99 protein-coding genes, 1 pseudogene and 2 riboswitches (1 of these 102 running past the window's edge) are annotated in these 112,429 nt (G+C 72.6%); of the genes and pseudogenes, 59 read left to right on the top strand and 41 right to left on the bottom strand.

What is annotated here, in order from left to right; translation table 11 throughout:
• Together ACZ4O3_RS22950 and ACZ4O3_RS22945 are read left to right on the top strand one after the other, a co-directional pair.
• Nucleotides 1-370: the 3' portion of an ABC transporter permease gene (locus ACZ4O3_RS22950; protein ID WP_467723941.1), read on the top strand. 653 nt of this gene lie to the left of the window's left edge; only the last 370 of its 1,023 coding nucleotides appear in the window; the start codon falls outside the window, past its left edge; the stop codon is at nt 368-370.
• Nucleotides 367-1,890, top strand: a complete 1,524-nt coding sequence (locus ACZ4O3_RS22945; protein ID WP_467723939.1) for a sugar ABC transporter ATP-binding protein — start codon at nt 367-369, stop codon at nt 1,888-1,890. The genes ACZ4O3_RS22950 and ACZ4O3_RS22945 overlap by 4 nt, the downstream gene beginning before the upstream one ends.
• Nucleotides 1,891-1,947: 57 nt before the next feature.
• On the opposite strand, the gene ACZ4O3_RS22940 is transcribed toward ACZ4O3_RS22945, so the two are convergent.
• Nucleotides 1,948-2,685, bottom strand: a complete 738-nt coding sequence (locus ACZ4O3_RS22940; protein ID WP_384989131.1) for a GntR family transcriptional regulator — start codon at nt 2,683-2,685, stop codon at nt 1,948-1,950.
• Between the two features lie 154 nt (nt 2,686-2,839).
• Here ACZ4O3_RS22940 and ACZ4O3_RS22935 point away from each other — a divergent pair, with 154 nt between their 5' ends.
• The 5 genes from ACZ4O3_RS22935 to ACZ4O3_RS22915 all read left to right on the top strand — a co-directional run bounded on the left by ACZ4O3_RS22935 (nt 2,840) and on the right by ACZ4O3_RS22915 (nt 7,700).
• Nucleotides 2,840-3,577: a YqjF family protein gene (locus ACZ4O3_RS22935; RefSeq protein ID WP_362729874.1), complete on the top strand. Its 738-nt coding sequence runs from the start codon at nt 2,840-2,842 to the stop codon at nt 3,575-3,577.
• 120 nt (nt 3,578-3,697) lie between these two features.
• Entirely contained in the window at nt 3,698-4,912 is a 1,215-nt protein-coding gene (locus tag ACZ4O3_RS22930) for a carbohydrate-binding protein (RefSeq protein ID WP_362729871.1), read from the top strand.
• A 127-nt stretch (nt 4,913-5,039) separates the two neighbouring features.
• On the top strand, nt 5,040-5,816 hold the full coding sequence (locus ACZ4O3_RS22925) for a polysaccharide lyase family 7 protein (protein WP_467723937.1): 777 nt from the start codon (nt 5,040-5,042) through the stop codon (nt 5,814-5,816).
• A 299-nt stretch (nt 5,817-6,115) separates the two neighbouring features.
• Nucleotides 6,116-6,568: a hypothetical protein gene (locus ACZ4O3_RS22920; protein WP_362732529.1), complete on the top strand. Its 453-nt coding sequence runs from the start codon at nt 6,116-6,118 to the stop codon at nt 6,566-6,568.
• A 154-nt stretch (nt 6,569-6,722) separates the two neighbouring features.
• On the top strand, nt 6,723-7,700 hold the full coding sequence (locus ACZ4O3_RS22915) for an SMP-30/gluconolactonase/LRE family protein (RefSeq protein ID WP_467723935.1): 978 nt from the start codon (nt 6,723-6,725) through the stop codon (nt 7,698-7,700).
• A gap of 57 nt (nt 7,701-7,757) precedes the next feature.
• On the opposite strand, the gene ACZ4O3_RS22910 is transcribed toward ACZ4O3_RS22915, so the two are convergent.
• Entirely contained in the window at nt 7,758-11,132 is a 3,375-nt protein-coding gene (locus ACZ4O3_RS22910; RefSeq protein WP_467723933.1) for a pyruvate carboxylase, read from the bottom strand.
• A gap of 109 nt (nt 11,133-11,241) precedes the next feature.
• Nucleotides 11,242-12,081, bottom strand: a complete 840-nt coding sequence (locus ACZ4O3_RS22905; protein WP_384989124.1) for a hypothetical protein — start codon at nt 12,079-12,081, stop codon at nt 11,242-11,244.
• A 141-nt stretch (nt 12,082-12,222) separates the two neighbouring features.
• Between ACZ4O3_RS22905 and bla the strand changes: the two genes are divergently transcribed.
• From bla to ACZ4O3_RS22870, 7 genes are all read left to right on the top strand, one after another.
• On the top strand, nt 12,223-13,098 hold the full coding sequence (bla, locus tag ACZ4O3_RS22900) for a class A beta-lactamase (RefSeq protein ID WP_467723932.1): 876 nt from the start codon (nt 12,223-12,225) through the stop codon (nt 13,096-13,098).
• 189 nt (nt 13,099-13,287) lie between these two features.
• Nucleotides 13,288-14,862, top strand: a complete 1,575-nt coding sequence (locus ACZ4O3_RS22895) for a sensor histidine kinase (RefSeq protein ID WP_467723931.1) — start codon at nt 13,288-13,290, stop codon at nt 14,860-14,862.
• Entirely contained in the window at nt 14,859-15,266 is a 408-nt protein-coding gene (locus ACZ4O3_RS22890; RefSeq protein WP_360478541.1) for a roadblock/LC7 domain-containing protein, read from the top strand. Before ACZ4O3_RS22895 ends, ACZ4O3_RS22890 begins: the two co-directional genes overlap by 4 nt.
• Nucleotides 15,263-15,610 (top strand): DUF742 domain-containing protein, encoded by a 348-nt coding sequence (locus ACZ4O3_RS22885; protein ID WP_362728199.1) that lies wholly within the window; start codon nt 15,263-15,265, stop codon nt 15,608-15,610. The genes ACZ4O3_RS22890 and ACZ4O3_RS22885 overlap by 4 nt, the downstream gene beginning before the upstream one ends.
• Nucleotides 15,591-16,217 (top strand): GTP-binding protein, encoded by a 627-nt coding sequence (locus tag ACZ4O3_RS22880; RefSeq protein ID WP_384989121.1) that lies wholly within the window; start codon nt 15,591-15,593, stop codon nt 16,215-16,217. Before ACZ4O3_RS22885 ends, ACZ4O3_RS22880 begins: the two co-directional genes overlap by 20 nt.
• Complete coding sequence (locus ACZ4O3_RS22875) at nt 16,214-17,422, top strand: cytochrome P450 (RefSeq protein WP_362728197.1); 1,209 nt, start codon at nt 16,214-16,216, stop codon at nt 17,420-17,422. Before ACZ4O3_RS22880 ends, ACZ4O3_RS22875 begins: the two co-directional genes overlap by 4 nt.
• 73 nt (nt 17,423-17,495) lie before the next feature.
• Complete coding sequence (locus ACZ4O3_RS22870; protein ID WP_467723929.1) at nt 17,496-18,722, top strand: cytochrome P450 family protein; 1,227 nt, start codon at nt 17,496-17,498, stop codon at nt 18,720-18,722.
• Here ACZ4O3_RS22870 and ACZ4O3_RS22865 read toward each other — a convergent pair.
• Together ACZ4O3_RS22865 and ACZ4O3_RS22860 are read right to left on the bottom strand one after the other, a co-directional pair.
• Nucleotides 18,719-19,882, bottom strand: coding sequence for an NAD-dependent formate dehydrogenase (locus tag ACZ4O3_RS22865; RefSeq protein WP_384989120.1), 1,164 nt, complete (start codon nt 19,880-19,882; stop codon nt 18,719-18,721). The two genes, ACZ4O3_RS22870 and ACZ4O3_RS22865, sit on opposite strands and share 4 nt — an antisense overlap.
• A 103-nt stretch (nt 19,883-19,985) precedes the next feature.
• Nucleotides 19,986-20,921, bottom strand: a complete 936-nt coding sequence (locus tag ACZ4O3_RS22860; RefSeq protein ID WP_467723928.1) for a LysR family transcriptional regulator — start codon at nt 20,919-20,921, stop codon at nt 19,986-19,988.
• A gap of 217 nt (nt 20,922-21,138) precedes the next feature.
• Between ACZ4O3_RS22860 and ACZ4O3_RS22855 the strand changes: the two genes are divergently transcribed.
• From ACZ4O3_RS22855 to ACZ4O3_RS22845, 3 genes are all read left to right on the top strand, one after another.
• A complete protein-coding gene (locus ACZ4O3_RS22855; protein WP_362729733.1) occupies nt 21,139-22,128 on the top strand; it encodes an aldo/keto reductase in 990 nt (329 codons plus the stop codon).
• A gap of 62 nt (nt 22,129-22,190) precedes the next feature.
• Nucleotides 22,191-23,378, top strand: a complete 1,188-nt coding sequence (locus ACZ4O3_RS22850; RefSeq protein ID WP_467723926.1) for a PP2C family protein-serine/threonine phosphatase — start codon at nt 22,191-22,193, stop codon at nt 23,376-23,378.
• A gap of 910 nt (nt 23,379-24,288) precedes the next feature.
• Nucleotides 24,289-25,074 carry an NPP1 family protein gene (locus tag ACZ4O3_RS22845; protein WP_362732635.1) on the top strand — a complete coding sequence of 262 codons (786 nt, stop codon included), beginning with the start codon at nt 24,289-24,291 and terminating at the stop codon, nt 25,072-25,074.
• Between the two features lies 1 nt (nt 25,075).
• Here ACZ4O3_RS22845 and ACZ4O3_RS22840 read toward each other — a convergent pair whose 3' ends face one another.
• The 4 genes from ACZ4O3_RS22840 to ACZ4O3_RS22825 all read right to left on the bottom strand — a co-directional run bounded on the left by ACZ4O3_RS22840 (nt 25,076) and on the right by ACZ4O3_RS22825 (nt 27,646).
• Nucleotides 25,076-25,537, bottom strand: coding sequence for an SRPBCC domain-containing protein (locus ACZ4O3_RS22840; RefSeq protein WP_384989116.1), 462 nt, complete (start codon nt 25,535-25,537; stop codon nt 25,076-25,078).
• Between the two features lie 73 nt (nt 25,538-25,610).
• The gene (locus ACZ4O3_RS22835) at nt 25,611-26,426 is read right to left on the bottom strand and encodes an SAM-dependent methyltransferase (RefSeq protein WP_362731165.1); all 816 of its coding nucleotides are present in this window, start codon (nt 26,424-26,426) and stop codon (nt 25,611-25,613) included.
• A 107-nt stretch (nt 26,427-26,533) separates the two neighbouring features.
• Nucleotides 26,534-26,770 (bottom strand): DUF397 domain-containing protein, encoded by a 237-nt coding sequence (locus tag ACZ4O3_RS22830; protein WP_362731167.1) that lies wholly within the window; start codon nt 26,768-26,770, stop codon nt 26,534-26,536.
• On the bottom strand, nt 26,771-27,646 hold the full coding sequence (locus tag ACZ4O3_RS22825; protein WP_467723922.1) for a helix-turn-helix domain-containing protein: 876 nt from the start codon (nt 27,644-27,646) through the stop codon (nt 26,771-26,773).
• 329 nt (nt 27,647-27,975) lie between these two features.
• On the opposite strand from ACZ4O3_RS22825, the gene ACZ4O3_RS22820 reads away from it, so the two are divergent.
• Both ACZ4O3_RS22820 and ACZ4O3_RS22815 read left to right on the top strand, forming a co-directional pair.
• Nucleotides 27,976-28,584 carry an ATP-binding protein gene (locus ACZ4O3_RS22820; RefSeq protein WP_467723920.1) on the top strand — a complete coding sequence of 203 codons (609 nt, stop codon included), beginning with the start codon at nt 27,976-27,978 and terminating at the stop codon, nt 28,582-28,584.
• A gap of 285 nt (nt 28,585-28,869) precedes the next feature.
• Complete coding sequence (locus ACZ4O3_RS22815; RefSeq protein ID WP_467723918.1) at nt 28,870-29,601, top strand: DUF6454 family protein; 732 nt, start codon at nt 28,870-28,872, stop codon at nt 29,599-29,601.
• Nucleotides 29,602-29,622: 21 nt separating this feature from the next.
• On the opposite strand, the gene ACZ4O3_RS22810 is transcribed toward ACZ4O3_RS22815, so the two are convergent.
• The 3 genes from ACZ4O3_RS22810 to ACZ4O3_RS22800 all read right to left on the bottom strand — a co-directional run bounded on the left by ACZ4O3_RS22810 (nt 29,623) and on the right by ACZ4O3_RS22800 (nt 32,605).
• Nucleotides 29,623-29,868: a hypothetical protein gene (locus ACZ4O3_RS22810; RefSeq protein ID WP_467723917.1), complete on the bottom strand. Its 246-nt coding sequence runs from the start codon at nt 29,866-29,868 to the stop codon at nt 29,623-29,625.
• 23 nt (nt 29,869-29,891) lie between these two features.
• Nucleotides 29,892-32,039 carry a hypothetical protein gene (locus ACZ4O3_RS22805; protein ID WP_467723915.1) on the bottom strand — a complete coding sequence of 716 codons (2,148 nt, stop codon included), beginning with the start codon at nt 32,037-32,039 and terminating at the stop codon, nt 29,892-29,894.
• A 107-nt stretch (nt 32,040-32,146) separates the two neighbouring features.
• Nucleotides 32,147-32,605, bottom strand: a complete 459-nt coding sequence (locus ACZ4O3_RS22800; RefSeq protein ID WP_467723914.1) for a flavodoxin family protein — start codon at nt 32,603-32,605, stop codon at nt 32,147-32,149.
• A 130-nt stretch (nt 32,606-32,735) separates the two neighbouring features.
• Here ACZ4O3_RS22800 and ACZ4O3_RS22795 point away from each other — a divergent pair, with 130 nt between their 5' ends.
• Nucleotides 32,736-33,374, top strand: a complete 639-nt coding sequence (locus ACZ4O3_RS22795; RefSeq protein ID WP_467723912.1) for a lipoprotein — start codon at nt 32,736-32,738, stop codon at nt 33,372-33,374.
• Nucleotides 33,375-33,447: 73 nt separating this feature from the next.
• On the opposite strand, the gene ACZ4O3_RS22790 is transcribed toward ACZ4O3_RS22795, so the two are convergent.
• On the bottom strand, nt 33,448-35,370 hold the full coding sequence (locus ACZ4O3_RS22790; protein ID WP_467724061.1) for a DUF1996 domain-containing protein: 1,923 nt from the start codon (nt 35,368-35,370) through the stop codon (nt 33,448-33,450).
• A gap of 348 nt (nt 35,371-35,718) precedes the next feature.
• Nucleotides 35,719-35,893, top strand: a riboswitch (cyclic di-AMP (ydaO/yuaA leader).
• A gap of 8 nt (nt 35,894-35,901) precedes the next feature.
• Here ACZ4O3_RS22790 and ACZ4O3_RS22785 point away from each other — a divergent pair.
• The gene (locus ACZ4O3_RS22785; RefSeq protein ID WP_467723910.1) at nt 35,902-37,977 is read left to right on the top strand and encodes a C40 family peptidase; all 2,076 of its coding nucleotides are present in this window, start codon (nt 35,902-35,904) and stop codon (nt 37,975-37,977) included.
• A 15-nt stretch (nt 37,978-37,992) separates the two neighbouring features.
• On the opposite strand, the gene ACZ4O3_RS22780 is transcribed toward ACZ4O3_RS22785, so the two are convergent.
• Entirely contained in the window at nt 37,993-39,051 is a 1,059-nt protein-coding gene (locus ACZ4O3_RS22780; protein ID WP_467723908.1) for an NAD-dependent epimerase/dehydratase family protein, read from the bottom strand.
• Nucleotides 39,052-39,315: 264 nt separating this feature from the next.
• Between ACZ4O3_RS22780 and ACZ4O3_RS22775 the strand changes: the two genes are divergently transcribed.
• The 6 genes and pseudogenes from ACZ4O3_RS22775 (at nt 39,316) to ACZ4O3_RS22750 (ending at nt 47,466) form a co-directional block, all read left to right on the top strand.
• The gene (locus tag ACZ4O3_RS22775; RefSeq protein WP_467723906.1) at nt 39,316-40,680 is read left to right on the top strand and encodes an FAD-dependent oxidoreductase; all 1,365 of its coding nucleotides are present in this window, start codon (nt 39,316-39,318) and stop codon (nt 40,678-40,680) included.
• Between the two features lie 301 nt (nt 40,681-40,981).
• Nucleotides 40,982-42,148, top strand: a complete 1,167-nt coding sequence (locus tag ACZ4O3_RS22770) for a hypothetical protein (RefSeq protein ID WP_467723904.1) — start codon at nt 40,982-40,984, stop codon at nt 42,146-42,148.
• Between the two features lie 40 nt (nt 42,149-42,188).
• Entirely contained in the window at nt 42,189-42,476 is a 288-nt protein-coding gene (locus ACZ4O3_RS22765; RefSeq protein WP_362732874.1) for a DUF1232 domain-containing protein, read from the top strand.
• Nucleotides 42,477-42,839: 363 nt separating this feature from the next.
• Nucleotides 42,840-43,288: pseudogene (locus tag ACZ4O3_RS22760) on the top strand (SpoIIE family protein phosphatase); the annotation flags it as partial.
• A 182-nt stretch (nt 43,289-43,470) separates the two neighbouring features.
• Complete coding sequence (locus tag ACZ4O3_RS22755; RefSeq protein WP_467723902.1) at nt 43,471-46,107, top strand: SpoIIE family protein phosphatase; 2,637 nt, start codon at nt 43,471-43,473, stop codon at nt 46,105-46,107.
• A 54-nt stretch (nt 46,108-46,161) separates the two neighbouring features.
• A complete protein-coding gene (locus ACZ4O3_RS22750) occupies nt 46,162-47,466 on the top strand; it encodes a hypothetical protein (RefSeq protein ID WP_467723900.1) in 1,305 nt (434 codons plus the stop codon).
• Between the two features lie 3 nt (nt 47,467-47,469).
• On the opposite strand, the gene ACZ4O3_RS22745 is transcribed toward ACZ4O3_RS22750, so the two are convergent.
• Nucleotides 47,470-49,305, bottom strand: coding sequence for a glycoside hydrolase family 15 protein (locus ACZ4O3_RS22745; protein WP_362717269.1), 1,836 nt, complete (start codon nt 49,303-49,305; stop codon nt 47,470-47,472).
• 169 nt (nt 49,306-49,474) lie between these two features.
• On the opposite strand from ACZ4O3_RS22745, the gene ACZ4O3_RS22740 reads away from it, so the two are divergent.
• The 5 genes from ACZ4O3_RS22740 to ACZ4O3_RS22720 all read left to right on the top strand — a co-directional run bounded on the left by ACZ4O3_RS22740 (nt 49,475) and on the right by ACZ4O3_RS22720 (nt 54,532).
• Entirely contained in the window at nt 49,475-49,681 is a 207-nt protein-coding gene (locus ACZ4O3_RS22740; RefSeq protein WP_362717266.1) for a hypothetical protein, read from the top strand.
• 152 nt (nt 49,682-49,833) lie between these two features.
• Nucleotides 49,834-50,322 carry a nucleoside deaminase gene (locus ACZ4O3_RS22735; protein WP_467723898.1) on the top strand — a complete coding sequence of 163 codons (489 nt, stop codon included), beginning with the start codon at nt 49,834-49,836 and terminating at the stop codon, nt 50,320-50,322.
• A 68-nt stretch (nt 50,323-50,390) separates the two neighbouring features.
• Nucleotides 50,391-51,794 carry a Si-specific NAD(P)(+) transhydrogenase gene (gene sthA / locus ACZ4O3_RS22730; protein WP_362717260.1) on the top strand — a complete coding sequence of 468 codons (1,404 nt, stop codon included), beginning with the start codon at nt 50,391-50,393 and terminating at the stop codon, nt 51,792-51,794.
• A gap of 293 nt (nt 51,795-52,087) precedes the next feature.
• On the top strand, nt 52,088-53,560 hold the full coding sequence (locus ACZ4O3_RS22725; protein WP_467723895.1) for an APC family permease: 1,473 nt from the start codon (nt 52,088-52,090) through the stop codon (nt 53,558-53,560).
• Nucleotides 53,561-53,572: 12 nt separating this feature from the next.
• Nucleotides 53,573-54,532, top strand: coding sequence for a hypothetical protein (locus ACZ4O3_RS22720; RefSeq protein ID WP_384989096.1), 960 nt, complete (start codon nt 53,573-53,575; stop codon nt 54,530-54,532).
• Between the two features lie 20 nt (nt 54,533-54,552).
• Here ACZ4O3_RS22720 and nicT read toward each other — a convergent pair whose 3' ends face one another.
• The gene (gene nicT, locus ACZ4O3_RS22715) at nt 54,553-55,731 is read right to left on the bottom strand and encodes a Nickel transporter NicT (protein WP_467723893.1); all 1,179 of its coding nucleotides are present in this window, start codon (nt 55,729-55,731) and stop codon (nt 54,553-54,555) included.
• A 192-nt stretch (nt 55,732-55,923) separates the two neighbouring features.
• Between nicT and ACZ4O3_RS22710 the strand changes: the two genes are divergently transcribed.
• On the top strand, nt 55,924-56,625 hold the full coding sequence (locus ACZ4O3_RS22710) for a phosphatase PAP2 family protein (protein ID WP_467723891.1): 702 nt from the start codon (nt 55,924-55,926) through the stop codon (nt 56,623-56,625).
• 16 nt (nt 56,626-56,641) lie between these two features.
• Here the strand turns inward: ACZ4O3_RS22710 and ACZ4O3_RS22705 are convergent, their stop codons facing one another.
• A complete protein-coding gene (locus ACZ4O3_RS22705) occupies nt 56,642-57,589 on the bottom strand; it encodes a lysylphosphatidylglycerol synthase domain-containing protein (RefSeq protein ID WP_467724059.1) in 948 nt (315 codons plus the stop codon).
• 147 nt (nt 57,590-57,736) lie between these two features.
• Between ACZ4O3_RS22705 and ACZ4O3_RS22700 the strand changes: the two genes are divergently transcribed.
• Together ACZ4O3_RS22700 and ACZ4O3_RS22695 are read left to right on the top strand one after the other, a co-directional pair.
• The gene (locus tag ACZ4O3_RS22700) at nt 57,737-58,120 is read left to right on the top strand and encodes a BlaI/MecI/CopY family transcriptional regulator (protein WP_384989092.1); all 384 of its coding nucleotides are present in this window, start codon (nt 57,737-57,739) and stop codon (nt 58,118-58,120) included.
• Nucleotides 58,117-59,007 (top strand): M56 family metallopeptidase, encoded by an 891-nt coding sequence (locus ACZ4O3_RS22695; RefSeq protein ID WP_467723889.1) that lies wholly within the window; start codon nt 58,117-58,119, stop codon nt 59,005-59,007. Before ACZ4O3_RS22700 ends, ACZ4O3_RS22695 begins: the two co-directional genes overlap by 4 nt.
• A 144-nt stretch (nt 59,008-59,151) precedes the next feature.
• On the opposite strand, the gene ACZ4O3_RS22690 is transcribed toward ACZ4O3_RS22695, so the two are convergent.
• Nucleotides 59,152-61,497, bottom strand: coding sequence for a glycoside hydrolase family 65 protein (locus ACZ4O3_RS22690; protein WP_467723887.1), 2,346 nt, complete (start codon nt 61,495-61,497; stop codon nt 59,152-59,154).
• The gene (locus ACZ4O3_RS22685; RefSeq protein ID WP_467723885.1) at nt 61,494-62,228 is read right to left on the bottom strand and encodes a beta-phosphoglucomutase family hydrolase; all 735 of its coding nucleotides are present in this window, start codon (nt 62,226-62,228) and stop codon (nt 61,494-61,496) included. Before ACZ4O3_RS22685 ends, ACZ4O3_RS22690 begins: the two co-directional genes overlap by 4 nt.
• A 77-nt stretch (nt 62,229-62,305) precedes the next feature.
• On the opposite strand from ACZ4O3_RS22685, the gene ACZ4O3_RS22680 reads away from it, so the two are divergent.
• Nucleotides 62,306-62,956, top strand: coding sequence for a nucleoside/nucleotide kinase family protein (locus ACZ4O3_RS22680; RefSeq protein ID WP_467723883.1), 651 nt, complete (start codon nt 62,306-62,308; stop codon nt 62,954-62,956).
• A 64-nt stretch (nt 62,957-63,020) separates the two neighbouring features.
• Here the strand turns inward: ACZ4O3_RS22680 and ACZ4O3_RS22675 are convergent, their stop codons facing one another.
• The 6 genes from ACZ4O3_RS22675 to ACZ4O3_RS22650 form a co-directional block, all read right to left on the bottom strand.
• Nucleotides 63,021-64,838, bottom strand: coding sequence for a hypothetical protein (locus ACZ4O3_RS22675; RefSeq protein ID WP_467723881.1), 1,818 nt, complete (start codon nt 64,836-64,838; stop codon nt 63,021-63,023).
• Between the two features lie 7 nt (nt 64,839-64,845).
• Nucleotides 64,846-66,594, bottom strand: a complete 1,749-nt coding sequence (locus ACZ4O3_RS22670; protein ID WP_467723879.1) for a hypothetical protein — start codon at nt 66,592-66,594, stop codon at nt 64,846-64,848.
• A gap of 2 nt (nt 66,595-66,596) precedes the next feature.
• Nucleotides 66,597-67,499 (bottom strand): carbohydrate ABC transporter permease, encoded by a 903-nt coding sequence (locus ACZ4O3_RS22665; RefSeq protein WP_362727822.1) that lies wholly within the window; start codon nt 67,497-67,499, stop codon nt 66,597-66,599.
• A complete protein-coding gene (locus ACZ4O3_RS22660; protein ID WP_467723878.1) occupies nt 67,496-68,407 on the bottom strand; it encodes a carbohydrate ABC transporter permease in 912 nt (303 codons plus the stop codon). Before ACZ4O3_RS22660 ends, ACZ4O3_RS22665 begins: the two co-directional genes overlap by 4 nt.
• 117 nt (nt 68,408-68,524) lie before the next feature.
• Complete coding sequence (locus tag ACZ4O3_RS22655) at nt 68,525-69,850, bottom strand: ABC transporter substrate-binding protein (protein WP_467723876.1); 1,326 nt, start codon at nt 69,848-69,850, stop codon at nt 68,525-68,527.
• 274 nt (nt 69,851-70,124) lie between these two features.
• On the bottom strand, nt 70,125-71,258 hold the full coding sequence (locus tag ACZ4O3_RS22650) for an ROK family transcriptional regulator (RefSeq protein ID WP_467723874.1): 1,134 nt from the start codon (nt 71,256-71,258) through the stop codon (nt 70,125-70,127).
• 328 nt (nt 71,259-71,586) lie between these two features.
• Between ACZ4O3_RS22650 and ACZ4O3_RS22645 the strand changes: the two genes are divergently transcribed.
• The 6 genes from ACZ4O3_RS22645 (at nt 71,587) to ACZ4O3_RS22620 (ending at nt 80,937) form a co-directional block, all read left to right on the top strand.
• On the top strand, nt 71,587-72,492 hold the full coding sequence (locus ACZ4O3_RS22645) for an N-acetylglucosamine kinase (RefSeq protein WP_467723872.1): 906 nt from the start codon (nt 71,587-71,589) through the stop codon (nt 72,490-72,492).
• Nucleotides 72,493-72,769: 277 nt separating this feature from the next.
• Nucleotides 72,770-74,701 (top strand): phosphatase PAP2 family protein, encoded by a 1,932-nt coding sequence (locus ACZ4O3_RS22640; RefSeq protein ID WP_467723870.1) that lies wholly within the window; start codon nt 72,770-72,772, stop codon nt 74,699-74,701.
• Nucleotides 74,702-74,794: 93 nt separating this feature from the next.
• Nucleotides 74,795-76,492, top strand: a complete 1,698-nt coding sequence (locus ACZ4O3_RS22635; RefSeq protein WP_467723869.1) for a phospholipid carrier-dependent glycosyltransferase — start codon at nt 74,795-74,797, stop codon at nt 76,490-76,492.
• Between the two features lie 134 nt (nt 76,493-76,626).
• A complete protein-coding gene (locus ACZ4O3_RS22630) occupies nt 76,627-77,550 on the top strand; it encodes a MurR/RpiR family transcriptional regulator (RefSeq protein WP_467723867.1) in 924 nt (307 codons plus the stop codon).
• 463 nt (nt 77,551-78,013) lie between these two features.
• Nucleotides 78,014-78,397, top strand: a complete 384-nt coding sequence (locus ACZ4O3_RS22625) for a hypothetical protein (protein ID WP_384989078.1) — start codon at nt 78,014-78,016, stop codon at nt 78,395-78,397.
• Nucleotides 78,398-78,570: 173 nt separating this feature from the next.
• A complete protein-coding gene (locus ACZ4O3_RS22620; protein WP_467723866.1) occupies nt 78,571-80,937 on the top strand; it encodes a SpoIIE family protein phosphatase in 2,367 nt (788 codons plus the stop codon).
• 15 nt (nt 80,938-80,952) lie between these two features.
• Here the strand turns inward: ACZ4O3_RS22620 and ACZ4O3_RS22615 are convergent, their stop codons facing one another.
• On the bottom strand, nt 80,953-81,711 hold the full coding sequence (locus ACZ4O3_RS22615) for a peptidoglycan-binding protein (protein WP_467723865.1): 759 nt from the start codon (nt 81,709-81,711) through the stop codon (nt 80,953-80,955).
• Between the two features lie 176 nt (nt 81,712-81,887).
• Here ACZ4O3_RS22615 and ACZ4O3_RS22610 point away from each other — a divergent pair, with 176 nt between their 5' ends.
• The 3 genes from ACZ4O3_RS22610 to ACZ4O3_RS22600 all read left to right on the top strand — a co-directional run bounded on the left by ACZ4O3_RS22610 (nt 81,888) and on the right by ACZ4O3_RS22600 (nt 83,766).
• The gene (locus tag ACZ4O3_RS22610; protein ID WP_467723863.1) at nt 81,888-82,634 is read left to right on the top strand and encodes a TetR family transcriptional regulator; all 747 of its coding nucleotides are present in this window, start codon (nt 81,888-81,890) and stop codon (nt 82,632-82,634) included.
• A 190-nt stretch (nt 82,635-82,824) separates the two neighbouring features.
• Nucleotides 82,825-83,259: a Zn-ribbon domain-containing OB-fold protein gene (locus ACZ4O3_RS22605; protein ID WP_362732632.1), complete on the top strand. Its 435-nt coding sequence runs from the start codon at nt 82,825-82,827 to the stop codon at nt 83,257-83,259.
• A gap of 51 nt (nt 83,260-83,310) precedes the next feature.
• Nucleotides 83,311-83,766, top strand: a complete 456-nt coding sequence (locus tag ACZ4O3_RS22600; protein WP_362732629.1) for a nuclear transport factor 2 family protein — start codon at nt 83,311-83,313, stop codon at nt 83,764-83,766.
• 57 nt (nt 83,767-83,823) lie between these two features.
• Here ACZ4O3_RS22600 and ACZ4O3_RS22595 read toward each other — a convergent pair whose 3' ends face one another.
• Nucleotides 83,824-84,219, bottom strand: a complete 396-nt coding sequence (locus ACZ4O3_RS22595; RefSeq protein ID WP_384989073.1) for a PPOX class F420-dependent oxidoreductase — start codon at nt 84,217-84,219, stop codon at nt 83,824-83,826.
• Nucleotides 84,220-84,255: 36 nt separating this feature from the next.
• Complete coding sequence (locus ACZ4O3_RS22590; protein ID WP_467723861.1) at nt 84,256-85,428, bottom strand: MalY/PatB family protein; 1,173 nt, start codon at nt 85,426-85,428, stop codon at nt 84,256-84,258.
• Nucleotides 85,429-85,619: 191 nt separating this feature from the next.
• Here ACZ4O3_RS22590 and ACZ4O3_RS22585 point away from each other — a divergent pair, with 191 nt between their 5' ends.
• Complete coding sequence (locus ACZ4O3_RS22585; protein WP_384989072.1) at nt 85,620-86,996, top strand: S1 family peptidase; 1,377 nt, start codon at nt 85,620-85,622, stop codon at nt 86,994-86,996.
• A gap of 79 nt (nt 86,997-87,075) precedes the next feature.
• Here the strand turns inward: ACZ4O3_RS22585 and ACZ4O3_RS22580 are convergent, their stop codons facing one another.
• Both ACZ4O3_RS22580 and ACZ4O3_RS22575 read right to left on the bottom strand, forming a co-directional pair.
• Nucleotides 87,076-87,264: a hypothetical protein gene (locus ACZ4O3_RS22580; RefSeq protein ID WP_352219089.1), complete on the bottom strand. Its 189-nt coding sequence runs from the start codon at nt 87,262-87,264 to the stop codon at nt 87,076-87,078.
• Between the two features lie 141 nt (nt 87,265-87,405).
• Nucleotides 87,406-88,554 (bottom strand): ROK family transcriptional regulator, encoded by a 1,149-nt coding sequence (locus tag ACZ4O3_RS22575; protein WP_362727344.1) that lies wholly within the window; start codon nt 88,552-88,554, stop codon nt 87,406-87,408.
• 141 nt (nt 88,555-88,695) lie between these two features.
• Here ACZ4O3_RS22575 and ACZ4O3_RS22570 point away from each other — a divergent pair, with 141 nt between their 5' ends.
• Complete coding sequence (locus tag ACZ4O3_RS22570; RefSeq protein ID WP_362727342.1) at nt 88,696-89,898, top strand: Gfo/Idh/MocA family protein; 1,203 nt, start codon at nt 88,696-88,698, stop codon at nt 89,896-89,898.
• A gap of 28 nt (nt 89,899-89,926) precedes the next feature.
• Here the strand turns inward: ACZ4O3_RS22570 and ACZ4O3_RS22565 are convergent, their stop codons facing one another.
• Nucleotides 89,927-90,622, bottom strand: coding sequence for a L,D-transpeptidase family protein (locus ACZ4O3_RS22565; RefSeq protein WP_362727340.1), 696 nt, complete (start codon nt 90,620-90,622; stop codon nt 89,927-89,929).
• A gap of 141 nt (nt 90,623-90,763) precedes the next feature.
• Between ACZ4O3_RS22565 and ACZ4O3_RS22560 the strand changes: the two genes are divergently transcribed.
• Nucleotides 90,764-92,158 carry a pyridoxal phosphate-dependent decarboxylase family protein gene (locus tag ACZ4O3_RS22560; RefSeq protein WP_467723858.1) on the top strand — a complete coding sequence of 465 codons (1,395 nt, stop codon included), beginning with the start codon at nt 90,764-90,766 and terminating at the stop codon, nt 92,156-92,158.
• Here ACZ4O3_RS22560 and ACZ4O3_RS22555 read toward each other — a convergent pair.
• On the bottom strand, nt 92,144-92,962 hold the full coding sequence (locus ACZ4O3_RS22555) for an SDR family NAD(P)-dependent oxidoreductase (RefSeq protein WP_467723856.1): 819 nt from the start codon (nt 92,960-92,962) through the stop codon (nt 92,144-92,146). The two genes, ACZ4O3_RS22560 and ACZ4O3_RS22555, sit on opposite strands and share 15 nt — an antisense overlap.
• 49 nt (nt 92,963-93,011) lie before the next feature.
• On the opposite strand from ACZ4O3_RS22555, the gene ACZ4O3_RS22550 reads away from it, so the two are divergent.
• A complete protein-coding gene (locus ACZ4O3_RS22550) occupies nt 93,012-93,539 on the top strand; it encodes a hypothetical protein (protein ID WP_467723854.1) in 528 nt (175 codons plus the stop codon).
• A gap of 23 nt (nt 93,540-93,562) precedes the next feature.
• Here the strand turns inward: ACZ4O3_RS22550 and ACZ4O3_RS22545 are convergent, their stop codons facing one another.
• Both ACZ4O3_RS22545 and ACZ4O3_RS22540 read right to left on the bottom strand, forming a co-directional pair.
• Nucleotides 93,563-94,192, bottom strand: coding sequence for an MBL fold metallo-hydrolase (locus ACZ4O3_RS22545; protein WP_362726693.1), 630 nt, complete (start codon nt 94,190-94,192; stop codon nt 93,563-93,565).
• Entirely contained in the window at nt 94,192-95,280 is a 1,089-nt protein-coding gene (locus tag ACZ4O3_RS22540; RefSeq protein ID WP_362726695.1) for an S-(hydroxymethyl)mycothiol dehydrogenase, read from the bottom strand. The genes ACZ4O3_RS22545 and ACZ4O3_RS22540 overlap by 1 nt, the downstream gene beginning before the upstream one ends.
• 198 nt (nt 95,281-95,478) lie before the next feature.
• Between ACZ4O3_RS22540 and ACZ4O3_RS22535 the strand changes: the two genes are divergently transcribed.
• Complete coding sequence (locus ACZ4O3_RS22535; protein WP_467723851.1) at nt 95,479-97,257, top strand: ABC transporter ATP-binding protein; 1,779 nt, start codon at nt 95,479-95,481, stop codon at nt 97,255-97,257.
• 83 nt (nt 97,258-97,340) lie between these two features.
• Here the strand turns inward: ACZ4O3_RS22535 and ACZ4O3_RS22530 are convergent, their stop codons facing one another.
• A complete protein-coding gene (locus ACZ4O3_RS22530; RefSeq protein ID WP_362726701.1) occupies nt 97,341-97,637 on the bottom strand; it encodes a hypothetical protein in 297 nt (98 codons plus the stop codon).
• Nucleotides 97,638-97,809: 172 nt separating this feature from the next.
• On the opposite strand from ACZ4O3_RS22530, the gene ACZ4O3_RS22525 reads away from it, so the two are divergent.
• From ACZ4O3_RS22525 to ACZ4O3_RS22515, 3 genes are all read left to right on the top strand, one after another.
• On the top strand, nt 97,810-98,175 hold the full coding sequence (locus ACZ4O3_RS22525) for a nuclear transport factor 2 family protein (protein ID WP_362726704.1): 366 nt from the start codon (nt 97,810-97,812) through the stop codon (nt 98,173-98,175).
• The gene (locus tag ACZ4O3_RS22520) at nt 98,163-98,330 is read left to right on the top strand and encodes a hypothetical protein (protein WP_384989065.1); all 168 of its coding nucleotides are present in this window, start codon (nt 98,163-98,165) and stop codon (nt 98,328-98,330) included. Before ACZ4O3_RS22525 ends, ACZ4O3_RS22520 begins: the two co-directional genes overlap by 13 nt.
• A 17-nt stretch (nt 98,331-98,347) precedes the next feature.
• A riboswitch (ZMP/ZTP riboswitch) is annotated at nt 98,348-98,429 on the top strand.
• 26 nt (nt 98,430-98,455) lie between these two features.
• Nucleotides 98,456-99,304, top strand: a complete 849-nt coding sequence (locus ACZ4O3_RS22515) for a bifunctional 5,10-methylenetetrahydrofolate dehydrogenase/5,10-methenyltetrahydrofolate cyclohydrolase (protein WP_467723849.1) — start codon at nt 98,456-98,458, stop codon at nt 99,302-99,304.
• Here the strand turns inward: ACZ4O3_RS22515 and ACZ4O3_RS22510 are convergent, their stop codons facing one another.
• Nucleotides 99,305-100,288 carry a CU044_5270 family protein gene (locus ACZ4O3_RS22510; RefSeq protein ID WP_467723847.1) on the bottom strand — a complete coding sequence of 328 codons (984 nt, stop codon included), beginning with the start codon at nt 100,286-100,288 and terminating at the stop codon, nt 99,305-99,307.
• Nucleotides 100,281-100,823 (bottom strand): RNA polymerase sigma factor, encoded by a 543-nt coding sequence (locus ACZ4O3_RS22505; protein WP_362732994.1) that lies wholly within the window; start codon nt 100,821-100,823, stop codon nt 100,281-100,283. The genes ACZ4O3_RS22510 and ACZ4O3_RS22505 overlap by 8 nt, the downstream gene beginning before the upstream one ends.
• Before the next feature lie 105 nt (nt 100,824-100,928).
• Between ACZ4O3_RS22505 and ctaD the strand changes: the two genes are divergently transcribed.
• Nucleotides 100,929-102,536, top strand: a complete 1,608-nt coding sequence (gene ctaD, locus ACZ4O3_RS22500) for an aa3-type cytochrome oxidase subunit I (RefSeq protein ID WP_467723845.1) — start codon at nt 100,929-100,931, stop codon at nt 102,534-102,536.
• On the top strand, nt 102,533-102,868 hold the full coding sequence (locus tag ACZ4O3_RS22495; RefSeq protein ID WP_362731979.1) for a hypothetical protein: 336 nt from the start codon (nt 102,533-102,535) through the stop codon (nt 102,866-102,868). Before ctaD ends, ACZ4O3_RS22495 begins: the two co-directional genes overlap by 4 nt.
• Nucleotides 102,869-102,937: 69 nt before the next feature.
• Here the strand turns inward: ACZ4O3_RS22495 and ACZ4O3_RS22490 are convergent, their stop codons facing one another.
• The 3 genes from ACZ4O3_RS22490 to ACZ4O3_RS22480 form a co-directional block, all read right to left on the bottom strand.
• The gene (locus ACZ4O3_RS22490) at nt 102,938-103,621 is read right to left on the bottom strand and encodes a TetR/AcrR family transcriptional regulator (protein ID WP_467724057.1); all 684 of its coding nucleotides are present in this window, start codon (nt 103,619-103,621) and stop codon (nt 102,938-102,940) included.
• A gap of 161 nt (nt 103,622-103,782) precedes the next feature.
• A complete protein-coding gene (locus ACZ4O3_RS22485) occupies nt 103,783-105,639 on the bottom strand; it encodes a glycoside hydrolase family 5 protein (RefSeq protein WP_467723843.1) in 1,857 nt (618 codons plus the stop codon).
• An 83-nt stretch (nt 105,640-105,722) separates the two neighbouring features.
• Nucleotides 105,723-107,711: a GTP-binding protein gene (locus tag ACZ4O3_RS22480; protein WP_467723841.1), complete on the bottom strand. Its 1,989-nt coding sequence runs from the start codon at nt 107,709-107,711 to the stop codon at nt 105,723-105,725.
• Nucleotides 107,712-108,015: 304 nt separating this feature from the next.
• On the opposite strand from ACZ4O3_RS22480, the gene ACZ4O3_RS22475 reads away from it, so the two are divergent.
• Together ACZ4O3_RS22475 and ACZ4O3_RS22470 are read left to right on the top strand one after the other, a co-directional pair.
• Complete coding sequence (locus ACZ4O3_RS22475) at nt 108,016-109,122, top strand: XdhC family protein (RefSeq protein WP_467723839.1); 1,107 nt, start codon at nt 108,016-108,018, stop codon at nt 109,120-109,122.
• 310 nt (nt 109,123-109,432) lie between these two features.
• Entirely contained in the window at nt 109,433-110,821 is a 1,389-nt protein-coding gene (locus tag ACZ4O3_RS22470) for an alpha/beta hydrolase (protein ID WP_467724055.1), read from the top strand.
• Nucleotides 110,822-110,851: 30 nt separating this feature from the next.
• Here the strand turns inward: ACZ4O3_RS22470 and ACZ4O3_RS22465 are convergent, their stop codons facing one another.
• Nucleotides 110,852-111,364, bottom strand: a complete 513-nt coding sequence (locus tag ACZ4O3_RS22465) for a metallophosphoesterase family protein (RefSeq protein WP_384989055.1) — start codon at nt 111,362-111,364, stop codon at nt 110,852-110,854.
• A gap of 89 nt (nt 111,365-111,453) precedes the next feature.
• On the opposite strand from ACZ4O3_RS22465, the gene ACZ4O3_RS22460 reads away from it, so the two are divergent.
• Together ACZ4O3_RS22460 and ACZ4O3_RS22455 are read left to right on the top strand one after the other, a co-directional pair.
• Nucleotides 111,454-111,891, top strand: coding sequence for a MarR family winged helix-turn-helix transcriptional regulator (locus ACZ4O3_RS22460; protein ID WP_362731847.1), 438 nt, complete (start codon nt 111,454-111,456; stop codon nt 111,889-111,891).
• Nucleotides 111,891-112,429: MFS transporter (locus tag ACZ4O3_RS22455; RefSeq protein WP_467723838.1), on the top strand; the 539-nt coding region annotated here is incomplete at its 3' end. The genes ACZ4O3_RS22460 and ACZ4O3_RS22455, both read left to right, overlap by 1 nt.

Here is a 112,429-nt window from a genome sequence, read left to right as displayed (position 1 = left end):
CGACCGGCAGATCGTGGTCGCGCACACGCTCTCCGGACTGCTGGTCGGGGTGGCCGCCGTCACCGCGACCGCCTCGCTGCCCGGCGTCAACCGCAGCGTCGGCGGTGACTGGCTGCTGCCGAGCTTCGCGGCGCCGATCATCGGCGGGGTCGCGCTGACCGGTGGCTCGATCGCCGTGTTCGGGACGGTGCTGGCGGCTTTCGTGACCCGGCTCATCGACGCGGCCCGCGCCCAGTTCTCGCTGGACCCGAGCTGGGTGAACCTGCTGATCGGGCTGGTCGTGCTCGGTACGGTCGCGGGCGGCCACCTGCACCGGGCGCGGCTGGCGAGGACCACCACGCCGGCACCACGACCGGGAGGTGCGCGGTGAGCGCGGTCCTGCTCGAATGCCACGGCCTCGTGAAGGTCTTCCCCGGGGTGCGCGCCCTGGACGGCGTGGGGCTGCGGCTCACCGCCGGCAGCGTGCACGCCCTCCTCGGCGAGAACGGCGCCGGCAAGTCCACTCTCATCAAGGTCCTGACCGGGGTGCACGCCCCCGACCGCGGCACCCTCACCTGGTGCGGCGAACCAGTCGGGTTCCGCTCGCCGTTGGAGGCGGCCCGCACCGGAGTCGGTGTCGTCCACCAGGAACGCAACCTCATCCCCGGCTTCTCGGTGGCCGAGAACATCACCCTGCAGAAGCCGCCCGCGCGCCGGGGACTGGTCGACCGCGCGGCCATGACCGAACCGGCCGTCGCCTGCCTCACCGAGCTGGGCGTGGACCTCGACCCGGACCGGCCGGTGCACGAACTGTCCGTCGCACAGCAGCAGTTGGTGGAGATTGCCAAGGCCCTGTACACCGAGAGCCGGGTGCTGCTCCTGGACGAGCCCACCGCCTCCCTGTCCCCCGAGGAGACGGAGCGCCTGTTCGGGGTGGTCCGGCGGCTGGCCGAACGCGGAACCTGTGTGGTGTTCGTCAGTCACAAGCTGGAGGAGGTGTTCGCCGTCTGCGACACCGTCACGGTGCTGCGGGACGGGAGGTCGGTGCTGGAGTCCGCGCCGCTGGCCGAGCACACCCACGACGACGTCGTGGGCCTCATGGTGGGCCGCGCCCACACGGCGGCGGCGATGCGCCCGCGTACGGTCGACGGGTCCGCCGAGCCGGTCCTGGAGCTGGCCGCGGTCGCCACGGCCGGCGGGCACCGGGACATCAGCCTGGCGGTACGGCCAGGAGAGATCGTCGGTCTGTACGGGCTGGTCGGCGCCGGACGCAGCGAGTTGGTCAAGGCGGTGCTCGGCCTGGACCGCATCACCGCCGGCGAGGTGCGGGTGCACGGCAGGCCGGTACGGATCGCCTCGCCGCGGCAGGCGCTGCACGAGTTCGGCATCGGGTACGTGACCGAGAACCGCAAGGAGGAGGGTGTCTTCCTGGAGCAGCCGGTCCTCCGCAACATCACGGTGACGGTCTGGCGGCGGCTGGCCGGGGCCCTCGGCTTCGTCCCGGCGGGCCGCGAGCGCGCCGTCGCCCAGGACCTCGTCGACCGCCTCGGCATCCGTGTCTCCGGGCTCGGGCAGAACGCCGGAGAACTCTCCGGCGGCAACCAGCAGAAGGTCAGTCTGGCCAAGTGGCTGGCCGCCGACACCCGGTTGCTGGTCGTCGACGAGCCGACGGTGGGCGTCGACGTCCGCACCAAACACGCCTTCCACGAACTCCTCTGGGACCTGGCCCACGACGGCCTGCCCATCCTGCTGATCAGCAGCGATCTCGCGGAGATGGTCACCCTCGCCGACCGGATCGTCGTCATGACCGACCACCGTGTCCGCGGCGAGGTCCGCAACGACCGGGACTACGACCGGATGAGCGGCCGGATCATCCGCCTGATCCACGACGGTGACGCGGTGCGCCCGTGAGGCGGGCCGCGCGGACGGCACCGGGCGGAGGGTGGGCGACAGCGGACCGGGTGATCCTCATGGAGCAGCCGGCCCGTCGCCGCCGCCGTCCTCGACGCGCTGGCGCTCCATGCTGCGGGTGAGGTGCTCGGTCATCGCCTCGGCCGCCCGCTCGGGGTTGCGGCGCAGTACCGCCCGCACGATCCGCTCGTGCTCGGCGACGGTGGGGCCGCCGGCGCCCACGACGTCGCCGAGCCGGAAGATGTGCAGGTGGGCGTGGAGGCGTTGCACGGCGTCCGCGAGCAGCGGCCGGTGTGCGGCCCGCCCGATCGCCTCGTGGAAGCGCTGGTCGAGCACGGCGAAGTCGCGGTAGGACGCGTACCGGCCGTTCGGGCTGGGCTGGGTCTGCATCTCCTCGACGATCCTTTCGAGGTCGTCGAGCTGGTCCTCGGTGGCGTGGGCGGCGGCCAGGGCCGCGGCTCTGGGCTCCAACAGCAGCCGCATCTCGAAGAGTTCCGCGAGACCCTGCCGGGTCAGCAGCTCCGTGGCCCGGTATCCGGACAGGGCGCGCTTGACCACCAGGCCGTCGGACTCCAGCCGGGCCAGGGCCTCGCGGACCGGGGTGGGCGAGACCTTGAGGGCGCGGGCGAGCGCGTCGATGCCGACGCGGGCGCCGGGAGCGATCTCGTGGTCCATGACCATCGCCTTGATGCTCTCGTAGACGCTGTCCGACAGCGCCTGCCGGACGGGAGCGGGCCCGCCGTGCTCCTCGCCCTCGGCCGGGGCCCCGGCCGCGGAAGAGCTGTGCGACGGCATCCCGGCTCCTCGTCTCAAGGCCTGTGTGTCGCCCACAGTTTACCCAGGTGGGCGGGGTGACAGGCGGGAGAGTCCGGATCAGGCGGGGCGGGCCGGCACCCGGCGGGCGTCGCCCCGGCACCGTCGCACGCACGGGCGTGCTATGACCCTGTCCATGGAACCCGAGCCGATCACCACCGCCACGCCACGGCCCGTGCGACGGCCGACCCAGGTGCAGGGCTGGCACGAACTCACGTTCCTGCACTGGCCGGTGGAGCCGGAACGGGTGGCGGGGCTGCTGCCCGCCGGCACCCGGCCGGACACGCTGGACGGGATCAGCTATGTCGGCCTGGTCCCGTTCCTGATGCGGGGCGTCGGTCCGGGCCCTGGCCCCGGGCTGCCGTATCTGGGGACCTTCTGCGAGACGAACGTACGGCTGTACTCGGTGGACGAGCAGGGCCGGCGCGGAGTGGTGTTCAGGTCCTTGGACGCGTCGCGGCTGATCCCCGCGCTGGTCGGCCGGCTCGGGTTCCGGCTGCCCTACCTCTGGTCCTCGATGCGGGTACGCCGCGAGGGCGGGACGATCACCTACACCTGCCGGCGGCGGGGCCGCCCGGCCACCGGCAGCCGGGCGGTGGTACGGATCGGGCCGCCGATAACCGATCCCTCCCCGCTGGAGCACTTCCTGACCGCGCGCTGGGGGCTGCACGCCGGCTGGCACGGGCACACCTTGCACCAGCCGAACGAGCACCCGCCCTGGCCGCTGCACCGGGCCGAACTCCTCGACCTGGAGGATGACTTGGTGGTGACGGCGGGGCTGCCCGCACCCCACGGGCCGCCGGTCAGCGTGCTCTGGTCCCCGGGAGTGAGGGTGCGGTTCGGGAGACCGGCACTCCTTCGGCAGGCCAGGTAAAGATTTCGTATGGTCTAGTCCAAAGCGCACTGTGGTCCAGTCCAATCTATTGACGTGATCGCGACGCCTCCGGAAGCTGGGGCACCACCCCCACCCCTCCCGCTCCCCCTGGAGGCACCAGTGAGACCCCTTCGCGCATGTCTGGGCGCGGCGGCCGCCGTCACCCTCGCCGCCGCCGGCACGACCGCGCTCGTGGCGAGCAACGCCTCGGGCGCGACCACCGCACTGAGCAACCGGTGGTACGCGGCAGCCCCCTATCTGATGCCACTGGACAACAACCCGCCGAACGCGGCCACCATCATGGACGCCACCGGCCTCAAGGCCTTCCAGCTGGCGTTCGTCCTGGCCCCCGACGGCGGCGGCTGCTCCCCCACCTGGGGGGGTACGGCCGCCGTCTCCTCGGACACCGCCGTCCAGTCGGTCATCAACACCATCCGCGCCAAGGGCGGCGACGTCTCCGTCTCGATCGGCGGCTACGGCGGCACCAAGCTGGGCCAGACCTGCGCGGACGCCTCCTCCACCGCGGCGGCCTATCAGCAGGTCATCACCAAGTACGGGCTGCACGCCATCGACTTCGACCTGGAGGAGCCGGAGTACGAGAACACCGCGGCGATCAGGAACGAGATCGGCGCCGCGAAGATCCTCCAGCAGAACAACCCGGGCCTGTACGTCTCGGTCACCACGGCCGGCACGGCGGACGGGACCGGCTGGTTCGGCAAACAGATGCTGCTGGAGGCGAAGTCCCAGGGGTTCACGCCGAACAACTTCTCCATCATGCCGTTCGACGGCGGCTTCAGCGGTGCGTCCGCGCAGACCGGCGCGCTCACCAACTTCAACACGATCCTGCAGTCCACCTTCGGCTGGGACCAGGCGACCGCCTACGCCCACGAGGGGTTCTCCGGGATGAACGGCCGCAGCGACACCGGTGAGTACTTCACCCAGGCCGACTTCCAGACGGTGCTCGACTACGCGACGAGCCACCACATGGACCGCTTCACGTTCTGGTCCCTGAACCGCGACCGGCAGTGCTCCCCGGCCGACAACAACGGCACCACGTCCGGCACCTGCTCCAGCGTCGCGCAGAGCGACTGGGACTTCGCCACGTACTCGGTGCGGTTCGCCGGGGTCACCCCGCCGACCGGCACGCCCACCCCCACCCCCACGCCGACCCCCACGCCCACCTCCTGCAAGACCGCGTGGAGTTCGACGGCGGTGTACACGGCCGGCGACGAGGTCTCGTACAACGCCCACAACTGGAAGGCCAAGTGGTGGACCCAGAACGAGGCACCCAGCGCCTCCGACTGGGGCCCCTGGCAGGACGAGGGCGCCTGCTGAACCTCTTGACGGGTTTGGTTCGGACCTTTAGCTTCACGGGTCATCGACGGTTATGGATGCGTCCAGAGTTCACAGACATGAACTTGCGTGGATTCTGGACGCAGCCCTCCCCGAAAGGACCCCCCACATGAACCGTTCCCGGCTGCTCGCGGCTCCGGCCGCCGCGGGCCTCGCCCTCGCCCTCGTCCTGCTCACCGGCGCAAGCGCCGGCGCCGCGGACCCGACCAAGGCGCCCGGCGGCAACTTCGACCTGTCCGTCTGGCAGCTCCAGGAGCCGGTCGGCTCCCCCGGCTCGCCGACCACCATCCCCTCGTCCCGGCTGCAGGGCGCCGACGGCTACCAGGACGCGTACTTCTACACCGACACCCGCGACGGCGCGATGACCTTCTGGGCGCCCGAGAAGGGCGTCACGACCCCGAACTCCAACTACGCCCGCTCCGAACTGCGCGAGATGAACCGCGACGGCAGCGCCGCCAACTGGTCGCTGAGCGGCAGCCACAAGATGAGCGCGACGCTGCGGGTGGTCTCGGTGACCAAGAACGTGTGCGTCGGCCAGATCCACCTCGGCACCGGCGGCTCCTCCACCAAGCCGCTCCTGGAGCTGTACTACCACTCCGACGGCGACATCGTCCTCGGCACCGAGAACTCCCCGTCCGGCGGCCAGACCACGCACACCGTGGGCCATGTGTCGATCGGCAAGACCTGGACCTACGCCATCGCCGTCTCCGGCGGGAACACCATCGACCTGACCGTCAACGGCTCGACGACCCACTACGCCATCCCGTCGTCGTTCAATGCGTACAAGCAGTACTTCAAGGCGGGCTCGTACAACCAGTCGTCCTCCGACAGCACGACCAACGGCGCCCGGGTCGCGTTCTACGGCCTGACCGTCAAACACGGCTAGTCCGGCCGCACCGCTGCGGCGGAGGCGGTGCCCCCTTGGCACGACGGACGTGCCGTCCGGGCCCGCGGGCCGGACGACGGGAGGACTGACGACGCAGAGCCGGGCACCACGTCCTCCCGTCCCGGCCGAGGCCCCCGCACGGCCGCCCGGGCCGGTCTTCGGGGCGACCGGCGGGACACCGGCGCGAAGGTCCTGATCTGGGTATTCCCGGGCTCGCGAGCCCGGTGCAAGTGGTACATCCGGCGGGACGGTCGTAGCGTCGAAAGGAAGGAAACCCGGCGGAACCGGTGGGAGCGACCATGCGCAGACCAGTGGTGGGAACGGCGATCGGACTCGGGGCGGCCCTGCTGCTCACGGCGGGAATGACGACGGCCTCCGCGACCCCGCCGACACCGACCGCGTCGCGGGCGGTCCAGCACCCGGTGCTCGTCGACTGCCTCTGGCACCAGCGGTTCCGGCCGACCGACTTCATGCTGGCCTGCGGTGACGGCAACAGCCTGCTCACCGGCATCCGTTGGACCCAGTGGAACGACAACACGGCCGTCGGCCACGGCGTGAACGTGGTCAACGACTGCAAGCCCTACTGCGCGGCCGGCACCTTCCGCAAGTACCCGGTGACGGTACGGCTCGACCGGCCGACGGCCTGGACGAAGCATCCGAACGTGCAGCAGTTCACGCGGATGAGCCTGAACTACGACGACGCCAAGCCGGCCGGATACACGCAGGTCATGAACTACCCGCTGTGGAACTGAACGGACACCGTCACTCGGCTGCGCGGCGAGCGGGGCCACGTCGTGCGCCGGGCGGGCGACTCCCGGCCGGGGCTGACCAGGGCCCGGGCCGACGAACCGTCATGTTGGTGTGACCGGTACGCCGGAGCTTCGCGCTCCCGTCGAAAGAGGTCACATGCCCCGATTTCTCCGCCCGGCCGCCGTCGCCCCGGCCGCGGCCGCGATCGGCCTGCTCGCGGCCGCTCCGGCCGCCGGCGACGAGCCGGTCCTCTCCGGTCCCCACGTCATCGCGCACTTCGACCTGGCCGCCGGGCAGACACCCGAGAGCGTCGTCCCCGAGCGGGGCGGGTCGGTCGACGTGACCTTCGCGTTCGCCCGGCAGGTCGCCAGGATCACCCGGGAGCGGCGGGTCCGGGTGCTGGCCACCCTGCCCGCCGAGGACCATCCCCGCACCTCCCTGGTGGACGGCGCCGTCACCCTCGGCCTGGCGCGGGCCCACGACGGCACGCTGTATGTCAACTACGCCACCGGCACCGACCGGACCGGTGTCTGGCGCGTCCCGGCGGGTGGCGGAACGCCCCGGCGGATCGCTCAGCTGCCGTCGGACGGTCTGCCCAACGGACTGGCCCTGGACGAACGGCACGGGGTGCTCTACGCCGCCGATTCGGCGCTGGGCACGGTGTGGCGCATCCCGCAGGCCGGCGGCACGCCGACGGCCTGGTCCGCGGACACCGCCCTGCGCGGGCTCCCGGCGCCGGCCGGCGGCTTCGGCGCCAACGGCGTCAAGGTGCACAAGGACGCGGTCTGGGTGACCAACACCGACCGCGGGACGCTGCTGCGCATCCCGGTCGGCGCCGACGGCTCGGCAGGCCCGGCCGAGACCCGGGCCACCGGCCTGACCGGCGTCGACGACTTCGTCTTCCCCGGCCACTCGGACATCGTGCTCGCCGCGCTGAACCCGTCCAACGAGGTCGTCATGGTCCGCCCGGACGGCACCCGCAGCACCGTCCTGACCGCACAGGAGGGCCTGTCCAACCCGACGGCGCTCGCCGTCAACGGCCGCGACCTGTTCGTGGCGGGCGGCGCCTACTCCACCCAGCGCGACCCGAACCTGCTGAAGGCGCGTCTGCGCGCCCACTTCGCGCGCTCGTAGCCGAGAGGGGAGGCCCGGCACCGGCCGGCCGGCCCTCCCCCTCGCGCGGGCCCGGCCTCAGGCGATCTCGACCAGCAGGTCGCCGCCCTCCACCTGCTGGATCCGGTTGATGGCGAGCCGGGAGATCCGGCCGGCCTTCGAGGCGGTGATGGTGGCCTCCATCTTCATCGCCTCGATCGTGGCCACCGTGGCGCCCGCCTCCACCTCCGCGCCCTCCTCGACGGCGAGGGTGACGACTCCGGCGAACGGGGCCGCGACATGGCCGGGGTCGGCGCGGTCGGCCTTCTCGGTGGCCGGGATGTCCGAGGCGGCCGCCCGGTCGCGGATCTGGATGGGCCGCAGCTGGCCGTTGAGGCTGGACATGACCGTGCGCAGACCGCGCTCGTCGGCCTCGCCGACGGCCTGGAGTTCGATGAGCAGCCGGACGCCGGGCTCCAGGTCGACCGCGTACTCCTTGCCCGGGCGCAGACCGTAGAAGAAGTCCTTGCTGTCGAGGACGCTGGTGTCGCCGAAGGTCTGGCGGTGCGTCTCGAACTCCCTGGTGGGGGCCGGGAAGAGCAGCCGGTTCAGGGTCGCGCGGGGGTCCTTGGCGAGGCCCTCGCGGTCCTCGGTGCCGAGCTCCGGCGCCGGCTTGGCGGCGCCGCGGCCCTGGAGCGCCTTGGTGCGGAACGGCTCGGGCCAGCCGCCGGGCGGGGTGCCCAGCTCGCCACGGAGGAAGCCGATGACCGAGTCGGGGATGTCGAACCTGTCGGGCGTGGCCTCGAAGTCCTCCGGGCTCACCCCGGCGCCGACCAGGTGCAGGGCCAGGTCACCGACCACCTTCGAGGACGGGGTGACCTTCACCAGCCGGCCGAGGATCCGGTCGGCGGCCTCGTACATCGCCTCGATCTCCTCGAAGCGGTCGCCGAGGCCCAGCGCGACGGCCTGGGTGCGCAGGTTGGAGAGCTGGCCGCCCGGGATCTCGTGGTGGTACACGCGGCCGGTCGGGGAGGCCAGGCCCGCCTCGAAGGGCGCGTAGACCTTGCGGACGCTCTCCCAGTACGGCTCCAGGTCCTCGACCGCCCGCAGGTCGAGCCCCGTGGGACGCTCCGTGTAGTCGGTCGCGGCCACGATCGCCGACAGCGAGGGCTGCGAGGTCGTACCGGCCATGGAGGCCACCGCGCCGTCCACCGCGTCCGCGCCCGCCTGGATCGCGGCCAGGTAGGTGGCCAGCTGGCCGCCCGCCGTGTCGTGGGTGTGCAGGTGGACGGGGAGGTCGAACTCGCTGCGCAGCGCCGAGACGAGCTTCGCGGCGGCGGGGGCGCGCAGCAGGCCCGCCATGTCCTTGACGGCGATGATGTGCGCGCCGGCCTCGACGATCTGCTCGGCGAGCCGCAGGTAGTAGTCGAGGGTGTAGAGCCGCTCGCCCGGATCGGACAGGTCGGCCGTGTAGCAGAGTGCCACTTCGGCGACCGCGGTGCCCGTCTCGCGTACCGCCTCGATGGCGGGGCGCATCTGGCCGACGTCGTTGAGGGCGTCGAAGATGCGGAAGATGTCGATGCCGGTGGCGGCGGCCTCCTGCACGAAGGCGTCGGTCACCTCGGTCGGGTACGGGGTGTAGCCGACGGTGTTGCGGCCGCGCAGCAGCATCTGGAGGCAGATGTTGGGGACGGTCTCGCGCAGGGCCGCCAGCCGCTCCCAGGGGTCCTCGGCGAGGAAGCGCAGCGCCACGTCGTAGGTGGCGCCGCCCCAGCACTCCAGGGAGAGCAGTTCGGGCAGGGTGCGGGCGACCACCGGGGCGACGGCGAGCAGGTCCCGGGTGCGCACCCGGGTGGCGAGCAGCGACTGGTGGGCGTCGCGGAAGGTGGTGTCGGTGATGCCGATGGTCGGCGACTCGCGCAGCGCGCGGGCGAAGCCCTCCGGGCCCAGCTCGACCAGGCGCCGGCGGGAGCCCGCCGGCGGCTCTCCGGCCGGCAGCGGGGGCAGTTTGGTGGTCGGCTCGACCAGGTGGGGGCGCTCGCCGTGCGGCTTGTTGACGGTGACGTCGGCCAGGTAGGTGAGCAGCTTGGTGCCGCGGTCCGCGGAGGAGCGGGCGGTGAGCAGGTGCGGGCGCTGCTCGATGAACGAGGTGGTGATCCGCCCGGCCTGGAAGTCGGGGTCGTCCAGGACGGCCTGGAGGAACGGGATGTTGGTGGCGACGCCCCGGATGCGGAACTCGGCGACGGCGCGCCGGGCACGGCCGATGGCGGCCTTGAAGTCCCGGCCCCGGCAGGTGAGTTTCACCAGCATCGAGTCGAAGTGGGCGCTGATCTCGGTCCCGGCGTGCGTGGTGCCTCCGTCGAGCCGGATGCCGGAGCCGCCCGGGGAACGGTAGGCGCTGATCCGGCCGGTGTCGGGGCGGAAGCCGTTGGCGGGGTCCTCGGTCGTGATACGGCACTGGAGGGCTGCGCCGTGCAGCTTCACCGTCTCCTGCGACAGCCCGAGGTCGGCGAGGGTCTCACCGGAGGCGATGCGCATCTGGGCCTGGACCAGGTCGACGTCGGTGACCTCCTCGGTCACCGTGTGCTCGACCTGGATGCGCGGGTTCATCTCGATGAAGACGTGCTTGCCCTGGCGGTCCAGGAGGAACTCGACGGTGCCGGCGTTGCGGTAGCCGATCTCGCGGGCGAAGCGGACCGCGTCCGCGCAGATGCGGTCGCGCAGTTCGGGATCGAGGTTGGGGGCGGGGGCCAGCTCGATGACCTTCTGGTGGCGGCGCTGCAGCGAGCAGTCCCGCTCGAAGAGGTGGATGACGTCGCCCTCGCCGTCGGCGAGGATCTGCACCTCGATGTGGCGCGGGTCGACGACCGCCTTCTCCAGGAAGACGGTCGGGTCGCCGAAGGCGGAGGCCGCCTCCCGGGAGGCCTGCTCGATGGACTCGCGCAGCGCGGCCGGGTCCTCGACCCGGCGCATGCCGCGGCCACCGCCGCCGGCGACGGCCTTCACGAACACCGGGAAGCCGATCTCGTCGGCGGCGCGGACCAGTTCGTCGATGTCGTTGGAGGGCTGCGAGGAGCCGAGCACCGGTACCCCGGCGGCGCGGGCGGCGGCGACCGCGCGGGCCTTGTTGCCGGTCAGCTCCAGCGTCTGGGCGCTCGGCCCGACGAACGTGATGCCCGCCTCCTCACAGGCGCGGGCGAGTTCCGGGTTCTCGGAGAGGAAGCCGTAGCCCGGGTAGACGGCGTCGGCGCCGGCCCGGCGGGCGGCGGCCACGATCTCCTCGACGGAGAGGTAGGCCCGTACCGGATGCCCCGGTTCCCCGATCTCGTAGGCCTCGTCGGCCTTCAGCCTGTGCAGCGAGTTACGGTCCTCGTGGGGGAAGACGGCGACCGTGCGCGCGCCCAGTTCGTAGCCCGCGCGGAAAGCGCGGATGGCGATCTCTCCACGGTTGGCGACCAGCACCTTGCGGAACATCCCTGGATCCCTTCAGCCTGCCGGCGACGAACACCATGGTGTCAGCCGCGCCCTGCCGTAGCCCGCGCAACATTAGGGGTTGCCCGGACCGGCTGAAGTGCGAAAACCATCACATTGACGTCGTTGAGCAGTTCGGCGGGTCGGCCGCGTGACTTGTGCGGTTCCGGGGAACACGAAGGGGTTGGGGACTCGGCGGTGTGGCGGCGCCCGCGGCGGGCCGGCCGGCGATCCACGGGGCGGGGACCGGCAGGGCGGGGACCGGCAGCCGGCGGCCGTGCAGCGTTCCGAGGACGACCGCCGTGGCCACCGCGATCAGGTGCTCGCGGCCGGCCAGGTTCGGTACGGCGAGGGACTCCCACACCATCGAACCGCCGGTCAGCGCGAAGACGACGGGTGCCCGGCGCACCACGGCCAGATAGGTGAACAGACCCACCACCGCGGCGGACGGCCCCGTGTCGAGGATCCGGCCGGCCTCCGGGGGCAGGCCGAAGCCCCACCGGCCGGGGCCCAGCGCGACCATCACCCGGGCGGCCAGGGTGCCGGCCAGGGTGGTGAGGTAGGCGACGGCGAGGGTCCGGGCGCGGCCGAGGACGAGTTCGGCGAGGGCGAAAGCGAGGAAGAGCTGCGTGATGCCGGCCCAGACCGGAAGGTCGAGCGCGGGGACGTAGAGGGAGACCGGGGTGCGCAGGAGGGACAGCCACAGGGGCAGGTCGGCGGTGACACCGCCGAGGTGCCACACCAGCCTTCGGCCGCCGGGGTGCTGGGCGATGTCGTGGAAGAGGACGACGCCGAACCCGGCCACGAACGCCAGCGCGATCCCGGCGGGACCACGCCGTACGAGCCGCCGCAGCGGCTCCGCCACGATCCCGTGCCATTCCTCGCGCAGTGTGCGCCCCAGGAACCGGGCGGCACGTGCGGCCGCCGCCCCCGGGCTTGCGTTCCCCGTCATGGAGGGCATCGTCCCCTCGGCACCGGCCCCGTGCCGTCGTCCCCGCCCGGATGCCGGCGTCGGGTTTATCACCCGTCCGCGACGGAACCCTCCGCCGCGCGATCACGTCCCCCACATCGAAACCTCGGCAAAGGAGTGGTAATGCAGCAGCTGTCGCGCCGTGTTGTGCTGACCGCGGCCCTCGGAACCGCCCTGCCCGCCCGCACGGCCGCGGACACCGCGGACGGATTCCGGGCGCTGGAGCGCGCTCACGGCGCCAGGCTCGGGGTGTTCGCCTGGGACACCGGCTCGGGGGCCCGGGTCCGCCACCGCAGCGGCGAACTCTTCCCGATGTGCTCGGCGTTCAAGACGCTCGCGGTCTCCGCTGTGCTGCGGGACCTGGAGGAGTCCGTGCTCGGCGAGACCGTCCACTACGATCAGAGCGACATCGACCGTGCGGGCGGCGCGCCCGTCACGGGCAGGCCGGAGAACCTCGCCGCCGGAATGACGGTCGCGAGGCTGTGCGACGCGGCCATCACCTACAGCGACAACACCGCGGCGAACCTGCTGCTGGAGCGACTGGGCGGCCCGGTGGCGGTGACGCGGCTGTGCCGTTCGATCGGAGACCGGGTGACCCGGCTCGACCGGTGGGAGCCGGAGCTGAACTCGGCGGAGCCCGGGCGGGTCACGGACACCACCAGTCCCGAGGCCATCGGCACCAGCTACGCGAAACTGGCCGTCGGGAACGCTCTGGACCGCGTGGACCGCCGGCGGCTCACCGGCTGGCTGCTCGCCAACACCACCGGCGGGGAGCGGATCCGTGCGGGGCTGCCCGCCCACTGGACCGTCGGCGACAAGACCGGGACGGGTGCCTACGGCACCGCCAACGACGTCGCGATCGCGTGGCCCCCGGGCCGTGCCCCGGTCGTCGTCGCCGTCCTGTCCACGCACACCGACCCCGCCGCCCAGGCCGACTCGGCGCTGGTGAAGGAGGCGGCCGCCGTGGTGGTGGACACGCTCACCCGGTGTGCTTCGTAGGATCGTTCACAGCCGGGACACCGCACGTCGTCTTCCCTGAGAGCGTTTTCCGGCAGGGGGATCGGAACTGTTCTGTTTCGATCACGAACTCTCGTATAGTGACGGCCAGTTCAGCGCCCAGTGTCACTTCCCCTTCACCGGCTCCACCGGAACCACATCCCCGCCAGCTCCGACGACCAGACCGGACCGATGACCGCGACCTCGCATCCCGGCGATCGACCTGCCGTCCGTACGCTCGTTCCGACCCTCGCGCTGACCGCGGTGGTCTCGGCCCTCGTGGTCGTCGCCGCGGTGGTCGCCGCGCCGGCCTCGGTCCGCGCCCCTCTCGCCCTGGGGGCCGGTGCGGCCGCTCTGGTGCTGTGCGCCGCGGTGACCTGGGCCGTCCACGCGGCACAGGCCGCCCGGCGCGCCCGGCGGCGGCTGGAGACGGTCAGCCAGGACATCGGACGGCTGCTCCAGCAACAGGCCCGCACGACCGAGGAAGCACGTCAGGAGCAGCAGCGCCTGATCGACGAACTGGCCCAGCAGCGCAGTGAGTTCGCGGACTCCTTCGAGGAGGAGCGGCTGCGGGTCCACGAGGGCAGCAGCCAGGAGCTGGACCGGTACCGGCAGGAGAACCGCCGGCTCGCCGCCGCCCTGGAGCAGGCCTCCCGGGAGCGGGCCGCGGCGATCGCCGCGGCCGGCAACGCGGCCGGCCGGATGCAGGCCCTGGCCACCGCCACCCTCGCCGACCTGCGGGCCATGGAGGAGCGGCACACCGACGAGGAGGTCCTCGCCGACCTGCTGCACCTGGACCACCGCACCGCCCAGGCGGGCCGGATCGCCGACTCCATCGCCGTGCTGACCGGGGCGCGTTCCGGGCGCCGCTGGGCACGGCCGATCAGCATGGAGTCCATCCTGCGCGGTGCGATGGGACGCATCAGCGGATACCGCCGGGTGCGGGTGCACTCGGTGAGCGAGACGGCCGTCACCGGTCACGCGGCCGAGGGCGTCATGCACGCGCTCGCCGAACTCCTCGACAACGCGGCCACCTTCTCGCCCCCGACGGCCGAGGTCCACGTCTACGTGGAGGAGGTGCCGGCCGGGGTCATCGTGTCCGTGGAGGACAGCGGCCTGGTGATGGGCGACGTCCAGTTGCGCCGCGCCGAACGGGCGGTCGCCGGTGACACCAGCGAGCTCGGCGGTCTCACCGGTACCCGGCTCGGGCTCGCGGTGGTCGGCCGGCTGGCCGGCAAGCACGGCCTGAAGGTGTCGTTCCGGCCGTCGGCGCGCGGCGGCACCGGGGTGCTGATGCTGATCCCGCAGGACCTGCTGACCCGTCCGGTCGCCGACGAACCCGCGCTGCCCAAGCAGCCGGAGACGGCCGACCCGGTACCGGCACCGCCTGACTCGGCACCCGTGCACGAGTCCGCGGAGCCCGACGAGGACGAGGAAGGCGCCACCGGGCTGCCCAGGCGGCGCCGCGGCAAGACCCTCGCCGAGGCCGAACGCCGGTCGGCGCCCCAGCCGGCGGAGCCGCGCCCGGTGGCCGCCACCGAGGACGCCCGGGTCCGCGCCGCCCGCTTCAACAGCTTCCGGCAGGCCGTCCGCCCGTCATCGGCCGACTCCGCCGACGCCCCTGGCACGCCAGACCCGGCCGATGCCGTCACAGTCCCGAACACCTCCACCCCGGTGCACGACGCGGTCCCCGCGCCGCACCCGGAGTCCGGCTCCGAGCCCCCGTCCCACCAGCACGCGCACCCGGAAGGCGACACCACTTCATGACCGGCAGGACCACCGCCGATGACAAGCTCACCTGGCTCATCGAGGGCCTCCTGGAGCGCACCCCTGGCGCGCGGCACGCCCTGGTGCTCTCCCGCGACGGGCTGAAGCTCTGCCGTACTCCGGAGCTCTCCGTCGACCAGGCCGACCAGCTCGCGGCCATCGCGGCCGGCATCCAGTCGCTGTCGCACGGGGCGTCCGTCGAGTTCGGCGACGGCAGCGGCGGTGTCCGGTCGGCGATGACCGAGTTCTACGGGGGCGTGCTGTTCATCGTGGAGGCCGGCGACGGCGCCCATCTGGCCGTGGTGACCAGCGAGGACGCGGAACCGGGGCTGGTCGGGCACAACATGAGCGAACTGGTCGAGCAACTCGGCGAGCACCTCACCGCGCAGCCCCGGACGTCATGAGCCGGCCCGGCAGGGACGACGCGCCCGACCGCCTGTACACCCTCACCGGCGGTCGCAGCAGCACCGGGCCGGACAGCCCTTTCGACCTGGTCACGCTGGTCGTCGCCGAGTCGGAGCCCACCCCGGGCATGCAGTCGGAGCACGTGGCGATCCTGCGGCTGGCCGAGTTCCCGACCTCGGTGGCGGAGATCGCCGCGGAGTTGAAGCTGCCGGTGAGCATCACCAAGGTCCTGCTGTGCGACCTGCAGGCGGCCGGCCGGGTCAGCGCCCGCCACCCCTACCGGCCGGCCATCACCGACCCCGACATCCTGGAGCAGGTGCTCGTTGGACTCCGCAACCTCTGACGCGCGCACCCCGTTGGGTGCCTCCGCCGACCACGGTTTCAAGATCGTCGTCGTGGGCGGCTTCGGCGTCGGCAAGACCACCCTGGTCCGTTCCGTCAGCGAGATACGTCCCCTCAACACCGAGGAGACGATGACCCAGGCGGGCGAGGAGGTCGACGACATCCGGGAGGTGCGCGGCAAGTCCGCCACCACCGTCGCCTTCGACTTCGGCCGCATCACCCTGGACACCCGCAACGTGCTGTACCTGTTCGGGGCACCGGGCCAGGAGCGGTTCTGGTTCCTGTGGGACCGGCTGTTCTCCGGCACCCTGGGCGCGGTGGTGCTCGTCGACACCCGGCGGATCGACGACTCCTGGTACGCCATCGACCGGCTGGAGAAGCACGGCACGCCGTTCATCGTGGCCTGCAACGACTTCGGCGGCCCCGTGCACACGCCCGAGGACGTCCGGCACGCGCTCGACCTGGACCCGCACATCCCGCTGGTCACCTGTGACGCCCGCTCCCGGGAGTCCGGCAAGCAGGTGCTGATCAAGCTGGTCCAGCACGTCAAGAACCGGTACGCCGGCCCCTCGGCACCGGCGGACCTGCCCCGACAGGAGTTCGTGTGACCCCCGAAGCCGTGCCGCTCGGCGGCCCCCGGTTCCAGACCGAACCCGCGCGTCTTTACCGGGAGATGCGGCGCGAGCACGGCGCCGTGACCCCCGTCGTGCTGGACGGGGACGTGCCGGCCTGGCTGGTGCTCGGCTACCGCGAACTGCACCAGGTGACCGGTGATCCGGTGCTGTTCAGCCGGGACTCGGACCTGTGGAACCAGTGGGACATGATCCCCGCGGACTGGCCGCTGCTGCCGATGATCGGCCGCAAGCAGCCGTCGATCCTCTACACGGTCGGCGAGCGGCACCGCGAGCGGGCCGGGATGATCAGCGACGCGCTGGAGGCCGTCGACCCCTTCGAACTGCGCGGCCACGCCGAGCGGTTCGCGGACGAGCTGATCGACGGGCTGTGCACCAGCGGCGAGGCGGACCTCGTCGGCCAGTACGCGATGCTGCTCCCGGTACGGGTGCTCGCGCAGCTCTACGGCTTCTCCGACGAGGACGGCCCGGGCCTGGTCACCGCCCTCAACGACATGATCGACGGACGTGACCGCGCGATCGCCGGGCAGACCCATCTGGCCGCCTCCATGGCGCAGTTGCTGGCCGACCGGAAGGCAGACCCGGCCGACGACGTGGTCTCGCGGATGCTCCGGGACGAGAGCGGGTTCAGCGAGGAGGAGATCGCCCAGGACCTGATGGTCATGATGGCGGCCGGGCACCAGCCGACCGCGGACTGGATCGGCAACTCGCTGCGCCTGATGCTCACCGACGACCGGTTCGCGGCCTCCCTGTTCGGCGGCCGCAACAGCGTCGCCGAGGCGATGAACGAGGTGCTGTGGGAGGACACCCCCACCCAGAACGTGGCCGGCCGCTGGGCCGCCCGGGACACCCAGCTGGGCGGACGCCGGATCCGCGCCGGTGACCTGCTGCTGCTCGGCCTGCAGGGCGCCAACTCCGATCCGCAGGTGCGCACCGACGCCTCTGCGCTGACCGGCGGCAACAGCGCGCACTTCTCCTTCGGACACGGCGATCACCGCTGCCCGTTCCCGGCGCAGGAGGTCGCCGAGGTGATCGCCAGGACCGGTATCGAGGTGGTCCTCGACCGGCTGCCGGACATCGACCTTGCGGTGCCCGCCGACTCCCTGGCACGCCGCCCCTCGCCCTGGCTGCGGGGGCTCACCGAGCTGCCCGTGCGGTTCACACCCGTACCCGCCCTGTAGGTCCGACACCGACGGTCGGACGCGGCACCGATGTGGCGCAGTACTCCGACCCTGCCCTGGGAGGCACCTCACGATGACGACCGGTACCGAACAAGCCCGGATCGCCCTCGACCCCTTCGTCACCGACCTGGACGGCGAGAGCGCGCGGCTGCGTGCCGCCGGTCCGCTGGCCGCCGTGGAACTGCCCGGCGGGGTGCCCGTGTGGGCGGTCACCCGGCACGCCGAGGCGAAGGCGCTGCTCACCGACCCGCGTCTGGTCAAGGACATCAATGTGTGGGGGGCCTGGCAGCGCGGGGAGATACCGCAGGACTGGCCGCTGATCGGCCTCGCCAACCCCGGCCGTTCCATGCTGACCGTGGACGGCGCCGACCACCGCCGGATGCGCGCTCTGGTCGCCCAGGCGCTCACCCCGCGCCGGGTCGAGCGGATGCGGGAGCGGATCGAGAAGCTCACCCAGGACCTGCTGGACGCCCTCCCGGCGGACCAGGAGACCGTGGACCTCAAGGCGGCCTTCGCCTATCCGCTGCCGATGTACGTGGTCGCCGACCTGATGGGCATCGACGAGGGTGAACTGCCCCGCCTGAAGGTGCTGTTCGAGAAGTTCTTCTCCACCCAGACCCCGCCCGCCGAGGTGGTCGCCACCCTCACCGAGCTGGCGGGCATCATGGCCGCGACGGTCGCCGCCAAGCGGGCCGAGCCGGGCGACGACCTGACCAGCGCGCTGATCCTGGCCTCCGAGGGCGGCGACCACCTCACCGACGACGAGATCGTCTCCACCCTCCAGCTGATGGTGGCGGCCGGTCACGAGACGACGATCTCGCTGATCGTCAACGCCGTGGTCAACCTCTCCACCCACCCCGGCCAGCGGGCCAGGGTGCTCTCCGGCGAGGTGGACTGGTCGGCGGTGGTCGAGGAGACCCTTCGCTGGTCCACCCCGACCTCCCACGTGCTGATCCGCTTCGCCACCGAGGACGTGCCGGTCGGCGACAAGGTGCTGCCCGCGGGCGACGCGCTGATCGTGTCGTACGCCGCGATCGGCCGTGACGAGGACGCGCACGGGCCGAGCGCCGGGGAGTTCGACGTCACCCGGGAGTCGGGGAACCGGCACATCTCCTTCGGTCACGGCCCGCACGTCTGCCCCGGTGCGGCGCTGTCCCGGCTGGAGGCGGGCGTCGCGCTGCCCGCCCTGTACGACCGCTTCCCCGGCCTGGACCTCGCGGTACCGGCGTCCGAACTGCGCAACAAGCCGGTGGTCACCCAGAACGACATCTTCGAACTCCCGGTCCGGCTCGGCTCCTAACCCTTCTTCACGGAGTACGACTTGGCTCCCGTGCCGGCCAGCGCGCCGCCGTCGACGATCAGGTACTCGTCGCGGATCGGCCGGCCGGCGAGCCAGGACTCCAGGATCTCCCGGGTACCGGCCGCGTAACGGGCCTGCGCGGAGAGGCTGGAGCCGGAGATGTGCGGAGTCATCCCGTGGTGCGGCATGGTGCGCCACGGGTGGTCGGCGGGCGCGGGCTGCGGGAACCAGACGTCGCCCGCGTACCCGGCCAGTTGCCCGCTGCGCAGCGCCCGGTCGACGGCGTCCCGGTCGGCGATCCTGGCCCGCGCGGTGTTGACGAGGTACGCGCCGCGCTTCATCGTGCCCAGCAGTTCGTCGCCGAACAGTCCCTCGGTCTCCGGGTGCAGGGGCGCGTTGACCGTGACGACGTCGCAGTGCGGGACCATGGCCGCCGTACTCTCGTGGAACGTCAGGTTCAGCTCGCGTTCGACGGACTCGGGCAGCCGGGCGCGGTCGGTGTAGTGCAGCTTCACGTCGAAGGGCGCGAGGCGACGCAGCACCGCGAGACCGATCCGGCCGGCCGCGACGGTCCCGACGTGCATGCCCTCCAGGTCGTAACTGCGGCTCACGCAGTCGGCGATGTTCCAGCCGCCGTCGAGCACCACCTGGTGGGAGGGCAGGTAGTTGCGGACGAGCCCGAGGATCATCATCACCACGTGCTCGGCGACGCTGATGCTGTTGGAGTACGTCACCTCGGTGACCGTCACTCCGTGGGCGATCGCGGCGTCGAGGTCGACGTGGTCGGACCCGATGCCGGCGGTGACGGCCAGCTTGAGGTTCCGCGCCGCGGCGATCCGCTCCGGGGTGAGGTAGGCCGGCCAGAACGGCTGCGAGATCACCACGTCCGCGTCGGCCAGCTCACGGTCGAAGACGGAGCCCGCGCCGTCCTTGTCGGAGGTGACGACGAGGGTGTGGCCGGCCTTCTCCAGGAAGGAGCGCAGGCCGAGTTCGCCGGAGACGCTGCCGAGGAGATGACCGGGGGTGAAGTCGACCGCCTCGGGGGTGGGGGTGGTCTGGCCGCCCGGGTAGTGGCCGATGACGGGGACGTCGTCGCGGGCGTAGCTCTTCGGGTATCCGTCGGTCGGGTCGTCGTACAGGACGCAGAGCACCTTGGCCATGATGGCGGCTCCTCAACTCCGGTGCGGATGACGTTCCTTACACGATTGCGGGCAGCAACTACGCAGGTCAAAGCGAACTTTGTTATGTGCTCATAGTCCGCGGCTATCGGTCGCGGCCGTCCAGGTGGGCGGTCAGCAGGCTGTCCAGGGCGTCCCGCAGCCGCGCCTGGCGGGCGACCTTCACCAGGGCCTCGGCGAGTACGGACTGGGGCTCGCTGCGGGCGACCACCAGGCCCACCCGGGGGCCGTGCGCCGGGCCCCGGAGCGGGACCACGCGCATGCCCGGCGGTACGCCGAACATGTGCAGCCAGGCGTGCGAGATCACGCTGGACCAGCGGCCGCCGGGAAGGTGGGCGTACAGGCCCGCCACGCTGTCGGACTCGACCGCCGGGACCGGCGCGGCCCCTTCGGCGGCGAAGCAGTCGTCGATGATCCGCCGGTTGCGCATCCGCGGCCCGAGCAGGCACAGCGGGAGGGCGGCGGCCTGGGACCAGGTGGCGTCGGCCGTGTCCCCGAGGGGGCCGCCGACCGGGGTGAGCAGGACGTAGCGCTCCTCGTAGAGCGGGAAGCGGCGGACCTGGCGCAAGTCGTCGTCGTCCAGGTAGGTCATGGCCGCGTCCAGCTCGAACTCCGCCAGACCCCGCCGGATGTCGAGGGACGACAGGGACTCCAGGGCCACCCGGGCGTGCGGATGCCGGTCGCAGAACGGGCCGGTGAGCAGCGCGGCCACGGGGACCGCGGTGGGGACGATCCCCAGGCGCAGGGTGCCCGTGAGACCCTCCCGCAGCGCCGACAGCTCCTGGCGCAGCGCGTCCCGCTCGGCGAGGATGCGGTGCGCCCACGCCAGCACCGTCTCGCCCTCGGGGGTCAGGCCCTCGTAGCGGCGGCCCCGGCGCACGATGGGCACACCGAGCTCGTGCTCCAGCCTGCGTATCGCGGCGGACAGCGAGGGCTGGGAGACGTGGCAGGCGGCGGCCGCGCGGGCGAAGTGCCGCTCCCGGGCGAGGGCGACGAGGTATTCGAGCCGGCGCAGCAGCATGTGGGCTCCCCGGGAAGCTGGGCGGCGATCACGGTCGTGGGGTCCACATGTACCGGATCGGCGGTACCGGCCGTTTGACTTCGAGTGCTCTTGAAGTCGTAGCGTCGGCGGCGCCGGGCATCACCCCGGGATGCCGGCGGACACAAACCGCCGCTCCATGGAGTGGGGTGTGCGTCCGGAACCAAGGAACGAATGAGCAGGGAAAGGCTGGAGTCACATGCGACAGCGCCATCTGGGAGATCTGCAGGTTTCCGCCATCGGCCTCGGCTGCATGGGCATGTCCGCCTTCTACGGCACCGCCGACCAGGACGAGGGCGCACAGACCATCCGCCGTGCGCGGGAACTGGGCATCACCTTCCTCGACACCGCGCAGCTCTACGGGCCGCTCACCAACGAGACACTGATCGGCGAGGCGATCCGCGGGCACCGGGACGAGTACGTCATCGCCACGAAGTTCAACTACCGGATGGACGACGCCGTCCCCGGCGACATGGGCAGCATCGGCCCGCAGGACGGCTCGGCCGAGCACGTGCGCAGCTCCGTCCACGGTTCGCTGCGGCGTCTCGGCACCGACCACATCGACCTCTACTACCAGCACCGCGTCGACCCGAACGTGCCGATCGAGGAGACCGTAGGCGCCATGGCCGAGCTGGTCGCCGAGGGCAAGGTGCGGCACATCGGGCTGAGCGAGGCGGGCGCCGAGACGATCCGGCGTGCCCACGCGGTGCACCCGATCGCGGCGGTGCAGACCGAGTACTCGCTGTGGACCCGCGACCCGGAGGACGAGGTGCTCCCCGCCTGCCGGGAGCTGGGCATCGGGTTCGTCCCGTACTCGCCGCTGGGCCGTGGTTTCCTGGCCGGCCGGTTCTCCTCCCCCGACGACCTCGACGCGAACGACTGGCGCCGCACCGGCCCCCGCTTCACCGGCGACAACCTGGCGGCGAACCTGCGGCTCGCCGAGAAGGTGAAGGAGATCGCCGCGGAGAAGGACGTCACCCCGGCCCAGCTGGCGCTGGCCTGGGTGCTGGCCCAGGGCGAGCACATCGTCCCGATCCCGGGCACCAAGCGCCGTGCCTATCTGGAGCAGAACGCCGGCGCCGTGGACGTCGACCTGACCAAGGAGGACCTGGCCCGCATCGACGCCGAGGTGCCGAAGGCCGCGGGCGAACGCTACGACGAGTCCGGGATGCGGAGCGTGAACCTCTAGGGCCACGCCACCCGTCCGCCTCGCGGTGGCCGGGCACGGACCGGTGACGCACGCTGGGAGGCATGGGGAGCCGGTGGAGCGCCGCGGGGCGGCGACAGACATGGCAGTCCGCGCACGCGCTGCTGCTGCTCCCGGTGCTGCTCATCGTGGCGATCGCCGTGGCGGCCATCGAATCGCCGCCCGACGTCCACCTGGGGCCGACCCTGGTGATCGCTCCCGCGCTCACCCCGTCATTCGCAGGGGCCCGCGCCACGGCGCTGGTGGCGGCGCTGGCGGTGGCCGCCCAGGTGGTGATCGGCGTGTTCCACGGCGGTCTGATGAGCGCGAACCACATGGTGCAGATCGTCACCCTGACGCTGCTCTCCGTGATGGTGACGGTCTACGCCGCGATGCGTGACCGGCGCCGGGCCCAGCTGGCCCAGGTCCGCTCGGTCGCGGAGGCCGCGCAGCACGTGCTGATGTGGCCGCTGCCCGAGCACATCGGCCCGCTGCGGATCGCCTCGCTCTACCTGGCCGCCGAGGACGAGGCGCAGATCGGCGGCGACCTGTACGCGGCCACCCACGCGGGCGGGCAGGTCCGGGTGCTGATCGGCGATGTCCGCGGCAAGGGGCTGGCCGCGATCGGCGAGGCGGCGCTGCTGCTCAGCGCCTTCCGGGAGTCCGCCCACCGGGACATCACCCTGCCGGAGCTGGCCGCCGTGCTGGAACAGAGCGTGACCCGGTACGCGGCGGACATGGAGTCGCCGGAGGAGGCTGGTGAGCGGTTCGCGACCGCTCTGCTGATCGAGATCCCGGACCTGGACCCGATCACCCGGATGACCAGCTGCGGCCATCCGCCGCCCCTGCTGCTGAGCCCCGGGCACGCGGTCACCGTCCCGAGCCTGCATCCGTCGCCGCCGCTCGGCGTGCAGGGGACGCGGGCCACGGAGCACATCGTGGACGTGTTCTCCTTCGAGCCGGGCGACACCCTGCTGCTGTACACCGACGGGGTCGTCGAGGCGCGGGACGTCCGGCACCGCTTCTATCCGCTCGCGGACCGGGTGGCGCAGTGGACCGACTCCTCCCCGGAGGCGCTGATCCACCACGTCCGGCGGGACCTGATGACCCACGCCGGCGGCCATCTCGGCGACGACGCGGCCCTGATCGCCCTGCACCGCACCCCGAGCGTGCACCGGCATCAGCACGGGATCCTCGGCCGCGGCGGCGCCCGGGCCGCGGCCGGGGACGTCTCGGAACTCCCTGGTCTGTGACTCCAGGTAGGCCCGCAGGAGGGTGAGCTTCGCGCCGCTGTCCGCCACCGCGACCGTGCCGAAGTCCGCGCCGGGCTCCGTCGTCCGCGGGGTGTCGGCGGCGGGGGCGGGCCAGCCGGCCAGGGAGTCGCCGTCCGCCTCGCCGGTGGCGGCGAAGCGGGCGACGCAGGAGGCCGTGTGCCGCAGCGGCAGCCGAGCAGGTAGTCGGCGTCGGAGCCCTGGAAGCCGCCGGTGGCGGTTGCCCGAGCCACCGTAACCGGACTCGGCGGTCAGCTCGGGGTGGGCCTCGCGCCGTGCAGCCGGCCGAGGACGGGGCGGCGGTCGACGAGGTGGCGCTGTACGCCGCGCTTGTCCGAACCGCGCCCCGCCGTCCAGATGTCGAGGTTCAGGCAGTCCTCGCCGAACTCGGGCAGCCGGTCGTCCGGGATACCCGTGACCGGCTGCGGCAGGCCGGGCCCCGGAGGCGGCGGCGCGTACCCCGGCCCAGGACGAGGCCGGCCGCGGCGGGTGCCGGCGGGCAGCTCCGGCGGTGGAGTCGGCGTACGGGAGGCCCTTGAAGACGCTGCCCCCGCAGGCCGCCCGGGACTCCGGTGGCCCGGCCGGACTCGGTGGCCACCGGGTCGACGGCGGCAGCGTTCCGGCCCGCCAACCGGCCGGCGTGGACAGCGTGTCCGCGTCCTTCGCGGGGCCCCCTTTCGGGTCGTGGGGGATGCCGACGAGAAACCCGGCGCCGGCCCGGGACGCACGGCAGGCGCGAACGGACTACTCACGGCAGGTCAACAGCGTTGGGCGGCAAGGGAGTTGTATCCTCTGTTCAATTGTCTTTGGGTCAAAGTTAAGTCGTGAGGGTGGTCTTGACCATTGCCCGAATGCCAGACTCCGCATCGCCTTTCAGAGACAGGGAGTCGACATGTCCGACCTGCAATCCCCCACCCGCAGACGGCCGCTCCGCAAAGCCCTCGCCGCCGCGATCGGAGCCCTCGCGCTGGTCGTCGCCGTGCCCGCCACCGCACACGCCAGCGTCCTGACCCTGCTGCCACAGAACGCCGACGGACTGGAGCAGAGCTTCTCCCCGGCCTACGACTACGACGGCGACGGCTGCTACACCACCGCCGCGATCGGCGCCGACGGCACCCTCAACCCCGGCCTTGGGCTGGGCGGTGACGTCAACGGCCACTGCCATGACTACGCGCAGCTGGCCAACGCCAACACCTACTCGCGCGAGAAGTGCAACAACGGCTGGTGCGCGGTGATGTACGCCAGCTACTTCGAGAAGGACCAGGCGACGTACGGGCCGCTGGCCATCGGCCACCGGCACGACTGGGAACACGTCATCGTGTGGATCCAGAACAACCAGGTGCAGTACGTCTCGGTGTCCCAGCACAGCAGTTATCAGGTGGCGGCCGCCTCGGCGATCCGGTTCGACGGCACCCACCCGAAGATCGTGTACCACAAGGACGGCCTGTCCACGCACGACTTCCGCTTCGCCAACTCCAACGACGACCCGCCCGAGAACGTGACCGGCGGCTGGTTCTTCCCGCGCCTGGTGGGCTGGGACGGCTATCCGGCGGGTTACCGCGACAAGTTGATGAACGCCGATTTCGGCGATGCCACCATCAAGATCAAGGACGGCTCCTTCGAGTCCAACCTCGCGTACTCGATGCCCTCGGGGATCAGCTTCGACCCGAACGCCTGAGTCACCCGCGGCCCTCGACGAGCCGGGCCAGGTTGTCGAGGGCCATCCGGGTGCCCAGTTCGTCGTCCTCGGGGCGGACGCCCCCGGGGATGCCCTCATGCAGGACCTCGACGTCCGTGCCGCCGCCGGCCGCGGTCAGGGCCGTCGTCATCGTCATGGTGCCGCGTACGGTGTCGTCGTCGGTCTCGAAGTCGATGACCTCGACGACGAGGCGGTCCGGGACCAGCCGGGCGAAGTGCCCCCGGTAGGTGTCGGTGTGCCCGCCGGACTTCCCGGCGCGGCCCGGGTCGTCGTAGTCGAGGGAGACCCGGAATTCGCCGCCCTCCCGGGCGTCGAAGGCGTGGACCCGGGCGGTCATGCCGTCCGGTGCCCGCCAGGCGGCGACCGCCTCCGGGTCGAGCAGCGCCCGGTAGACGGCGGCCGGTGTCGCCTGCACCCGCCGGGTGACGCGCGTGCTGTTCATGGCCCCACGGTACCCGCGCGCGGACCGTGCCGGGGCCCGGAAGGTGAGCCGGGCCCCGGCACGGAGCCCTGGGTCACGGCTTGCGGGCGACCGCTCCGTACATCGCGATGTCCTCGTCGCGGATGCCTTCATCGCCGGTGCCGTCCGGGTGCCACTTGTGCACCTGGACGATGCCCGGCTCGACCAGCTCCAGGCCCTCGAAGAACGCCTCGGCCTCGTCGATGGTGCGCAGCCGCATCGGCATGTTGCGGGCCGCGTACTCGCGGGCGACCCGGCCCACCTCCTCCGGCGCGAACTCGGCGGTGCCGATGGACATCGCCAGATAGCTGCCGGAGGGCAGCCGCTCCAGCAGCCGTCGTACGACACCCACCGCGTCGTCCGCGTCCAGCATGAAGTGCACGATGGCGATCACCGTGAGCGCCACCGGCTGGTCGAGGTCGAGGGTCTCGCGCAGCTCGGGGGCGTCGAAGAGGTCCGTCAGGTCCCGGAAGTCCGCCTCGATGTACGCGGTCCTGCCCTCGGGCGTGCTGGAGAGCAGGCCCTGGGACAGGGTGAGGACGATGGGGTCGTTGTCCACGTAGACGACCCGGGAGTCGGGGGAGACCGCCTGGGCTATCTCGTGCAGGTTCGGGGAGGTGGGTATGCCGGTGCCCACGTCCAGGAACTGGCGCATCCCCGCCTCCTCGGCGAGCCAGCGCACAGCGCGGTTCATCCAGTCGCGGTTGGCCCGCATGTGGACCGGGAGCGCGGGCCACTCCCGGGACATGGCGTCGCCCGCCTCCTGATCGGCGGGGTAGTAGTCCTTGCCGCCCAGGATGTAGTCGTAGATGCGGGCGGAGTGCGCGTTCTCGGTGTCGATGCGGTCGGCCGGCCATCCGTTGTCGGGCAACGCCGTGTCTCCCATTCGGGTGAGGTGAGGGGGTGGGGGGTGGTGGTGTCAGGGGTGGGGGGTTCGTTCAACGATCAGCTATAGCAAGGAAGTTCCGGTAACACGTCTCACATCAGGAAGTCGGCGTCACCCGCCTTCACACCGGACAGGAACGTGGTCATCTCGCGGGGCGTGAAGACCAGCGCCGGGCCGTCCGGGTCGGTCGACTGGCGTACCGCCACCCGCCCGTCGGCGAGCTTCTTGACTTCCACGCAGGCGCCCCCGGCGTCGTCGCTCCACGGCTTGGACCAGCCGCGCGCGCCGAGTTGCCGGGACGGGATGCCGTTGTGTATGGGGTGGTGCACTCAGAGCTCCTCGCGAATCGCACCGAGGATGACCTCGGTCTTCCTGGCGGGCGCCGCCTGGGCGCCCAACCGGTCCAGGGCCTCGCGGTAGACCACGACGTCCTCGCTCTTGTCCAGGTAGACGGCGCCCACCAGGCCGTTGAGATAGACGATGTCGGGCAGTTCGGGAGCCCGGAACCGGAAGAGGTGGTACGCACCCGCGCGCATGGCCGGGTGCGGGCCGTTGGCGAACGGCATGATCTGCAGGGTGACGTTGGGCAGCCGGTTGATCTCGATCAGATGGTCGATCTGGGCCCGCATCACCCCGGCGCCGCCGACCGGCCAGCGCAGCACCGTCTCGTCCATCACGACCCACAGCCTGGGCGGCGACTCACGGGTGAGCAGTTCCTGACGGCGCATGCGCAGCGCCACCCGGCGCTCGGTGGCCTCGGCCGGGGCGTGCGGGTTGCCGGCGCCGAGCAGGGCGGCGGCGTACTCGCGGGTCTGCAGCAGGCCGTGCACGAACTCGTTCTCGTAGGCGCGGATCTGCGACGCCGCCTGTTCCAGGCTCAGATACGCCGCGAACCAGTCCGGCATCACGTCACGGTAGGTGTGCCACCAGCCCCGCTTGTTGGCCTCGCGCACCGACTGGAGGAAGGTGTCGACCTCCTGTTGGTCCGTCACACCGTAGGTCTGCAGCAGCTTCTCGGCGTCGGCCAGCCGGAGCCGGGCCACCTTGGCGGCCTCCATCCGGCGGATCGTGGAGTGACTGACGCCGATCGCGGTGCCGGCCTGCTCGAAGCTCAGGCCCGCCCGGGTCCGCATCTCCTCCAGCTGCCGGCCGAGGATCATGCGCAGGACGGAAGGGGCACCGCCCCAGTCGGTCTCCGAGGTCACGCCCTACCCCCTCGCACCAGGTTTCAGGGTCACCGTCTCACACGCTCGTGATCGGCTCGCGGACTCATTCGATCACTTCCTGTCGGGAGCAGCATGCACTTCGCTTCTTGCAATTTTCAACTTGCCGGTTGCGAGACGATGTTGGCAGATGCCAGAGTGGAGTTACTGCTCCGGCCGACCAAGGAGCAGGCGAAGCAGTCCAGTTGGGGGAGACTGAACTGCGACCCGATGTCGTCCAGGCACCGGTCGTCGTCTGCCCCCCGAGCGGCCCGGGCGGACGCGACCGCTCAGCCCCCCACGCTGCGAAGCCGGACGAAAGGCGCACGGCGATGGCCCCGCCCTCTCTCCCCCAGCCGCTCGACCGACTGCCCGACGGCCGGATACCCGGCCCGCCCCGACCGGCCCTCGCGGCCGGTGCCGAGGGCCCGCACCGCCCGTCGGAGGCCACGGGCATCCCCCGACCACCCGGAGGCGAACGCCTCGGTCGACTCCCTGGGCCGCAAGGCCCCGACCGGTTCGCCTCCGGGGACCGGCCCGCCCCGCACAGCCTGGCGTTCGACCTGGCACCCACGCCCCGCGCGGTGGGCAACGCCCGCCGCAGCGTGGGCGAGCTGCTGACCTCGTGGGGCGTGTGCGAGGAGGCCCGCGACAACGCGGTCCTGGTCACCTCCGAACTGGTCACCAACTCCATCGTCCACTCGGCCGGCCGGCGGATCATCTGCCGGGTGCACGCCGCCGTCGACCGGATCCGTGTCGAGGTCGAGGACCAGAGCGGGAGCTTCACGCTCCCGGCGCCGCGGCAGGCCAGACCGGACGAGCAGAACGGGCGCGGGCTCTTCCTGGTCGACGCGCTCAGCCTCGACTGGGGCGTCACGGTCGCACCGGAGGGATCCTCCGCACGGGTCGTCTGGGCCGAGCTGTCCACGGCACCGGGCTGACCGCCCGTCCCCCGCATCCCAGGAAGCACGTCGTCCCATGAACCATCCCCCCGCACCCGTCCTCGCCGCCGACCCGTCCTGGACCCGCACCCGTCCGAAGCCCGGCCCCGGCCAACCCCACACCACCCGGGCGGACTGACCCGCTCCCCGTCCCGCCCCGCGGCCCGGGCCTCCCGCGAGGCCCGGGCCCGCGTGCGTCCGCAGCCGGCGCCCGGCACGGGATGCGGCCTCCGTGGTCGCGCCGCATGATCGGGGGAAGGGGCCCCGGCGGAAGGCGGCACCCCGATGAAACCGACGGTCGACGAGGCCATCGCCCGCGTGGCCAGGGCCGCCGAGTGGGCCCTCGTGGACACCGTCCCGCTGGACTTCGTCTGCCACCGCCCGCAGGGCATGGACCGGGCCGACGGCAGCTTCTTCGTGAGCAGCTCGGAGGTCCTGCGGCCGGCCGGGGCCGCTGCGGGCCCGGACGGGCCGTCGTACACCCCGGGCACCGGCCGTGGGCACCTCTTCGAGATGAGCGGGCGCGGGCGGCTGCTGCGGCACTGGGAGCTCGGCGAGGAGACCGTCTACCACGCCGGCGGCCTCACCCACGACGGGCAGTTCGTGTGGGTCGCGGTGGCCGAGGACCGGCCCGACTCGCGGTCCATCGTGTACCGCCTGGACCCGGCGACCGGCGAGGTGGAGGAGATGTTCCGCTACCCCGACCACCTCCGAGGCATCGCCCGTGATCCCGAGACCGGTCTGCTGCACGCGGCGACCTGGGGCGGCCGGCGGATCCTGGTGCTGTCCACGGACGGCGAGCCCGTCGACGGGGCCCCCTTGCCGGGCCGCCGCGTCGACGTCCACGACTGCGCGGCGGTCACCGCCCTCTCCCCCGCCGGGCGGGCGGTCACCGTGCGAGCCGTGGACTTCGAGATCGCCGGCACCGATCTGCTCCGGATGTACGCGCTGCCCGACGACTCCTCGGCACCGGGGAAGGCGTGCCTGCTGGTCCTGGAGGCGGCGCTGCGCGGCTGACATCCGGGGGACGGCCGCCGGTCAGTGCGTCGCGTGCGCCAGCAACGCCGTCGCCGCGGAGCGCAGTTGTGCCGCCGCGGCCGCGCAGGCCGTCGCCTGCCGCTCCAGGGCGGTCCCGCTCCACTCGGGAGCCCCGGTGCGCCCGGCCAGGGTGTCCGCGGCGCCGCGCAGCCGTCGCGCGTAGCCGTCCATCCGGTCCGCGTCGACTCTCAGATCGTCGACGTAGGCGAGGAGTTCGGGGGCGGCGGAACGGGGTTCGGTGGTCATGGGGGGTGCACCTGTTCTCGGGCTCAGCGCGGCAGCGGCGCGCCGGCGCTTCTGTGGGCCCTGAACCGTGGGCTGGTCAGGACGAACCCGGGCCGGAGGGTGTCCAGTTCGAGGATCTGGAGGTGGCGGGCCAGCGGTCCGTGCCCGCCGTCGAGCCGCAGCCGTACCCGGGGACGGGTGTGGACGCGCGGTCGGCCGTCGGCACGGACCAGGGTGCGTACGGTGCGGTCGCCCCGGCGGCCGTAGAGCACCCAGTCCGCCTCCGGGCAGCGCACTCCGGGGCCGGGGCCGCCCTCGACGCCCAGGCCCAGTTCCGGTGCCTCGACCCGCAGTTCACCACCCTGCAGGAGGACCTCGGCGGAACCGTGCACGGCCGGCTGGGCCCAGAGCTCCTCGGCCACCGCCCGCGCCTCCTCGGTGCCGACGGCGAGCGCGACGACGTACCGCCCGGTGCGCCGCAGGTCGACGCGGCGCAGCAGGTCCCTGGCCAGGTCGTACGGGCGCGGCCGCCACAGGTCGTCGACCAGGACGGACAGGCTGAGTTCGGTGTAGGGGCCGATGGTGGTGCAGCGGTGCTCGTAGAGGGAGAGCACGGCCAGGGCCCGGCGCCCGAAGCGGGCGGGGACCAGCCAGGTGACGTCCGGCAGCAGGCTGCGGGCGACGTCGGCGTCGACCGGGTAGCACAGGTGCGCGGCGGACGAGTCGTAGTAGCGGACCGGCACGTCGACCGGGCCCGCCGAGGTGGGGACGCTGGTGGTGGGGACGGTCAGCAGGGGGTGGCCCTCGGGCGGGTGGGCGCGGTTTTCGAGCCGGTAGACACGGGTGCGTTCCACCGGGCCCCGGTAGGACGTGAGGGCCTCGTCGACGTCCCGGGTGACCTGCGGGATCACGGTCTCCAGATGGTCGATGTAGACGCGGAGCAGGTGACAGCGCGGGAACTCGGGGTCCGGACCGGTGTAGACGGCCCGGTAGCGGTTGGGGTGCGGGCCGGGGGCTGCGCCCCTGTCGCCGCCGTCGAGGGCCGGGACGATGTCGTGCCGGTTGGTGATGCAGGCGAGCCAGGTGCGGGGGTCGGCGGGTTCCCGGTGGCCGACCGGCGCGCCGACGGCCACCACGTGCGTGACCCGGTAGGCGCGGCAGAACTCCTCGTCCCGGGCGAGGTTCAGCAGTGCGATGCCGCCCTCGCCGTGTCCGACGAGCGCGAGGTCGGCGCCGCGCGGGACGCCGTGGTCCCGGATCGCCAGCAGGACCGAGCGGGTGTAGGGCGAGTCGGCCGCGAACAGGTTGCGCCAGGCGTCGGCGAAGTCCTGCGGGGAGTCGTCGCGGGGACGGCCGGGGGCCGTGCCGGGTGCCTGGACCACGTACCGGAGCACGCCGTCGGGGCCGCGCACCTCCTGGACCAGCATCCGGCTCTCGGCGTCGAGGACGTCCAGGTTGCGCAGGAAGGCGAGCAGGGAGCCCCTGGTGGCGAGGGACCGCGCCTCCCGGGCGGACGGTTCGACGGCCTGCACGGCGCCCTCGCCGCGGTCCGGGGCGGCCGGGTGGGCGGCGCTGATACCCCGCACCGGGTCGGCGGCCAGCTCACGGCCGGCGGTGAGTGCCCAGGCAGTCTCGTCACTGACCGGATCCTCGCCCAGCAGGCCGCGGACGGCGAGGAGTTCGGCGAGGATCGGGGCCAGTGCGGACAGCGCCCGCCGGGCCTGCCGGTCCTTGAAGAGGGCCCGCAGCGCGCGGACGGCCTCCAGGTCCCGGTCGGCGCCGAGCACGGCGGTCAGCCGGCGCATGCCAGGGTCCCGCCCGAACTCGGGGTGGTCGAGCAGGACGGCGGCGATCCTCAGCCGCAACGAGGTGACCGCCACCGACGCGGCCAGGCTCTCCCGGCCCAGCGCCTCCCCCGCCGCGCCGAGGAGACGGCCCACGCCGTCCGGGGCCACGATCGCCGCTCCGCCGAGCCCCCGCCGGTCGGTGAGCGCCCGCAGCAGCGCCCAGCGGGCGGCGTATCCGGTGCGCGGGCGGCGGCGCGCGGAACCCGTCAGCGCCGGGGCGAAGAGGACCGAGCTGGTCCGTGCGCAGACCTCGCGGATGCCTTCGGCGACGTCCACGACGTCCCGGGCGCACTCCCGCAGCAGTTCCTCCGTGGGCGGCCCGCCGGCATGCCGGTGCGCTGCCATCCGGCGCTCCCTCGGATCGACGACATGGCCTGGTCCCATCGTGTGCCCTGGGCCCGGTGCGCGCACCTTCGTCCGTGCGGGTGACGGAGCGCGTCGCGCGGGGCGCGTCAGGCGTCGTCGGCGAGGCCGGCGGCGACGGTCGCGCCGAGCTCCCAGCACGCCTCGATGTCCGCCGTGCCGGGCTCGCCCGTCACCGTGACCGGCTGAGCCGCCCGGCGCCAGCCGAGGCCGGTGGTGATGGCGTCGAGGGCGCGCAGGGCGCCGGTGACGTCGTTGCCGCCGTGCACGTAGGCGCCGAAGGGACGGCCCCGCGTCTCGTCCAGGCAGGGGTAGTAGATCTGGTCGAAGAAGTGCTTGAGGGCGCCGGAGACGTAGCCGAGGTTGGCCGGGGTGCCGAGGAGGTAGCCGTCGGCCGTGAGGACGTCGGAGACCGTGGCGGACAGCGCCGCCCGCCGCACGACCCGGACGCCCTCGATCTCCGGGGCCGTCGCCCCGGAGACCACGGCCTCGAACATGGCCTGGCAGTGCGGTGAGGGGGTGTGATGGACGATCAGCAAGGTAGCCACACCGGCACCCTGCCGTGCGCGGCCCGCCGGCGGCAAACGGCGGGCCGCCGGTCAAGGCTGTGCGGCTGGTCGGCCGTGTCGGAGCCCTCCGTTACAGTGACGCGCCGGGACGCCGAAGGGGAGGCAACGGGTGGGGAGCCTGGGGAGGCGAGCCGTACCGCTCGCACTGCTGGCCGGGATGCTGACGGGTTGCGGGGTGTCGGCGCGCGCGACCGGCGTCACGGAGTCGGGACATGCGTCCGGTGCGGCGGCTCGGCGCGGGGGCACGGTCGGCGCCGCCGGTTCGGCCTGTGCGCTGCCGGTCACGTTCGACATCGCCCGCGGCTGGCGGGCGGCGGCCGTGGAAGGCCCGGCCGCGGGCGTCTCGGACGCCGATCTGGCGGAGAGCCTGCTGCGGCAGGGTCCGGTGACCCTGGTCTGCGAGATCGACGCCAAGCCCGCCGGGTCCATCGGCTTTCTGCGGGTGTCGACGGGGAAGCCGGGCAGCGGTGACGCCGGCGCGGTGCTCCGGGCCTTCGTGGCCGCCGAGGACGGCACCAGCGGAGCGAGGTACCGGCCCTTCACGTTCACGTCCGGCGGGCCGGCCGGGGTACGGGTCGACTACGTCCACACCAGCGAGCTGCTGGGCGAGAGCAAGCGGGAGTCCGCACTGGCCGTGGTCACGCCCCGCGGGCCCGTCGTCCTGCACCTGGGCGGGCTCGACAGCGCGGAGCACGACGCGATGCTCCCCGCGTTCGAGCTCGCCCGGCAGACGCTGCGCACCGCCTGACCCCGGCACGGGGGCCGGGGCCGGACGCGCCGTCTCCGCCGGGCCGGGGCCCGGCGGAGACGCGTCGCCTGGGTCAGGACGACCTCCACCGGGTGCGCCACAGCAGCACGAACCCGGCGGCCAGCAGCAGTCCGCCGAAGGCGGCCGGCCAGAGGCTGGTTCCGGTCTCGGCGAGATCACCCTGGACGGCCTGCGGCTCGGTCTGGGGCGCGGTGGACGGGTTCTGCCCGCCGGCCGGAGCGGCACCGGCGGTGCTCGCCGCGTCGGCCGGGGCCTGGGTCTCGGGCCGCTCGGTCGGCTTGCTGATGACTCCGCCTCCCGTGCCCGAGGACTTCTTCGGCGAAGCGCTCGTGTAGACGTGCGGCAGACCGGAGTCGCCGGAGCCGGACCTCGTGGCCGACGGCTCGGCCGCGGGCTCGGAGGGCTCGGCGCTCTGCGTCTGGGCCGGCGGGTCGGCCGGGGCCGCCGTGTCGCTCGGCTCGGTGACCGGGCTCGCGGTGCCGGACGGCGGGTTCTCCGGGGTCGCCGACTCGGACGGGCCGGGTTCGGCGCTCTGCGACGGCGGCTGCTCGTCGGCCCCCGCGCCGCAGGTACGGCCGGAGTTGATGCAGCCGACCATCTTCCGCATCAGGTCCTCGTCGAAGACGTTGATGAAGTCGCCGTGGTCGGTGACCGGCTTGTGCAGCTGCTCGGGGAACGAGTCCACCGCGAACAGCGGGACCGTCCGGCCGCCGTCCTGAAGGCTCGGCGCGTCCACGTCGTAGACGATGCGCTGCACCAGCTGCGGGATGGCCTCGAATCCGGCCGGGCAGCTGCCGTCGGCGGCCTCGAACGCCACATGGGTGCGGTGGTTGGCGCTGTCGATGTTCCGGCCGTCCCAGCAGCTCTGGAACCGGAACGTACGCACCACGTCACTGCCGGAGGGACAGAGCGGGTACTTGTCCTTGAGCTGCCGGTCCTCGAAACCGGTGCAGCTCCAGGAGGCGTTCGCGTTGGCCGGGCCGTTGACGAAGGACTTGGCGTCACCGGTGATGATGCGCAGCAGCCGCGGCATCTCGGTGACCTTGGAGGTCGGGTTGCCCTGGAAGGTGAGCGTGACCTCCTTCGCCGTCACGATCTGCCCGGCGTTGCCCTCGGTGCCGCCGCCCGGCTTGCCGGCGTCCCGCTCCTGCGTGCCGTTCTGCAGGCGCAGCACGGGCCAGTAGTACGTGGACTTGTCGCCCTGGTCCGCACAGCTCGTGTCGGCCTTCGCGAGGTCGTCGTCGCTGGCGAAGGCGTTGTTGGACTGGTTGCCGATGTAGTCGTGGAAGTGGTGCGCGCCGTTGGAGACACCCGGCGCCACGATCACGTTGTCCGAGTTGAACAGCCCGTTGGCGTTGACACCGCAGCTGGAGGAGAAGGTGCCGGTGGAACCGCCGGACTGCTCGGCCGGGGTCGTGACATTGGGCTGGACGGTAGTGATGTCGGCGTAGTCGGCGGCGACGGGGCCGTTGCCGCCCTGGCCGCCGATGCCGGTCCCGGCGCCGGCACCGGCGCTCGCGCTCTGGCTCGGTGTGGCGCCGTCCTGCGGCGACGCCGACTGGCCGCCGCCCTGGTCCGAGGAGCGCAGGGTGCAGGCGGCTAGGTCGTCGAGGCCCTCGGGGCGGTCGCCCTCCCGGCCGATGGCGTCGGCGACGCGCTGGAGGGATTCGGACCGCTTCTCCTTCAGCGGACCCAGAATCGTCTGGTCGGCGAGAGAGGGGTCCTGCCGGATCGCCGCCGCCGACTCCTTGAGCTGCTGGTAGGCGGCCGCGATCTGCTGGTCCAGCTGCGCGAGTTCACCGTCGACGTCGGCCCGGGCCGCGTCGGGCACGTCCGTCAGACGGCTGCCGACGTCGGGGCAGTAGACGGTCGGCGCGGACAGCACCTGGGCGGTCTGCCCGGCCTGCTGGTCCGAACCGCCTTCGGTGGCCGAGGCGTAGACGTTCACCGCGACCAGTGTTGCGCCGCCGAGCATGAGGGCGACCGCTGCGAAGGTCGCTCGTTGTGCGCCGGTCGGGCGTCTGCGCCTGTTGGGTCTCAAGGTCGTTCCCCTGCGTGTCGTGGTCGGGCGGGCCGGACATGGAAATCCCCCGGCCTATACGCGGCCCGGCGCCACCGTGTTCAACGGCCCCACGAATTCACGGCGATCTCATAGGAAGCAGCCGTCCGGTCACCCACGACACCGCTCCGGCACCTCGAACGCTACGACGAACATCACAATTACGTATCGGACATTAGCCACTTCAACCTTCACACGAGTGACACAAGTTGGCTAAGTTGACGGGCAAGCCGCTCGGCTCCCCCCGGCGAATCCCGTCGGGCCGCGCGGCCTCCGCCCAATCCGGTGCCCAACGGGGCCTCCCGGAGCCGGGGACCCAACCGAACCACTGGGGTGAATCGGCCAACTGCCCTGAGGGGCGACGGCCGTAGGGCATGCCTTCCGGATCGACCCGCCCGAACCCGACAGCTAACCCGGTCGGCGGAGTACGGAAGGAGCACGACCCCCATGGCGCCCGAGAGCCGTGACGAGGTTCGACAGCGGATCGACAGCCTCTACGACCAGGCCGAGAACGCCACCGGGAACTACAACGCCACACGTGCGATGAACGGGGGCTCGCGGTCCCGCGGTGTCCCGCTGTTCAAGCGGCCCCGGCGTGACGACCCGGGCCTCGACAGCATCGCCCGCGAGTGGTTCGACGGAGCGCGCTCGCGGCTGGGGCCGAGTGTCCCGGCGGCGCTGCCCTCCGACCGGCAGCCCGCCCGTCCCGGCCCGCGACGCCCCGTCAGCGCCATGGCGGCCGACCTGCTCGGCCAGTTGGAGGGCACCGGCGCGGCCCGGCCCGAGCTGACCGCGGGGCCGTCCGCGAACAGCGACATCGAGGTCGTCCGCGAACCGGCGGGGCGCCCGCTGGAACTGACGGCCGGATCCCCCGCGGCACTGCCCCCGGGACCGTCCAGCTCGCCCAAGGCGCTGCCCGCCGCCGCGCCGCACCGGGCCACGCCGGGCACGTCCAAGACCAAGTACCAGCTGAAGATCGCCAAGGCGCGCGAGCTGCTGTCCCAGCGCACCGGACAGCGCGCGATCGCCGCGCCCGAACCGGCCGCGCCCGCTCCCGTCCCGGCACCGGCACCGCAGGCGGCCCAGGCCCCCTGGCCGGCGCCCGAGGCCCAGGTCCCCGCGCGGCAGTGGCCGGCCCCCGCCGGCATGCCGGAGCGGTACGGCGACACCGGCTCCTCGCGGGCCGCGACCGTGACGGAGACGACGGGTGGCATCCCGGTGGTGTCCGCGACGGACACCGGCACCTTCCGGATCATGACCCCGGGTGCCGTCCAGTCCCGGTTCCCGGCGAACACGGACGGCTCCCGCGTCATGACCCCGGGCGCCACCGACGGCTTCCCGCCCGTGACGGGTGCTGAGACGGGTGCGATGCCGGCCGCGAGCGCGGGCGACACCGGCTCCTTCCGGGTCATGACGCCGGGCGCCACGGGCACGTTCCGGATGCCGGACGACACCGGCGGGCTTCCCTCGGTGCCCCCCGCGCACACGGACGCCTTCCAGGCCGCGTACCCCGCCGACACGGGCGCCTTTCAGGCGCCTGCGCCCGTCCCGGGCCCGATGGACAACGGTTTCTTCCCGGGCGTCGCGCAGGACGCGGCCGCCGCCTACCTCAGCACGCCGGCGGCCACCGCGGAGGGCGCCTATCCCGCCGCCGCGTACGCCGCGTCGGCCCCGGACACGGCAGCTCCCGCCATGCCGACGGCCGGCTTCGGCACCGGCGCCTTCCCCGCGGCGCCCGCCGTGGACCTGGGCGGCTACCCGGCCGGGACGCAGCCGACGGCCGCCGGCTGGGGATCAGCCGCGTCGATGCTCACGCCTCAGGCTCCGCTGCCCGCGCCGGTGATACCCGCGGCCGTGACGGACCCGCCGTGGGCGATGCTGGCGGCTCCCGCCGCGCTGGCCGAGCCCCCCTTGGCGATGGCCGCCGCCGCGCAGGTCGCCCAGGCCCCGTTCCTCACCGCGACCGTCCCGGCGGTGCCCCCGGTGGTCACCGCCCCGCTCCCCCCCGCGGCCCCGGTGGTCACCGCCCCCGTCCCGACCGCGCCCCCCGTGGTCACCGCCCCGCTCCCCACCGCTCCCCCGGCCGCCTTCGCGCCCGCGGTCTTCGCGCCCGCGGCCTTCGCCGACACCGGCTCCTTCCTCGTGCCCGGTGCCGCGGCCGAGCCCGGCAAGGCCATGAGGGCGCTGGCGTTCGCCCGGGCGCAGATCGGGCGGCCCTGCGTCTGGGGGGCGACCGGTCCGGACTCGTACGACTGCTCCAGCCTCACCCAGGCCGCCTGGCGTGCCGCCGGGGTGTCGCTGCCGCGCGCCGCGGCCGAGCAGGCCTTCGCCGGCACCCCGCTGACCCTGGCCGCCATCGAGCCCGGTGACCTGGTCTTCTTCTTCGACAACGACAGCCACGTCGGGGTCTACACGGGCGACGGCATGATGATCCACGCGCCCAGCCCGGGGGCCTCCATCCGCGAGGAGTCGATCTACAACGCCGGGGAGTCGGCGATCCACCGGGTGGTCCGCCCGGCCTGAGCCCGGCCGTCGGGGTCAGACCCTCCGCCGCCGCGCGCGCCAGCTCGCGTGGTGGTCCAGGAGGGTCTGCTCGACGGGCCGGTAGGTGAGGCCCAGTTCGCGGACGCCCCGGCTGTTGTCGACGCGGAAGCGGATGCCGAGGTGCTTGCGGATGTAGTCCTGGGTGAGCCCGAAGGACGGACCGAGGACTCGTACCGGCCAGTGCGGGAGCGCGGTGCGCGGCAGGCGCGGATCCCAGGGACGCCGGGTGCGGATGATCCTGGACATCTCGTGGAAGGACGTCATCGTCTCGTTGGCCACGATGTAACGGCCGTGCGCCGCCGGGTTCTCCGCCGCCGCGATGTGCGCGTCGGCCACGTCGCGGACGTCCGCGGTGGTGAAGCTGAAGTCCGGGGCGCCGTAGCAGAAGTAGCCCTTGAACAGCTCGTCGAGCAGGAACAGGCTGCCGGACTCGGAGGCGGGTGTGAGCGAAGGGCCCAGTATCAGGCCGGGGTTGACGCAGACCATGCGCCAGCGGTCCTGAGCGTTCCCGGCGTCCAGGACGGCGCGTTCGGCGATCGTCTTGGCGTAGTGGTAGGGGTTGCCGGCCACCGTGCTGGTGGTGTTGAAGTACTTCTCCGTCAGGATCCCGCCGGCCATCTCGCGGACGTCGCAGTAGTCGCCGAAGATGGCGCCCACGGTGGAGGTGAAGACCAGGGTCGTCACGTCCGGGGTGCGGTCCACGCTCGCCAGCACGTTGCGGGTGCCGAGCAACGCCGGGTCGACCACGTCCCGTTGGCCGTCCCGGATCCGCTCCGGCATCAGGAACGGCGAGGCGACGTGGAAGACCGTGGCACAGCCTCGGAAGGCCCCGTCGAAGGAGCCGTCCCTGAGCAGGTCGGCCTCGAACAGGGCCAGTTGGCCGGGGAATGCCTCCTGGAGCTCCCACAGGGGCCGCACCTTGTCCGCCGCGGAGGCGCTGCGGACGGTCGCGTGGACCCGGTAGCCCCGCTCCAGCAGCCCGCGCACCAGATGACTGCCGACGAATCCGCTGCCGCCGGTCACCGCGACGGTCTTCTCCCCGCGTGCGTCCACGCTCTCACCCCTCGCCCTCGGGACACCGCGCCCCGTGCGGCGCACAGGCCAGGCTGGCGCATGTCCGGGGCGGGCGCCAGGCACCGGACGGAGAGCGGTACCGTCTCCGGGGCACAAGCGGTGTCCGACACACCTCATAAGGTCGCCTTATGAGGTCATAGAGTGGACCCGTGTACTAACTTAGGACTGCCTTAGCTTAGGCTTCCCGTTCGAGATCGATTGTCTTCACTCGGTCGATTGTCATCACTCGAAGGGAACCTGATCATGCCGCGCCCCCTGCGGGTAGCCATCGTCGGAGCCGGCCCGGCCGGGATCTACGCCGCCGACGCCCTGCTCAAGTCCGAGGTGGCCGCCGAGCCCGGCGTGTCCGTCGACCTCTTCGAGCGGATGCCCGCCCCGTTCGGCCTGATCCGGTACGGCGTCGCCCCCGACCACCCGCGCATCAAGGGCATCATCACGGCCCTGCACCAGGTGCTCGACAAGCCGCAGATCCGGCTCTTCGGCAACGTGGACTACCCCACCGACATCAGCCTCGACGACCTGCGCTCCTTCTACGACGCGGTGATCTTCTCGACGGGCGCGACGGCCGACCGCGAACTGCGCATACCCGGCATCGAGCTGGACGGCTCCTACGGCGCGGCCGACTTCGTCTCCTGGTACGACGGCCACCCGGACGTCCCGCGCACCTGGCCGCTCGACGCGGAGAAGGTCGCCGTCCTCGGGGTCGGCAACGTGGCCCTGGACGTGGCCCGCATCCTCGCCAAGACCGCCGACGAGCTGCTCCCCACCGAGATCCCGCCGAACGTCCACGCGGGACTGAAGGCCAACAAGGCCCTCGAGGTGCACGTCTTCGGCCGCCGCGGCCCGGCGCAGGCGAAGTTCTCGCCGATGGAGCTGCGGGAGCTGGACCACTCCCCCAACATCGAGGTCATCGTCAACCCCGAGGACATCGACTACGACGCGGGCTCGATCGAGACCCGGCGCGGCAACAAGCAGGCCGACATGGTCGCCAAGACCCTGGAGAACTGGGCGATCCGCGATGCCGGCGACCGCCCGCACAAGCTCTACCTGCACTTCTTCGAGTCTCCGACGGAGATCCTCGGCGCGGACGGCAAGGTCACGGGGCTGCGCACCGAGCGCACCGCCCTGGACGGCACCGGCAACGTCAAGGGCACCGGCGAGTTCAAGGACTGGGAGCTCGGCGCGGTCTACCGCGCGGTCGGCTACCTCTCCGACAAGCTGCCCAAGCTGCCCTGGGACATCGACTCGGGCACCGTCCCGGACGAGGGCGGCCGGGTCATCGACGAGGCCGGCAGCCATGTGCAGTCCACCTACGTCACCGGCTGGATCCGCCGCGGCCCCGTCGGCCTGATCGGCCACACCAAGGGCGACGCCAACGAGACCGTCTCCAACCTCCTGGACGACTACGCGAACGACCGGCTGCACACGCCCGAGTCGCCCGCGCCGGAGGCCGTGGACGCCTTCTTCGCCGAGCGGAACGTCCGCTTCACCACCTGGGAGGGCTGGTACAGGCTGGACGCCGCCGAGCGTGCGCTGGGCGAGCCCCAGGGCCGCGAGCGCGTCAAGCTCGTCGAGCGCGAGGACATGCTGCGCGAGAGCGGCGCGTGACACGAGGCTGAGCTGCTCGGACAGCTCGGAGGGGGCCGCCGGATCACCGTCGGCCCCCTCCCCCGTTCAGCCGGCGAACGGAGCCCGCCCCGGTGCGGATGGACGGGCGGGCCCCGTTCGACACACCATTGTCCGGAATCCACCCGGTCGGGGACACGGGTGAACCGGCGTCGCACGACGCACCCGTCGCACACCCCGGGCGCGGGGCGCGTTCCCCGGGCGCGGGCGCCCCGCCCTGTGGGCCGCGCTGCCGAGCAGTGATACTGGAACGCACATCCCGCCCTCATCCGCAGATTGGCCCATGTCGAACTCCGCCACCGACCGTGCCGTCCTTCCGCCGACCGTCTGGGCCGCCCGCGGCCGCCACACGGGCCCGGACTCCGAGGAGGTGATCCGCCGGGTCCTGCGCCGCCGCAAGGAGACCGGCGCCCTCGACGACTTCGCCGAACCCGCCGGCCCGGCCGAGCCCGCCGAATCCGCCGTGCCGGGGGTGCCGGTCCCGCGGGTCTTCGAGGCCCGCTGGCGCGTCGACGGCGGCACGGTGACGGTGCGCGCCCGGCTGACCCTCGTGGCCCAGCAGGCCGGGCGGGAGTGGCAACTGGTCGCCGAGGCCGAGCGGCCCTGGGACGAGACGTGGCCCTCTCCGGCGACGGTGTTCTGGCCCGACGGCGACGAGGCCGGCGACGGCGGCGAGGCCGCCTGGGACTACCACCCGGCCGTAGCGGGCCTCAGGATGCGCACGGTCAATCCGCTGCCCGCCGACGACAAGGACATGCGGCGGGTGCTGCGCGAGGCCGCGAAGGGCGCCTGGTGCGTCAACCTCGTGGTGCACGAGGCGATGACGCCCGACGCGCTCGGCAGTCGGCCGCTGGTCCGGCAGCTGCCGCCCGGCCTCGCCCACCGTGTCGTGGAGCACCGGGCCACGCCCCAGCAGTTCCGTGCCGTCAACTGGGCGGTGCGCGACCTCGGCGTCGAGGTGCCGCGCGGCGGTGCCGTCCTGCTGCCCCCGGACCCGGCACCGGCCGGCTACGACGCGCGGGAGTACGCGGTGCGCAGCGTCTTCCTGGACGGCTCGGAGTCCACCGAACTGATCGCCGTCCTGCGCCGGTTCGCCGCGCTGCCCAAGCCCGCGCCGCCGGGCGCCGAGGAGGCGCTGGCCGATCTGCGCGACAACTGGACCCTGATGACGCTGGAGGAGGAACTCGCCCGCGAACGCCGGCGGGTCGCGCAGTACGCCGAGGCCCTGGAGGCCATGACCAGGTCCCGCGACCTGTACAAGGAGGCCGCGCAGCGGGCCGACGAGGCGCTCGCCGCACTCCGCGACACCCCGGCCCCCTCCGTACCGGCGTCACAACCCGCCTCCCCCTTCCAGCAGTTGACCCGGGCCTTCAAGGGCCTGCGGCCGCCGAGGGAGAATGCCGGGCCGGCAGCGGTGCCCGGGGAGGAAACCGGGAAGACGGACCAGTGACGGACCCCGGGCCGGACCGGGGCGGGACGACAGGACAGCGATGGACACCACCACGACCGTGTTCGTGATCTGCGCGATCGTCGCGGCGGCCCTGCTCGCCGGGGCGGTCACCGTGCTCGTACGACTGGTCCGCACCCGGCGCACCCTGCGCCGGGCCGGTCTGCCCACCGGACCGCGATGGGTCTTCTGGGGGGCCGTCCTGTACCTGGTGCTCCCGACCGACCTGCTCCCCGACCCGATCTACCTGGACGACATCGGCGTCCTCCTGCTGGCCCTGCGCTCGATGCGCGCGGCCCGGATACTGCCGTCGGAGGACCCCGGACTCTGAGCCGCGCGGGGCCCGGGTGCGGAGCAAACCGCCGTCCGGCGGCCTCCGGACGGAGCCGGCCGGTGCTGCCCGGGTGCGTTCGCCGGGCGTCGTGGCGCATTCTTGCTGTGTCCCCGCCAGGCGGTGCACGGACGAGGCAGGACCGGATGACTGGGAGCGGCGAGCACCTGGGCCGGGCGGGTGAACGGCTGACCGCGCTGCTGGTCGACGCCTCGACCGGCGCCCGGTGCACTTCCGGGTGCGCCACGGTGACGCCGGCGAGGGCGACTGGCTCGCGCTGTCCCTGCACCCCGGCCCCGGCGCACCGGCGCGGTCGTCCCCACCAACCGGATCGACCCGGCCGTCCGTCCGCCCAGCCCGCCCGCGGTCCGGGCCTTCGCACTCGGCGACCGGCCGCCCTACGAGGGGCTGAGCGGCACCAACCATCTGCTGATCGGCCCCGACCCGGGCCAGTTCGCCAGCTGCTGCTATCTGCGGGCCCCGGGCGGCCCCACCCGCGTCCTGGAGATCGCCGGCGGGGTGGTGCTCGGGGTGGACCTCCGCGCCCGGTACCCGGTGACCGAGCCGGCCCCGGACGCGATCCTCGCCCTGTCCACGGACGGGCTGGTGGAGCGGCCGGGCGAGGACATCGACGACGGCATCGCGGCGCTGCGGCCGGCGCTGTCCAGCGGCGGTGCCGCCGGTGCGGCGGCCGCTCGCCGGCGGGGGTGGCCGACCGGCTCACCGCCACGGCCCGGCACGCGAGCGACCGGCCCGACGACGTGGCGCCGGCCTCGCCACCCGGCGCCGGGTTTCCGGGGGACCGGCCATGACAGGGCACAACGGGGCACCACGCCGCTTGTCCCGGGAGACCCTCTCGCCTCGCCGGGCCGGGCAGTGTAGACATGGGCTCATGGTCCGTCTGCCCGGCCGGTCCGAGACCCGGCCGCCCCCTTCCGAGGCTCCGCGCGCGCCGCTCGCGGAGGGGGAAGGGACGGCGATCCGGCCGGGGCATATGCCTTCCGGGCGATGGCGGCCGGCACGCAACACACGCAGCGTGGCCGCACAGGTGTTCATGCTGCAGGTGGTGATCGTGCTGCTGCTGGTCGTCACGGCGGTGGTGGAACAGGTCCTCCAGGTGCGGCACGACAGCACCATGGAGGCCCGCAACCGGTCCGTGGCCGTCGCCCAGTCCTTCGCCAACGCGCCCGGCACCGCCGCCGCGCTGCGGCTGCCGGATCCCACCAGCGTGCTCCAGCCGAAGGCCGAGGCGGCCCGCAAGGCGACCGGCGTGGACTTCATCGTCGTCATGAACACGGAGGGGATCCGCTACACGCACCCGAAGCCGGACCGCATCGGGAAGAAGTTCGTCGGGACCATCGGGCCCGCGCTGGCGGGCGGCACCGTCACCGAGGAGGTCGCGGGTACCATCGGGGAGCTGGTGCAGGCGGTGGTCCCGGTCAAGGACGCCGACGGCAAGGTGGTCGGCCTGGTGTCGGCGGGTATCACCACCGCGCACGTGGGCGGTACCGCCGACCAGCAGCTGCCGCTGCTGCTGGCCTCGGCCGCCGCCGCGCTGGCCCTGGCGACGGCGGGCACGGCGCTGGTCAGCAGGCGCCTGAGGCGTCAGACGCACGGCCTCGGCCCGCGCGAGATGACCCGCATGTACGAGCACCACGACGCGGTGCTGCACTCCGTGCGGGAGGGGGTGCTGATCGTCGGCGGCGACGGCCGGCTGATGCTCGCCAACGACGAGGCACAGCGGCTGCTGGACCTGCCCCCGGACGCCGAGCGCCGCAAGGTCGGGGATCTCGGCCTGGACAGCGACACCGCGGAACTGATCGCCTCGGGGCGGATGGCCACCGACGAGGTGCACCTGGTCAAGGACCGGCTGCTGGCCGTCAACCAGCGCCCGATCGAGGTGCGCGGCGGTCCGCCAGGCAGCGTCATCACCCTGCGCGACTCGACCGAGCTGCGCGCCCTGTCCGGGCGCGCCGAGGTGGCCCGCGAGCGCCTGAACATGCTGTACGACGCCGGGGTGGGCATCGGTACCAGCCTGGACGTCACCCGGACGGCCGAGGAACTGGCGGAGCTGGCCGTGCCCCGGTTCGCGGACTACGCGGCCATCGATCTGTACGACGCGGTCCTCAAGGGCGAGGAGCCCAAGCCCGGGGACGCGCTGCGCCGGGTGGCCTTCGCGGGCCTGCGCGAGGACGCCCCGCTGTACCAGACCGGCGAGCGGATCCGGTTCGTGCCGTCCTCGCCGCAGGCTCGCTGTCTGGAGACCGGCGAGTCGGTCGTCGAGCCCCGGCTGCGGGACGCGCCGGGCTGGCGGGCCCAGGACGTGGAGCTCACCGGCCGGATCCTGGAGTTCGGCATCCACTCGCTGATCACGGTGCCGCTGCGGGCCGGGAACCTGGTGCTGGGGGTGGCCAACTTCTGCCGTTCGGAGAAGCTCGCGCCGTTCGACACGGAGGAGCTGGCGCTCGCGGAGGAGCTCGTGGCCCGGGCCGCCGTCTCCATCGACAACGCCCGCCGCTACACGCGCGAGCACGGCATGGCGGTGGCCCTCCAGCGCAGTCTGCTGCCGCGCAGCCTCCCCGAGCAGACCGCCCTGGACATCGCCTACCGGTACCTGCCGGCGCAGGCCGGGGTCGGCGGCGACTGGTTCGACGTGCTGCCGTTGTCCGGGGCCCGGGTGGCGCTGGTGGTCGGGGACGTCGTGGGGCACGGGCTGCACGCGGCGGCGACCATGGGACGGCTGCGTACGGCCGTGCACAACTTCGCGGCGCTGGATCTGACCCCCGACGAACTGCTGAGCCTGCTGGACGAGCTGGTGGGCCGTATCGACCAGGACGAGACCCCCACCGACAGCACGGCCCCGGTCACCGGCGCGACCTGCATCTACGCGATCTACGACCCGGTCACCCGGCGCTGCACGGTGGCCCGGGCCGGTCATCCGCCGCCGGCGCTGGCCGGGCCCGACGGCAGTGTGCGGTTCCCGGACGTGCCGGCCGGTCCGCCGCTCGGGGTGGGCGGACTGCCCTTCGAGACGGCCGAACTGGAGCTGCCCGAGGGCAGCAGCCTGGTCCTGTACACCGACGGGCTGGTCGAGGACCGGCAGCGGGACATCGACGAAGGCCTCGAGCTGCTCGCCGGTGCCCTGGAGTCGGCGGCCGGCGACACCCCCGAGGAGATCTGCGCGGCCGTCCTGGAGCGGTTGCCGGCCCGCCCCAGCGACGACGTGGCGCTGATCGTCGCCCGCACCCGGGCGCTCGGCACGGACCAGGTCGCCGAGTGGCAGGTACCGGCCGATCCGGCGGCCGTCTCCGAGGTGCGGGCCAAGGTGATCCGCCGGCTCGCGGACTGGGACCTGGACGAGCTGTCCTTCACCACCGAACTGATCCTCAGCGAGCTGGTCACCAACGCCATCCGGCACGGCCGGGCGCCCATCGGGGTACGGCTGCTCCGCGACCGGACGCTGATCTGCGAGGTGTCCGACGCCAGCACCACCTCGCCGCACCTGCGGTATGCGGCGAGCACCGACGAGGGCGGCCGGGGCCTGTTCCTGGTCGCACAGATGTCCGAACGGTGGGGCACCCGGTACACACCCGCCGGAAAGGTCATCTGGTCGGAACAGCCGCTGCCCTGACTCCTTCCCCCACGGTGTTGAGAACACGTCACCGCGTGGGTGATGATCTCCGGTATGTTCTCGCGCCGCAGCCGTCGCCCCAGGTCCGCCGAACTCGTCAAGGCCTGGGAGTGCCTGGACTCCGGGGATCTGCCCGGAGCGGTACGGCAGTTGCGGGCCGCCGGGGAGGAGGCGCCGGCCGCCGAGGTGGCCCTCGTGGTCGAGCGGGCCGCCCAAGCGGCGGGTTTCGAGGACCTCGAACAGGCCGCCGCCGCGCTCGCCGCCCGACCCGATCACGCCCAGCACCTTTTCGACTTCGGGTACGCGTGCGTCGAACGCGGCCTGTCCTTCCTGGCGATCCCGCCGCTGCGCACGGTACTGACGCACAACCCGGGTGCGCTGGTGGTGGTGCGGGAGCTGGTGTCGGCGTACGAGCGGGAGGAGCGCCACGGCGAGGCGATGGACGAACTGGCCCGGCACGAAGGCGACTTCGCCGACTGGCCGGACCGGTATCTGCTGGTGTACAACGCGCTCATGGCGGGCGACCTGGCCACGGCCCGCCGTCAGCACGCCCTGCTGTCCGAGCCGGGGGACGCACAGTGGCGGCCCACGTGGGCCCGCCAGACCCGGATGCTGGAGCGGGCCGCTGCCCTCGGCGAGCCGGCGGGGCTGCGTGACTGGCAGTACGTGATCGGGGGCCAGGTGCTGGGAACCCTCTCCCCGTTCGGCTTCGCCGCGGGCATGGCGGGCCGCTACGCGTATCTCCAGGACACCCCCGGGCAGTGCCTGGGCGCTCTGCGGCGGCTGGCGCTCCTGCTGTCCGCCACGCGGACGAGCCCGCGCACGGTGTCACTGCTGCCCGACCGCGGCTCGCGGATCCTCGGCCTGGCCGCCGCCGAGGTGCTGGACCTGCCGGCCGTGCCGTTCGGGTCGGACCGCGCGGACACCGTCGTCGTGGCGTACGACCTCAACGAGCTGGCCGGGCACCCGTCGGGGCCGGAGATCATCGGCGCGCTCTTCGAGCGGGCCCCGGGACAGGTCCTGCACGAGCATGCCGGCTGCTGGACCGACACCCCGGCCGTCACCGCCGACAGCGTCGGCCTGCTGCACCAGTCGGTGGTGGCGCCGTGGGGCGAGCGGCTGCGGGTCGACGAGGACGGCAGGACGGGACGGGAGGCGGCCGACGAGCGGCCCGCGGAGGACCTGGCCGCCGAGATCGTGCGGGCCGACGCCACGTTCGACGAGGGCGACGGCGAAGGACCTGCCGACCCGGACGAGGCGTTCACCGCGTTCGCGGAGTCGGTCCGGGACGGCTGGCTCACCGGCGACCGGGCCCGCGTCAACTCGTCCGGACCGGTGCGCAGTTCGCGCTTCACGTGATCCTCAGCCGAGCGCCCGGTCCAGGTTGAAGGCCGCGCTGATCAGCGAGAGATGCGTGAACGCCTGCGGAAAGTTGCCCTGTTGCTCGCCGGTGCGGCCGATCTCCTCGGCGTACAGGCCCAGATGGTTGGCGTAGGTGAGCATCTTCTCGAAGGCGAGCCGGGCCTCGTCCACGCGTCCGGCGTGCACCAGGGCCTCGACGTACCAGAACGAGCAGATGGAGAAGGTGCCCTCGTCGCCGCGCAGACCGTCGGGGCTGGCCTGCGGGTCGTAGCGGTAGACCAGCGAGTCGGAGACCAGGTCCTCGCCGAGGGCGTCCAGGGTGGAGAGCCATTTGGGGTCGGTCGGGGCGATGAACTTGGCCAGGGGCATCATCAGGAGTGAGGCGTCCAGCACGTCCCCGCCCTCGTACTGGACGAAGGCACGGCGCCGCTCGGACCAGCCGCGGTCCATGATCCGCCGGTAGATGGCGTCCCTGGCGCCCAGCCAGTGGGTCAGGTCGGCGGGCAGGCCGCGCCGGCGGGCCAGCCGGATCGCCCGCTCGATGGCGACCCAGCACATCAGACGTGAGTAGAGGAAGTTCTTGCGGCCGCCCCGGGTCTCCCAGACGCCCTCGTCGGGCTGGTCCCAGTGGTCGCAGACCCAGGCGACGAGCCGGGTGACGTCGTCCCACTGGGCGCTGGAGATGGGCTGGGCCCACTTGTCGTAGAGGTAGATCGAGTCGATGAGCGCGCCGTAGATGTCCAGCTGGAGCTGGCCGGCCGCGGCGTTGCCGACCCGCACCGGTGCGGAGCCGCAGTGGCCCTCCAGATGCGGGAGGACCCGTTCGGGCAGGTCGCTGCGGCCGTCGATGCCGTACATGATCTGCAGTGGCCCCGAGGCGGCGCCGTCACCGGGGCTGACGCAGGTGGTCAGGAACTTCATGAAGGCCTCGGCCTCGCCGGTGAAGCCGAGCCGCAGCAGGGCGTAGACGGCGAAGGCGGCGTCCCGGATCCAGACGTAGCGGTAGTCCCAGTTGCGTTCGCCGCCGAACTGCTCGGGGAGGCTGGTGGTGGGCGCTGCCACGATGGCGCCGGTGGGCGCGTACGTGAGCAGCTTCAGGGTGAGTGCGGAGCGGTGCACCATCTCGCGCCAGCGGCCGCGGTAGCGGGACCGGGACAGCCAGCGCCGCCAGTAGCAGACGGTGGCCTCGAATTGCTGTTCGGCCTCGATATGGGCACAGCCCCGTGGCGCGATGCGCTCTCCGGCCTGGTCGAGCGCGAAGACCGCGGACTCGCCCTCGGCGAGTTTGAAGTCGGCGTGGGCGTCCGGGCCGTCGCTCTCCATGGCCACGGTGGAGGTGAGCGCGAGCGACATCACCTCGGACTCGAACAGGGCGGTGCCGTCGAGCATTCGCAGGGTGTGCGGGTCCGCGCCGTAGTTGAAGCGGGGGGCCACCCGGACCCGGAAGGGGACGGTGCCGCGCACGCAGATCACCCGGCGGATGAGCCGGTGCCGCTCGCAGTCCCCGGACGTGCCGATGACGGGCATGAAGTCCTGGACCTCGCCGACGCCGTCGTCGGTGAAGAAGCGGGTGATCAGCACGTTGGTGTCGGGGAAGTAGAACTGCTTGGTCCGGGCAGACACGGCCGGGGCCAGCGAGAAGTGGCCGCCGCGCTCGGCGTCCAGCAGGGCCGCGAAGACGCTGGGGGCGTCGAAGGACGGACAGCAGTACCAGTCGATGGTGCCGTCGCTGCCGACCAGGGCCACCGTCCGCAGATCACCGATCAGCCCGTGCTCGGCGATCGGAAGGTAGCGGGGGCTGCCGGGCGCAGTCTCGGAGAACCGCTGTTCGGTCATCGCGTCGGCCTCCCCTGAACGGATGTATGGGCACAATACATCGTAAAGGTGATAATTACCTTCGCGCATCGAGCACCGGGCGCGCGCTGGGCTCCGACCCGCTCCGGATGCGCGGTACGGCCGGGCGGGCAATGGTGAGAGGGTGCACCCGCTCCGCGAAGGAGGCACCATGTCGACCTCAGAACCCGAAGCGTCCCGGTCGCCCGACGACCGCGCCACCCCGGACTCCCTGCTGCACAGCGCCCCCGGCACCGGGGTGGCGCCCGAAGACCTGGTGATGGCGTCGGGCCGGGACGTCACCCCGGCCACGCTCGAATGGGCCAGGAAGAAGATGGAGCGCGAGGGCCCGAACTGCGTCGAGAGGTTGCTGCCCTGACGCTGGACAGGCGCCGCCTCCTCGGACTGCTCTCAGCGGCGGGCGTGGTGCCGTCCGCGCTCGCCGTACACACAGCTCGGCCCGCCTCCGCCGCCGTCGCCGCCTCCACGGTCGGCGACCGCCACGGCGGTGCCGAGGATCACGCGCGGTTCATGAGGGCCGCGGTCCGGGAGGCGCGCGGCAACCCGTACTACCCCTTCGGCGCGGTGCTCGTCGGCTCGGGCCGGGTCCTGGGACGCGGGGTGAACACCTCGGCCGAGAACCCGACGTACCACGGGGAGATGGTCGCCATGGCCGACTACGTGCGCCGGGTCGGCAACCACGGCTGGGGCGCGGCCACCCTGTACTCGACCGGCGAACCGTGCGCCATGTGCATGAGCGCCTGCGCCTGGGCGGGTGTGGGCCAGATCGTCTGGGGCACCTCGATCGACGGGCTCGGCCGCACCGGACTGGACCAGATCACCCTGCCGGCACGGGCGGTGGTCGACGCCGCCGCGTCCTTCTACAGCCCCCGGCTGCTGGGCGGCGTCCTCGCCGCGACGACGGACGCACTGTTCCGGCAGGCCGAGATCCTGCGTGGAGGCGGGCCGAACGGGGCGCGCCAAGCGCGCCGCGGGGCGGGCAACGGCCCAGGTCCGTAGCGGATTTCACGCGTTGGCCGGCCGTTCTCTCTTTCGAAGCGGGGGTGCCTGCTGACAGACTCCGCCAGGTGCCAGACTTCGACATTCTCGTCATCGGATCCGGACCCGGCGGCCAGAAGGCCGCCATCGCCGCGGCCAAGCTGGGCCGCCGGGTCGCCGTGGTCGACAGCCCCGACATGGTGGGCGGTGTGTCCATCCACACCGGCACCATCCCCTCCAAGACCCTGCGCGAGGCGGTCCTCTATCTGACCGGACTCACCCAGCGCGATCTCTACGGCCAGAGCTACCGGCTCAAGGAGGACATCACCGTCACCGACCTGACCGCGCGCACCCGGCACGTGGTCGGCCGCGAGGTGGACGTCATCCGCAACCAGCTCTCCCGCAACCACGTCACCCTCTGCTCGGGCACCGGCCGCTTCGTCGACCCGCACACCGTCGCCCTGCGCGAACCGAACGGCGACGAACGGCTGTTGACCGCCGGGCACATCGTCATCGCCACCGGAACCCGGCCGGCCCGCCCGGACAGCGTCGAGTTCGACGGCCGCACCATCATGGACTCGGACAACGTGCTGTCGCTGGAGCGGGTGCCGCGCTCCATGGTCATCGTGGGCGCCGGTGTGATCGGCATGGAGTACGCCTCGATGTTCGCCGCGCTCGGCAGCAAGGTCACCGTGGTCGAGAAGCGCGCGGCCATGCTCGACATGTGCGACGTCGAGGTCGTCGAGTCGCTCAAGTACCACCTCAGGGACCTGGCCGTCACCTTCCGGTTCGGCGAGACCGTCGCCGCCGTCGAGCACCACCCCCGGGGCACTCTGACCGTGCTGGAGAGCGGCAAGAAGATACCGGCGGACACGGTGATGTACTCGGCGGGCCGGCAGGGCCTGACCGACGGGCTCGACCTGGACAAGGCGGGCCTGTCCGCGGACCGGCGTGGCCGCATCACGGTGGACGAGCACTTCCGCACCGAGGTGCCGCACATCTACGCCGTGGGCGACGTCATCGGCTTCCCGGCGCTCGCCGCCACCTCGATGGAACAGGGCCGGGTCGCCGCCTACCACGCCTGCGGGGAACCGGTCGGGCAGATGGACAACCTCCAGCCCATCGGGATCTACACCATCCCGGAGATCAGCTTCGTCGGCCGTACCGAGGACCAGCTCACCGAGGAGTGCGTGCCGTTCGAGGTCGGGGTGGCCCGCTACCGGGAGCTGGCCCGGGGGCAGATCATCGGCGACTCGCACGGAATGCTCAAGCTCCTGGTCTCCCCCGACGACCGGCGGCTGCTCGGTGTGCACTGCTTCGGTACCGGAGCGACAGAACTGATCCATATCGGTCAGGCGGTGATGGGCTGCGGCGGCACGGTCGACTACCTGGTGGACGCCGTCTTCAACTACCCGACGCTCGCCGAGTCGTACAAGGTGGCGGCCCTGGACGCCACCAACAAGCTGCGGCAGCTCGACCGGCTGGAGGACTGAGCGGTCCAGGAACGGCTGCCTCCGGTGTGCGAGTTGGCCTCTTCAAGTGGCATATGTGATTACCGGTCGGTCAGCTTGAAAGGTCAAAGGGGGCCGCTATCATCACACCCACACACGCGGTGTGACCGTATACGGACTCTCGGCATGCGGCCCTCACCACACCCTTCTCCTTTCTGACCGTCCCCTGCCCGAGGCGATCCCTCTGTGGGTGCGAGGCGGGAGGCACACCCCCACCCGTACCACCGCGGGCCTGCACTCCCGTGCGCCCTGCACGACCGGAAAGCAGCACAACCATGAGCAACAGCAGGGGCAGAGGGCTGCAGGCGAATGCCCTCGGCACGTTCGACACGGTGGTGATGGCCGTGGCGGGCAGCGCACCGGCGTACTCGCTGGCCGCCACCACCGCCGTCCTGGTGGGGGCGGTGGGCCTGGCCAGTCCGGCCGCGCTGCTGTGGTGCGCGATACCGATGCTGGGGATCGCGCTGGCCTTCAGCTACCTGGGCCGGATCGACGTGAACGCGGGCGCGAGTTACTCCTGGGTGGGCCGCACCCTGCACCCCTTCCTCGGCTTCGTCAGCGGCTGGGCGCTGGTGGTGTCGGCGACCATCTTCATGGTGGCCGGCTCACTGCCCGCCGGCTCGATGACGCTGTCCCTGTTCGACGCGGACCTCGCCGACGACGTGGCGCTGTCCACAGTGGTCGGCGCCGCATGGTTCCTGGTCATGCTGGCGGTGGTGCTCGGCGGCGCCCGGCTCACCGTCCGCGCGCAGCTGCTGATGTCCGGCATCGAGCTGGCCGTCCTGCTGCTGTTCGCGGTGCTCGCCCTCTTCCACACCGGCAACGCCCACGCCTTCGACTGGTCGTGGCTCGGTTTCAGCCACTTCGACGGCGTCTCCGGCTTCGCCTCGGGCGCGCTGATCGCGGCGTTCTACTACTGGGGCTGGGACGTCACCAGCAACCTCAGCGAGGAGACCCGCAACTCGCGCCGGACCACCGGCCTCGCGGGCCTCATCGGGGTGGGCATCGTCTTCGCCCTCTTCGAGGTGTTCACGATCGCCGTGAACGTCATCCTGTCCTCGGACCAGATCGCCGCGAACGACGCCAACGTCCTGGCCGTGCTGGGCGCCGAGATCGCGCCGGGCTGGGGCGGCAGACTGCTGATCGTCGCCGTGATGCTGTCCACCATCGCCACCCTGGAGACGACCCTCATCCAGGTCACCCGCTCGCTGTTCGCGATGGGCCGCGACCGCACGATGCCGGCCGCGCTCGGCAAGGTGCACCGCACCTGGAACACCCCGTACGTGGCGATCACCGTGGTCGGCGCGGTGGCGCTGGTGATGTTCGTCGCCTCCAACGCGCTGGGCTCGGTGGGCGAGATCCTCTCCGACGCGATCGCGGCGATCGGCCTCCAGATCGCCGTCTACTACGGCCTCGCGGGCCTCGCGGTGGTCGTCGCCTACCGCAGGATGCTCTTCAGGTCCGCGGGCAACTTCCTGCTCGGCGGGGTGTGGCCGCTGCTCGGCGCGGTGTTCATGTTCTGGATCTTCGTCGAGTCGCTGAGCGAGCTGAGCGGCGCGGCGATCGCGATCGGCGTCGGCGGTCTGGCGATCGGCCTGATCCCGATGCTCTGGTACTGGAAACAGGGCAGCGACTACTACCGGCCTGCCAAGCTGGACGCCGCCCACACCGTCGAGGCCGACTTCGTACCCGACGACCACGTCACCGCACAGGCCCAGGCTTACGAAGGCCTCCCCACGGATTTCTGAGGTACGAGCCCGATGGCGAGAGACCGTTTCGTCCCCGACTTCGATCCGGACTGCGGGGACACCGCCCTCACCTCGGCCCGTCAGGACATCGTCATCGGCCGCTGGCAGGGCCTGCGGGACCTGCTGCGGGCCACCGGTGCGGACTGGCTGGTCCGGGGACACCGGGTGCGTCTGCTCGCGCAGGCCTGCGCGGGCAGTTCGACGGCGGAGTCCTGGCTGGCCGCGGAACCGCACGGTGCCGACGCGCTGGCGCTGCGGGCGGCGACCGAGACCGCCCGGGCGTTCACCCTGGCCATCTCGGCCGGCCGGGGTGCGCCCATCGACCGGTCCAGGATCGACGCCGCCGTGCTGGCCTGCCTGGCCGCCGCGGAGGCGTATCCGCAGGACCCGACCCCCTGGGTCTCCCTGATCTCGGTGGCACGGCTGTATCCGACCGGCGTGCGCCGCCAGGAACTCGCCCGCTGGTGGGACGAGTTGCACCGGCGCGACCCGTACAACGTGGAGGGCCACCTCCAGGTGCTCCACTACTACTCCGCGCGCTGGCACGGCACGCACGGCCTGATGTACGACTTCGCCCGGGACGCGGCCGGGGTCGCGCCGCCCGGCTGCGCACTGCCGGTCCTGGTGCAGTACGCCCGGGTCGAGGAGTTCCGCTTCGCCCTGGACGAGAGCCACGGGCAGCAGGCCTCGGTGGGGCACGGACAGCACTGGAAGCACGACGGCGCGGTCAGTGACGTCCGGCGGACCTGGGAGCGCTGGATCGCCCAGCGCGGCGAGGAGCCCGTCGCCCCCGGCGAACTGCGGGACCTCAACTACCTGACGCACGCCGCCTGCCAGGCCGGGATCACGGACATCGCCGCGGCATTGCTGCGGCTCCAGGGGCAGCGGGTGACCCGCACCCCGTGGTCGTACACCGGCGACGCGGAGAAGCAGATCGTCAAGTGGCGTGCGGACCTGAAGCTGCGCGGCTGACGGGCGGGGCGGGGAAGGTCCTACGACTCGGGCTGCTCGGCGGGGCGGGCGAGGCCCGTCGTCCACTTCTCCTCGATGCGGCAGGCCTTCCAGATCAGCAGGGCGATCACCCAGGTGGCGAAGAACAGGCCGACGATGACGAAGCCGACGGTGTTCAGGTCGAGGCCCGCGACCCAGTCCCAGAAGGCGCCGTGCAGCTCCAGCTCGTCGGCGAGGAGTCCGAGGAGTTCCACCGTGCCGATGACGAGGGCGACGGCCACGGACAGGCCGGTGACGGTGAGGTTGTAGTAGACCTTGCGGACCGGCTTGGAGAACGCCCACTCGTAGGCGAAGTTCATGAACGAGCCGTCGATCGTGTCGAGCAGCGACATCCCGGCCGCGAAGAGCACCGGCAGGGTCAGGATGGCGTACCAGGGCAGACCGGAGGCGGCGCCGGAGCCGGCCAGGACCAGCAGGGCGATCTCCGTGGCGGTGTCGAAGCCGAGGCCGAACAGCAGGCCCAGCGGGTACATCTGCCAGGGCCTGCTGATCGAACCGGTGACCCGGCCGAGGAAGCGGTTCATGAAGCCGCGGTTGTTGAGCTGCGTCTCCAGCGCGGCCTCGTCGTAGGTGCCGGAGCGCATCTGCCGGAAGACCTTCCAGATACCGGCCAGGATGACGAGGTTGATGCCGGCGATGAGGTAGAGGAAGGTCCCGGAGACCGTCGTACCGATGAGGCCGGTGACCTCGTGGAGGTGCGAGCCGTCGTCCTGGACCGGGCCGGCCAGGGTCTTCATGCCGAGCGAGAGCAGCAGGGCGAGGCCGAAGACGATGCTGGAGTGTCCCAGGGAGAACCAGAAGCCGACGGACAGCGGCCGCTGCCCCTCGCCCATGAGCTTCCGGGTGGTGTTGTCGATCGCGGCGATGTGATCGGCGTCGAAGGCGTGCCGCATGCCCAGGGTGTACGCGGTCACGCCGATCCCGATCCCGAAGGCCGCCGGTTCTCCGGCGGATCCGGTGCCGACGCTGAGGTGCTGCGGCGCGATGACCCCGACCAGGGTGCCCCAGCCGACGACGTGCAGTGCGAGCACGAAGGCGGCCATCCCGCCGACCCTGATCCACTCCTGCCGTGTCATGGAGCCCCGGACACGGTGCCAGGCCGAGCGCCTGGTCTCGGCCTGGGCGGGGAGGGACGGAGCGGGACCAGGGGCGGCCGTCATCGGGAGGTGTCATCCTTCGGTCGAGCATGAGCGGCTGCCGTCGGCGGCCTGATGCCATACTCCCGCACCTGCAATTCATTCGCATTAAAGCCGGCGGCAGACCTTTCCCACGAGAAGGCAAAGAGCCCACGGAGCGCCGATCGTCTACATTTGAGTAGACAGTCATCGCGCAGGAGGGCCGCCACCCCGACCATGAACGGCAGGAGGACCGCGGAGCTCGCGGGAAGTGTGGCCCTCGGGGCCTGGGCGGGGCTGACCGTACTGGCCCTGGTCGTGACCGGCCGGCACGGCGTCCCGCTCGCACCGGACCGCGCCGCGCTGGCCTGGTCCGTCGGCCATCGCCCCGACGTCGCGGTGGCCGTGGCCCGGGGGCTCACCTCGACCGGCACCGGGGCCGTGCCGTACGCCCTGGCCGTGGCGGCCGGGCTGATCGCGGGCCGTACCGCGCGCCGGCGGGCGGCGGCCGCGCTCCTCTGCGTGACCTGCCTGGCCCTGGGCCAGGCGGCCCGCTACGGCCTGCTGGAACTGGTCGCCCGGCCCCGGCCGCCGGAGGCCTGCTGGCTGACCCGGGCCTCCGGCTGGTCCTTCCCCTCCGGCCACACCTCGACGTCGGCACTGGCCGCCGGCCTGGTGGTGGTGGCCCTGCGGATCCGGGCCCCGCGGAGCGGTACGCCGTGGGCGGTGGCCGCCGTCTGCTGGGCACTCGCCGTCGGGGCCACCCGGGTGTTCCTCGGCGTGCACTGGTGCACGGACGTGCTCGGAGGCTGGCTGTTCGCGCTCGGCTGGCTCGGGGTCTGCGGGTGCGCGGCCGCCCTCCGGCTGCCGGATCCGGGGAACCGGGACGACGGGGCGCAGCGCCCGGTGCGGCGGGCCGGCCGGGGGAACGGGAGTTGAGGCCGGCGCCGTCCGGTCACAGCGCTCGGCGCCGGACCAGCACTCCCAGCACCAGCAGGCCCGGCAGCAGCGGCAGCCACACGGTCAGCAGCCGGTAGCCGAGCACGGCCGAGGCCGCCGCGGCGGCCGGGATTCCGGAGGCGGTCAGGGCCAGGGCCAGGGCCGCGTCGAGCGAGCCGAGGCCGCCCGGGGTGGGCAGCAGCGCGGCGGCGCCGCTGGCGGCGAGGTAGAGCAGCGCCACGCGGGCCGGGGACAGCGAGAGTTCGACCGCCCGGGTCACGGCGATCAGGACCAGGGCGTGCAGCCCGGCGAAGGCGAGGGACCCGCCCCACAGCGCGGCCGCGCGAACGGGGCGGGTGTGCAGCACCCGGATGTCGGCGGCCACGGCGGCCACCGCGCCCCGGCAGCGGTCCCAGGCCCGGGCCCGGACCAGGACGGCGAGCAGCACGGCGGAGGCGGCCACGGCGAGGACCGCGGCCGTGGAGACGTGCGGGATCCGCAGCAGTCCCGGGCAGGCGGGGGCCAGGACGGCGATCAGGACCAGACGGACCACGGCACCGGCGGCGCCCTTGACCGCCAGGGCCGACGCACCGCGGCCGGCCGGGAGTCCGCAGCGCATCAGGAAGCGCAGGTTCACCGCGCCCGCGCCGACCCCGGCGGGCAGCAGGTGGTTGGCGGCCGAGGCGGCGAACTGCGCGGCGACCAGCCGCCCGCCGGGCAGCCGGCGGGCGACCGCACCCTGCTGGGCCAGGGCCGAGGAGACCCAGGTCCCGACCGCGGCCAGGGCCGCCACGAGCAGCCAGCCCTGGTCGGCGACGGCCAGCCGGAGCGCCCCGTGCTCCACGGTCGGCCAGTGCCGGCGCAGCAGCCAGCCCGCACCGGCCAGCAGGGCGAGGCAGAGGGCGGCCTGCCAGTAGACGCCGCGGCGGCCCGCGACGGGCGTGGCGTTCACGTTCGGGACCATCGAGGCACCCATCCCTGTTCCCCTACAGCTCGCAGGACCGTTCTTGGGCTTCAGGGACAAACACTGACAAACTATAGAGAATTACCGGTGGAGGCAGCGCAGGTACAGCCATCCGAACGTCGGCACTACGCGCTGTAAGGTTGTGCCATGGCTGGCACAGGGTCCCGTGGCAGGACGGAGCGGCGCAGCGCCGGAGAGCTGGAGAGCGAAGTGCTGGCGGCCCTGTGGGCGACCGACCGCCCGTTGACCCCGGCCGAGATCCAGTCCGAGATCGGCGGCGGACTCGCCTACAACACGGTGCACACCATTCTCAAACGGCTGTACGACAAAGGTCTGGTCCTGCGGGACGCGGACGGGCGGCGCGGTGCCTACCGGCCGGCGAAGAACGCGGCCGAACTGACCGCCCAGGCCATGCACGAGGCCCTGGACCGGGGCCCGGACCCGATCGCCGCCCTCCAGCAGTTCGTGTCCGGGCTGAGCGCGGAGGAGGAGCGGGCGCTGCGCAACCTGTTCGCCGGGGGCGGCGCATGAGGTTCGACGTCTACACCCCGCTGGTGGCCGCCCTGCTGCTGCCGTCGGTCAGCGCGGTGATCGGCCGCCGGGTGGCCCCGGCCCTGGCCGCGCGCGTGCTGACCGCCGCCGCGGTGCTGACCGCCGCCGCGACCACCTGGTCCCTGGTGCTGCTGACCGCCACTCTGCTGGGCGACGCCCCGCCGGTGATCCGGGAGGCCCGGCAGGACGGCCGTCCGCTGACCGACCCGGTGCCCGAGGTGATCGGCCTCGCCGCCTGCCTCGCGCTGGCCGTGGTGGTGTGGCGGGTGCAGCGTGCGGTGCGGGCCGAGCGCCGGACCCGGCGGGCGCTGCGCCGGCTGTGCGAGGGCCATCCGGGGGACACCGAACTGGTGGTGGCGGCCTGCGAGGTGCCACAGGCGTTCGCGATCCCGGGCCGTCCGGGCCGGATCCTGGTCACCTCGGCGATGCTGAGCGCGCTGGCACCGGCGGAACGGCGGGTGCTGCTGGCCCACGAGCGGGCCCATCTGACGCACCGGCACGGCCGCGTGGTCACCGCGGCGACCCTCGCCGCGGCCGCCAACCCGCTGCTCGGCCCGGTCCGGTCGGCCGTCACCTTCCTGGTGGAGCGGTGGGCGGACGAGCAGGCGGCGACGGAGGTCGGGGACCGGGTGACCACCGCCCGCGCGCTGGCCCGCGCCGCCCTCAGCGCGGACCGGTCCCGGCGGTCGCACGCCCTCGGCTTCACGGACCGCGCGGTCACCCGCCGGATCGCGGCGCTCCAGACCGGCCCGCCGTCTTCGCTGTGGCCGGCGGCGGGCGTGCTCGCGCTGGGCGCGGTGGCGGCACTGTTCGCGGCGGGCGCGACGAGCGACCTGGTCGGGCTCCTTTCCGACGCGCTCAGCTGAACGCCCCCCTTGAGGGCGCTGGGGTACCCCCGGCCGAACGCTGGGGGAGGAACCGCGCGACAGGCCACGACGGGGGCGCGGACGAACGCTGTCGTGAGCCGGCCGGTGGGCCTGTCGCGCAGTTCCCCGCGCCCCTGAGGGAACTCAGGCCGGTCGGGTGGGGGCCCGGTGCGGTGGTTGATGCGGGGCCGGCCCCGGCCGCATCGGGGGCACCGCCCGCACCGCCGGGCTGTCCGCGCTGACCGTCACCGGCTCCCCGTGGTGGTGGACCGTGAGCGGCGGGCCGTCCAGGAGGGTGTAGGTCGCCTTGTCGGCGCCTATCTCCACGCGCAGTCTGCTGCCCCGCAGTTGCAGGTTGAAGGCGAGCCGGCGCAGCCGCTCCGGCAGCCGGGGCGCGAACCGGGCCCCGTCGTCGTAGTGGCGCATGCCGCCGAAGCCCGCCACCAGCGCCATCCAGGTGCCGGCGAGCGAGGCGATGTGCAGTCCGTCGCGGGTGTTGTGCTCCAGGTCGTCGAGGTCCATCAGCGCGGCCTCGGCGGTGTAGGCATGGGCCAGCGTCAGATGCCCGGCCTGGGCGGCGATGACGGCCTGGCAGCAGGCGGACAGGGAGGAGTCCCGTACGGTCAGCGGCTCGTAGTAGGCGAAGTTGCGGGCGACGTGCTCCTCGTCGAAGTACGCCCCGCAGGTGTACATCGCCAGCACCAGGTCGGCCTGTTTGACGACCTGTTTGCGGTAGAGGTCGAAGTAGGGGAAGTTCAGCAGCAGCGGGTACTGCTCGGGGCTGGTGTTGGCGAAGTCCCACCGCTGGTAGCGGGTGAACCCGGCGTGCTGCTCGTGGACGCCGAGTTCGTGGTTGTAGGGGACGTGCACGGAGTCGGCGGCGTCCCGCCAGGCGGCGCTCTCCTCCGCGTCCACGCCGAGCCGTGCCGCCTGCCGGGGGTGGCGTTCGACCGCGTCGGCGGCGGCCAGCAGGTTCGCCCGGGCCATCAGGTTGGTGTAGGTGTTGTCGTCGGCCACCGCGCTGTACTCGTCGGGGCCGGTGACGCCGTCGATGTGGAAGGCGCCGCGGCTGTCGTGATGGCCGAGCGAGCGCCACAGGCGGGCGGTCTCCACGAGGAGTTCGACGCCGGTGTCCCGTTCGAAGTCGGTGTCGCCGGTGGCCGCGACGTAGCGGACCACCGCGTCGGCGACGTCGGCGTTGACGTGGAAGGCCGCGGTGCCGGCCGGCCAGTACGCCGAGCCCTCCGACCCGGCGATGGTCCGCCAGGGGAACGCGGCCCCGTCCAGGCCCAGTTGGGTCGCGCGTTCGCGGGCGGCGGGCAGGGTGTTGTGCCGCCAGCGCAGTGCCTCGGCGACGGCGCCGGGGGCGGTGTGGGTGAGGACGGGCAGCACGAACATCTCGGTGTCCCAGAAGGCGTGCCCGTCGTATCCCGAGCCGGTGAGGCCCTTGGCGGGTATCGCGCGCTGTTCGGCGCGGGCCCCCGCCTGCAGTACGTGGAAGAGGGCGAACCGGACGGCCTGCTGGACCTCCTCGTCGCCGTCCACCTCCACGTCGGCGCGGGACCAGTACTCGTCCAGGTAGTCGCGCTGTTCGTCGGCGAGCCCCTGCCAGCCCTCGTGGGCGGCGGCGGCCAGCGCGGCGTCGACCTGGTCGGCCATGGCGGGCAGCGAACGCACCCCGGACCAGCCGTGGGCGACGAACTTCTCCACCCGCAGCCGCTCCCCCGGCTCCAGCACGGAGGTGACGGTGAGCCGGGCCACGTCGATGTCGCTCTCGGCGTCCGTGGTGGTCCGTCCGGGACCGGCGACCGTGTGGTCGGCGGCGACCGCGACCCGCAGGCCGCTGCGCCGGGTGCGGTGCACCAGGCGCAGCCGGCGGCCGGAGGCGAAGTCGTCCTCCTGCTCCAGCGGCGACTGGAGCGCCACCGCGGCGCGCGGGTCGCCGTTCGCGCCGGGCAGCTGCTCGTTGGCGACCAGCTCGGACTGGATCACGATCCGGCAGCGCCGGTCGACGGCCTCGACCTCATAGGCGACGGCGGCCACCGCCCGCTGGGACAGCGACACCAGCCGGGTCGAGCGCACCCGCACGGTGGAACCGGCCGGGGAGGTCCACTCGCAGGTCCGTTCCAGGACGCCGCGGCGCAGGTCGAGGACCCGCTCGTGGGTGACCAGCCGGCCGTAGCGCAGGTCGAAGGGCTCGTCGTCGACGAGCAGCCGCAGGATCTTGCCGTTGGTGACGTTGATGACGGTCTGACCGGACTCCGGATAGCCGTAGCCGGCCTCGGCGTACGGCAGCGGGTGCACCTCGTGCACGCCGTTGAGGTAGCTGCCGGGCAGACCGTGCGGCTCGCCCTCGTCGAGGTTGCCGCGCCAGCCGACGTGCCCGTTGGACAGCGCGAACACCGACTCGCTCTGCGCGAGCACGTCGAGGTCGAGGGCGGTCTCGCGGACCGACCAGGGCTCCACGGCGTACGCCCGTTGGGTGATCACTCCTTGCCTCCCAGTTCGGCGAGGTCCTGCACGACGGTGTCCGCGCCGTGTGCGTACAGGGCGTCCGTCTGACCGACGCGGTCCACCCCGACGACGTACCCGAACTGGCCGGCGCGACCCGCGTCCATGCCGGCGAGGGCATCCTCGAAGACGGCGGCGTGGGCGGCCTCGACACCGAGGTCGTGGGCGGCGGCCAGGAAGGTGTCCGGGTGTGGCTTGCCGGGCAGATGGCGTTCGGCGGCCACCACCCCGTCGATGCGGACGTCGAAGAAGTGCTCGGCGCCGATCGAGCGGAGCACGTCACGGCAGTTGGCGCTGGAGGAGACGATCGCGGTGCGCAGTCCCTGGGCGCGGACCGCCTCCAGATAGCGCAGGGTGCCGTCGTAGGCCTCGACGCCGTCGGTGCGGATCTTCTCCAGGAGCAGTTCGTTCTTGCGGTTGCCGAGGCCGTGCACGGTGGCGGCGTCCGGCGGGTCGTCCGGGGTGCCCTCGGGCAGGTGGATCCCGCGGGATTCGAGGAAGGCGCGGACCCCGTCGGCGCGGGGGCGGCCGTCGACGTACTCGTCGTAGTCGGCGGCCTTGTCGAAGGGCCGCTGGCCGTCGCGGCCGCGCAGGAAGTTGTCGAAGGTCTCCTTCCAGGCGGCCGCGTGCACGACGGCCGTCTTGGTGACGACCCCGTCGAGATCGAAGAGGCAGGCCTGGATGGTGTCGGGCAGACCGAGTGCTGTCATGCCCGGCATCTTCCCCACCGGACGGCTTCCAGGGGGTGGTAGACACCACATCCCGGGCCCGGTGTCACACTTTTTGCGTGCCGCTGACATTCGACGACCTCCTCGACCGGGCCCGTTCACTCGCCGGACGCGGTCCGCGCGCGATCCTCGGCATCGCGGGCAGCCCGGGCGCCGGCAAGTCCACGCTCGCCGGGTGTCTGGTACGTGAGCTGAACGGCGCCGGCGAGCCGTGGGCGGCGCAGGTGCCGATGGACGGCTTCCATCTGGCCGACGCCGAACTGGACCGGCTGGGCCTGCGGAACCGCAAGGGCGCGCCCTCGACCTTCGACGCGGCCGGCTACGCGGCGCTGCTGCGGCGGCTGCGCGAGGACACCGGCGAGGTGGTGTACGCGCCGGGCTTCGAGCGGGTCCTCGAGCAGCCGCTGGCGGGCGCGATCCCGGTGGAGCCGACGGCCCGGCTGGTGGTGACGGAGGGCAACTACCTGCTGCTGACGGAGGGTCCCTGGGCGCGGGTGCGGCCGGCCCTGGACGAGGTGTGGTTCTGCGAGATCGACGAGGCCGAGCGGATACGGCGGCTGGTCGCCCGGCACGAGGAGTTCGGCAAGGGGCACGAGCAGGCGGTGGCCTGGGTGGCCGGCACCGACCAGCGCAACGCCGACCTGGTGGCGGCCACCCGGGACCTGGCCGACCTGGTGGTCCCGGAGACGGCACTGGGCAGCGCCCGGTAGTAGCGCTGGGGAAGGAACCGCGCGACCAGCCACGACGGCACGGCAGGGACCGGCGACGCGGTCCTCAGCGACCGGTCAGGGCCAGCCCGGGATCACCGTGCGCGTCGTCGGTCCCGATGACGGCCGTGAACGCCTCGGTGTGCACGGTCAGGTCGCCTTCGAAGGACGGCGTGAACGCCCCGCCGGGCCCGTACCGTACGGCGAACACGTGCAGGTGCGGTGGTGCGTCCGGCGCCGGTCCGGCCTCGTAGGCGGTGGAGGCGACCAGGTGGCGCCAGCCCTCGTCCGGGTTGCCGTAGCCGCGCGGGTCGGCGGCGAGTGCGAACGCGGCCTGTTCCTGGGTGAGTTCGGCCCGCGCGTCGAAGTGGTCGGCGTCCTGCCGCGCGGGGTGGGTGAGGCGCAGCGTGCCCGCGGCGGCGATCTCGCTCCCGGCGACGCGGCGCACCCGGTCGCCGTCGTCCGCCGCGTACGGCAGCCCGGCCAGCAGGTACGGCGACCCGGCGAGCCGCTCCACGGCCACCGTCACCCACAGGCGGGTGCCGTCCGTGACGTAGAGCGAGCGCACGTGGCGCAGGACGTGGTCGCGGCCCACGACCGGCTTGCCGACCAGCTTGGCGGTCAGGCCGTCGGCGTGCAGGTCGCGGACCCGGACCTCGCCCATCGGCCGGCAGTACAGGAAGCCGTCCAGGACCGGGCCGAAGCCGTGCTGCCGGTTCACCGCGGCCGGGAGGTGGTAGGTGCCGGCCGCCTCGATCAGCGCCGGGGTCATCCGGTGGTCGAAGGCCACCGAGACCGTGCCCGCGCGCAGTTGGTGACGGGCCGGGACGGTCGAGGGGGTGCGGTGCCAGGGGGTGGTGTCCTGGATCTGCCAGACCAGCATCCAGGCGAAGTGCCCGTCGACGCCGCCGTCCGCCTTCACGGCGTGCCGGCCCCAGCGCGTGTCGGCCCGGTAGCGGCCCAGGTCGGCACCGATGCGGGCGCCGAAGTAGCGCAGTCCGAGGACGGACTCGAAGCCGGAGTGCTGTTCGCTGTAGCGGGGGCCGCCGTTGTCGAAGCCGCCGCCCGGCAGGCGGGCGTCGAGGTAGCGGGCGAGCGCCTCGCCGTCCTCGGCGAACATCTCCTCGCCGCTGATCCGGTGCGCCTGGGCGAGGAAGGACAGGGAGATCGGGCCGTAGTTGTTGTCGTAGGCGCCGCCGTGCTCGGGGGGCAGCAGGGCGCCCCGGTCCAGGACGCGGTGGGCGCGGATCCGGTCGGTGTACAGGGCCAGTGCCCGCCGGTGGACCCGCTCACCGTCGCCGGCGGGAAGATGGCGGGCGAGCATCAGTCCGCCGACCACGCAGCCGATCGCCTGGTTGCCCGCCTCCTGCGGGTTGAAGAAGGTGGCCTCGGTGAGCCAGCGCCAGTAGCCGTGGCTCAGTTCGACCAGTTCCAGGCGCTGTTCGTCGTCGACCAGGCCGTCCGCGAGGTCGAGGACGTTGACGGCCTGGAGCAGCGCCCACACCGTGCTGGGCCAGTCGCCGATCGGATGCGCGCCCGCCGCCAGGACGTAACGTGCGTACGGGAGGCCGGAGTCGCGGACCGTGAGGTTCGGGTACCCGGGGTTGTCCTCGGTGTAGACGCGCTCGCGCAGGTGGAAGGCGAGGCTGCGGCGCACGGCCCGCGGCAGCCGCGGGTCCTTGGAGCGCTGCCAGGCGAGGGCCAGCAGCGAGGTGACACCGAGCGAGGTGTCACCGATGTCGTCGTCGGCGTCGGGGTGTTCGAGACTGCCCTCGGGGGTGAGGCGGGCCAGGGCCTGCTCCACGACGTCGGCGAGGACCGCGTCGTACGCCTCGGGGGTGGACGGCAGGTCGTGCAGCGGGCCGAGCTGGCGCGGCAGGTGCATGGGTGGATCAGCCCTTCGTGCCGGGGGTGGCCTTGGTGTGGTGTGTCAGGGGCGGACGACGGGCGCGCAGTGCCACGGTCAGGGTGTGGGGACCGTGTCCACCGATGTGGACGCGGTTCCCGGTGGTCGCGTCGGTGCCGCCCGCCACGGTGTAGTCCTGCCCGGGGTGGTACCGCAGTACGTCGCTCCGGTCCGGCCCGGCGAGTGGTTCGCCCGCCTCGACGTCGACCTCGACCCGGATCTCGTCGTCGCCGGCCCGGTAGGTCATCGGGCCGGTGGTCAGGCACCAGCGTCCGTCGCCGGTCGGTGCGGCGCCCTCCGGCACGCCCCCCGGCCGGAAGGTCAGTTCGAGGGCCCAGGGCACCCGTGGTCCGCTGATGCCGATCCGCAGGTCGGCACCGTCCTCCCGCAGATCCGCCTCGATGCGGGTCGTCTGGGAGATCTCGTTTCGAGGCCGGTCCTGGAAGTCCATCGCGGCCGAGAAGCGTCCCTCGTCCGCCATGCCGTAGGCGCCGTCGTGCCGTCGGCCGTCCGGCGGGAGCGGCTGGTAGTACGCGGCCGTGAGCGTTTCGGTGAGCCGGTACCGGTTGTCGGCGAGCTGTCGCATGTGGGCGGCGCGGAACGGGCCGAGGTCGAAGAATCCCCGTGAGAGACGGACCGCGTCGAGGACGGCGGCGCCGGCGAACAGCCGCAGGAAGGTCGGATTGCAGGCGAGGCCGGAGCGGATGCGCCGCTGCCCGGGCACGTCCGAGCCGCCGTACAGGACGGTGTGCGCGGTGGCGGAGGTACGTGAGGCGAGGCGCGCCGTGCCGATGTACCGGTCACGGGCAACGGGTTCCGGCGCCGGCGCCGGCAGCACGCGGCACAGGTCGGGGGTGAGGACGGTCTCGGCGAGCAGCCCGGGGTCGCCGATGCCGCCGGCCGCCGCCCGGCGTGCCGCCCGGCCGAAGTCGCCGCGGCCGGTGCGGATCGCGAGCAGCCGGTAGTGCGGCAGGTAGGGCGCCAGCGGGAACGGCCCGTTCTGGTCCTGCCGCCGCGAGTGGACGGTCTCCACCGTGCCGTCCGGCCTGATGAGGTCGAGGGTCGTGGTGAGGTTGCGTTCGACGGCGTCCCACAGGTCGGTCCGGCCGAGGACGTCGGCCAGCAGCAGCAGCGACGGGTTGGACACGTGGGCCGCGTAGGTGGCGCTCCGCTCCGAGTACAGGCCCTCCGCGTCGATGTCGACGCCCTCGGCGAGCCACGCTTCGACACGGTCGAGCAGCCGGCCGTCCGGGAACGACCGGTGCAGCCGGGCCAGCGCCGCGCACAGTTCCCAGCGGTGGTTCGGCGTGTGCACTCCGCCTGTCCGGAGGCCTTCGGAGGCCGCGCCGGCGATCTCGGCGAGGGCTGCGGCGACCCCGCGCAGGGCCGGCCCCGCGCCCGCGGCGAGGACGTGCGCGTCGCACACGTCGTTGACGGTGAAGGCGGAGTCCGGCGGTGACTGTACGTTGTCGCCGCCGGCGAAGAGGCCGGTGGCGGTCTGCGCGGTCCGGAGGGCGCCGAGGTGATTCATCGCCGCGGTGAGGGCCTGCCCGCTGCCGTGCAGTGCCGACTGCGGGGACCGGTACGCCGCGACCAGGGTCTTCACCCGGCGGGCCAGCGCGCGGTGGGTCACACCGACGGGCTTCTCCTCGGCACCGGCGGCCAGCGGGACGGCCGCCACGTCGGCGGCGGCGGCCACCGCGCGGACGAACTCGTGGTCGAGCGGGACGGGCACGGTCAGTCCTTCAGTCCGGCGTTGATGTCGGCGCTCATGACGTAACGCTGGAAGACCAGGAAGACGAGGATCAGCGGGATCATGGAGATGACCGATCCGCCGAGCAGCACCGACCAGTTGATGTTCTGCGCGCCGACGAGGCTCTGGATGCCGATCTGCACGGTGAACTTGTCGGGGTCGTTGAGCATCAGCAGCGGCCAGATGTAGTCGTTCCACCGCCACTGGAAGGACAGGATGGCCAGGGTCAGCATGATGGGCCGGGAGATCGGCACCATGATCCTCAGGAAGATCGACAGCTCACGCGCGCCGTCGATGCGCGCGGCCTCGACGAGTTCGTCGGGGACCGTCAGGAAGAACTGGCGGAACATGAAGCATCCGGTGGCGGTGAGCACGGCCGGGAGGATGATCCCGCCGAACGAGTTGTAGAGGCCGAGGTCGCGTACGACCAGGAACTCCGGGGCGAGCATGACCTCGGACGGCAGCATCGTGGTGGCCAGGATGCAGACGAAGAAGAACTTGAGCCATCGGTTGTCGTACTTGGCCAGCGCGTACCCGGTGCAGCAGCTGACCCCCACCGTGAGGATCGTCGTGATCACGCACACGATGGCCGTGTTGACGAAGTACCGGGAGAAGTTGGCGCTGTCCCACGCGGCCTTGTAACCGGACAGGGTGGGGTGGTGCGGAAGTACCGTCAGCGGCAGGGAGAACAGGTCTCCGGCCGGCTTGAAGGAGCTGAGGACGAACCACAGCACCGGCAGCCCGTAGAGGGCGGCCAGGATCCACAGCAGTGTCGTCGCGGGGACCGCGCGCCGGAGCCCGCCGTCGCGCCCGCCGCGGGGCCGCCTTCCGGAACGGGTCGGCACGGAAGAGGAATCGACCGGACGCGGGGTGTCTGTGGTGGTCATCGGTTCTCCATCCGCCGGTTGGCGATCAGCTGGATGATCGCGACGGCCATCAGGATGAGCATGAGCACGAACGACGCGGCGCTCGCGTAGCCGATCTGGCCCCGGTTGAAGCCGGTCTGGTAGATGTACTGGACGAGCAGGTTGTTCGACGTGCCCGGGCCGCCGTTGTTGAGCGAGACGAACAGCGGGTATTCCTTCATCGCGTTGATCGTGTTGAGCAGGACGACGATGAACGACGTCGGCGCGATGCTCGGCAGCGTGATGCTGATGAACTGGCGCCAGGGGCCCGCGCCGTCCAGCGAGGCCGCCTCGTAGTAGGAGACGGGCACGTTCTTGATCGCCGCGATGAACAGCAGCATCGAGAAGGCGGTCCCCCACCAGGCGCCCGCCATCACGACCACGCCCAGCGACAGGTCGGCGTTCGACTGCCAGGCGATCGCGTGGCCGCCGAGCTTCTCGACGACGTAGTTGATCAGTCCGAAGTTCTCACCGAACAGCCACCGCCACAGGACACCGACGACGATGGGCGAGATGAGCCACGGGACGAAGAAGACGACACGGGCGGCCGACGCGCCCTTGGCCTGCTTGCTCACCACCAGGTTGGCGATGAGCAGCGAGAGCACGAAGTTCAGCGGAACGACGAGCACGGTGTACAGCAGCGTCCGCAACAGCGCGTCGTAGAAGGTGGAGTCCCCGAACAGGTTCTGGTAGTTGTCCAGTCCGATGAACTGGAACGCCCCCACGCCTGTGTAGTTCGTGAAGGAGTAGACGAGCCCGATCACGGCCGGCCACACGAAGAACAGTGCGAAGAGCACGACGTTGGCCGCGATGAGGACGAGCGGCGCGACGGTGCAGGTGCTGCGTCGCCTGGGTGGGCTCACGGACACGTCCGAGGCGCGTTCTGTCATCTTGCTGACTCCGTGCTGGTGGAATGGGTTGCTGTGGGCTCACGCCTTGAGCCCGGCATCACGTGGGCGCCCGGGGCCGGGCGGCGGCGAGGGAAGCCCGCCGCCCGGCCCGGTGGCCTACGATCCGCCGCCGACCTGCTGGTTGTAGCCGGCCACGATGTTCTCCAGGGCCTTGTCGACCGACTGCTGGCCGTTGATCGCCTTGCCGAGTTCCGTCTTGGTCGGATCCTCGGCGAGGCTCTTGCCCTTCAGCACCCAGTTCGTCTGCGCGCCGTTGAAGTAGCCCGAGACGGGGTCGTAGAGCGGGATCTCCTCGTTGTAGAGCTTGAACGCCGCCTGCGCCGCGTCGGAGGTGAAGGGGTACTTCGGGCTCAGACCGCTCTCGACCGGGAGGAACCCGGAGGTCTCGACCAGCTCGGTGTAGTGCTTCGGCTCGTACACCCAGGAGATGAACTTCTTCGCGGCGGTGGCCGCGGCGCCGTTGTTGTTGAAGCCCACCATCATGCCGCCGCTGTTGACGTCACTGGCCTGCACCGGCTGGGCGGGAGTCGGGACGCTCGCCCAGTCGAACTTCTTGATGCTGTCCGCGAAGGAGGCGACCTGCCAGACGCCGGACCAGTAGGCGACCACGTCACCGCTCTGGAACATGGCCGACGGGTCGGCACCGCTGGTCCACACCGACTTCGGCATGGTCTTGTCGTCATTGAGTCCGACGAAGTACTTCACGGCCTTCTTGGTCGCGTCGTCCACCGAGAACGTGCCGGAGGAGTCCGCGTGGACGTACTTCCCGCCCATCTCGTACACCATGGCGCGAAGCCGGGACGGCGACTGGTCGAACGTCAGGGAGTACTTGACGCCGGTCTTCTCCCGGACCTTGTTCGCCGCCGCGATGAACTCGGTCCAGGTCCAGGTCTTCGAGGGCGAGTCCGGGACGGCGACGCCCGCCTTCTGGAACAGCGTCTCGTTGACGAACAGGCCGGACGCGGTGACGTCCGAGGGGATGGACAGCACCTTCCCGGACGAGTCCTTGGCGAGGAAGTTGGCGTTGATGTGGTAGCTCTTGTCGTCGGCGATGGAGCTGAGGTCGATCAGCTTGTTCGACCAGATCGGGTCCAGCGCGGGCACGTCCGCCACATCGGGCAGGGAGTTCGCCTGAGCGGCGTTGTGCAGCTTCGTCGGGTACCCGTCGTAGGGGATGTTGACGAGCTTGACGTCGACGCCGGCTTCCTTCTTGTACTGCGCCACCAGCTTCTTCCAGCCCGCGTCCTGCCCGGGAACCGTGGAGATCCAGAACGTCAGCGACTTGGAGGTCCCGCCCGAGCCGGATCCCGACCCGCAGGCGGAGAGCAGCAGGGCACCTGCCGTGGCCACGGCAGCGAGGGGAACCAGGCGGCGCTTACCGCGGCCGAGTCGGCGGGAGCGCCGCACACCCACAGTGGTCATCTTCGATCCCATTTCGTCGTAGGGACGGAGCACGGCGCCGACGAGGCGGCACGGGTGCATCGTGAAGGAAAGGCCGCTTTCCGGGGGCGCGGCCTCGCCCGGCCGCATCGTCCGCGCGGGGCGAGGTCCCCGGCCGTCCTGGCCGTCACCGCACGGGCACGCCCTCGTGCGGTTGCCGTACGTCGTGTACGGGCTGGGAGGCTCGCCCCAAGCCGGCGTCCCGGCCGACTTAGAAAGCGCTTGTCCGGACATTGGCAGACCGACTCGGAAGCCGTCAATCCTTCGCCTGCGCGCCTTCGGTCACGTTTTGGACTCCCTTGGCCACCGCGAGCCGGGCCGCGCCCACGACGGTACCGAGATCGCCGATCTGGCTGCTGACCACCTCGGTGGGCCAGCTCAGGCGGCCCAGCTCGGCCCTGACCCCGGGCAGGAGCTGCGGATCGGCGCCGGTGCTGCCGCCCAGCACGATCAGCCCCGGGTCCAGTACGGCGGCCACGGCGGCGGCCAGCCGGCCCACGTCGGCGGCGTGCCGGGCGATCAGGCCGCGGGCGGGTTCCCGGCCCTCGGCGGCCAGCGCGAAGAGCCGCTCGACGGTCCGCGGCCGCGGGCCGTCACCGGCCCGCCAGGCCTGTGCGGCCCGGCCCAGCAGGGCCTGCGAACCGGCATAGGCCTCCAGGGCCTCGTGGCGGGGCTCCCGGTCGTCGTCCCAGGGGTACGGCAGCCGGGCCAGCTCACCGGCCGCCCCGTTCGCCCCGCGCAGCACCTGGCCGGCGATGACGATGCCGAGACCGACACCGACGCCGATCCGCAGATAGCCGAAGGTGCCGCGGCCCCGGGCGGCACCCTCGTGGAGTTCGGCGAGCGCGGCGCAGTTGACGTTGTTCTCCAGATGGACGGGGACCCCCGGCGGCAGCGCGACGGAGACGGCGTCGAAGACCGGCCCGGCCTTGGCGGTGGCCGGACGCATGCCGGTGCCCGTGCGGTCGGGTGCGGTGACGTCACCGACGGCGACCACGATGGCCCTGAGCGGGCCGCCGTCGGGCAGCGCCGCCAGCGCCTCGCGGACCGCGTCGACGGCCCGGGCCCGCGGGGTGGCCGCCTCCGCGAGCATGGTGCCGTCCAGGGCGCAGCAGCGCACCCGGGTGCGGGCCGGGCCGAGGTCGACGGCGAGGACGGTTCCGGCGGCGGGCCCGAGCCCGTACACGGCGGCGGAGCGGCCGGTGCCGCTGGACGCGGTGCCGGAGTGGGTGGCCAGGCCGGCCCCCTCCAGCTCCGCCACGGCGGCGGAGACCGTCGGTTTGGACAGGCCCGCGAGGCTCGCGAGCTGCGGCCGGGTGGCGCTGCCGGCCTGGGCCAGCACGGCGAACACCGCACCGGCGCTCTCGGTGAGGCGGGGGGCTTCAGTCACGACGTGTTCCACAGTTCCCCCATGGGTCGGGGCCGCGCTCCCCGGATGGCGGGACGCGGCGATGCGATGCCCTCGCGCCACGCGGTTCCGCCCTGCGGCGGAGTCCCGTCGATCGACTGCGTGACGACTCTTGACGCACTGTACTTCGTTAGTTAACTTCCTAACGAAGTACACGGTACTCGCCTGCCGTGCTCCGCAAGAAGCCCGTCCCGGGGCTTCCCGAATCACCCGACTCCTGTTCGGCCAGGCACGGTTCGCCCACCGCCGCGGTCAGGCCCCGAGCACCTGTTCCTTCGGTGCTCCTCGCCCGGACGACGAAAGAGGATCCGTGCAGGACGCTCCCTCTTCCCCCCTCGTGATCGGCATCGACGTCGGGGGCACCAAGACTCATCTCCTCGCTCTCACCGGCGCGGAGACGGTCGCCGATCATGTCCGTCCGAGCAGCGGCTGGCAGCCGCACGACCCGGCCGCCGCCGCCCGCTGGCTGACCGCGCTGGTCCACGAGGCCCTGCCGGCCGGCGCCCACTCCGCCGCCCTGGCCGTCGGCGGGCACGCCTGTGAGACTCCCCGCCAGTGCGCCGGGATCGCCGCCGCGCTGCGCGACTGCCACCGGATTCCCGTCCGCGTCGTGGGCGACGCCGAACTCCTCGTCCCGGCCGCGGGCCTGGACAGGGGCGTCGGGCTGGTCGCGGGCACCGGTTCGGTGGCCGTCGGACGGCACGCCGACGGCACCCCCGTGCAGGTCGGCGGCTGGGGCGCGGTCCTCGGCGACGAGGGCGGCGCCGCCGGGCTGGTCCGCGAGGCCGCTCGTGCCGTCTGGGCCGCACACGACCGCGGCGAGACACCCGACGCCCTCGCGGCCGCACTGACGGCCGCCTTCGGCGTGGCCGAGGTACCCGGGCTCGGCGCCGCGCTGGAGGGCGCCCGCGACATCTCGGCGGAGTGGGGCCGGCACGCCCCGGTGCTCTTCGCGGCCGCCGACGCGGGCTCCGCGCTCGCCGCCGAGGTGATCGCCGGCGGCGGCCGGGCCCTGGCCGGCCTGGTACTGAGGCTCGCCGCCCGCGGTCTGGCCGTGGACGACGTGGTGGTCGCGGGCGGCACGATCCTGTCCCAGCCACGCCTGTACGACGCCTTCACCACCGCGCTGGCGCAGGCCCTGCCGGGTGCCCGGCCGCGCCCGTTGCGTCTTCCTCCGGTCCACGGAGCGGTGGCGCTGGCGCGTTCGATTCTGTGAGAAACCTGTCCACGGCGCGTTCGGTACCGCAGCTGTGGACCACGGGGCGCTGGACGCCGCGAACACGCAGGTCCGGTGGGGTTGTGCCGGTGAACCACCGGGCCGCAGTTCAACTCCGGGTCACGCGGCGGTCGCCGGAGGACGACTCCCGGGACATCAACTCGGCCTAGAAATGCCCTCGTTCGACATCTTCCGCACGCGATCCAACACCCTCACGCGCGTCCGGAGCACCGGCCTGCCGCGTGAACTCCCCGCAGAACTCGAGAGAGGCCCACCCATGCCGTCACCTGCCGGGCACCACTCCGCTTCTCCGGCCCGCGGACTCCCCGTCGGCCGCCGGGGTTTCCTCAGGACCTCGCTCGGCGCGTCGGCCGGTGTGCCGGCGGCCCCGACGTTCGCCGGGTGGCTCGCGGCCGCGGACGCCAAGGCCGAAACCGCCCTCGCGTTCGTCGACGACTACAGGACGAACATCAGCACCAATCCGACGGCCGACACCAACGCGGTGGTCCGCGTCCTCGGCGGCTTCGCGCGGATCTGGAAGACCGGTTCCGCCTGGAACACCGGTACCGTGCTGCGCGCCGACGTCCTGCGCGACAACATGCGTTACTGCGCCAGGGTCACCGCCCGGCGTTCCGACGCCGGGGCGAAGAAGGCGTTCGTCTACGACCGCCAGCACCAGAGCTACGCGATGATCGCCGGGCTGGGCCCGCTGGCGGACCTGTACAAGGCCGGCTCGCTCGCGGTCACCTCGATCACCGGCGCCCCCGACGGGACACCCGCGACCACGGTCGACGACGCCGTCCCGGCCGGCGCCCCGGCGGGCTCGGCGCTCGGGGCCGGCTCGCACGACTCGGCGCTCGGCAAGGTCGCCGAGCTGGTGGACACCGTGCGTGGCCCCTACGCCTCCGGCAATCCCTCCAAGTACGCCTACCAGTACCCGCGGCCGTGGCGCATGAACGAGGACAGCGAGGTCGTCGACACCGGCAGGACCGACGCCTACGGCTTCCCGGTCTACGACTCCGAGGTGACCGTGGCCCCGCAGCTGCTGCGCCAGCGCAGCACCTCCCCGGCCGAGGACGGCGGCTTCCCCTCCGGTCACACCAACGCCTTCCACCTGGCGGCCCTCGCCTACGCCTACGCGGTGCCGGAGCGCTTCCAGGAGCTGGCCGCCCGCGCCCTGGAACTGAGCGACACCCGCATCGTCGCCGGCATGCACAGCCCGGTCGACGTGATCGGCGGCCGCATCATGGCCACCGCCCTGGCCGCCGCCACCCTCGCCGACCCGGCCAACGCGGCCCTCAAGGCGGCCGCCCGCGCCCAGGCCCTGGCCTACTTCGAGGAGCGGACCGGCGGCGGCACCGGCACCCTGTACGCCTACGCCCACTCGGCCGGCACCGCCACCGACCCGTACGCCGACCGCGCGGCCAACGAGCGCGCGGCCACCCCGAGGCTGACGTACATCCTGCGGCGGCAGGGCGGCGACCTGCCGCTCACCGTGCCGAAGGGCGCCGAGGTGCTCCTGGAGACCCGCCAGCCCTACCTCACCGCCGGCCAGCGCCGCGAAGTGCTGCGCACCACCGCCCTGCCCGCCGGCTACGCGCTGCTGGACGGCGACGAGCAGTGGGGCCGCCTCAACCTGTTCGCCGCGGCGGACGGCTACGGCGCCTTCGACTCGGACGTCACGGTCACCCTGGACGCGACGGCCGGAGGCTTCTCGGCGGCCGACAGCTGGCGCAACGACATCGACGGCCGTGGCGGCCTGACCAAGAAGGGCACCGGCACGCTGACGCTGACCGGCGACAACGGCTACCGCGGCGGCACCGCGGTGGCCGGGGGCACCCTGGTCGCCGCCTCGGCCGAGGCGCTGGGCCGCGGCGACGTCCGGATCACCGGCGGCACCCTGCGGGTGATCGCGGAACTGTTCGTGCGGGGCACCTACACCCAGGACGCGGGCACCCTGGAGATGAGCCTCGGCCGGGGACGCGGGGCGCCGCTGCGGGTCAAGCACCTGGCCGTGCTCGGCAAGGGCAGCACGCTGTCCCTGAGCCTCGGCGGCGAGCACCCGCCGGCCGCCGGCCGTACCCTCCCGGTGCTCGACGCGCCGCGACTGCGCGGACAGTTCGACCGCGTCGAGGTGAACTCCGACCGGCTGCGGGCCGTACCCGTGTACACGGCAGACGGTCTGTCGGTACGACTCGTGAAGCGGTGACGCACCCGGTGGCGGGAGCGATGCGAGAGTGGGGCCCGTGATCCTGCTCCTGAGCGCTCCCGTCACCGCGGGCCCGGTGTCCCCGCGGGGCGGATGATGGCGAGCGAACAGCAGTCGGTCCTCGATCTCGGCGGCCTCGGCGGAACACGCGGTCCCGCACCCGGCCCGAGGCCGGCTCCCGCGGCCCGGCTGACCGCCGCGCTGCGCGCCCGGCGCCGGTGGCTGGTGCCCGTCCTCGTGGTGCTGCTGCTCACCCAGATGACGGCCGCGATGGTGACCACCGCCGTCGAGCAGACGCCCACCATCGACGAGCCGGTGTACGTGGCCGCGGCCACCGACTACCTCCACGAGCACCGGCTGCGCTACAACCCGGAGCACCCGCCGCTCGGCAAACTGATCGTCATGGCCGGGATCGCGGTCGCCGACCCGCACTACGATCCGTCGTACCAGGGCGACCAGGGGCAGGTGGGCCGGCATCTGCTGTACGCCTCGGGCAACGACCCCTGGCGGCTGATGCTCTGGGCCCGGCTGCCGGTGATCGCGCTGACGCTGCTGTTCGCGCTGGTGGTGTTCGCCTTCGCCCGGGAGGTCCTCGGCACGGCCGCCGGGTCGGCGGCGCTCGCCCTGTACTGCTTCTCCCCCGACCTGATCGCGCACGGCTCGCTGGCCACGCTGGACGTGCCGTCGGCCGGATTCGTGCTGACGTCCGTGTGGCTGCTGTGGCGGGCGCGGTGCCGCGCCCGGCTGTACCTGCCCCTGGCCGGGGCCGCGTTGGGGGCGGCGGTCGCGACGAAGATGAGCGCGCTGCCCGCGCTCCCGGTGCTGCCCGCACTGGCGGTGCTGTCGGTGTGGGGCGCGCGCCCGGGCCGGGTGCGGCGCGCGCTCACGGCAGCGGCGGTGGTCGCGGTGACGGCGGTCGCCGTCGTGTGGCTCTCCTACCTGGCCGTCGATCCACGGCTGCGTTCCGTGTCCGCGGTGCCGGTCCCGGCGATCCACGGGCCGCGCGGTCTGCTGGTGGATCTGATGCCCTTCCCGCACGCCTACCGGGACGGCATGCGCCTGCAGTTCGGCATGGAGGACTACCCCTGGCAGGGCTATCTGTTCGGGCACCTCTACACCGGCTCCCGCTGGTACTACCTGCCGGCCGCCCTGCTGGTGAAGACGCCGCTGGGCATGCTGGCGCTGTGGGCGGCCGGTGCGGTCGCGGTGGCGGCGGTACGACGGCTGCGGCCGGCCGCGCCGTACCTGCTGCTGCCGCCGGCCGTGCTGCTGGCCTCGGCGATGAGCGGGTCTCGGGACTTCGGGACGCGCTACGCGCTGTTCATGCCGATGTTCCTGGCGGTGGGCGGGGCCGCGGTACTGGCGGTGCGGTGGCGGTGGTCGCGGCCGGCGGGCGGGGCGCTGCTGCTGTTCGTGGCGGTGAGTTCGCTGCGCGCGTTCCCGTTCTATCTGCCGTACTCCAACGAGGCGTTCGGCGGTCCGGCGAAGACGCATCTGCGGCTGCACGACTCCAACGTGGACTGGGGCCAGGACCTGGGCCGGCTCGCCGACCGGCTGCGCGAGCGCTACCCGGGCGAGCGGGTCTGGCTGGTCTACAAGGGCAGCGGCCTGCCCGCGTACTACGGTATCGACGCCACCGATCCCCGCACGGTGCCCGCCCGTGAGGTGCACGGGCTGCTGGTCGTCTCGGACTCGTCGGCCGCCAAGGCACGGGGCCGGCTGGCGGCGCTGATCGACACCAGCCGCGCCGTCGACGACGTCGGGCATTCGATCACCGTCTACCGGCGGTGACCGCCGGAACCCCGGCGCCCGCCCCGCACGTTGTGCGTTCGGCCGCCGAGGCGGTCGGACGGTCGGCACAACCCCTGGTCACCACGGTCCGTGAGCTATGTTGAGTCCTCGTGGGAGACAAAGGAGGCGCTTCGGTGCCATCGCCGCAGCAGGCTCGCGCTCAGGCATCCGCGATCACCTCGGGCAAAACGGTGCCGGAGGCGGAGGCCGCGCCCACCTCCCAGCTCCGCGAACTCTTCGACGGCCCCCGGCTCTCCCCCGGCCAGCGGCGCATCGCCCAGTACCTGATCGACCACATCACCGAGGCGGCCTTCCTGTCGATCACCGACCTCGCCGAGCGGGTCGGGGTCAGCCAGCCGTCGGTGACCCGGTTCGCGGGCGCGGTCGGCTTCAGCGGGTACCCGGCGCTGCGGGAGCGGCTCCAGTCGATCGCGCTGCGCACCCTGGCGGGCGGCGCCGGAGCCGCCACCGAGCACCGCAGCAACGAACTCCAGGCGGCCGTGGACGCCGAGATCGAGAACCTGGAGAACCTGCGCCGGGACTTCGCCGACCCGGACCGGGTGATCTGGATCGGCCGGGAGCTGTCCCAGTCGTCCCCGCTGACCGTGCTCGGCCTACGCATCTCCGTCTCGCTGGCGGAGTACTTCGCCTACGCAGCCCGCCGTATCCATCCCGATGTGCGGCTGGTGACCCGGGGCGGCAGCGTGGCCTACGACGCGCTGCTGCAGTCGCGGGAGGCGGGCGGCACCTGGGTGCTGGCGTTCGGGATGCCTCGGCACGCGCAGGAGACGCTGACCGCGATCCAGGTGGCGCGCACCGCGGGTCTGCGGGTCGCCCTGGTCACCGATCTGGCGCTCGGCGCGCTGGCCGACGAGGCCGACGTCACCTTCAGCACCGGCATCGGGTCCCGCCTGGTCTTCGACACCTACGCGGCGCCGGGTCTGATGGCCGCGGCCCTGCTCCAGGCCATGACCGATGCCGACCCCGAGCGCACCCAGGCGCGCCTGGAGGAGTACGAGCACGTCGCCGAGCAGCACCAGTTCTTCCTGAAGGACTGAACCCGGCGCCCGGCGCACCCGCCGTCCGCCACCCTCTTCACGCCTCCCCGATTTCCGCCCCCGCTTTCCGCCCGGGGGAATCCCGTAGGGGGATCATTCACCGCAATTCACGCATGAATGTTTTCATACGTCTTGAAAACCGGTCGGCATATATAAATACTGCTCACGGATCACCCCGGCACCCTCCGGGCACGTTCCGTTCCGAGGACGCACCGCTCCCCACCGCCCCGAGAAAGCCGACGGACCGCCCATGCGCGCGCAGCTCCACCCGCAGTGCCGGCGGCCGACGCCCGGGGTCCCTGCACGGACACCCCTTGCCGCCGTCTCCTACCCGCGTCGGCGCCCGGGGTGTTCGAACGGGCATCGCCTGCGCGATTCGCCCGCGGCGGCTCCGGCCATCCCCTAGGCCGGAGCCGCCCAGACATCCGTCGACCACCCTTCCCGACGCCGCACCCCGGAAGCGATGATCATGACCCTGACGACGACCACCCGCATCACTGCCGACTGGCCCTGCCAGGTCAAGACGCCGGGCAGTTACGGCTGGGAACGCTCCGCCACCAAGTGGCTGCGAGAACTGGTGCCGGCCCGCTACGCCAGCTACCCGGCGCTGATCCGGCACCCCGTGCTGCTCGCGCGGCACGCGCAGATCCAGGTCCAGCACGAGATCCGGGTGGCCCGCACGGCGCTGCAGACCGCACGGGCCGAACTCCCCCTGCTGGGACTGCCGGAGTCGGTCATCGAGCACACCATCAAGCTGTACGCGGCGGAGGTGCTGCAGCTCCAGCACATCGCGCGCAGCGTCCGGGTGGTCACCGAGGCGCTCGTCGGGCACAGCACCGGCCGCTGACCCTTCCCGCTCGCAGTCCGCTTCGGTTCCACGTCGGTTCCGCTTCGGGTCCGCTTCGGGTCCGCTTCGGGTCCGCTTCAGGTCCGCTTCGGGCCCGGTTCGAGAGGGCTCGGCTCCGTCACCGATCCGGCAGGGGTGTGATCGGACGGCCCTTCCTGTGCCATGCTCGATCCGTGACGAGCGAGCAGGCACCGCCTGTCGGCACCGGATCCGGCGCCGACCCGGCGGCCCTGGCCGAAATCGTGGCCCGGCAGCGCGCCGAGATGAACCGGCTGCGGGACCAGGCGGCCGCCGACGCCGTGGTGGAACGGGCCACGGGCGCCCTGATGGCCGCCTCGGGCTGCTCCCCCGACGCCGCGCACGAAACGCTTGCGCAACGGGCCCGGGCCGGCCGGCGCACGCTGCTCGAGGAGTGCTGGCTCACCCTCGGCGCCCTGATACCCGCCGCGCCCCCGGCCGGCGACCCCGTCACCGAACCCCCCGCGCTCGCATCGCCCCGCAAGGCACCCGCCCCGCCCGGCACCGCCGGAACACTCGGCCGCCTCGGCACGGCTCTGGTACACGTCGGTTCCGCGCAGGAGCTGGCCGGCTCCCTCCTCGCTCACCTGGCGGCCGAGGCCGGCGCGGACGCGGTGCTGCTCTACCGGCGGCCGCCCGGCCAGGGCCTGGACCTCATCGGGTACGCCGGCATCGACGCGACGCTCGCCGCCCAGTGGCGCCGGGTGCCGCCGCTGAACGGGTTCGCCCCGCTGGAGAGCCTCAGGGCCGGTGAGCCCCTGTGGCTGGAGCACTTCGCCGAGGACCGGCAGCGGTACCGGCTCATCGACGAGCCGCCCGGGCGCTGGCCGTCCCGGGCCTGGCTGCCGGTCACGACCGGGGACGCGGCCGGCGTGACCCTCGGGGTGCTGCGCCGGACCGCCGCGGTCTTCGATCCCGAGGAACGCGGGCTGCTGCGGGCCGTCGCGCGACTGTGCGCGGGCCGGCTCGCCGCCCTCGGCACCCCGTCCGAGCCGCCCGCCCCGGACTTCTCCCGGACCGTGCAGTCGGTGCTGGACGCACTGCCCGGAGCGACGGTGCTGCTGACCCCGCTGCGCACCCTCGCCGGCGACGTGGAGGACTACCGCATCGAGGCGGCCACCCCGAACGCCGTCGACATCCTCGGCCGCAGCGGCCGCGAGCTGGTCGGCGCGCACATCCTGGAGAGCTATCCCTCCGTCGCCGGGGAGTCGCTCTGGCAGGGGTACCTCAAGGCCCTCGACGGAGAACCGTACGAGGGCGAGCCCTACGTCCACGAGGAGGCCGTCGCGGGGACGACCGTGCGTGCCGCCTACTCGGTGCGGGCCTCCCGGCTCGGCGACGGACTGCTGGTGACCTGGCAGCGGCACGACCTGGAGGGGCGCCAGGAACAGCGTCTGGCGGACATGCAGCGGCTGGGCAACCTCGGCTGGGTGAACTGGAACCTGCTCACCCGTCAGGTCCACTGGTCGCCCCAGGTGTACACGATCCTGGGCCGTGACCCGGGACGCGGAGCGGTCGCGCTGGACCTGCTGCCGGACCTGGTGCTGCCCGAGGACGCCCACGCGCTGGCCCGTGCGGTCGCCGAACTCGCCCGCACCGGACGGCCGTTCGATGTCCCCTTCCGGATCAGGACCGGGAACGCGGTACGGCATCTGCGGGCCGTGGCGGAGGGCGTGACCGCCGCGGACGGCATGGTCGTCGAGGTGCACGGCTTCGTCCAGGACCTCACCGCGCAGCGCAGCGCCGAACTCGCCCTGGTGGACAGCGAACGGGCGATCCTGGTGCAGCGCGGCGTCCTGGACGCCGAGCGCGCCCTGGGCATCCGGCTCCAGCACGCCCTGCTCCCGCTGCCCGGCGGGCCGGTGGAGCTGTGCGGACTGCGGGTCGAGGTCGCCTATCTGCCCGCGCAGGCGGGGGTGCACGTGGGCGGCGACTGGTTCAGCGCCATCGAACTTCCCGACGACTCCGCGCTGTTCGTCGTCGGCGACGTGGCGGGCCACGGTGTCGACGCCATCGCGACGATGGCCCAGCTCCGGTTCACCGCCAAGGGCATGGTGACCACCGGCTCCTCGCTGACCGGTGCGCTCGCCCGGCTGAACTTCCTGCTCCTGCACTCGCGTGACAGCCAGTCCACCGCGACCCTCGTCCTGGCCCGGTACGAGCCCGCCGGGCGGCGGCTCGTCTGGGCCCAGGCGGGTCACCTGCCGCCCTTGCTGGTGCGCGGGGGCGAGGTCCGGCGACTCGACCGCCCCGACGGCATGCTGCTCGGGGCCTCGACGGACCCGGTCTACGAGTCCGCCGAGTTCCAGCTGGAGCCGGGCGACCGGCTGCTGCTGTACACCGACGGGCTGGTGGAGCGGCTCGGTGAGGACGTCGACCTGGGCCTGGGCCGCCTGGCCGAGGCCGTCGGCACCCCCGAGCCCGGGTCCCTGGACGAGCTGCTCACCACGATGCTGGAGGGCGAACTGCGCGACGACGTCTGCGTGCTGGACATCCGGGTGCCTGCGACGGACGAGCCGTAGCCCGGGCCGGGGCGGTCAGCCGTCCACCGGGCCGGTGCGCGACTCCAGGGCGCGGCGGGTGTCGTCGCCGTAGACACCGCGCTCGTCGCCGCTGATGCCGTACCAGATCTGGAAGCGTTCCACGGCCGCGGTGAGCGCGGCATCGTAGGTTCCGCCGGTGGAGCCGTCACGGTAGACGTCGGGGATGCGCAGCAGGCGCTGCTCCAGGTCGACGACCTCCGGGCCGCTGGCGCCCTCGCGGAGGGTGCCGGCGCCGTCGGGGTCGGTGGAGGTGTCCGAGGCGGGCGCGGTGGCCGCCGGTGACGTGGTGGCGGACGGGGCGGCCTCGGCGGTGCCCTCGCGGCCGGGCAACAGGAGAGCGCAGCCGAAGCCGACCAGGGCGGCGGCCCCGACGGCCACCAGGGCGGCGGCCCGGCGCAGTCCCGGGCCGAAGCCGAAGGCGTGCGAGGAGCCGGCCCCGTGGCCGCCGCGCGCGGAGCGCGGGCCGTCCGGGACCGGCGGCAGCTCCTGGGTGTCGTCCTCCGTGCCGGCGTCGGGCCGGCGCTCCCCGGGGAAGGCCTCGAAGCCCGCCGGACCGGGCTGCTCGCCGGACTCCTTCCCGGGCTGTTTCCCGGGCCGCCGGCCGGCCTCCCTCGCCTTCTCGTCGGCCTCCGCCTCCTCCCGGATCTCGCGCATCAGCTCCGCGAGAGCGTCGAGTCGGCGAGGGCGCAGGACCCGGACCGGTTCCAGGACCGGCCCGCGGTGCGGTTGCTCAGGGTCGGGCGGTGTCGACACACTGCTCTCCTTCCACGTCCCGTGCGCGCGGGACGTCGGCGATCCCCGGGAACACATACGGCGGGACCGCCCCACCGGTTCATCCGCTGCGGACCCGCGAAGGCGGAGGGCACTCAGTTCCCCGCCGCGTGTGCACTGAGTGCCATGAGCTGCGGTGAAGTGCTACGTTCGCGTCCATGAGCTCCAGCAACACGGCGCCGCACGTGAAGCCGCCCATGCGGGACGCCCTGGTGGCGGCGGCCTTCCGGCTCTTCCTGGAGCGCGGCTACGAGCAGACGACCGTCGACGACATCGTCGCCCTGGCCGGGGTCGGACGGCGCTCGTTCTTCCGGTACTTCCCCTCCAAGGAGGACGTGGTCTTCCCCGACCACGAGGGCTGCCTGGCCGACATGACCGGCTTCCTGGCGGCGAGCACCCCGGAGTGCGAACCGGTGCGGCGGGTGTGCGACGCGGCGCGGCTGGTGCTGCGGATGTACGCGGAGAACCCGACCTTCTCGGTCCAGCGTTACCGGCTGACCAGGCGGGTCCCGGGGCTGCGCGCGTACGAACTGTCGGTGGTGTGGCGCTACGAGCGCGCGCTGGCCGAATACCTGCGGGGCCGGTACGCCGGCCGCCCGGACGGGACGCTGCGCGCGGACGTGGTCGCGGCGGCCGTGGTCGCCGCGCACAACAACGCGCTGCGCTCCTGGCTGCGTTCGGACGGCGAGGGCGACGCGGCGGCGACAGTCGACCACGCCCTCGGGTACGTCCAGACCGCGTTCGGCACCGAGGCCGCCCCCGGGGCCGCCGCCGGCGGAAGCCCGGCCGCGCTGTTCGGCGGGCCCACCGGACATCCGGACGACGTGGTCGTCCTGGTCTCCCGGCGGGACGCCCCGCTGTGGCGGGTGGTGCAGGAGATCGAAGCCGCGTTCGGCCGTGCCTGACGGCCCCGGCTTCCGGCGGCCGTCCCCGGAATCCCCGTAATTTTGGGGTACGCAGTGCCTTTACGGTTGGCACTGAGTGCCATACGCTGACGGCGTGCACGGTGGCACGACGAACCGGGCACATGCGTGCGCGGCCGGGTCCGGGCATGCGCGATTCGTGATTCCGGGCGAGCGCAGGGAGTTGACCAGCGTGTACCACCACTCAGCGAGCGCCGCGCAGTCGGCGGTCGGATTCGCGACGAGCGTTCTCGCCCCCGCGCCCGCGGAACACCGCACCGCGGAGCACCACAAGGACGCCATCGTCTTCCAGCGCTGCACCTGGTGCGGCACCGCCATGTACCACCGCCTGCTGTGTCCGGTCTGCCAGGGCAGCGAACTGCGCACGGAGCGCAGCGAGGGCGCCGGTACGGTCCGCCACTCCACGGTGGTGCACCGCAACACGCCCGCCGCGCGCAACGTCTCCCTGATCGAGATGGCCGAGGGGTTCGTCGTGCGGGGCCGCGTGATGGGGCCGCCGATCGGCATCCACAGCGGTGACCGGGTCAAGCTCTCCACGGCCAAGGACCCGGTGCGGGGCGAGCCCGTCTTCCAACTGCTCGACGAGCCGTACCGGGCCTGGAGCTGACGCCGCGGAATCCGGTTCGCGGCAGCGGGCGGCCTGGGCCAGAATGCGTCCATGAGCGAGGAATCGGCCCAGGTGGAGGCGGCGATCGCGGGCGAGCTGCGACTCATGGACCCCGAGGTGCGGGCCTCGCGGGAGCTCGCGGGTGAACTGCTCGATGCGGAGTTCGTGGAGGTCGGCGCGTCCGGCCGCCGGTACACGTACGAGCAGGCACTCGGCGGACTCCCGGACAGGGCCGGCGCGTCGCCGGACGGCCCGCGCTACGAGCCCGGTGACATCACCGGGGTCGTGCTCGCCCCCGGGCTGGTACAGCTGACCTTCGAGGCCCGCCTCGGCGAACGCCGCTCCTGGCACAGCTCCCTGTGGCGCAAGCGCGACGAGGCCGCCGGCTGGCGGATGTACCACCACCAGGCCACGGTCGTACCTCCCGGCGTCGGGCAGCGCGGCGACGACGGGACGCCGCTGCCTGACGGTCCGCTGCCGAAGAGCACCGTGCTGGACGCCTCGTAGCGCTCCTCGCCGCGCCGGACGCGTCCCACGCCTCCGGCGCCCTGGGGGGTCGGACCCTCAGGGCGTCAGGGTCACCCGGATGCCGACGGTGCCCTCGCGGCCCCGCCGCAGCCTGCTGCCGAGCAGGGTGAGGCGGCCCGTGATGCCGTACTTGCGGGCGATGAGGCCGCGGTAGCGGGCGGTGGTGGCCTCGTCGGTGATCTCGGCGGAGGCCGGGACCGGGTCGCCGGTCGGCCGTCCGCGCAGGTCGCAGGGGCCGACCCGGACATCGGCGCGGCGGCGGATCCGCTTGACCTTGAAGGAGTCGGCGGTGGTCCAGACGCCGAGCGTCTCGCCGTCCCGGACCACCCAGACCGGGGTGGGGACAGGGGTGCCGTCCTTGCGGAAGCTCGTGACGAGCAGGTACTTGCCGGCGCCGAGCCGGTCGAGGTCGGTCCCGGAGGTGTCGTCCATGCCGGAAGTGTAGGGGGCGCTCCGTGGCGCTGTGCCTCAGACCAGGGCGGCCGCCATCCGCCGTACCGCTTCCGTGATCACCTCGGGCGAGGTGGCGAGGTTGAGCCGTACGTGCCCGGCGCCGCCGGTACCGAAGGGGAGTCCGGAGTTGACGGCCACCCGGCCGCGGGCCAGGAAGACCCCGGCCGGGTCGTCGCCGAGTCCGAGGGCTCGGCAGTCGAGCCAGGCGAGGTAGGTGGCCTCCGCGGGCCGGTAGCGGACCGCGGGCAGATGCCGGTCGAGGAGGCCGGCGAGCAGACGCCGGTTCTCGTCCAGCCCGTCGAGCAGGGCGTCCAGCCAGGCGGTGCCGTCGGTGAGGGCGGCCGTGTGCGCGATGACGCCGACATGGCTGGGGCCGTGGCTCACCTCCTCCGGCAACCGGGCGAGGTCGGCGGCGGCCCCGGGTCCGGCGACCGCGACCGCGGCCTTCAGGCCCGCCAGGTTCCAGGCCTTGGAGGCCGACATGAGGGACAGCCCACGCTCGGCGCCCGGCAGGCTCAGATACGGCACGAAGTCCACGCCGGGCGCGGTGAGCGGGGCGTGGATCTCGTCGGCGACGACCCGGACGCCGTACCGGTCGGCCAGTTCCGTCAGGGCGGTGAGTTCCCCGGCCGTGTGGACGGTGCCCGTCGGATTGTGCGGGCTGCACAGCAGGTGGGCGGCCGGTCTGCCGCCGAGCCCGCGGAACACGTCGGCGAGGACGTGGAGGTCGATCCGCCCGCCGGGGCCGAGCGGAGCCTCCACCACCCGCCGGTCCATGTGCTCGATGAACTGGTAGAACGGCGGATACACCGGTGAGTTGACGACCACCGGGTCGCCGGGTCCGGTGACCAGTTTCAGCATCTCGACCACGCCGAGCATCACGTCGGGCACGAGCGCGGTGCGGGCCACGTCCAGCCCGTGCCAGTCCCAGCGTTTCGCGGCGAACGCGGCGAGGGCCTCGGCGTAGCCGGTGCCCGCCGGGTAGCCGGTGTCCCCGAGCGCCATCGCGTCCGTGACCGCGCGGACGACCGGGACGGGGAGCGGCACGTCCATCTCCGCCACCCACACCGGGAGTACGTCCTGCGGATAGGTGCGCCATTTCATGCTGGTACGGCGTCGCAGCCGGTCGAGGGTGAGCGCGCGCAACGGGTTCGGTTCGTCCGGGTTCTCCTGCTCGATGCTGGTCATGGGCTCAAGATAGGCGGCCCGGAGGTGCCCGGGAACACGCCCGGAAGGCCATGTCGTACCCCCATGGGATCGCAAAGATCACCGTCGTGGTGAACACCGTCGCGCCCGGCCCCGTATGGAGAGCAGGGCGCTCGACGACCGGAGGGCCCCGCGGTGTCGACACCGCGCGTTCGGGGTTTCGGGAGCCATGGATGAGGCACGCACGACGACGGGTCGTCAGGCGGGGGACGCAGCTGGCGGCGGTCGGCGGACTCCTTCTGGGAGGCGCGATGGTCACCACGGCCATGGCGAGCGAGACTCCCGGTACGGCCGCCGTCCCGTTCAGCTCCGCGGCACGGGCCGGTGACACCGGCGCCGCGCTGGTGGCCCAGCTCGGTACGGCCCGTACGGCGGGCAGTTGGATCGGCGCCGACGGCAAGCCGGTGGTCGCGGTGACCGACGCGCAGGCCGCGGCGGCGGTGAAACGGGCGGGTGCCGAGCCCAGAATGGTCTCGCACAGCATGAACGAGCTGAAGGCGGCCACCGCCGCGCTGCGCGCGGCACCGCGGGTGGCCGGCACCGCGTGGGCGGTGGACTACCGGACCAACCGGGTGATGGTGGAGGCCGACACCACGGTGTCCGCGTCCGACTGGTCGGACCTGAGCCGGGTCGCCGCGGGCATCGGCGGTTTCGTGCAGATGCAGCGCTCCCAGGGCACGTTCTCGCCCCGGCTCAACGGCGCGCAGCCGATCCTGTCGACGGGCGGCCGCTGTTCGGCGGGGTTCAACGTCACCAACGGACAGACCGACTTCATCCTCACCGCCGGTCACTGCGGTCCCGCCAACACCGTCTGGTTCGACGAGGGCCAGGGCAACGACCAGCAGCTGGGCACCACGATCAACACGCAGTTCCCGGGCAACGACTTCTCGCTGATCCAGTACGCGTCCGGGAAGGCCGGTGACAACGCGGACGTGGTCGCCATCGGCAACGGCCAGGGCGTGCGGATCACGGGGGCGGCCGATCCGACGGTCGGGCAGAAGGTGTTCCGCAGCGGCTCCACGAGTGGGCTGCACGACGGTACGGTGACCGCGCTCAACGCGACCGTCAACTACCCCGAGGGCACGGTCACCGGACTCATCCAGACGAACGTGTGCGCCGAACCGGGGGACAGCGGCGGCCCGTTGTTCTCCGAGGGCATCGCCCTGGGCGTGACCTCGGGCGGCAGCGGCGACTGCACCGCGGGCGGGGTGACGTTCTTCCAGCCGGTGACGCGGGCGCTGGCGGCGCTGAACGTTCAGTTGGCGGGGTCGACGCAGAACGCGGCCGCGGGGCAGGGCGCCTCGCCCGCGCCGTCGGGGGCGGCCACCCACAGTGCGATCGCGCCGAGCGCGGCCTCGCCGGGTTCGGCGGCGCCGGTCGGCGGCTCAAACGACACCAGCCTGGTCGCCAAGCTCACCGACACCCGTAACGTCGGTCCGGGTCTGCTGGTGATCGGGGGCAGTCTGGTCGCTCTGGTCGCGACCCGTTACTTCCGGGCGGAGCAGGACCGCAAGGCGTACCAGCGCTACTACTCGGCGACTTGGGGCTGACGGCGGGGCCGGGGGCCGCGGCGGGTCCCACGGGGCTACGAGAAGGGCGCCCGTCCGGACGGGCGCCCGGGACGGACGGTCAGGCCGCCTGGTCCGGCTGGTGCGGGGACGCGGCCGCCCATTCGAGGACGAGCCGCCGGTACTCCTCGCGCTGCTCGGTGCTCAGTGTCCCGCCCGACCGGAGCCACAGGGCCCGGATCTCCTCGTTGACCTCGTCGGCCGATCGCTCGGTGACGGCTTCAACAGTGGTGGACATGGTGTGAAGCATATGCCGGTCGACGTGAAGGCGCCGTGAGTAAGTACGACCGATACGGACATATCGGACCGTGTTCATCATCACGTCAATGAGCCGAGGGGAGAACGGAGTTGTCTTCCGGGCGCCGCCGGACGTCCGGACGGGAACGCCGGTTCAGCCGCCGTTCCCGCCGAGCACCAGCACCTGGATCGCCAGCACGGCCGCGCCACGGGCCCAGTCGTGGAAGTCGGAGACCTTGGTCTCCAGGTGGACCGGCGTGGCGAGCGGATGCCGGTGGCCGCCGAGGGTGTCCCGCACGGCGTCCCCGGCCACCTCCATCAGGCCGACCCCTTCCCCGGCGAGCAGGATCTTCTGCGGCACGACGAAGTTGGCGATGTGCGCGAGCAGGGTGCCGAGCGCCCGGCCGGCCTCGCCGATCACCCGCGCGGCCATCGGCTCGCCCGCCGCGGCGCGCGCCAGGATCTCCTCGTAGGACGCGTCCAGGCCGGTGGCGGCCCGGATCTGGTAGCGGATGCTGGGGATGGTGAGCAGCGACACGGCGCTGCCGCGCTCGCCGTCCGGGGTCAGCGGGCCCAGCGGGTCGATGATCCAGTGCCGGCCGAAGCCCCGGTCCTCCTCGGCGTACGGGACCCGCCGGCCGCCGAGCACCAGCCCGTAGCCGATGCCGGCGCCGATGGTCAGGACGACGAAGCGGTCCAGTCCCCGCCCCGCGCCGAACCAGGTCTCGGCCTCGACCAGGGCGGCCACGTCGTTCTCCACCACGACCGGGAGCCCGGTGCGTCCGCCCACCAGCTCGGCCAGCGGGACGTCACGCCAGCGCAGGTACGGCGACTCGCCGACCACCGCGTGCTCGCGCACGAAGCCGCCGACGCCGATGCCGATGCCCGCGACGGCCGGGTGCCGGACGGCCAGCTCCGCTGCCATCTCGGCCAGCAGGTCGGCGACCCGCTCGGGGTCGTGGCTGACGAGAGGGCGGTCGAGGCGGGCGACGATCTCGCTGCGGAGGGTGGTGACGACGCCGTACACCGTCTCGTCGGTGACCTTGAAACCGAGGAAGCAGCGGGACTCGGCGACCACGTCCAGCGGCTGCGAGGGGCGGCCCTGGCGCGCCTCCGCAGGGGCGCCCGACCACGGGGTCTCGACGAGCAGCCCGGACTCGATGAGCGGCTTGGTCAGGCGGGTGAGACTGCCCTGCGAGAGGTTCAGCCGGCGGGCCAGCCCGGTGCGCGACAGCGGGCCGTTCACAAGCACCTCGATCGCCACGGAGCGCTCCGCGGGGCTCAGCGGCAGCCAGTCGGACACGGTATCCCTTTTCTTCCGTAACTGAAGTAACCAGGCCACCCTACTGTGCACCGGGTGCGCCGCAGAAGCGCCCTCCTGAGGTCCCTCCCGCTTCCTTCCACCCCTTGACGGCGAGATTCTTCCGACGCAAAAGTAACCACCATGACTTTCTCACTCGGCATCGTCGGCGCCGGCCAGTTCTCCGGCCAGTTCGCCACCCTGTTCCAGGCCCATCCCGGCGTCGGCGACGTGTACGTCACCGACCTGCTGCCCGAGCGGGCGGAGCAGCTCGCCGCCGCCCAGAGCCTGGCGGGGACCTTCCCGTCGTACGAGGCGATGCTGGAGTCGGCGGACGTCGACGCGGTCGCGATCTTCACCCAGCGCTGGACGCACGGCCCGCTGGTCCTGGCGGGCCTGAACGCGGGCAAGCACGTGTACTCGGCGGTCCCCATGGCGATCACCGCCGAGGAGATCGCGGCGATCATCGACGCGGTCAGGACGACCGGCCTGACGTACATGATGGGCGAGACCAGCCAGTACAACCCGGCCACCGTGCACGCCCGCAACCAGATCGCCGAGGGCGCCTTCGGGCGGCTGTTCTACGCCGAGGGCGACTACGTCCACGACATGGACCTGGGCTTCTACGACGCGTACCGCTACAGCGGCGGCGAGAACTGGAAGGCGACCGCCAGCTATCCCCCGCTGCTCTACCCGACGCACGCGGTGGGCGGGGTGCTCGGCGCCTGGCGGACGCACGCGGTGAGCGTGTCGGCGATCGGGGTGGTGGACGACCGCGGGGACGGTGTCTTCGACAAGGACGTCAGCCAGTTCGGCAACGACGTGTCCAACGCCACCGCGCTGTTCGAGGTCGCGGGCGGCGGCTCGTTCCGTACGAACGAGTTCCGCCGGGTCGGCTACCCGTCACACATCAGGGAATCGCGCTTCCGGTTCTTCGGGACCGAGGCCAGCATGGAGCAGCTGGCGACGGTGGCGCTGTGGCAGGACAAGAAGGGCGTGCAGGACATCAGCGAACTCCTGGAGCCCAAGCCCACCATGTCGCCCGACGACCCCTCGCTCCAGCACATCGCGCCGGAGCTGCGGGCGGCCTTCACCTCCGGTTCGGCACCGGTGCACGACCGGGCCCGGCTGCCGCGGGAGTTCGACACGCTGCACAACGGGCACGAGGGCAGCCACCACTTCCTGGTCGACGACTTCGTGACGGCCGTCAACACGCGCTCCCTGCCGACGGTCAACGCGTGGGTCGCCGCCCGCTACACCCTGCCGGGCATCATCGCGCACGAGTCCGCGCGGCAGGGCGGGGCCAGGCTGGAGATCCCGGACTTCGGGGACGCCCCGGAGAGCTGACCGGGGCGGCGGCCGGGGCCGGGTGCCGTCAGGTGCCCGGCTTGCGGCCGTACACGTAGACGTCGTCGCCGTTCTTCAGGAGCGACCAGTACTTCTTGGCGGTCGCGGTGGTCATGTTGACGCAGCCGTGCGAACCCGGCGGGTTCCACATGCTGAGACCCACCGAGTGGAAGGCCTGGCCGCCGTCGAAGAACTGGCTGTAGGGCATCGGCACGTTGTAGAGCGAGGAGACGTGGTCGATGTCACGCCAGTAGATCTTCTTCAGGCCGGTGCGGGTGACGTATCCCTTGCGGCCGGTACGGACCGGGACCGGGCCGTAGACCAGCTTGTTGCCGTCCTGGATCCAGCTGAGCTGGAGCGTGAGGTTCACGCAGGCGATGCGCCCCTTGTTGGTGGGGCACTTGCCGTCCTTGTTCGGCTTGTTGCCGACGGCCTTCTGCTTGTTCATCAGGTCCATCACGCCCCAGGTGACGGGGCCGGCGTAGCCGATGTCGGGCGTGATGCCGTGCTTGTCCTGGAAGGCCTTGATCGCCTTGCAGTCGGCGGCGGACTGCTTGCCGTCCACCGGCCGGCCGAGGAACTTCTCCACCTGCTTCTGGTACGGCCCCGCCTGGGTGGTGCAGCTCGCGGCCTGCGCCGGAGCGGAGGTGAGCGCCAGCGTGAGCGGCGCCACCAGTCCGGTGACGCCGAGTACGACGGCACCTCGTCTGCGTATGTCCCCCATGTGAAGTCTGTCTCCTTCCTGTGTCCTGCGATCTCGTGGTCCTAGACCGGCCGATCGAGGGCATTGGTTGTAGCACCGGCCAGGCTGTGACGAAACGGTTAACTTCGGCGTCGTCCGCGCGGGCGGCCTAGGCTGCCGTCCATGCACCGCATGCTTGCCGACGATCTCGCCCGGTTCCCCGGACTTCTGCGGTCGGCCCGTGACGTCGCCGTCCGCGCGCTGGCCGGGCTGGACGAGCGGCCGGTGGCCGCGCCCGGCCCGGTACCCGCGCGGGCGGCACTGCCCGAACAGGGGGAGGGCGGAGAGGGCGCGCTGGCCCGGTTCACCGAGCGGTGGGCGCCGGGTCTCTCCGCCTCGGCCGGCCCACGCTACCTCGGTTTCGTCACCGGCGGTGTGACGCCCGCCTCCCTGAGCGGCGACTGGCTGACCTCGGCGTACGACCAGAACGCGGCCGGGGCCCTCGGCTCCTGGGGTACCGCCCTGGAGCGCGAGACCGTGGCCTGGCTGGCCGAACTCTTCGGGCTCGGCGAGGCGCACGGCGGGGCGTTCGTGACCGGCGCCACGATGTCCAACACGGTCGGTCTGGCGGTCGCCCGGCAGTGGCTCGGCGAGCGGCTCGGGGTGGACGTCTCCCGGGCGGGTTCGGCCGCTCTCGGCCCGGTCGACGTGCTCTCCGGCAGCCCGCACTCCAGTGTCGGCAAGGCACTGTCGGTGCTCGGCATCGGGCGGGACCGGCTGCGGCCGGTCCCGCTGCTGCCCGGCAACCGGGAGGCGGTGGACGTGAGCGCGCTGGACGCGGCGCTGGCCGCGCTGGACGGGCGGCCGGCGATCGTCGTCGCCAACGCCGGCACGGTGAACACCGTCGACTTCGACGACCTGCGGGCGATCGCCGCGCTCAGGGAGCGGTACGACTTCTGGCTGCACGTCGACGCCGCGTTCGGCGCCTTCGCCGCCCTCTCCCCCGCCCACGCCCCGCTCGTCGCCGGTCTGGACGCGGCCGACTCGGTCTGCGTGGACCTGCACAAGTGGCTCAACGTCCCCTACGACGCGGCCGTGCAGTTCACCCGCCGCCGCGACCTCCAGGTGGCCGTCTTCCACAACGAGTCCCCCTATCTGGGGCCGCCCACCGGCGATCCGGACTTCCTGCACCTGACCCCGGAGACCTCCCGCCGGCTGCGGGCGCTGCCTGCCTGGTTCTCCCTGACGGCGTACGGCCGTGCCGGACACCGCGAGATCGTCGAGCGCAACGTCACCGAGGCCCGCCGCCTCGGGGAGGGCGTCGACGCCCTCCCGGCCCTGCGCCTGCTCGCCCCGGTCCGGCTCAACGTGGTCTGTTTCACCCTCGCCGAGGACCCCACGCAGGAGCGGGTGGACGCCCTGGCCCGGGCGCTGGCCTCGTCCGGGGAGACGTTCCTCACCCCGACGGTGTACGGCGGGGTGCCGGCACTGCGGGCGGCGTTCAGCAACTGGCGGACCACCGAGGACGACACCCGGCGGGTACTGGCCGCGGTCACGGCGGCGTCAGCCGCTCTGTGAGGCGTGCCGGATCTCCCGGTGCGGCCGCAGCGCCGCGTGGAAACCGCCGTGGACGGCGGTGAGACCGCCGTCGACGCGGAGCGTGGTGCCGGTGATCCAGGCGGCGTCACGGGAGGCGAGGAAGGCGACGGCGGCGGCGACGTCCGCCGGCTCGCCGACCCGGCCGAGAGGGTAGAGCGGCGTGAGGGCGTCGAGTTCGTCCTCCCGGTCCGCCCACGCCGAGGTGCGGACCGTACCCGGCTCCACCAGGTTCACCCGGACCCCGCGCGCGGCCGCGTGCCCGGCGAGGGTGCGGGTCAGCGAGCCGAGGCCGGCCTTGGCGGCGCTGTAGGCGTGATTGCCGAAGTCGGCCCCGGCGTTGACGGAGCCGATGCTGACGACGGCGCCGCGACCCGAGGCGGCCAGGTGCGGCAGGGCGGCCCGGCAGCAGCGGTACACGCCGGTGAGGGTGATGTCGAGGTCGAGATCCCAGCCGTCTTCCGGCTGGTCCTCGAAGAGCGGCACGTCCGGGGTGCAGTGCGCGGCGCAGTTCACCAGCACGTCGAGTCCGCCGAAGGCGGCGGCCGCACGCTCGACGGCGCCCCTCACGGAGTCCCGGTCGGCCACGTCGCAGCCGAACGCCTCGACCGCCAGACCCTGTTCGCGCAACGCGGCGGCCGTCAGCTCCGCCTCGGCCAGGTCCCGGTCGGCCGCCAGCACCCGTGCGCCCTCCTCGGCCAGCCGCCGGGCCACGGCCGCGCCGATGCCGCGGGCCGCGCCCGTGACGAGAACCCCGTGTCCCGCAAAGCGATTGAGTCCGGTCATGGCACGACCGTACGGGCCGAAGGATCAACAGGACAGATAGCGTGCGGGCATGTCCGCGTTCTTGCAGCAACTCCCGGCTCTGCTGGGCGTCGTGATCGGCGCCCTCGGTTCGTATCTCGCGGTGGTACGGGGTGATCGGGTGCGGTTCCGGCGCGAGCAGGAGGCGCGCTGGGACGAGCGCCGGCTGACCGTGTACGCGCAGTGGGCGCAGGCGTTGAAGAGGACCGTCTCCGTCGACTACCGGGTGGCCGCCCATCTGGGCAACGACCCCCATCCCCGCCCGCTCTCCCCGCAGGAGGCCGAACCCCTGCTTGCCGAAGCCCAGTCGGCCCGTGATCCGCACGGCGAGAAGCTCATCATGCTGGGCAGCCCGGCGGTGGTCGCCAAGGGACAGGAGTGGGTGCTCGCGGTGATGGCGATGGAACGGTTCCTGCGGGAGGAGCGGCGGGATCCCGAGGCGTGGCGGATCCTGCTGGAACGGCAGCGCGACGGCCGGGACGACTTCTACGCGGCCGTCCGCGAGGACCTGGCGCTGCCGCCCGGTCACCCGGGACGCCTGCCGCTGGCGGAGGCCTGACGGCCTCCGCCGCTTTCCTCGCGTCAGTGGCCGCGGGCGATCCACTCCGCCAGGTGGGGAGCCTCGGCGCCGATGGTGGTCGAATCGCCGTGTCCGGGCAGGACCTTCGTCTCCGGCGGGAGGGTGAGCAGTTTGTCCCGGATGGAGTCGATGATCGTCGGGAAGTGGGAGTAGGACCGCCCGGTCGCGCCCGGGCCGCCGTGGAAGAGGGTGTCACCGGTGAAGACGGTGGCGAGGCCCGGCTCGTACAGGCAGACGGCGCCGGGGGCGTGGCCGGGCGTGTGCAGCACGGTCAGATCGGCGCCGGCCGCCTCGATGACCAGCCCGTCGGAGAGGTGGTTGTCGGGGTCGCGGTCGGGGTGGGTGAGCTTCCACAGCGGCAGGTCGTCGGGGTGCAGCCAGATCTTGGCGCCGGTCAGGTCCGCGAGGGCGGGCGCGGCGGAGATGTGGTCGTTGTGCGCGTGGGTGCACACGATCGCCTTCAGGACCCGGTCCTCGACGGCTTCGGCGATGGCCTCGGCGTCGTGGGCCGCGTCGATGACGATCACCTCACGTTCGTCGCCGATGATCCAGACGTTGTTCTCGACGTCCCAGGAGCCGCCGTCGAGGGTGAACTGCCCGGCGGTGACGACGCGTTCGATCCGGGTGGTCATCAGAGCACCACCACCGAACGCAGCACGTCGCCCTGGTGCATCCGGTCGAACGCCTTCTCCACCTCGTCGAGCCGGATGGTCTCCGTGACGAAGGCGTCCAGCGGCAGCCGGCCCTGCAGGTGCAGGTCGATCAGCATGGGGAAGTCCCGGCTGGGCAGGCAGTCGCCGTACCAGCTGGACTTGAGCGCGCCGCCGCGGCCGAAGACGTCCAGGAGCGGCAGTTCGAGCTTCATCTCGGGGGTCGGTACGCCGACCAGGACGACCGTCCCGGCGAGGTCGCGGGCGTAGAAGGCCTGCCGGTAGGTCTCGGGGCGGCCGACCGCCTCGATGACGACGTCGGCGCCGAAGCCGCCGGTCAGCTCGCGGATCGCCTCGACGGGATCGTTGGTCCGCGAGTTGACCGTGTGCGTGGCGCCCAGGGTGCGCGCGGTCTCGAGCTTCCGGTCGTCGATGTCGACGGCGATGATCTTCGCGGCGCCCGCCAGCTTCGACCCGGCGATCGCGGCGTCACCGACCCCGCCGCAGCCGATCACGGCGACCGAGTCGCCGCGGCCGACGCTGCCCGTGTTGATCGCGGCACCGATGCCGGCCATCACCCCGCAGCCGAGCAGGCCGGCCACCGCCGGGGAGACGGCCGGGTCGACCTTGGTGCACTGTCCGGCGGCGACCAGCGTCTTCTCGGCGAAGGCTCCGATGCCGAGCGCCGGGGACAGTTCCTGCCCGGTCGAGGCGAGGGTCATCTTCTGCTTCGCGTTGTGGGTGTTGAAGCAGTACCAGGGACGGCCGCGCAGACAGGCCCTGCACTGGCCGCACACCGCACGCCAGTTGAGGATCACGAAGTCTCCGGGCGCCACGTCCGTGACACCCTCGCCGACCGACTCCACGACACCGGCGGCCTCGTGGCCGAGCAGGAACGGGAACTCGTCGTTGATCCCGCCCTGTTTGTAGTGCAGGTCGGTGTGACAGACCCCGCAGGCCTGTACCTGTACGACGGCTTCGCCCGGCCCGGGGTCCGGCACCACGATCGTCTCGACCCGCACCGGCTCGTCCTTGCCCGGTGCGATCACGCCGCGTACTTCCTGCGCCATGGACCTGACCCTTTCGTCGCTCTGCTGACGTGCCTGTATTCCGACCCTACGCGTGACCGCTCGGTAACGGCACGGAGCACGTCGATCATCACGGATCTTTCCCGCCGGTCAGCCGACCGGTGGGGCCCTGAGCCCCACGGTGGCCGATGTGCCCGACGTAGCCTGGGGGCGCCGCCCACCGCCCGGACGAGGAGCACCGTGACCACCGCAGACGCTGTTTCGCCGGGACGGACCGGAGACCGGACGGGTCCGTCCCCGTTCCGGCTGCTCCTCTCCTATGCACGGCCGCACCGCTGGGCCCTGTCGGCCGGTGCGGTGCTCTCGCTGCTGACGGGGGCGACCGGGCTGCTGCTGCCGCTGGTGGCGCGGGGACTGATCGAGGACCTGTCCCACGACCGCTCCGTCTCCGGGAGGTTGCTCGCGATGGCGGGCCTGGTCGTCACCAACACCGTGGTGGGCGCCCTGGGTTCGTACGTGCTGCGGCGCACCGCCGAGTCGGTGGTGCTGGGGGCACGGCGCACCCTGTCGTCGTACCTGCTGCGGCTGCGGATCACCGCCGTGGACCGCACCGAACCCGGGGATCTGATGGCGCGGATCACCTCGGACACCACCCTGCTGCGCGAGGTCACCACGGACTCACTCGTCGCGCTCGGCACCGGCGGGCTCACCCTGGTCGCCACGGTGGTGATGATGGGGGTGGTCGACCCGGTACTGCTGGGCGTCACGCTCGCGGTGATCGCCGGGGCGGGCACGGTCCTCGGCATGATCGTGCCGCGTATCAACCGGGCCGGCCGGCGGGCGCAGGACGCGGTCGGGGTGATGGGAGCCTCACTGGAGCGGGTACTGGGCGCGCTGCGCACCGTGAAGGCGTCGGGCGCCGAGCACCGCGAGGAACGGGTGCTGCACGAGGCCGCCGAGGAGTCCTGGCGGCAGAGCGTGCGGGCCGCCAAGTGGGCGGCCGTGGCGGGCAACACCGCGGGGCTCGCGATGCAACTGGCGTTCATCACGGTGCTGGCGGTGGGCGGGGCACGGGTGGCGACCGGTGCCATCGGCATCGGCACGCTGGTGGCGTTCCTGCTCTACGTCTTCTACCTGATGTCACCGATCCAGCAGGTCGTCGGCGCCGTCACGCAGTACCAGACCGGCGCCGGCGCGCTCGCCCGGATCCAGGAGGCGCTGCGACTGCCCGCCGAACCGCCGTCCGCGCCCGCCGAGTTGCCGGCCCCCGGCGCCGAGCCGGCCGCCGTCACCTTCACCGCCGTACGGTTCCGCTACGCCGACGACCTGCCGTACGTGCACCACGGCGTCAGCTTCGAGGTACCCGCCCGGGGCATGACGGCGTTCGTCGGTCCGTCCGGAGCGGGGAAGACCACCGTCTTCTCGCTGATCGAGCGCTTCTACGACCCGGAGTCCGGCACGATCACCCTCGACGGCCGTCCGCTCGCCGACTGGGAACTCCCCCTGCTGCGCTCGGCCATCGGATACGTCGAGCAGGACGCGCCCGTCCTGTCCGGATCGTTGCGGGACAATCTGCTCCTCGGCAATCCGCTGGCCGGCGAGGACACGGTGGCACGGGTCCTGAAGACGACCCGGCTGGACCACCTGGTGGCGCGGCTGCCGCAGGGCCTCGCGACACTGGTCGGGCACCGCGGGACCAAGCTGTCCGGCGGCGAGCGGCAACGGATCGCGATCGCCCGGGCGTTGCTGCGCCGGCCCCGGCTGCTGCTGCTGGACGAGGCGACCTCGCAGCTGGACGCGGTGAACGAGGCGGCCCTGCGGGACACCGTCGCCGACGTGGCACGGTCGACCACCGTGCTGGTGGTCGCGCACCGCCTGTCGACGGTGACGACGGCCGACCGGATCGTCGTGATGGACGCGGGCCGGGTCCGCGCGGTGGGCACGCACCGGGAGCTGGTGGCGGCGGACCCGCTGTACGCGGAACTGGCGGCGACGCAGTTCCTGTCCGCCGCGGACTGAGGCCGCGGTGGCCGGCCACCGGTCACCGCGTACGACGAAGGGCCGCCCCCGGTGCGGAACGGCCCTCGGGGTGCGGTCCGGGGTCAGGACTCGATGGCCGGCACCAGTCCCGTGGCCGGCGCGGCCATGTCGGTGAGCTGGTGCAGTTCGCCCAGCTTCTGGAGCCCGTTCAGTCCCTGCACCTGCTCCGAGATCCTGGGGATCTCGTCCTGGTGCTCGGCCGGGATGCCGATGCGGGAGACCGAGTCGAGCACGCCGAGCACGGTGGGGTTCCCGGAGTGCGGCGCGCTCGCGTCGGCCGCGTTCGCCAGCGGGGCGGCGAGGCCGGTGACCCCGACGGCGAGGCCGACGGCGGCGACGATACGTCGTGTGGAGATCATGTCTCCAGCAACGGGCTGGGCGCCCGGCCGGTCACGGGCAGCCGGTCCCCCTCACCCGTCAGGCGGAGTGCCCGGCCTGCGCTTGCCGAGCCCGGCGGGGCGGAGGAGGCTCGAAGCAGGGGCCGTCGCGGCCTGCTCCGCATCGGGCCGCGGGCTCCCGCAGGAGGTCACCATGGGCACCGCGACAGGCCCCACGTTCGACACCGACACGCTGCGCCGGGCGATAGAGGGAAACACGGGGAACACCCTGCTGGCGCTCTACACGGACGACGCGGAGATCCGCATCGTCGACCGCACCGACCAGCCCAGCCACCCCAGGGTCCTGCACGGCCGCCGGGACATAGCCGCCCTGCTGGACGACGTCTACAGCCGGGACATGACCCACAGGCTGGACCAGTGCATCGTGCAGGGTGACCGGGCCGCCTACAGCGAGTCCTGCGAGTACGCGGACGGCGTCCGGGTGCTCGCCGAATCGATGGTCACGCTGCGTGATGGCAAGATCGCCGAACAGATCACGATCCAGGCATGGGACGAGTAGCCGCCAGGGCCGCGAGGGTCCAGGTCAGCGCCCGGCTGACCTGGACCTTCTCGGCGCGGGCCGGACTGGGGCACAGCCGCCGAGCCCGGCCGGGCGGGTCCGTCGTCCTGCTGCGCACGCTCCTGCGGGCGGCGCACCGCCGTGGGAAACGCTGAGCGCCTCGGCTACTCTGGGCGCGGGCCGTGACTGGCGCTGAGGTGGAGCACCACCGTGGAGCGGCCCGCACTGTCGAGCCGTGCGCCTGGGCGATCAAGGTCTGACCAGCTCAGGAGTGTGCCGCATGACCCATGCCTCTCTCATGGACGGAACCGCCGTCGCCCGCCGGATCGTCGAGCAGACCGCGCAGCGGGCCGCCGAGTTCACCGCGCGCACCGGCACCACGCCGTGCCTGGCGACCGTGCTGGTCGGCGAGGACCCGGCCTCCGTCACCTACGTCCGGATGAAGCAGAACCGCAGCCGCAAGGCCGGTATCGCCTCCCGGCACGTGGCGCTGCCCGCCACCACGACCACCGCGGAACTCGTCGCCACCCTGCGGGAGTTGTCGGCCGATCCGGCGGTGCACGGCATCCTGCTCCAGCACCCGGTCGGCGAACACATCGACGAGCGGGCCGCGTTCGAGGCGATCGCGCCGGAGAAGGACGTGGACGGCGTGACCTTCGCGTCGTTCGCGACGATGAGCTTCGGCCTGCCGGGCTTCGTCTCCTGCACGCCCGGCGGCATCCTGCGCCTGCTCGACGCGTACGACGTCGACCCGGCCGGGAAGCGGGCGGTGGTCGTCGGCCGCAGCGCGATCCTGGGCAAGCCGGCCGGCATGCTGCTGCTCGCCCGCGACGCCACCGTCACCTACTGTCACTCCCGCACCCGGGACCTGTCGGCGGCGGTACGGGAGGCGGACATCGTGGTCGCCGCCGTCGGCCGCCCCGGGCTGATCCGGGGCCAGGACATCAAGCCGGGCGCCGTCGTGCTCGACGCCGGCTACAACGCGGGCAACGTGGGTGACGTCGACTTCGACACCGCCGTCGAGCGGGCCTCGCTGATCACGCCGGTGCCGGGCGGCGTCGGCCCGATGACCATCGCCGTACTGCTGGAGCAGACCGTCACCGCCGCCGCCCGGCAGCTCGGGGGGTGATCAGCGCATCCAGGCGCTGTATTCCATGACGTCACCGGCCCGTACGCCGTACTCGGGATCGTCCCGGGTGAACGTGGTCTCCAGGCCGAGTACGGCACCGGTGCCCGGATCCAGGATCAGCATCCGCCGGGCGCCCGAGCCCTCGTCGTGGACGTACGCCTGCCCGGTGCGGCCGAGCCGGTCGGTGACCTGGCCGGCCGGGCGCAGGCCCTGGGCGTCGGCGAGGAGTTCGGCGAGGGCGGCCGACTCCCGGGCGCCGAGCGTCCAGTTGTCGAGCAGCTCGTGGGTGGCGTCCAGGAGCTCGGAGGTCGTGAGGGTGCGGGTGTGGCCGTAGACCAGCTCGATGAGGTAGGCGCGCAGCTCCGCCGGGTCGTGCGGGGGTGTGCCGAGCGGCGGCCCGTCGCCCCACATCGGGGGGAAGGTGCGCCGGCTGAGCACGTGGCCGTCCCCGACCAGCCGTGACCGGTCGCCGTCGTCGGTGAGGACCGGGCGGCCGGGGTGGGACGGGTCGGTCGCCACGACCACTTCGGTGTGACTGCCGTCCGCCGCCCATCGCTCCACCCGCTCCTCGGGCAGGGTGACCGGCGGCCTGCCGTCGCTCATGCCGAGGCTCCAGGACTGCACGTGAGTGCCCTGGCGCAGGGCCGGGGAACCGTCCTGGGCCGCCACGGCGGCCAGTTCCGCGACCTCGGCGAGCGGTACCGGCACCGAGTGGACGCGGACGGCCAGCGGCCGGGGCGCGGCGACCGCGGGCGTGCCGGCCGGACCGCCCACCAGCACGGTCACCACGGTGACGACGGCGACGAGGGCCGCGGCGAGCGACCACGCCAGTCGGGGCCTGGTCCGGCGCCGGGGACGCGGGGTCTCGTGCAGCAACCGGGCGAGGTGCCGTTCGGCGGTGTGGTCCAGGGGACCGTCGCCGAAGTGGGGGCCCGCGGCGGGTACCGGGTCGGCGGCGCGCAGCAGGTGGAGTTCGTCAGCCATGGCGGTGTTCCTCGGTAAGAGCGTCGACGGCAGGGGGCCGCAGTCGGTCGATCTCGGCTCTGAGCCGGCGACGGGCCCGGTGCAGCCGCATCGCGGCCGCCCGGCTGCCGCAGCCCAGGGCGACCGCGACCTCGTCCACGCCGAGTTCCTCCCACGCGGTCAGCCGCAGCACCTCCTGGTCGGCCGGGGAGAGCCGGCCCAGCGCCTCGTGCACCCAGGAGCCGGGCCGTTCGCTGTCCGGACCGGCCACGGTGTGGCGTCCGTGGGCGGTCTCGTCGTTGCCCAGCCGGTCCAGCAGCCGGCGCCTGCGCCCGTAGCCGCGTACCGCGTTGGCGAGGCAGTTGCGTGCCACGCCGTACAGCCAGGGCAGCGGGGTCGCCGGGAGGTCTGCGCGGCGCCGCCAGGCCACCGTGAACACCTCCGCCACCACTTCCTCCACCTCGCCGGTCCGCCCGTCCAGTCGCCGCGCGACATAGCGGCTGACCGCCCAGTAGTGCTCGCGATAGGCAGCGGCGAAGATCTCGTCGTTGCTCATGTTCGGTTCTTGTCCGGCACCTTTCCGATCGTCACACCTCTTTCCGTGACGCTCGTCGCATCCCTCGAGTGTGACCGGTGCGCTCCGCCCGGACACAGGCGGGGTATGAGGAACCTCAAGTGGCTCACGACCACGGATCACAAGACGATCGGCACGCTGTACCTGGTCACAGCGTTCTCGTTCTTCTGCGTCGGTGGCGTGATGGCCCTGTTCATGCGCGCGGAGCTGGCCAGGCCGGGCCTGCAGATCATGTCGAACGAGCAGTTCAACCAGGCGTTCACGATGCACGGAACGATCATGCTGCTGATGTTCGCGACCCCGTTGTTCGCGGGCTTCGCGAACTGGATCATGCCGCTGCAGATCGGTGCTCCGGACGTCGCCTTCCCGCGGCTGAACATGTTCGCCTACTGGCTGTACCTGTTCGGCTCCACCATCGCGGTGGGCGGCTTCCTCACCCCGCAGGGCGCCGCCGACTTCGGCTGGTTCGCCTACGCCCCGCTCTCGGACGCGGTGCGCACCCCGGGCATCGGCGCCGACATGTGGATCATGGGTCTGGCCTTCTCCGGCTTCGGCACCATCCTCGGCGCGGTCAACTTCATCACCACGATCATCTGCATGCGCGCCCCCGGCATGACCATGTTCCGCATGCCGATCTTCGTGTGGAACGTGCTGCTGACCGCGGTCCTGGTCCTGCTCGCCTTCCCCGTCCTCGCCGCCGCGCTGTTCGCGCTGGAGGCGGACCGGAAGTTCGGGGCACACGTCTTCGACGCGGCGAACGGCGGAGCCTTGCTCTGGCAGCACCTCTTCTGGTTCTTCGGCCATCCAGAGGTGTACATCATCGCCCTGCCGTTCTTCGGCATCATCTCCGAGGTCATCCCGGTCTTCTCCCGCAAGCCGATGTTCGGCTACATGGGTCTGATCGCGGCGACCATCGCGATCGCCGGTCTGTCCGTGACGGTGTGGGCGCACCACATGTACGTCACCGGCGGTGTGCTGCTGCCGTTCTTCTCCTTCATGACGTTCCTCATCGCCGTCCCGACCGGGGTGAAGTTCTTCAACTGGATCGGCACCATGTGGAAGGGCTCGCTGTCCTTCGAGACACCGATGCTCTGGGCCACCGGCTTCCTGATCACCTTCACCTTCGGCGGGCTGACCGGCGTGATGCTCGCCTCGCCCCCGATCGACTTCCACGTCTCCGACTCGTACTTCGTGGTGGCCCACTTCCACTACGTGGTCTTCGGCACGGTCGTCTTCGCGATGTTCTCCGGCTTCCACTTCTGGTGGCCGAAGATGACGGGCAAGATGCTCGACGAGCGGCTCGGCAAGATCACCTTCTGGACGCTGTTCACCGGCTTCCACGGCACCTTCCTGGTCCAGCACTGGCTGGGCGCGGAGGGCATGCAGCGCCGGATCCCCGACTACCTGGCGGTGGAGGGCCTCACCACGCTCAACACGGTATCGACGATCTTCTCGTTCCTGCTGGGATCATCACTGCTGCCGTTCTTCTACAACGTGTGGAAGACGGCGAAGTACGGCGAGAAGGTCGAGGTGGACGATCCGTGGGGGTACGGGCGTTCCCTGGAGTGGGCTACGTCCTGCCCGCCCCCGCGACACAACTTCGTGTCCCTCCCCCGGATACGGAGCGAATCCCCGGCGTTCGATCTGCACCATCCCGAAGTGCCCCTCAGGGAGCGGGAGTTGAGCGCGCGATGACGGCTCGGAAGGAGGAGCGGGCGCTGGTCGCCCAGATCGAGGGACACCTGCTGCTGGCGGCGACGCGCGAGGAGGGCCGCGCGGCGGCTGCCCGCCTGACGGATCGACTGGGTTGGCTCACGGACACGCAACGGGAGGACCTGGAGTGTCAGGTCGCAGTCGAGTACCTGGCGCTGAGCCGTGCCTCATGGCGCCGCACGGCCGAACGCAGCGTCGAGTTGAGGCGTGAGTACGAGCAGAGGTACCGGATCCTGCGCCGCCGGCTGCTGGCCTGCTCCCTGCTCGCCTGCGCCCTCTGGACGGCGGCGACCGTGATCTCACTGTCGGTCTGAGCGCGGAGGCGCCGCAGAGCGGGCGGAGGGTGGGGTCAACGGGTGGGGCAGGCGTGAACTTGCCATGCCTCAGGGGCAGTTCACTCCCTGCCGGGCGCCCCCGGACGTCCAGTCCTCCGGTCGCAGCATCCCCACCAGCAGCCGCACCAGTTCCTCCACGACGTCATCGAGCGTCGCGTCCACCCAGCCGGCGCTCCAGTCGTGCAGCAATCCGTTCACGCTGCCGATGAAGGCCGTCGCCGCCAGCCGGTAGTCCCGCGGCGCCGCGTCACCGCGCGCCACCGCCGCGTCCGCCTCGCCGCATATCAGCTCCACCCAGCGCGCCCGCCGCGCGAGGCGCTGGTCCTCGAGGCGCGGACTGACGCCGATGATCTCCACGAAGGCGACCCGGATACGGCGCGGGTCCGAGGTGACGTCACGGGCGTACGCGCGGAAGAGCACCGTCACCCGCTCCACCAGCGACAGCGGCTTCGCCTCGGCGAACGCGTCCCGCACCGCTTCCTCGGCCCACCCGTTGACCTCCAGGTGCAGCGCGGCGAGCACGTCCTCCAGGGTGTGGAACTCCTCGTAGAACTGCCGGGTGGACAGGCCGGCCGCCTGACTGAGCGCGGCGACGGTCGTGGCGCGGTATCCCGGCGCGTCACCGAAGAGCTGGAGCGCCGCGTCGAGGAAGCGCCGGCGCCGTTCGGCCTTGCGTTCCTCGGCGGACCGGCCGCCGTAGCGTCCCGTCGGCGCCTTGAGCCTGCCCGGCACGATTGCCCCCTCCGTCATCCGCCTGATGACCAATTCTGTCGCCGCCGTCTCTTGATCAGCACGTCACCCCACCTTACTTTCCGGTAAGTCGGCTTGGGTCTCAACGCCGTTGTGTCCTCGTCCGCCGGGCCCGTACGGCGCCCGGCGGACGAGGACACGCCTCAGAACTTCGCCGCCACCCAGGCGGCCAGTTCCGACCTGGCGGCGTTCAGCAGGGCGGAGCCGGGCGAGGCCGCCCCGTTGGTCACCAGCGCGAAGTGAGCCACGCCGGAGTCCGAGTCGCTGAGCAGCAGTCGGCGGCTGCCCGTGCCACCAGGTTCGACGGCCACGCCGACCGGGGTCGAGGACGTGTACGACGGGGGTGCGTAGACGGTGCCCAGGTCCGAGACGACCGTGGTGGACGCGCTCGGGAAGGATGCCGGGAGGTGGAGTTCGGTGGGTGCGGTGGCGCTGCCGGAACGCCAGACCTGGACGGCGTACTGGCCGGATCCCACCAGCGCGGCCACGTTCGGCAGCGAGCTGGGCACCGGGTTCCAGGTCAGGGTCGTCGAACCGTCCCGTGAGCGGTCCTCGTAGGTGAAGGCGAGGGTGGAGCCGGAGGTGGCGCCCGGGTAGATCCGGTCCAGCAGCCTGGCGTCCTGACGGAGGGTCACCGCGCCGGAGTCGTTCATGGCGGCGGCCGAGAGGTCCTCGTCGTTCCAGGCGTCGCCGGTGACGAGCACCTTCTCCGGGTTGTCGTTCATCAGCTCGTGGTGGCGGCCGCTGTAGATGTCCCACTGCCACTGGCTGCCGGAGAGCACCGGCCCGGAGGACGCCGGGGTGGACCACCAGGTGGACCCGGGCAGGCGGGAGTCGAGGGCCTGGTACATGGCCTTGTCGACGGTCGGCGCCTTGCCCGCGGTGGTACCGGACAGCGGATGCCCGAACTCGCTGACGACCGCCGTGGTTCCGGCGGCGGAGGCGCGGTCGCGGACGGTGCCCAGGTCGGTGCTGTACTGGCCGTCGGAGGCGTTGCCCCACATCAGGATGCCGGAGATGGCCTTCTGGTCGTAGAAGTGGGTGTTGAGGACATACCGCGGGCCGAGGGTGCCGGCGTCCAGCAGGCCGCCCTCCTGCTTCTGGGTGCTGATGTTGGCGTTCCAGAAGAGGTTCGGCTCGACCAGGGCGGGCCTGGCGCTCCAGCCGGCCGCGTCCATCCGGGCCCGGAACCTCTGGTAGAAGGGCCACAGCAGGTTCTGCTCCCAGGTACGGGAGGTCTGGCCGGAGTCGTAGGAGCCGGCGTACGGCTCGTTGTAGGGGTCGAAGCCGACGACACCGGCGAACTGGTCGGACGTCAGATGCTGTGCCAGGTAGGCCATGGTGGTCTGGGCGGTGGCCAGGAAGGCGTCCTGGAGGCCGTAGTTGTTGTGCCAGAAGTCGTACTGGCCCTTCTGTACGGCCGCGTTCTGGGTGATGTTCTGCCCCCAGAACAGGCAGATGCCGCAGGACTCGGCCGGGTAGTTCCCCAGCGCGACCGCCCAGGCGGGGGCGCCGTCGCCCGTGTACCAGCTGCCCGGGTTGAACAGGTGGCGGGAGTACAGGTCCTGGTGGAAGTCGGGGTAGACGCGGACGCCGGAGTCGAGGAACGCCTGCATCTGCGCGGTCGCGGCGGCCAGGTACGCGGTGTCCACCTGGCCCTTGACGGGTTCCGCGTAAGCCCAGGAGAGCAGGAAGCGCACGGCGTTGCCGCCGCCCAGGGCGCGCAGCGCGGTGGCGGACTTCTTGGCGTCGGCGGCGGAGGCGAACGGCAGCCCGTCGTTCTCCGCCAGCTTGGTCTCCCCCGAGACGTTGTAGCCGCGCAGCACCACCTCGCGGCCCTGGCCGTCGACGAAACGGCCGTTCTGCACGGTGAGCGAGGTGCCGTCGAACCAGAGGGAGTCGGACGGGGTGGCCGCGGCGGCGGACGGAGCGCCCGCCACCGCGAGGAATCCGCAGAGGACAACCAGGACAACGACCAAACGTGCCCGGATAGTAGTCATGTCCACTACAGTCCGGTGATTTCCGGACACCGTCAATACTTCTGACTCATGGGTAAGTTGAATGCCTGTCAGACACTTGGGACTCAACCGCTCGCTCGGCCCGTCACGTTCAACAGGTACCGCTTCCGGCTGAGCGGATTGTGATCGGTCCGTGGGCGTTCGGGGACGGTGCCGTGCGCGACGGGCGCGTAGTGGTCGAACACGCTCTCCATTTCGCCCTCGCCCCGGGTCAGTCCCGGCAGCAGCTGCTCCAGCCGGTGCACCCGGCCGGCGGGCACCGCACCCTCCAGCAGGCAGAGCGCTCCCTGCGTCCTGGTCCGCCGGGGCAGCCCGCCGAGGCGGGTGAGCACCGGAAGCAGCGCTCCCAGCGTGTCCGCCGGAGCCTCGAGCAGGAACCGGTGCATCGGCTCGTGCACCTGGGTTCCGGCCCGGCGCAGCGCCTCGGTCAGCACGAGCGGGGTGAGTCCGCGGAAGTCGTGTCCCGTGCTCGACATGCTCTTGTCGAACCCCTGGTGGGCATGGCTCTGCCGGGGCGAGTAGCCGCAGTGGGTCATGGTCACCGTGCAGTCGGGGATCCGCCAGCCGTGCAGCCCCTGGCCGAGGGTCTCGCGCACGGTGTCCTCGACGGCCTTGAAGAAGGCGTACGGCATCGAGCCCAGCTCCACCTCCAGCCGGAAGCCGGCGCCGGCGCCCGGCGGGGCCGGCTCCACCCGCAGACCCACCGTCGCCAGGAAGGGGTTGCCGTCCTTCTTGTTGAACTCGACGGCGGCTCCGCTGCCGGTGAGACGTTCGACGCAGATGGGGGTGGTCTCCCGGAAGGTGACGTGGAGGCCGTACTCGTCGGCGAGGGTCGCCTGGACGACCTCCTTCTGCACCTCGCCGTAGAGGGAGACGGAGGTCTCCTGCCGTGCCTCGTCGTGCCGGACGTCGATCAGCGGGTCCTGCTCGGCCAGCTGGGTGAGCGCGACGTGCAGGGTGCGCCGGTCGGTGGCCGGTCCGGGGACGACGACGGTCTCCAGGGCCGGGGGCGCGAAGTGGTGCCCGTGTCCCCGGCCGGGAACGCCGAGCGCATCGCCGACGCGGACGCCGCCGAGCCCCCACACCTTGACGATCCGCCCGGCCTCGGCACGGTCCTGCCGCAGCTCCGCACCTGCCTCGGCGACGCTCAGCGCGGTGACCCGCCCCTCCGCCCGCCCGCCTGAGGTGGCTGCACCACCACCGAAGGGGATCCGGTCGCGGACCCTGAGGGAGCCGGCGAAGATGCGCGCACAGGCGATCTTCTCCCCCGCCGGACCCCGTTCGACCTTGAAGACCGTGGCCGACAGCGGTCCTGCCGGGTCGCCGTCGGCGGCAGGGAGCAGCCGTTCGACGCCGGTGATCAGGTCGGGGATCCCGGCGCCCGTGACGGCGGAGCCGAAGTAGACCGGGTGGACCAGGGCCCGCCGGGTCTGGTCGGCGAGTGCGGCGCGCAGTCGGGCGTCGGGGACCTCGCCGTCCAGGCAGGCGGCCAGCAGCGCGTCGTCGTGGTCGGCGAGCACGTCCACCGCGCCCGGGTCCAGGCCCGGCTCGAAGCGCGCGGCGCGGGTGCCGAGCGCGGCCGGCCGCCCCATCGGGACGAGCGGTACGGCGAGCCTGCGGGCGAGCTGGGCGAGTACCGCCTCGTGCCGGGCACCGCGCCGGTCGATCTTGTTGACGAAGACCAGCGTGGGGATGCTCAGCCGACGCAGGGTCCGCATGAGCACACGGGTCTGCGCCTGGACGCCTTCCACGGCCGAGACGACCAGGACCGCGCCGTCCAGCACCCCGAGCACGCGTTCCACCTCGGCGATGAAGTCCGGGTGGCCCGGGGTGTCGAGGAGGTTGACGGTCACCCCGTCGAGGGGGAACGACACGACCGCGGACTTGATGGTGATCCCGCGCTGCCGCTCCAGGGCGAGGGTGTCGGTCCGGGTGCTGCCGGCGTCGACGCTGCCGATCTCGTCGATGACCCCGGCCGCGTGCAGCAGCCGTTCGGTCAGACTGGTCTTACCTGCGTCGACGTGCGCGAGAATTCCGAGATTGAGCAGATGCACGGAGCGTGATGTCCTTCGGCATGGGTGGGATTCCTTCCTGGGTGGACATGCACGCAGCGCGCATCGCTGGTCCTCTCGGTGGGCCGTCGGGTCATCAAGGTCGGGAAGAAGTGCAGCAGGGCACCGCACCCCACGGCAACGGATTAACGGTCGCCGCAAGCCGCCCGCAGCGCTCGCCGCTCCCCGGACCCGGCCATAGAGTGATCAGCACCACGTCCGTTCGACGCATGCGCACCGCACCTTTGGCCTCTCCTGAAGCGGCGGGCGGCGCGGGGGGACGCGGCCTCGGGAAAGGGAGCGCAAGGTGCGTGAGATCCTGCCGGTGCTGGCCGACTGGCACGCGGCCGGGGTCACGTTCGGGCTGGCCACGGTGGTCGCGGTCAGCCGCAGCGCGCCGCGCGGGCCCGGGGCGGCGATGGCGGTGGGCCCGGACGGCGAGGCCGTGGGCAGCGTCTCCGGGGGCTGTGTGGAGGGCGCCGTCTACGAACTGGCGCAGGAGGTGGCGGCGAGCGGCGAGCCGCGGTTGCAGACCTTCGGCTACAGCGACGAGGACGCGTTCGCGGTGGGCCTGACCTGCGGCGGCGAGATCACCCTGCTGGTCCGGCCGGTGACCGCCGGCTCCGACCCGGCGTTCGGCGCGGTCGCCGCGTCGGTCGCCACGGGCGAGCCGGTGACCGCGGCGACCGTGGTGAACGGCCCCGCACCACGTGGTGCCACCCTCGCCGTCTGGCCGGACCGGGCGGCCGGCACGCTCGGCACGAGCGGCCTGGACGTCGCCGTCACCGCCGACGCGCGCGGCGAACTCGCCCTCGGCGCCTCGCTCCTGAGGCACTACGGCCCGCACGGGGAACGCCGGGAGGACGCGGTGACCGTGTTCCTCCAGTCGTTCGCGCCGCCCCCGCGCATGCTGGTCTTCGGCGCGATCGACTACGCGGCGGCGGTGGCCCGCATCGGTGACTTCCTCGGCTACCGGGTGACCGTGTGCGACGCGCGCCCGGTCTTCGCCACGCCCAAGCGGTTCCCCGCCGCCGTCGAGGTGGTCGTGGACTGGCCACACCGCTATCTGCGCTCCACCGCGACCGACGACCGCACGGTGATCTGTGTCCTCACCCACGACCCGAAGTTCGACGTGCCGCTGCTGGAGGAGGCGTTGCGCCGGCCGGCCGCCTACATCGGGGCGATGGGCAGCCGCAGGACCCACGAGGAGCGGCGCGCCCGGCTGTCCGAGGCCGGGCTCGCCGTGGCCGAACTGTCCCGGCTGCGCTCCCCGCTCGGCCTCGACCTCGGTGCCCGTACGCCCGAGGAGGTCGCGGTGTCCGTCGCCGCCGAGGTCGTCGCCCTGCGCTGGGGCGGCAGCGGTGCGCCGCTGACGACGACCAGCGGGGCCATCCACGCGGCCGCCGCGCACTGACAGCCAGGAGGGGTGAGCCGAACCGCACCACGAGTTCACCGTCCCCGTCCCGGTCGGGGCCGCCCGGCACGCACTCCCCGAACGGGCCGCCGCGCCGGACCCCGGCCGGGCGCGCGACGACGTGTTCCCTCCGCCGAACACTATGAACACAACGCCCGCGCCATGGTTCCGGTCCCGGCCCGCTCCCTAGCATCGCCGCGGACGGCGCGAAGCAGCGCCGACGAGGACAGGGAGCCGCGCCTTGGACAAGTCGAGAACCCCCGCACGGAGCCGCCGGACGAGCCGCCGGCGCACCGGAGTGCTCGCCTCACTGGCGGCCGCCCTCACCGCCGCCGTCGCCGGCGCCCCGCCCGCACAGGCGCAGGCGCAGGCGGCGCCGCCGGCCGCCGTCGTGTGCCCGGCGGAACTCGACGGCAGGGCCACCTGTTACACCGGCCAGGACATCCACGGCGCCTACTACGCCATCGCCGTCCCCGCACACTGGAACGGCTCCCTGGTCGTGCACGCCCACGGCGGCCCCGACCTCGGTACCGGCTCGGACCCGGCGCGCAGCGTCGACGACCTGGCCCGCTGGTCGGTGATGGTGAAGGAGGGCTATGCCTGGGCGGGTTCGTCCTACCGCAGGGGCGGCTACGGCACCCGCATGGCCGCCGAGGACACCGAGAACGTGCGCCGGCTGTTCGTCGAGAACTTCGGCGGGCCACGGCGGACCTATGTGCACGGCCAGTCCTGGGGCGGGGACGTCGCCGCCAAGGTCGTCGAGGTGTACGGGAGGCGGGGCGGACCGTACGACGGGGCGCTGCTCACCAGCGGGGTCCTCGGCGGCGGGTCCCGGGGGTACGACTACCGCGTCGACCTCCGTGTCGTCTACCAGTACTACTGCCGCAACATGCCCCGGCCGGCCGAACCCCCCTACCCGCTGTGGCAGGGGCTGCGCGCGGACTCGACGCTGACCACGGCCGGACTGCGCGCCCGGCTCCAGGAGTGCACGGGCTATGCCTCGGCCCCGCAGGAACGCACCGCCCTCCAGCAACGCAACCTGGACGACATCCTCGCCGTGACCGGCGTTCCCGAGCGGACCCTGGAGTCGCATCTGCGGTTCGCGGTCTTCACCTTCCGGGACATCGTGCGCGACCGGCTGGGCGGCCGGAACCCGTTCTCGAACCTGGGTGTCCGGTACTCGGGGTCGCACGACGACACGGCCCTCAACGCCGGGGTGGAGCGGTTCGCCGCCGATCCGACGGCGGTGCGCGACCTGTCGTACGACAGCGATCTCACCGGCAGGGTGTCGATCCCGGTGCTCACGATGCACGCGATCGACGATCCGACGGCGTTCGTGGAGCACGAGGCGGCCTACCGGGCCGCCCTGCGCGGCGCGCACCGCGACCGGTACCTCGTGCAGACGTTCACCCACGAGTCCGAGCACAGCGCGCTGAGCGACGCGGAGTACGCCAACTCGGTCGCGGCGCTGGACGGTTGGGTGCGCACCGGCAGGAAGCCGGCGCCCCGGGCGATCGCCGGCTCGTGCGCCGCGTTCGACCGGACCTACGCCACCGGCTGCTTCTACGACCCGGACTTCCACCCCGGCTCCTACGCCTCGCGGGTCCGCCCACGGCCGGGCGGACTGCGCTGGCCGGCCATGACGGCGGCCCAGGAGACCCGGTGGAGCAGGATCGACGGGGTCGGAATCGCCCCCTGACGCATCCCGGGAGACGGTCCGCGCTCCTTGTCACGGCGCCGGTCGGCGCGGCGGCAGCCGGTGCAGTGTCACCTCCGTGAGCGCGCCGTCGGCGACGGTCGCGGTGAGGTAGGTGCAGTGCGGCTGACGGCGGCGGTCGGTGGGCGAGCCGGGGTTGAGGAGGCGCGGGCCGGCCGGGGCCGTGGTGTCCCAGGGGATGTGGCTGTGGCCGAAGACCAGGACGTCCAGGTCCGGGAAGCGGGCGGCGCAGCGGGCCTCGCGGCCCCGGGCGGCACCGGTCTCGTGGATCACACCGAAACGCAGGCCGCCCAGGTCGGCGTAGGCCACCTCGGGGAGCCGGGCGCGCAGGCCGGGACCGTCGTTGTTGCCGTACACCGCGACGAGACGGCGGCTGCGGCTCTCGAACAGGTCGAGGGTCGCCTCGTCGACCCAGTCGCCGGCATGGAACACGACGTCCGCGCGCGGGAGTTCGGCGAGGAGCCGGTCCGGGAGCCGCCTGGCGCGCACGGGGAGATGCGTGTCGGTGGTGAGGAGCAGGCGCACGGGACCAGCGTAACGACCGCCCCGCATCTTCAGCCGGAACTTAACAGTTGCAGCTGGACAGTTTCCACTGACGGCCCTAGGGTGGCCGCATGGTTCAGATCTCCGACTCCGCGACCCGTACGGCGCGCGACCTGCGCGTGGCGTTCAGCAGACTGCGCCGCCGTATCCGGGAGGTCGCGCAGGACGCGGACCTCACCCCGTCCCAGGAGTCGGCGCTCACCCTGGTCGCCAAGCACGGCGCCGCCACGGCCAGCGCGCTGGCCTCCGCCGAGGGGGTGCGGCCGCAGTCGATGGCGACCACGCTGGCCGCCCTGGACCAGCAGGGGCTGATCCGGCGCAGCCCCGACCCCACCGACGGCCGCCGCCAGCTGGTCACCCTCACCGAGGCCGGACAGGCCCGTGTCGAGGGCAACCGGCAGGTGCGCGACGAGTGGCTGGCCCGCGCCTTCGAGGAGCGCTACACCGAGCAGGAACGCCAGACCATGCTCACCGCGTTCGAACTGCTGGAACGGCTCTCGCGCCCGTGATACCCAAGCTCACCGGACGCACCCCGCAGGACACCCGCCCCGCCCCCGACGGCTTCGACCGGCGGCTGATCGCGCCGATGGTCCTGGGTTCCGTACTGAACCCGATCAACTCCTCGATGATCGCCGTGGCCCTGGTGCCGATCGGCATCGCCTTCGGGGCCCCGCCCGCCGAGACGGTGTGGCTGGTCACCGCGCTGTACCTGGCCACCGCCGTGGGCCAGCCGGTGATCGGCCGGCTCGTGGACATGTACGGGCCGCGCCGGCTCTACCTCGCCGGTACCGGCCTGGTGGGCGTCGCCGGTCTGATGGGGGCGCTGGCCCCCTCGCTGGGGGTGCTGATCGCGGCGCGCGTACTGCTCGGCTTCGGTACGTCGGCGGCGTACCCGGCGGCCATGCGGCTGACCCGGAGCGGGGGGGGGGGGCGAGGGCAAGGCAGAAAGAGAGAGGTGTTTTTACCGGCTGCTTTTTTCCCCCGCCCCCGGGGTTGGCTGGTTTCCCTATGGGGATGGGGGTGGTTGGGTTTGCCGGTCGGGCCCTC

The sequence above is a fragment of the Streptomyces sp. NPDC026515 genome, assembly GCF_055567595.1.
Note: the sequence above shows the minus strand (reverse complement) of the source record. Positions and strands in the feature narration are given on the sequence as shown.

Bases quoted from the DNA above. Each gene is read 5' to 3' on its own strand.
- ACZ4O3_RS22660 (WP_467723878.1), bottom strand. From the start codon at position 68,407: ATGACAGAACGCGCCTCGGACGTGTCCGTGAGCCCACCCAGGCGACGC.
- ctaD (WP_467723845.1), top strand. From the start codon at position 100,929: ATGAGGAACCTCAAGTGGCTCACGACCACGGATCACAAGACGATCGGC.
- ACZ4O3_RS22520 (WP_384989065.1), top strand. From the start codon at position 98,163: ATGGGACGAGTAGCCGCCAGGGCCGCGAGGGTCCAGGTCAGCGCCCGG.
- ACZ4O3_RS22910 (WP_467723933.1), bottom strand. From the start codon at position 11,132: ATGTTCCGCAAGGTGCTGGTCGCCAACCGTGGAGAGATCGCCATCCGC.
- ACZ4O3_RS22845 (WP_362732635.1), top strand. From the start codon at position 24,289: ATGTCCGACCTGCAATCCCCCACCCGCAGACGGCCGCTCCGCAAAGCC.
- ACZ4O3_RS22940 (WP_384989131.1), bottom strand. From the start codon at position 2,685: ATGCCGTCGCACAGCTCTTCCGCGGCCGGGGCCCCGGCCGAGGGCGAG.
- ACZ4O3_RS22675 (WP_467723881.1), bottom strand. From the start codon at position 64,838: ATGCACCTGCCGCGCCAGCTCGGCCCGCTGCACGACCTGCCGTCCACC.
- ACZ4O3_RS22850 (WP_467723926.1), top strand. From the start codon at position 22,191: ATGGGGAGCCGGTGGAGCGCCGCGGGGCGGCGACAGACATGGCAGTCC.
- ACZ4O3_RS22700 (WP_384989092.1), top strand. From the start codon at position 57,737: ATGGCTGGCACAGGGTCCCGTGGCAGGACGGAGCGGCGCAGCGCCGGA.
- ACZ4O3_RS22655 (WP_467723876.1), bottom strand. From the start codon at position 69,850: ATGACCACTGTGGGTGTGCGGCGCTCCCGCCGACTCGGCCGCGGTAAG.
- ACZ4O3_RS22540 (WP_362726695.1), bottom strand. From the start codon at position 95,280: ATGGCGCAGGAAGTACGCGGCGTGATCGCACCGGGCAAGGACGAGCCG.
- ACZ4O3_RS22590 (WP_467723861.1), bottom strand. From the start codon at position 85,428: ATGACCAGCATCGAGCAGGAGAACCCGGACGAACCGAACCCGTTGCGC.
- ACZ4O3_RS22580 (WP_352219089.1), bottom strand. From the start codon at position 87,264: ATGCTTCACACCATGTCCACCACTGTTGAAGCCGTCACCGAGCGATCG.
- ACZ4O3_RS22530 (WP_362726701.1), bottom strand. From the start codon at position 97,637: ATGATCTCCACACGACGTATCGTCGCCGCCGTCGGCCTCGCCGTCGGG.
- ACZ4O3_RS22820 (WP_467723920.1), top strand. From the start codon at position 27,976: ATGGCCCCGCCCTCTCTCCCCCAGCCGCTCGACCGACTGCCCGACGGC.
- ACZ4O3_RS22790 (WP_467724061.1), bottom strand. From the start codon at position 35,370: ATGCTCGGCGGCGCAACACTGGTCGCGGTGAACGTCTACGCCTCGGCC.
- ACZ4O3_RS22860 (WP_467723928.1), bottom strand. From the start codon at position 20,921: ATGCTGCTGCGCCGGCTCGAATACCTCGTCGCCCTCGCCCGGGAGCGG.
- ACZ4O3_RS22765 (WP_362732874.1), top strand. From the start codon at position 42,189: ATGGACACCACCACGACCGTGTTCGTGATCTGCGCGATCGTCGCGGCG.
- ACZ4O3_RS22555 (WP_467723856.1), bottom strand. From the start codon at position 92,962: ATGACCGGACTCAATCGCTTTGCGGGACACGGGGTTCTCGTCACGGGC.
- ACZ4O3_RS22885 (WP_362728199.1), top strand. From the start codon at position 15,263: ATGAGCCGGCCCGGCAGGGACGACGCGCCCGACCGCCTGTACACCCTC.
- ACZ4O3_RS22725 (WP_467723895.1), top strand. From the start codon at position 52,088: ATGAGCAACAGCAGGGGCAGAGGGCTGCAGGCGAATGCCCTCGGCACG.
- ACZ4O3_RS22550 (WP_467723854.1), top strand. From the start codon at position 93,012: ATGTCCGCGTTCTTGCAGCAACTCCCGGCTCTGCTGGGCGTCGTGATC.
- ACZ4O3_RS22740 (WP_362717266.1), top strand. From the start codon at position 49,475: ATGTCGACCTCAGAACCCGAAGCGTCCCGGTCGCCCGACGACCGCGCC.
- bla (WP_467723932.1), top strand. From the start codon at position 12,223: ATGCAGCAGCTGTCGCGCCGTGTTGTGCTGACCGCGGCCCTCGGAACC.
- ACZ4O3_RS22750 (WP_467723900.1), top strand. From the start codon at position 46,162: ATGTTCTCGCGCCGCAGCCGTCGCCCCAGGTCCGCCGAACTCGTCAAG.
- ACZ4O3_RS22565 (WP_362727340.1), bottom strand. From the start codon at position 90,622: ATGGGGGACATACGCAGACGAGGTGCCGTCGTACTCGGCGTCACCGGA.
- ACZ4O3_RS22525 (WP_362726704.1), top strand. From the start codon at position 97,810: ATGGGCACCGCGACAGGCCCCACGTTCGACACCGACACGCTGCGCCGG.
- ACZ4O3_RS22745 (WP_362717269.1), bottom strand. From the start codon at position 49,305: ATGACCGAACAGCGGTTCTCCGAGACTGCGCCCGGCAGCCCCCGCTAC.
- ACZ4O3_RS22625 (WP_384989078.1), top strand. From the start codon at position 78,014: ATGATCATGACCCTGACGACGACCACCCGCATCACTGCCGACTGGCCC.
- ACZ4O3_RS22810 (WP_467723917.1), bottom strand. From the start codon at position 29,868: ATGACCACCGAACCCCGTTCCGCCGCCCCCGAACTCCTCGCCTACGTC.
- ACZ4O3_RS22840 (WP_384989116.1), bottom strand. From the start codon at position 25,537: ATGAACAGCACGCGCGTCACCCGGCGGGTGCAGGCGACACCGGCCGCC.
- ACZ4O3_RS22595 (WP_384989073.1), bottom strand. From the start codon at position 84,219: ATGGACGACACCTCCGGGACCGACCTCGACCGGCTCGGCGCCGGCAAG.
- ACZ4O3_RS22460 (WP_362731847.1), top strand. From the start codon at position 111,454: ATGGTTCAGATCTCCGACTCCGCGACCCGTACGGCGCGCGACCTGCGC.
- ACZ4O3_RS22925 (WP_467723937.1), top strand. From the start codon at position 5,040: ATGAACCGTTCCCGGCTGCTCGCGGCTCCGGCCGCCGCGGGCCTCGCC.
- ACZ4O3_RS22735 (WP_467723898.1), top strand. From the start codon at position 49,834: ATGAGGGCCGCGGTCCGGGAGGCGCGCGGCAACCCGTACTACCCCTTC.
- ACZ4O3_RS22510 (WP_467723847.1), bottom strand. From the start codon at position 100,288: ATGGCTGACGAACTCCACCTGCTGCGCGCCGCCGACCCGGTACCCGCC.
- ACZ4O3_RS22515 (WP_467723849.1), top strand. From the start codon at position 98,456: ATGACCCATGCCTCTCTCATGGACGGAACCGCCGTCGCCCGCCGGATC.
- ACZ4O3_RS22755 (WP_467723902.1), top strand. From the start codon at position 43,471: ATGCCTTCCGGGCGATGGCGGCCGGCACGCAACACACGCAGCGTGGCC.
- ACZ4O3_RS22585 (WP_384989072.1), top strand. From the start codon at position 85,620: ATGAGGCACGCACGACGACGGGTCGTCAGGCGGGGGACGCAGCTGGCG.
- ACZ4O3_RS22640 (WP_467723870.1), top strand. From the start codon at position 72,770: ATGCCGTCACCTGCCGGGCACCACTCCGCTTCTCCGGCCCGCGGACTC.
- ACZ4O3_RS22705 (WP_467724059.1), bottom strand. From the start codon at position 57,589: ATGGTCCCGAACGTGAACGCCACGCCCGTCGCGGGCCGCCGCGGCGTC.
- ACZ4O3_RS22505 (WP_362732994.1), bottom strand. From the start codon at position 100,823: ATGAGCAACGACGAGATCTTCGCCGCTGCCTATCGCGAGCACTACTGG.
- ACZ4O3_RS22665 (WP_362727822.1), bottom strand. From the start codon at position 67,499: ATGACCACCACAGACACCCCGCGTCCGGTCGATTCCTCTTCCGTGCCG.
- ACZ4O3_RS22855 (WP_362729733.1), top strand. From the start codon at position 21,139: ATGCGACAGCGCCATCTGGGAGATCTGCAGGTTTCCGCCATCGGCCTC.
- ACZ4O3_RS22635 (WP_467723869.1), top strand. From the start codon at position 74,795: ATGATGGCGAGCGAACAGCAGTCGGTCCTCGATCTCGGCGGCCTCGGC.
- ACZ4O3_RS22805 (WP_467723915.1), bottom strand. From the start codon at position 32,039: ATGGCAGCGCACCGGCATGCCGGCGGGCCGCCCACGGAGGAACTGCTG.
- ACZ4O3_RS22545 (WP_362726693.1), bottom strand. From the start codon at position 94,192: ATGACCACCCGGATCGAACGCGTCGTCACCGCCGGGCAGTTCACCCTC.
- ACZ4O3_RS22905 (WP_384989124.1), bottom strand. From the start codon at position 12,081: ATGACGGGGAACGCAAGCCCGGGGGCGGCGGCCGCACGTGCCGCCCGG.
- ACZ4O3_RS22915 (WP_467723935.1), top strand. From the start codon at position 6,723: ATGCCCCGATTTCTCCGCCCGGCCGCCGTCGCCCCGGCCGCGGCCGCG.
- ACZ4O3_RS22560 (WP_467723858.1), top strand. From the start codon at position 90,764: ATGCACCGCATGCTTGCCGACGATCTCGCCCGGTTCCCCGGACTTCTG.
- ACZ4O3_RS22785 (WP_467723910.1), top strand. From the start codon at position 35,902: ATGGCGCCCGAGAGCCGTGACGAGGTTCGACAGCGGATCGACAGCCTC.
- ACZ4O3_RS22495 (WP_362731979.1), top strand. From the start codon at position 102,533: ATGACGGCTCGGAAGGAGGAGCGGGCGCTGGTCGCCCAGATCGAGGGA.
- ACZ4O3_RS22485 (WP_467723843.1), bottom strand. From the start codon at position 105,639: ATGACTACTATCCGGGCACGTTTGGTCGTTGTCCTGGTTGTCCTCTGC.
- ACZ4O3_RS22865 (WP_384989120.1), bottom strand. From the start codon at position 19,882: ATGGCCAAGGTGCTCTGCGTCCTGTACGACGACCCGACCGACGGATAC.
- ACZ4O3_RS22600 (WP_362732629.1), top strand. From the start codon at position 83,311: ATGAGCGAGGAATCGGCCCAGGTGGAGGCGGCGATCGCGGGCGAGCTG.
- ACZ4O3_RS22710 (WP_467723891.1), top strand. From the start codon at position 55,924: ATGAACGGCAGGAGGACCGCGGAGCTCGCGGGAAGTGTGGCCCTCGGG.
- ACZ4O3_RS22610 (WP_467723863.1), top strand. From the start codon at position 81,888: ATGAGCTCCAGCAACACGGCGCCGCACGTGAAGCCGCCCATGCGGGAC.
- ACZ4O3_RS22815 (WP_467723918.1), top strand. From the start codon at position 28,870: ATGAAACCGACGGTCGACGAGGCCATCGCCCGCGTGGCCAGGGCCGCC.
- nicT (WP_467723893.1), bottom strand. From the start codon at position 55,731: ATGACGGCCGCCCCTGGTCCCGCTCCGTCCCTCCCCGCCCAGGCCGAG.
- ACZ4O3_RS22770 (WP_467723904.1), top strand. From the start codon at position 40,982: ATGTCGAACTCCGCCACCGACCGTGCCGTCCTTCCGCCGACCGTCTGG.
- ACZ4O3_RS22890 (WP_360478541.1), top strand. From the start codon at position 14,859: ATGACCGGCAGGACCACCGCCGATGACAAGCTCACCTGGCTCATCGAG.
- ACZ4O3_RS22920 (WP_362732529.1), top strand. From the start codon at position 6,116: ATGCGCAGACCAGTGGTGGGAACGGCGATCGGACTCGGGGCGGCCCTG.
- ACZ4O3_RS22695 (WP_467723889.1), top strand. From the start codon at position 58,117: ATGAGGTTCGACGTCTACACCCCGCTGGTGGCCGCCCTGCTGCTGCCG.
- ACZ4O3_RS22870 (WP_467723929.1), top strand. From the start codon at position 17,496: ATGACGACCGGTACCGAACAAGCCCGGATCGCCCTCGACCCCTTCGTC.
- ACZ4O3_RS22895 (WP_467723931.1), top strand. From the start codon at position 13,288: ATGACCGCGACCTCGCATCCCGGCGATCGACCTGCCGTCCGTACGCTC.
- ACZ4O3_RS22685 (WP_467723885.1), bottom strand. From the start codon at position 62,228: ATGACAGCACTCGGTCTGCCCGACACCATCCAGGCCTGCCTCTTCGAT.
- ACZ4O3_RS22720 (WP_384989096.1), top strand. From the start codon at position 53,573: ATGGCGAGAGACCGTTTCGTCCCCGACTTCGATCCGGACTGCGGGGAC.
- ACZ4O3_RS22935 (WP_362729874.1), top strand. From the start codon at position 2,840: ATGGAACCCGAGCCGATCACCACCGCCACGCCACGGCCCGTGCGACGG.
- ACZ4O3_RS22775 (WP_467723906.1), top strand. From the start codon at position 39,316: ATGCCGCGCCCCCTGCGGGTAGCCATCGTCGGAGCCGGCCCGGCCGGG.
- ACZ4O3_RS22570 (WP_362727342.1), top strand. From the start codon at position 88,696: ATGACTTTCTCACTCGGCATCGTCGGCGCCGGCCAGTTCTCCGGCCAG.